Here is a 115,343-nt window from a genome sequence, read left to right on the forward strand (position 1 = left end):
CTTCCGCTTCAGCGGTCGAGGCCGAAACCAGTACTTTGGCTTCCGGGCTGATCAGGTTTGCGTAGATGTGCAGGTTGGTGCGGTGAACCGACAGGCGGTTCACTTTCATCTGAGCAATCTTGATCCGGGTTTGACGTCCGCGACGCAGACGAGATTCTTTTTTATCCATCGTCAGCCCCTAATTACTTCTTCTTGGTTTCTTTGATCTTAACCACTTCATCCGAATAACGGACGCCTTTGCCTTTGTAAGGCTCCGGAGCGCGGTAAGCACGAACTTCTGCAGCAACCTGACCCACCTTTTGACGATCGATGCCTTTGATGACGATCTCGGTCGGGGTGGCGGTGGTCACGGTCACGCCTTCTGGCATGGCGTGCACGACCGGGTGCGAGAAACCCAGCGACAGGTTCAGCTTGTCGCCAGCAGCCTGGGCTTTGTAGCCCACGCCTACCAGGTTCAGCTTTTTCTCGAAGCCCTTGGTCACACCGTTCACCATGTTGTTGACCAGTGCGCGCAGCGTACCGGACATGGCGTTGGCTTCGCGGCTGTCGTTCGACGGCTCAAAGCTCAGGGTACCAGCGTTGTTTTCTACTTTAACCAGGCCATTCAGGCTCTGGGTCAGGACGCCCAGCGGGCCCTTGACAGTGATCGCTTGTGCGGAGATGGCGACATCAGCGCCAGCTGGCACAGCGATTGGCATTTTAGCTACTCGGGACATGTCTTACTCCTTAGGCCACGTAGCAAATCACTTCGCCGCCGACACCGGTTGCGCGTGCTTTACGGTCGGTCATGACGCCTTGTGGGGTCGATACAATCGCCACACCCAGACCATTCATTACCGAAGGGATTTCGTCTTTGCCTTTGTACACGCGCAGACCTGGACGCGAAACACGCTCCAGACGCTCGATAACAGGACGGCCTACGTAGTACTTCAAACCGATTTTCAGTTCCGACTTGCCGCCTTCTTCAGCGACTGCGAAATCTTCAATGTAACCCTCGTCCTTGAGGACGTTGGCAATCGCAATTTTGACTTTCGACGATGGCATGGCCACGGTCGTTTTTTGCACGCCCTGGGCGTTACGAATGCGGGTCAGCATATCGGCGATAGGATCGCTCATACTCATTGCTTATTCTCCTATTACCAGCTAGCTTTAGTCATACCCGGAATTTCACCACGCATGGCGAATTCACGGAGCTTGATACGGCCCAGACCGAATTTACGGAAGGTGCCGCGTGGACGACCGGTGACGGCGCAGCGGTTACGCTGGCGGGTCGGAGCCGAGTTACGTGGCAGCGCTTGCAGTTTCAGGCGCGCTTCGTAACGTTCTTCTTCCGATTTCGACTGGTCATCGATGATGGCCTTGAGCGCAGCGCGTTTGCCGGCGAATTTGTTCGCCAGGGCTACGCGTTTTGCTTCACGGTTAATCAGTGCGAGTTTTGCCATGATCTCTTAGTTCCTGAACGGGAATTTGAAGGCGGCGAGCAGAGCTTTCGCTTCGTCGTCGGTCTTAGCGGTGGTGGTGATCGAAATATTCATACCACGCAGCGCATCGATCTTGTCGTACTCGATCTCAGGGAAGATGATCTGCTCTTTCACACCGATGTTGTAATTGCCACGGCCGTCGAAGGCCTTGCCATTCACACCGCGGAAGTCACGCACACGTGGCAGGGCCACGGTGATGAAACGGTCGAGGAACTCGTACATGCGAGCGCCGCGCAGCGTCACCATGGTGCCGATCGGGTAGCCTTCACGGATTTTGAAACCCGCGATTGCCTTGCGTGCCTTGGTGGTCACTGGCTTCTGGCCAGCGATCTTGGTCAGGTCGCCAACAGCGTGCTCGAGGACCTTCTTGTCCGCAATCGCCTCGCCCACACCCATGTTCAGGGTGATCTTGGTCAGACGCGGAACTTCCATCACCGACTTGTAACCGAATTTTTCGGTCAGGTCAGCGACGACTTTTTCTTTATAGAATTCTTGGAGACGTGCCATGATTTCTTAAGCCTTCACTACTTCGCCGGACGATTTGAAGACGCGGACTTTTTTGCCGTCGACATCTTTGAAACCAACACGGTCTGCCTTGCCAGTCGCTGCGTTGAACAACGCAACGTTGGACACGTGAATCGGCATAGTCTTGTCGACGATACCACCTTGAACGCCAGTCATTGGGTTCGGCTTGGTCGCTTTTTTAGCGACGTTGACGCCTTCAACCACAACGTGTTCTGCGTCTACGCGACGCGAAACGACACCGCGTTTGCCCTTGTCTTTACCGGCCAGAACGATGACTTCGTCGTTTTTACGAATCTTATCCATTGCTGACTCCTTACAGTACTTCAGGTGCCAGGGACACGATCTTCATGAACTTTTCAGTGCGCAGCTCGCGCGTCACTGGTCCAAAGATACGCGTACCGATCGGTTCCAGCTTGGCGTTCAGCAGCACGGCGGCGTTGCCGTCGAACTTCACCAGGGAACCGTCTTGGCGGCGAACACCTTTAGCGGTGCGCACTACCACGGCGTTATAAATTTCACCTTTTTTGACACGGCCGCGTGGCTGAGCAACCTTGACGGTTACTTTGATCACGTCGCCAATGCCAGCATAACGGCGCTTGGAACCGCCCAACACCTTGATGCACATGACTTCCTTGGCACCGGTGTTGTCGGCTACTTCGAGCCGGCTTTCAGTTTGAATCATAATATTCTCTTTCCCAACTTAAGCCGAAGAATCCACACAATGCGGACCTAACGGTCAGTCTTGGTCCCGCCAACAGCCTCTGCTGAGCCTGTTGCTTGGGTGCTTGACCTTCGAACTGCATACTGACCGCACGGTTCAGCGTCTGTGGCCAGACACTTTGCGGCGTTACATGAACGAAGCCCACGAGTATTACATACAACTCGCGGGCTTGCAAGAACTAATTGAAAATCGCTGCCTGGACCTGGGTCCGGGCAGCGACGACTTCAATTAAACGATTTGTGCGGCTTGCACCACACGCGTCACGGTCCATGCCTTCGTTTTGGAGATCGGACGACCTTCCACGATTTCCACCGTGTCACCGGCTTTCACCTGGTTGGTCTCGTCGTGCGCGTGGTACTTGGCGCTACGCACGATGATCTTGCCATACAGAGGGTGTTTCACGTGACGTTCGATCAGAACGGTAACGGTCTTGTCCATTTTGTCGGACACCACTTTACCGATCAGCGTACGCTTCAGCTTTACTTGTTCGGTCATTTGGCTTCCTTCGTGTTCAATACCGTTTTTACGCGTGCGATATCGCGACGTACCTTCTTGAGCTGCGAGGTGTTGCTCAGCTGTTGCGTAGCGATTTGCATACGCAGGCCGAACTGTGCCTTCAACAGGTCATTCAGCTCTTTTTGCAGAGCTACCTGGTCTTTGCCGCGGAGTTCAGATGCTTTCATATTTCACTCCTGTTATTGACCAACTTGACGGACCACGAAGGTGGTCGCCAGTGGCAGTTTGGCAGCGGCCAGGCGGAATGCTTCGCGCGCCAGTTCTTCGCCTACGCCATCCATTTCGTACAGGACTTTGCCTGGACGGATTTCAGCGACGTAGTACTCCGGATTACCTTTACCGTTACCCATACGGACTTCGGCAGGCTTGTTCGAAATCGGTTTGTCCGGGAAAACGCGAATCCAGATACGACCGCCACGTTTGATGTGACGGGTCATGGCGCGACGTGCGGCTTCGATCTGACGTGCCGTGATACGACCACGGGCAACTGCTTTCAGACCGAATTCACCGAACGACACATTGGTGCCGGCGCTGTGCGAAATGCCGGTGTTACGGCCTTTCTGCTCTTTACGATACTTTCTGCGTGCTGGTTGCAGCATGATTATTCTCCTGCTTTCTCGGCTGGCTTGGCAGCGCGGCGGGCGCCACCAGCACCGGCTGGACGCGGACGGCCAGCTGGTTTGCCGTCTTCACGACGTGGGCCACGTGGCTTTTTCTCGTCCGGCGGGGTATCGATGACTGGTGCATCGCCGTTTGGCGCGCGGTCACCTTTGTATACCCACACCTTGACACCGATGATGCCGTAGGTGGTCGAAGCTTCCGAAGTGCCGTAGTCGATGTCAGCGCGCAGCGTGTGCAGTGGCACACGGCCTTCGCGATACCATTCGGTACGGGCGATCTCGATGCCGTTCAGACGACCCGACGACATGATCTTGATGCCCAGGGCGCCCAGGCGCATCGCGTTCTGCATCGCGCGTTTCATCGCACGACGGAACATGATACGTTTTTCGAGCTGCTGAGCGATCGAGTCAGCGATCAGCTGCGAATCGATTTCTGGCTTGCGGATTTCTTCGATATTGACGTGCACCGGCACGCCCATGATCTTGGTCAGCGCCGACTTCAGTACTTCGATGTCTTCGCCTTTTTTACCAATGACCACGCCTGGACGCGAGCTGTAGATGGTGAAACGCGCATTCTTGGCTGGACGCTCGATGACGATGCGGCCGACCGAAGCGTTCTTCAGCTTGGCTTTCAGGTAGGTACGTGCTTTCAAGTCTTCGTTCAGCATGGCGGCAAAGTTGCCATTGCCTGCATACCAACGCGAAGCCCAGTTACGGGTAACCGCCAGGCGGAAACCAGTTGGATGAATTTTCTGACCCATCTTGGCTCCTTAGTTGCCTACGGTCACATAAATGTGACACGATTGTTTCGAGATACGATCGCCACGACCTTTTGCACGCGCGGTGAAGCGCTTCAGGATCGGGCCCTTTTCAACGTAGATCGTTTTCACGAACAGTTCGTCGATGTCGGCACCATCGTTGTGCTCGGCGTTGGCGATAGCCGACTCCAGCACTTTCTTGATGATGGTGGCGCCTTTTTTCGGGCTGAACTGCAGAATGTTCAGTGCAGCGTCAACTTTCTTGCCACGGATCAGGTCAGCAACCAGGCGGCCCTTTTGGTCCGACAGGCGCACGCCTTTGAGAATAGCTTTGGTTTCCATTATTTCTTCGCCTTCTTGTCAGCGGCATGGCCTTTGAACGTGCGGGTCAGCGCGAACTCGCCGAGCTTGTGACCTACCATGTTCTCGGAAACGTACACTGGCACGTGCAGCTTGCCGTTGTGCACAGCGATCGTCAGGCCGATGAAGTCAGGCATGATGGTCGAGCGACGGGACCAGGTTTTGATTGGCTTTTTGTCTTTGGTCGCTTGCGCGGCTTCGACTTTTTTCACCAGGTGGGCGTCACAGAACGGCCCTTTTTTCAATGAACGAGTCATGATTTATCCTTATTTCTTGCCGCGGCGCGAGACGATCATCGAAGAAGTACGCTTGTTGCTGCGCGTCTTCTTGCCCTTGGTCTGCTGGCCCCATGGCGAAACAGGGTGACGACCAGCTGCGGTTTTACCTTCACCACCACCGTGCGGGTGATCGACCGGGTTCATGACCACACCGCGAACGGTAGGACGAACACCGCGCCAGCGCATCGCACCAGCTTTACCGATTTTACGCAGGCTGTGTTCGGCATTGCCGACTTCACCAACGGTAGCACGGCACTCGATGTGCACGCGACGGACTTCGCCCGAACGCAGACGCACCTGAGCGTAGGTACCTTCACGGGCCATCAGCACAACGCCGGCGCCGGCGGTACGGGCCATCTGAGCACCTTTACCTGGCAGCATTTCGACGCAGTTCATGACGGTGCCGACCGGGATGTTGCGGATCGGCAGGCAGTTGCCCGACTTGATCGGCGCTTCCGAACCGGTCATCACCGCGTCGCCCACAGCCATGCCTTTGGTGGCGATGATGTAGGTACGGGCGCCATCGGCGTAGCACAGCAGCGCGATGTGCGCGGTGCGGTTAGGATCGTATTCGATACGTTCCACTTTCGCCGGGATGCCATCCTTGCTGTTACGCTTGAAGTCGATCACGCGGTAGTGCTGCTTGTGACCACCACCGATATGACGGGTGGTGATGTGACCGTTGTTGTTACGGCCAGCAGTTTTCGATTTTTTCTCAACCAGCGCAGCAAACGGACGGCCTTTGAACAGGTCGTTGTTGACCACTTTCACCATGCCGCGACGGCCTGGGGAGGTTGGCTTCATCTTAACGAGTGCCATTATTTAGCCTCCTCGGTGAAATTGATTTCCTGGCCTGGTTTCAGGCACACGAAAGCACGCTTGGTGTGGTTGCGGCGGCCGATGTGGGCGCCCGAACGCTTTTGCTTGCCTTCGCGGTTCACGGTTTGCACCGATTCCACTTCGACTTTGAACAGCAGTTCAACGGCAGCCTTGATTTCCGGCTTGGTCGCGTCGGTGGTGACACGGAACACGATTTGCTCGTTCTTTTCCGCGACCATGGTGGCCTTCTCGGAAATCACTGGAGCAACCAGTACCTTCAGCAGGCGTTCTTCGCTAAATTTCAATGCGCTCATGCCAGCATCTCCTCAATCTTGGCCAATGCAGCTTTGGTGACCACGATCTTCTTGTAGAACACCAGGGACATTGGATCTGCGTGACGCGGCTCAACCACCAGAACGTTCGGCAGGTTGCGCGAAGCCAGTTCCAGGTTTTCGTTGGCGACGTCGGTGATGATCAGTACCGAATCAAAGCCCATGCCGGTCAGCTTTTGCGACAGCAGCTTGGTTTTTGGTGCTTCGATCGCGAAATCCTCAACCACAACCAGGCGCTCTTCGCGGGCCAGTTGCGACAGGATCGAGCAGATACCAGCGCGGTACATCTTCTTGTTCACTTTGTGGGTGAAGTTCTCGTCAGGCGAGTTCGGGAAGATGCGACCACCGCCGCGCCACAGTGGCGACGACGACATACCAGCACGTGCGCGGCCGGTGCCTTTTTGGCGCCATGGCTTCTTGGTCGTGTGGTGGACTTCTTCACGGTCTTTTTGCTTGCGGTTGCCGCTGCGTGCATTGGCTTGGTAAGCAACGACGATCTGGTGGATCAGCGCTTCGTTGTAATCACGGCCGAAGACGGTATCGGCGGCGGCAACGTTAGAGGCGGCTTGACCTTGAGCGTTCAAGAGCTTGAGTTCCATCGTTTAAGCTCCCTTCTTTGCTTTAACTTTGACAGCTGGCGAAACCACTACCTGGCCGTTTTTGGCGCCAGGGATCGCACCTTTGACCAGCAGCAGCTGGCGTTCGGCGTCGATACGGGCGATTTCGAGGTTCTGCACGGTGCAGGTGACGTCACCCATGTGACCGGTCATGCGCTTACCAGGGAACACGCGGCCTGGATCTTGCGCCATACCGATCGAACCTGGAACGTTGTGCGAACGCGAGTTACCGTGGGTAGCACGGCCCGAAGCAAAGTTGTGACGCTTGATGGTACCGGCGTAGCCTTTACCGATCGATACACCTTGAACGTCGATCTTCTGACCGACTTCGAACAGCGAAACGGCGACAACTTCGCCAGCTTTCAGTTCGGCGGCTTTGGCAGCGTCGACGCGGAACTCTTTCAGCAGAGTACCGGCTTCAACACCCGCTTTAGCGTGGTGACCCGCAACAGCTTTGGTCACGCGGGAAGCGCGACGTTGACCATATGCGACCTGAACTGCGGTGTAGCCGTCAGTTTCAGGAGTTTTGATTTGCGCAACACGGTTGTTCGATACGTCAACCACGGTGACCGGGATCGAGTCCCCATCATCGGTGAAGATACGCATCATGCCAACCTTGCGACCGAGGAGGCCAAGGCTCATTTTTTCTCCAATTCCCACCTACGATTGGGCGGGGATATGTTGAACTACAAAATAGTACGGACCAATAAAAAGACGAATCCATACCGAAGCCGGCTAGTGTATATTGATTTGGGGGTTGACGCAACAACTTAGTACGAGGTATGTCAGTTTTTTGCGGCTGCTCCGCCGATGGCGTCAAATCAAGGCGCCATGCGGGCTGCACGGTGATCGCGCAGCCTGCAATCCGCTAGCGGTTCAGCCGGTTCAGCACCTGGGCGCGCAGGCTGCGGGCGGCGTCGGCGTCCAGCGGTGCCAGCATGCCGCGCGCGGCCGGCGGAATGTGCGCCGCCTCGCTGCCGTCGCTGTCAAACACATAATGGCGGAAGATTTCCTGCCACGCGGCGCGCTGTGCCGGCGGCAGGTCGCGCACGGTCATCAGCGCCTGCAGCAGCGTGTTGAATGGCGTGTCCATATACGCCGGCGACTGCCGCCACCAGTAATTGATCAGGATGTTGAACGCGGCCAGCCCTTCCACCTGGTGCCACCACATGCTGGGGATGAACAGCGCGTCGCCCGGCTCCAGCACGGCCGTCTGTGCGTGCGTCAGCGCCTCGGCATAGCGCGGGAAGCGCGCCAGGTCGGGCGCCTGCGGATCGACCAGGCTGACCGACTGCCCGGCCGGTGTGAAGTCCAGCGGGCCGATGTACAGGTTTTTCAGCTGCGCCGGCGGAAACAGCGTGAAGCGGCGGCGCCCTGCTGCCACGCAGGCAATATTGTCCGGCAGATCATAATGGGCCGGTACGCAGGTGCGGTTGCCGATCCAGATGCTGGCCAGCGGATCGCGCGCGCCAAAGTTGAGCGGATTGTCCTCGCGCATGCCGGGCAGGCAGGTATCGATGGTGGTCGAGCCGACATACAAGGTCGGCGGCTGCGGATGGTCGAGATGGTCGCGCAGCGCGTCCAGCACCTGGTCGAAGCGGACCATCTGGGCGCTGAAGTTGAAGCCGCTTAAATCGTCGTTGTAGAAGATCTTGCCGCCGCTGGACGCCGGCGCCGAGGTGCCCAGCACGGTGGCGTCGCGGTAGAAGCGGCGCAGGTAGGTGTCCGCCGCCTGCGGCGCGTTGCGCGCGGCGCGCACCAGCGGCCAGTCGTCCACCAGGCCGCGCAACACCAGCGGCGTGCTGGAGGTGAGGATGTCGTTAGGCAGCGGCCGGCGGTTGTCGCCACGTAATTGCCGGCTGCGCTCGCAGCCGATTTCAGCGATCTGTTGCACACTAGGCTTTCATGAAAAAACAGGCCGTCGCACGGGGCGACGGCCTGTTGTGTTACTGAACTACGCGATCAGATCAGAACTTGTAGCGTGCGCCCAGCATGTAACGCGGACCGCCTTGCGTCACATTCATGGTGGCTGCCTCGGTGCGACCGAACTGACGCTGGGTAGCGTTGGTCAGGTTGATCACCTCGGCCTGGAAGCTCAGGTTCTGGTTGAAGTTGTAGCCAATGCTGACGTCGGTCTGGCCGTAGCTGTCAGTGTACACCGGCGATGGACGGCTGCCACCGTCAATGGTCGAGGCCAGGAACTTGTCGCGCCAGTTGTAAGCCACCCGCACCGACCACTTGGCATCTTCATAGATACCCACCAGATTGGCCGAATTGCTCAGGCCCAGAATGGCGAACTGGTCGTTGTTGTTGGCGTTGTTATACTTGACCGGCGAGCTCACCCAGGTGTAGTTGGCCTGGACACCGAAACCGCTGCGGCCGAACATATGCTGCACGTTCAGTTCCGCGCCCTTGACCGTGGCCGACTTCTGGTTCGAATAGGTCTTGGTCAGGAAGTTCATCAGCGGATCGGTTGGCAGGCCGGTGATGTTGCCGTTCAGGTTGCCGTCCGACTTGACGCCGGTTTTGGTCACGCCAGGCTGGCCGTCGAAGTTGGTCAGGATGTAGTTACGCAGGCAGTTGGTGTCCGCCACCGTGCAGCCCGACGCCAGCGCGGCGTTGTAATAGGCGCCGCCGACTGGCGTATGCAGGTTGTACAGATTCTGCGAGACCACGGTCTGGCCGGCGTAGTTGTCCATCTTCTTGTGGAAGGCGGCTACCGACAGCACGCTCTGCTGGTCGTAATACCATTCCCACGAGATATCCAGATTCCTCGACTTGACCGGCTTCAGCGCCGGGTTGCCGACCGAAGCGGTGCCGCCGGTGAAGACGTTGGCGATCGTGTCCACGGTCAGGCCGCCTTGCAGCTGGTCATAACGTGGACGGCCGATGGTGGTGCCGGCGCTGGCGCGCAGCTTCATGTCCTTGCGCACGTCGAAGTCGAGGTTCAGGCTTGGCAGCACATTGTTGTAGGAAGCTTCCTGGGTGCTGTAAGCGTTGCCGCCGAAGGTGATCGGCAACTCATTCTGCGATACCCACACCACTGCCGTGCCTGGCAGTACCTGGGCCACCGAGGTGACTTTGGTGCGTTCGAAGCGCAGGCCAAGGCTGGAGTGGAACGGAATCGCCGTATCCCAGTCGGTGCCGAACGAGACGTAGGCCGAGGTGGATTTCTCCTGCAGCTCGCGGTCGGTATCGGCACTGGAGAAGTTCGGCAGGTAGCCGGCGGCGTTGCCGGTGACCTTGGCGGTCAGCGCGCGCAGCGTGGCGAAGTCGAAGCTGTACAGCGATGGGTACAGCGCAGCCGAATTGTGGCCGTCGAATTCCTTGAAGTAGGAGCTCAGCGGGCTAGCCACAAAGATGCTGGCCGGATAGTCGGAAGCCTTGGTGGCGCCGCCCCAGGTGTTGTTCTGCACGTTCGAGTAGGTCGAACGGTTCTTCGAGTCGGTATAGCTGACGCCGAAGTTCAGGTCGGACGCTTCGAACAGCTTCAGGTTACCCTTGGCCTGGGCCTGGTTGACGGTGGCTTTCTGCCAGCTGTTGTGGAACCACGAACCGGCAGCCTGGAAGGGCTGGGCGGCCAGGTTGGCCACCGGCATGCTGATCACCGGCAGTTCGGTGCTGTAGTCGACCTTGGTGGTGCCGCGGCTGAAGCTGGCGTTCGACAGGTTGTTCTCGGTGCCGAACGGGCTGTCCGCGCCGGACTCGGCGGTCGAGTGGTGGGCGTCAAACTCCAGGCGCAGGTCGGACGACGCTTTCCACACGGTGTTGAAGCCGATCGACTGGTTCTTGGTCTTGGTGGCGTAGTCGCCGCCGACCACCGAGATATCCTGTGGCGAGGTGTACTGTTCCTGGTAGGTGATCGGCGACACCACGCCGCCGTTCGGCCAGCTGCTGGTCGAGGTCGGGGTCTGGCCGAACCATACGCTCAGTTCGTTACGCTTGGTCTGGACCTTGTTTTCCGAGTAGGTCAGATCCAGTGTCGAGGTCAGCTCCTTGACCGGGCGGAATTGCAGCACCAGCTGGCCATTGGTACGCTGACGCTGGATGGCGTTGACGCCGTAGCCGAAGTTCTGCGGGATCTGGTACAGCGCATCCTGGGCCGGACGGTTGGTGATGTTCTGCGAGCCCGGCTGGCCAGGCTGCGGCAGCGTCGAGCCGGCAGTGGTGTCGGAACCGCGGTACGGGCCCTGGTAGCCGTTAGCGCTACCAGCCTTGCTGAAGCCGGAGTCACGTTCCTGGTAGCTGGCGCTGACGGCGACACCGAAGCGGCCGTCGGCGCTGGTGTTGCTGTAGATGCCAGAGATTTCCGGCGTCACCTTGTTGCCCTTGTGCATTTCCGGCACATTGTTGTTGGAAGTGTCGTGCACTGCCTTGCCGCCGATGCTGGCGCGCATGCCTGGATTGTCCAGCGGACGCGCGGTCATGACGTTGATGGTGGCGCCAATGCCGCCGGTCGGGCTGTCGGCACGGCCGGTCTTGTACACCTGCAGCTGCGAGATCGATTCCGACGCCAGGTTGGAGAAGTCGAACGAACGGCCGGACAGGTCGCTCAGGTCGGTGGTTGGCATCTGGCGGCCGTTCAGCAGCACCAGGTTGAAGTCCGGGCCCAGGCCGCGCACGGTGACCTTCTGCCCTTCGCCGTTGCTGCGGTCGATGGAGACGCCTGAAATCCTTTGCAAGGATTCCGCCAGGTTGGTGTCGGGGAATTTACCGATGTCGTCCGCCACAATGCCGTCAACGATGCCGTCGGCGTTGCGCTTCATGTTCATGGTCGACTGCATGCTGGCGCGGATGCCGGTCACGACCACCGAAGGGCCGCTGGTCATGCTGTCGGTCGAATTGGCGCCGGTGGTGTCCTGCGCGTGCACCGCGCCAAACGTGGCGCAAGCGCCTGCTACCGCCAGGCTGATCAGGCGGCGCTGGCGCGGTGGCTTTGAAAACGTTTTCATAAAAGTACGCACTTCATCTCCTTATTTTGATTTTACCGACAGTGTCTAGTCGGGCGTGATTCCTACACAAACGGACTGGGTAGTTCGGGTTGGCGGTGTGATGCCCGCCGGAGCGATGTCGAATTTACTTCATTAATATGACAAATTAGACAAGAACAGTATCGGAGAAACGCTTCCATTCGTCAATCGATCGAACGAATTAGCGCACCGAATAGGCGCGAAAGCTGTTGTTTCCACGCACCAGAACAGCGCCAGCTATGCCTTGCGGAAGCTTCATAGTCATTATGACAAGCTTGGTGTATCATCGCCGCACGCACCTTTTTGGAACACGCCCATGATCGTCGCCGGCGACCAGCAGTTACTCAAACAAATCAATCGCATGGCCCTGGTACGCCAGCTGGCCAGCGTGCCGGGCATGTCGCGCGCGGCGCTGGCGGAGACCGTGGGGCTGACCAAATCGACCATCAGCCTGCTGGTGCGCGAGCTGATGGACGAGGGCTGGTTGACCGAAAGCGCCTTGCGCACCACCGGCGCGCTGGGACGGCGGGCGACGCCGCTGCACATTGACGGCAGCCGGCTGACCCTGCTTGGCGCCGACCTCGGCATCAGCGCTGCGCGCATCGTCGCCACCAACCTGCTGGGCGAGGTGCTGGCCGAACAGGAACTGGCGTACAGCGACGCCAGCGACGCCGACAGCTGCATCGCCCGCATGGCTGACGGCCTGGCGGCGCTGACCGCCAGCGAAGCGCTGGCGGGGCGCACTGTGCTGGGGCTGGGCATCGGCCTGCACGGCGTGGTCGACGACACGACCGGCGTGCTGCAGCACGCCCCCCACCAGGGCTGGCGCAATATCGACGTCGGCGCCCAGTTGCACGCGCACTTCGACCAGACGCCGCTGGCCGGGCTGCCGCTGTTCATTCAGAACGAGGCGAATGTGGCGGCGCTGGCGGAGCTGGAATTTTCCGGCGAAAGCGGCACCGATCCGCTGATCTACCTGAGCATCAACTATGGCGTCGGCGCCGGCATCATCGTCAACGGCCGGCTGTTGACCGGTCTGTACGGCTTTGCCGGCGAGGTCGGTCACACCATCCTGCAACAGGGCGGGCCGCTGTGCTCATGCGGCCGGCGTGGCTGCGCCGATGCCCTGATCGGCCTGCAGGCACTGATGGACGAGGTGTATGGCAAGCGCCAGTTGTCGACGCCGCAGCTGCTGGAGCAGTTGTTCGCGCAAGCCAACGCTGGCGACGCCCACGCGGCGCGCGCGGTGGAAGCGGCCGGGCGCAACCTCGGCGTACTGCTGAACAATTTGTGGGTGGCGTTCGATCCGATGTGCATTGTCATCGGTGGGGCCGCCTTGCGGCTGGGCGAGCGGCTGATCGCGCCCGGCCGCAGCGTGCTGGACGACTGCGCCAGCGCCACGCAGCTGACCGCGCCGACGGTGCGCACGCCGCACTTCGGTCACAACGCCATTGCCATCGGCGCCGCCGCCATGGTGCGCCACTACCTGATGCGTCCCTTCGACAGCCAGGGTCCGGCGCGCCGCAACAGCGGCAAGCTGGGTGAACTCCCCCCTGCCCTCGCCGCCAGCCTGCACGCCTGGAACTGAGGCGTCAATCCAGGCCGGTCTTGCCGGGCGCCCAGTAGGCCTTGCTCTGGCGGCGCTTGGCGGCGGTGCCGTGCTGGTGCAGCAGGCGGGTCATTTGCTGGATGGCGCCGGCCTTGCCGGTGAGAACGATGTCGGCATCGGGATGGGCTTGCAGCAGCGCTGCCATCTGCGCTGCCAGCGCGCGTGGGTCGCTTTCAATGCCGGCATTGGGCAGACCCAGCCTGTCGACGGCGGCGCGCACATGCTCGCCGGCCTCGAACAGCATGTAAGTGGTGGCCTGCGCCGACAGGGCGGCGCCCAGTCCCAGCGAGGTTTCATCGCCGAACAAGATCACCGGCGACGCCGCCGGCGCCAGCCGGATCGATTTACGCGGGCCAAAAAAGGCGCAGCTATCGCCAGCCCGCAGCGACCGCGCCCATTGCGTGCCTGGCGCGTCACCGTGCAGGTAGACCAGGAAGCGCATGCGGCCAAGTTCGCCATCCCAGTCGATCGGCGTGTAGGTGCGCTGCACCCAGCCGCCCAGCATCACCTGGATCTTGTCGCCCGGCGTCCACGCGGCGTCGCGCAGCGCGTCGCCGCCCAGCGTCACCAGGCGGAAGCTGCCGCCGACGTCTTCAACCTCCAGCACCTGGGCGCTGCGCGTGAAGATTTTCTGTAGCGCCAGCTCGATGCGGCCGGCGCGTTGGGGGGAAGTCGTTGTGTCCATGCCCTGAAGACGGGCCAGGGGCGCGAATATTTTATTCCGGCACGTGGATGCGCGCCTTGATATGTTTCAGGTGAGCGACGATGGTGAAAGTCATCACCACCAGCAGCGACCACGAACTCCATTTGCTGACATGCACGGCCGACCACGCTCCCAGCTGGTTCGGATAGCGCCAGATGCCCCAGAAGGTGCTGATGTTTTCCGCCAGCCAGATAAAGAAGCCGATCAGCACGAAGGCCAGCAGCAGCGGCATCTGGCGGTCGCGGTCGAGCGGGCGGAAGATCACGGTGGTGCGCGCGTACAGGCCCAGCGCCGCTGCCGCCAGATACCAGCGGTAATCGCCGATGTAGTGGTGGGTGAAGAAATTGGCGTAGATCAGCAGCGCGATCAGCACCGCCATCCAGTACGGTGGATGGTGGCGGATGCGCAGGTCGAACAGCCGCCACGCCTGCACGATGTAGCTGCCGACCGCCGCGTACATAAAGCCGGAAAACAGCGGCACGCCAAACAGCTTGGTATAGGCAAAGTCCGGATAGCTCCATGACTGGATGCTGCCCGACACCTTGAACGCTTCCAGCGCAAAGCCGACCAGGTGGAACAGGCAGACCGCCTTCAGCTCATCCCAGGTTTCCAGTTTGGCCCACAACATCCAGGCCTGGATGGCGACGGCGGCCAGCAGCAGCACGTCATAGCGCGGCACGCCAAACAGGCCGGCACGCGGCACCAGCAGCACGCTGGCGAAGAACAGCGCGACAAACAGGCAGGCGCGCGCTTCCTTGACGCCGAAGTAGAGAAATTCGATGATGAAACGGCGCCAGCCGGGCAGATCGTTGCGGGCAGACGCGGTCAGCAGGTGGGTGTCTAAAGAGGCAAGCATGGCGACAGACTCTAGCCGCTTCAGGCGCAAAAAACAATGGGGCCGGACGCTTGCACGTCCGGCCCCATCATCAACTGGCAGCCAGGGCTGCCTGCTTAAAGACGATTACTGCAGTTTGATTTCGACATCAACGCCAGCTGGCAGGTCCAGCTTCATCAGTGCGTCAACGGTCTTGTCGGTTGGGTCGACGATGTCCATCAGGCGCTGGTGGGTACGGATTTCGAACTGGTCGCGCGAGGTCTTGTTGACGTGCGGCGAACGCAGAACGTCGAAACGCTGAATGCGGGTTGGCAGTGGGACTGGGCCTTTGACAACGGCGCCGGTGCGCTTAGCGGTGTCAACGATTTCCAGTGCGGACTGGTCGATCAGCTTGTAGTCGAAAGCTTTCAGACGGATACGGATTTTTTGATTTGGTGCGGACATGATAATTCCTTGAAAGAGCGAACTGGCAACTTTGTAGCGCCAGCAATGTTTAAAAGAACGAGTTTAATGCGCAAGGTAATACGCAAGGGCGAGATGGTATCACACCATCCCGCCCCTGTTTCAATCCGGCTTAAAAATTAGGCCAGGATTTTAGCAACAACACCAGCGCCGACGGTACGGCCACCTTCGCGGATTGCGAAGCGCAGACCTTCTTCCATCGCGATCGGGTTGATCAGCTTGACGGTGATCGACACGTTGTCGCCTGGCATAACCATTTCTTTGTCCGCTGGCAGTTCGATCGAACCGGTCACGTCAGTCGTACGGAAGTAGAACTGTGGACGATAGTTGTTGAAGAACGGGGTGTGACGGCCGCCTTCGTCTTTCGACAGAACATAGATCTCGCCGGTGAAGTGGTTGTGCGGCTTGATCGAGCCTGGTTTTGCCAGAACTTGACCACGTTGCACGTCTTCACGCTTGGTGCCGCGCAGCAACAGACCAACGTTGTCGCCTGCTTGACCCTGGTCCAGCAGTTTGCGGAACATTTCCACGCCGGTGCAGGTGGTTTTGACGGTATCGATGATGCCGACGATTTCGATCTCTTCGCCGACTTTGATGATGCCGCGCTCAACACGACCGGTCACCACGGTGCCGCGACCCGAGATCGAGAACACGTCTTCCACTGGCATCAGGAAGGCGCCGTCCACTGCGCGCTCTGGCGTAGGGATGTAGCTGTCCAGTGCGTCGGCCAGTTGCATGATGGCCTGTTCGCCCAGAGGACCGGTGTCGCCGTCCAGTGCTTTACGTGCCGAACCTTTGATGATTGGCAGGTCGTCGCCTGGGAACTCGTATTTCGAAAGCAACTCACGCACTTCCATTTCAACCAGTTCCAGCAGCTCTTCGTCATCCACCAGATCGCATTTGTTCAGGAACACGACGATGTATGGAACGCCAACCTGGCGGGCCAGCAGGATGTGTTCGCGGGTCTGTGGCATTGGGCCGTCAGCTGCGGAGCACACCAGGATCGCGCCGTCCATCTGCGCTGCACCGGTAATCATGTTTTTGATGTAGTCGGCGTGGCCTGGGCAGTCAACGTGAGCGTAGTGACGGGCAGCGGTTTCGTACTCAACGTGAGCGGTGTTGATGGTGATGCCGCGTGCTTTTTCTTCTGGTGCTGCGTCGATCTGGTCGTAAGCTTTCGCTTCGCCGCCGAATTTCTTCGACAGAACGGTTGCGATTGCAGCGGTCAGGGTGGTTTTGCCGTGGTCGACGTGACCGATGGTGCCTACGTTGACGTGCGGTTTAGTCCGCTCGAACTTTTCTTTTGCCATTTTGATTCATCCTCAAAGTTTTAAATATGCGGCCGGGTGATCTACCCGGCCGCAAAAATTACACAATTACTTGGTTTTCGCGGTAACGATTGCGTCGATAACGTGCTTAGGCGCCTCGGAGTAGTGCTTGAACTCCATGGTGTAGGTTGCACGACCTTGCGTTGCGGAACGCAGGGTGGTCGAGTAACCGAACATTTCCGACAGCGGTACTTCGGCTTTGATGATCTTGCCGCCGCCGCCTGGGATTTCGTCCATGCCCTGCACCATACCACGGCGGGACGACAGATCGCCCATCACGGTACCGGCGTAGTCTTCCGGCGTTTCCACTTCCACAGCCATCATTGGTTCCAGGATGACTGGGCTGGCGCGACGGCAAGCTTCTTTGAAGGCCATCGAACCGGCCATGCGGAATGCATTTTCGTTCGAGTCAACATCGTGGTACGAACCGAAGGTCAGGGTGACTTTGACGTCAACCACTGGGTAGCCAGCCAGAACACCGGTATTCAGGGTTTCGCGCACACCTTTTTCAACCGCGGGGATGAATTCACGTGGAATCACACCGCCTTTAATTGCGTCGATGAACTCGAAGCCTTTACCTTGTTCCTGTGGTTCCAGGGTCACCACAGCGTGACCGTACTGACCACGACCACCGGACTGCTTGACGAACTTGCCTTCCACATCGGACACCGATTTGCGGACGGTTTCGCGGTAAGCAACCTGTGGTTTGCCCACGGTGGCTTCCACGCCGAATTCGCGCTTCATACGGTCAACGATAATTTCCAGGTGCAGCTCGCCCATACCACCGATGATGGTCTGGCCCGATTCTTCATCGGTCTTGACGCGGAACGACGGATCTTCCTGTGCCAGGCGGTTCAGTGCCAGGCCCATTTTTTCCTGGTCGGCCTTGGTTTTTGGTTCCACAGCCTGTTGAATCACTGGCTCTGGGAAGACCATTTTTTCCAGGGTGATGATCGATTGCGGATCGCACAGGGTTTCGCCGGTGGTCACGTCTTTCAGACCAACCGCAGCGGCGATGTCGCCGGCGCGCACTTCTTTGATCTCTTCGCGCTGGTTGGCGTGCATCTGCAGAATACGGCCCAGACGCTCTTTACGACCTTTAACCGAGTTGTACACGGTGTCGCCAGCATTGATGACGCCCGAATAGACGCGGAAGAAGGCCAGCTGGCCAACGAACGGGTCGGTCATGATCTTGAACGCCAGCGCCGAGAATTTCTCGTCGTCCGATGCTTTACGGGTTGCCGGCTCTTCGTCTTCGTCGGTGCCTTTTACGTCAGCGATGTCGATCGGCGATGGCAGGTACTCGATGACCGCGTCCAGCATGGCTTGCACGCCCTTGTTTTTGAAGGCGGTGCCGCACAGCATAGGAACGATTTCCGAAGCGATGGTGCGATCGCGCAGCGCTTTTTTGATCTCGGCTTCCGACAGGTCGCCTTCTTCCAGGTACTTGTTCATCAGGTCTTCGTTCGCTTCAGCAGCGGCTTCAACCATTTTCTCGCGCCACTCGGCAGCCGAGTCAGCCAGCTCTGCAGGAATATCGACGTAGTCGAATTTCATGCCTTGCGAAGCGTCGTCCCAGATGATCGCTTTCATCTTGACCAGATCGATCACGCCTTTGAAGTTGTCTTCAGCGCCGATAGGAATCTGGATCAGGATCGGGTTGGCCTTCAGGCGTGCGCGCATCTGCTCGTACACTTTGAAGAAGTTGGCACCGGTACGGTCCATCTTGTTGACGAAGGCCAGACGTGGCACTTTGTACTTGTTAGCCTGACGCCATACGGTTTCCGACTGTGGCTGAACACCGCCCACTGCGCAGTAAACCATGCAAGCACCATCCAGCACGCGCATCGAACGTTCCACTTCAATGGTGAAGTCAACGTGGCCTGGGGTGTCGATGATGTTGATGTGGTGTTCTGGGAAGTTGTTTGCCATGCCTTTCCAGAAGCAGGTGGTCGCAGCCGAGGTAATGGTAATACCACGTTCCTGCTCCTGCTCCATCCAGTCCATGGTGGCGGCGCCATCGTGAACTTCACCGATCTTGTGGTTCACGCCCGTGTAGAACAGAACGCGCTCGGTAGTGGTGGTCTTACCTGCATCGATGTGAGCGGAGATACCGATATTGCGGTAGCGCTCGATGGGGGTCTTGCGGGCCATAATTAATCCTAAATCGTTTAATGGACAAAACCGAGCGCCATTTTTTGTACAAAAAATGAGCCCGGCCTCGAACAACGGATAACAGCCAGCCGCAGCTGGCCGATTTTATTAGAAGCGGAAGTGCGAGAACGCCTTGTTCGCTTCAGCCATGCGGTGAACTTCGTCACGCTTTTTCATCGCACCGCCACGGCCTTCAGCGGCTTCCATCAGCTCGCCAGCCAGACGTTGTGGCATCGATTTTTCGCTGCGCTTGTTGGCAGCTTCACGCAGCCAGCGCATCGACAGCGCCATACGACGCACTGGGCGGACTTCAACCGGCACCTGGTAGTTTGCACCACCAACGCGACGGGATTTCACTTCAACCAGCGGCTTGGCGTTGTTCAGCGCGGTGGCGAACACTTCCAGCGGGTCTTTGCCGGACTTTTGGGTGATGTGCTCGAAGGCACCGTAGATGATGTTTTCAGCGACCGATTTTTTACCGGACAGCATCAGAACGTTCACGAATTTGGCGACATCGGTGTTGCCGAATTTTGGATCCGGCAGGATCTCGCGCTTGGGTACTTCACGACGACGTGGCATGTCATTTCCTTTTATCTTCAGTTGAGTGCCTTGCGGTCACTCGCGGCGGCCATCATAGCCATCCACTTACTCGGTCTCGCGACCGGCTCAACTCAATTAATGTAAATTACTTCTTAGCTTGCTTGGCGCGTTTTGCACCGTATTTCGAGCGAGCTTGTTTACGGTCTTTAACGCCCTGGGTATCCAGTGCACCGCGAACCATGTGGTAACGCACACCTGGCAAGTCTTTTACACGACCGCCGCGCAGCAGAACAACGCTGTGTTCCTGCAGGTTGTGGCCTTCACCGCCGATGTACGAAATAACTTCGAAACCGTTGGTCAGGCGCACTTTGGCAACTTTACGCAGTGCCGAGTTAGGCTTCTTAGGAGTGGTGGTGTACACACGGGTGCACACGCCACGTTTTTGCGGGCTGTTTTCCAGCGCCGGCGATTTGCTCTTCACGACCAGTTTGGTACGTGGATTGCGAATCAGTTGATTGATGGTTGGCATCGTTCTAAACCCAACTAAATAACAACATTAACAACCCGGTCATAGTGCCGGGGACAAAAAACCTTCTCTCGATCTATTGGGCCAAAGGAGGCGCAAACAGCCACTCTCCTGGAGCAGCCAGATTCAACGTATACGATGTGCAGAATAAATTGAGAACTCGCGAGTATAGACCTGTCGCATGGCGCAGTCAACCATTTTCACGGCGCCATGCGGCTTGCGGCGGGGAGCAGACACTAGCAGAAAGCCAGCGAAACACTTGATAATGGCAAGTACTTCCACTGCCGCCGTTGCCATGCGATCCCTGTTGCGCCCCGCTCCCCTGTTCGTGCTTTCCAGCTACCTGCTGCTGTCGCTGGTGCCCTGCGTACCACTATTGCTCGGAAAGCAAGTTCCGGAACTGGGCCACGTGCTGGCGGTGGAAGCGCTGGTCTGGCTGGCGGTATGGAGCCTGTTCGGCCGGCCGGCCCGCTTCCACTGGCTGCTGTTGCCAGCCTTCATGGCGCTGCCAACCGAGATTTACCTGTTTATTTACTACGGCCAGGGCATTTCCACCCACCACCTGGGGATTATCGCCGAAACCAGCCCGAAGGAGGCGCTTGAATTCCTCGGCAGCAAAGTCTGGCTGATGGCGGCCGTGCTGCTGGCGGCGGTGGCGTGGTGGATCGCGGTGCAGGTGGCCGCCCAGCGCAGCACGGTGCTGACCTGGCGCGGCAAGCCGCGCTGGGCCACGCTTGCCATCGTCATATTGGTCGCGGGCGTGCTGGCCTACGGCTGGGAATTCGGCGTGCGCGCCAGGCCGGTGCCGCCGGCCGGCGCCAGCAAGCTGGCGCCGCAGCACGCCGGTTCAGCCGGATCAGCGATCGGCTCGGCGCTCAGTTCGGCGCTGCGCTTCGTCGGCGTCACCTCCGCCGCCGAGACTGCCAGCGAAGAAGAGAGCGCCATCGAGGACGCGGTCGAAGCCAGCGACCCGGAATACCCGGCCATGGCCGGCGCCGGCCACACCGGCTGGCCGCTGGGTGCGCTGCCGTGGCGACTGCGCTCGCCGCTGAGCTTCGGCGAGTTCGCCTCGTCGTGGCCATTCGGCCTGACCGCGCGCGGCGTCGACTTTTACCAGGAGCGCGAATACCTGGCCGACCTGGGCAAGCGCAGCAGCAATTTCAGCTTCAAGGCGCACCAGCCGGCGCCCAACGACACGCCGGAAATCGTCATCATGGTGATCGGCGAATCATCGCGCTACGACCGCTGGAGCGTCAATGGCTATGCGCGCGACACCACGCCGCTGCTGCGCCAGGAGGCCAACCTGGTGACGCTGCAGGATGTGATCACCTCGGTGTCGGCGACGCGGCTGTCGGTGCCGGTGATCATCTCGCGCAAGCCGGCCATGCAGGCGCTGAAAGATGGCTTCTCGGAGAAATCCTTCCTCACCGCCTACAAGGAAGCCGGCTTCAAGACCTTCTGGCTGTCGAACCAGATTTCCTTCGGCCGCTTCGACACGCCGGTGTCGGTGTTTGCCAAGGAAGCCAATGTGATCCAGTTCATGAACCTGGGCGGCTTTACCAATAACTCCAACCTCGACCAGATCCTGCTGGAACCGCTGAAGCACGCGATTGCCGATGCGGCGCCGAAAAAGCTGATCGTGCTGCACACGCTGGGCAGCCACTGGAACTACAGCCAGCGCTATCCCGAGGATTTCGACAAGTGGCAGCCATCGCTGTTTGGCGTCGACAAGCCGGTGTACACCGATCTGAAGCTCAAGCCGCAGATCAACAACAGCTACGATAATGCCATCCTCTACACCGACTGGTTCCTGGCGCAGGTGATCGGCCAGCTGAAGCAGACGCAGCAACTGGCATCCATGGTCTACGTGGCCGACCACGGCCAGACCTTATATGACGGCACGTGCAACCTGGCCTTCCACGGCCACAATACGCAGTTCGAATTCCACGTGCCGGCGGTGGTGTGGTACTCGGACGCCTTCCAGGCGCACTACCCGGACAAGGTCAAACAGCTGCTGCGCCATCGCAAGGCGCGGCTGGCGACCGAGAACATGTTCCACACGCTGCTCGACATGGGCAACATCCAATACGACGACGAGAAGCTGGAGTGGAGCTTTGTCAGCAAGCAGTTCAAGCAGCACAAGCGCTATGTCGACAGCTACGGCTGGTCGAACTACGACAACGCCAGCTTCAAGGGCGACTGCCGCGAAGTCATGGACAAGGGCAAACCACTCAAACAGGAGAAGTAATGGGTATCCGCATCGCGGCGGCGCAAGCGCCATCGGTGGCAGACGACATCGCCGCCAATCTGCAAACGCATCGGCGCTTCATCCGCGCCGCGCGCGCCGAAGGCGTGCAGCTGCTGGTGTTCCCGGAGCTGTCGCTGTGCGGTTACGAGCTGCCGCTGCTGCGCGCCTGCGCCATGTCGCCGCACGATGCGCGCCTGGACGCGTTGCGCGCAGCGGCAGACGGCATGACGGTCATCGTCGGCGCGCCGGTGATTGATGCCGGCGCTGCGCAACCCTGCATTGCCAGCATCACATTGGCGGCCGATGGCAGCACCCGCGTCTACCGCAAGCAGTACCTGCACGGTGGCGAAGAAGTACATGCCCAGCCGGGCGCCATCGGCACGCAGGCGCATGCGCTGCGTGGCCAGCGCTACGTTGAAGCCATCTGCGCCGATACGACACACGCCGAACACGCGCAAGCGGCAGCGGACGCCGGCGCCTCGCTGTACGTGGCCGGCGTGCTGATTTCGGTCGGTGGATATGACAAGGATGCCGCGCTGCTGCGCGGCTATGCGCAAGCCCATGACATGGGCGTGCTGCTGGCCAATCATGCAGTCGATTCCGGCGGCTACGCGGTCGCCGGCAAGAGCGCCTTCTGGGCGCCTGGTGGCCAGTTGATCGTCCAGGCCCACGGGCCGGGCGACTGCCTCGTCATTGCTGAAGAAAGCCAGGGCTGGCAAGGCCGCGTGATCCCGGTCGCGGCCTGATGGGTCAAGGCGCCGCGTGGCGCCCCGCATAACGGCTTAACGCAGCGCCAGCTGCTTGCCCGGGCGGCGCGCGGCGCCGACAGCGCTTTCGTTGATCTTGAAGATGCTGACCGTCTGCTGCAACTCGGCCGCCTGGTCTTGCAGCGACTGGGTCGCCGCTGCGGCCTCCTCCACCAGCGCGGCATTCTGCTGCGTCACCTCATCCATCTGCGCCACCGCCTGGTTGACCTGGTCGATGCCGTCGCTCTGCTCGCGGCTGGCGACCGCGATTTCGCCGACGATCTGCGTCACCTGATGCACATTGCCGACCAGCGTGGTCATCGTCGTGCCGGCCTGCTCCACCAGGCTGGTGCCCAGCTGGATCTTCTGCACCGAATCATCAATCAGCACCTTGATCTCCTTGGCGGCGGCCGCCGAACGCTGCGCCAGGTTGCGCACCTCGGTCGCCACCACAGCGAAGCCGCGCCCCTGCTCGCCGGCACGGGCCGCTTCCACCGCCGCGTTCAGCGCCAGGATGTTGGTCTGGAAGGCGATGCCATCGATCACGCCGGTGATATCGACAATCTTGCGCGACGCATCGTTGATGTCGTTCATGGTGCTGACCACCTGCTGCATCACTTCGCCGCCCTGCGCCGCCGTGGTCGATGCGTCTTCCACCAGCGTGCGCGCGTGCTGGGCGTTGTCCGAGTTCTGCTTGACGGTGCTGGTCAGTTCCTCGATCGACGCGGCGGTTTCTTCCAGCGAGCTGGCCTGCGTTTCAGTGCGTGACGACAGCTCCAGATTGCCTGCCGCCAGTTCCTGCGAACCGGTGTTGATGATGTCGGCGCCGTTGCGTACGCGCGACACAGTCGACAGCAAATCGCCCTGCATGCGCTGGATCGCTGTCAGCAAACGCTGGATTTCGTTATCGCCCGACGCTTCGATATGCGCCGTCAGGTCGCCGCTGGCCACGCGGTCCAGCTGTCCGACCGCACCTTCCAGCGGCAGCAGCACGGTGGATCGCAGCATCAGGTGCGCGCCCAGCACCACGCCGAGTGCAATCAGCAGACCCAGCGCCACCAGCCACATCACCACCGTGTATTCGCTGGCGCGGCTGTCGGCCAGTTCGTTGATCTGTTCATCGCCCAGCTTCTGGAATTTCTCCAGCAGCGACGAGAAATTGGCGCCCACCGGCGTCAGTTCGCCGGAGTTGATGGCGGTGTAGGCCGCCGTATCATCCTTGGCCAGCGCCGCCGAGGCGCGCTCCAGCACGGCGGACAGCTTGCGGCCGGACTCCACCAGATCCTTCTTCAGTTGCGTATCCTGGCCTGGAAAGTCAGGCGCCTTCTCGAACTTGTCGAGGAAATCCAGCGTGCGCTGGTAGGATTTTTTGGCGGCGGCCAGCGCCGAATCGCGGGTGGACTTGTCGTCGGCTTCTTTCAGCGCCGCATAGCCGCGCGTCAGCGCCGAGCGGGTGCGGGTGGTGTCTTTGTAGGCATCGTTGATGGTGATGACCTGGTTGGCGATGCGGTGCACCACCCCGATCGACTGGTTGGACTGCTGCAAAGCAAAGATGCCCAGGCCCGCACCGGCAAGCAACATTATCGTAAACAAAACAAGCACGCCCAACAAGCTCGCCCGTACCGTGACCTTATTCATTCCGCCTCCAAATTTAAGTATTTCTAACCAGAAACACTATACCAAATTATGAAGTTTTGTGAGCACGGAAATAACTTTACGCCGGTTTGTGCACCATCAGCCAATACACCACCAACAGTGCGCCGAAGGCGGGGAAGCCGAGCGCGGTCCAGATCTTTTCGTAGCGCCAGTAGCGGGCCGGTAGCGGCGCGTCATCCCGCGCGGCGATGGCGGCCATGTCGCGCATGCGCAATTGCAGCCACACCACCGGCAGCCAGCAGGCGCCGGCCAGCGCATACAGCGCGAGCGACCAGACGATCCAGGTCGAGCCAAGCGGATAGCCGGCCATGTGTATCATCCAGAAGCCCGACAGCGGCTGGATGATGACCGACGGCGTGGTGAACCACCAGTCCGCACGCGCCACCAGCCGCGACACCACGGCGATCGCCGTCACGTTGCGCGTGCGATTGGTGAAGAACATATAGAAAGCCGTGCCGAAGCCAGTGCCGAACATCGCGGTCGCGGACAGGATGTGCAGCCATTTGAGCGCAAGGTAGTCCATTATCTGCTCGCCCTCCACATCAGGAACATCAATGCCAGCAAGGGCAGGTTCTTGCTCAGCGGGCCGAAGGGATGCAGCCAGAAGAACGGCAGGAACAGGCTCATGATGACCGTGTAGCCGCCAACCAGCGCCAGCTGCGCAGCCCACAGCCAGCGGCGTGGACGCAACAACAGCAGCACGCCGATGGCGGCGTCGGTGAGGCTGGCGGCCAGCAGCATCGGCTCTTGCGCAAATGCCGGGATGCCGCAGGCGGCCAGCCACGCACGGCTTTCTTCATGCGGCCAGCCGAACCAGGAAACGGCGGCAGTCCATAGCCACAGCGTCGCCATCGCCAGCGTGATCAGCACGGACGCCCATTGCCACACGGCGTCTATGCGCTGTGCGGGTTGCGCGAAACTCGCCGGATCGCGCAGCGGGCGGCCAAGCAGCGCGGCGGCAGGCGCGGCGTTGGCAGTGTTGCCGCCGTCGGCGCTTTGTTCGAGCATCAGCAGCGATTCCGGCGTCAGTGCGCTCGACGGCGCCAGCGCGGCTACGCGCGCCACCAGGCGTGCGACTGGCATCGGCAGATCCAGCACCAGCCCGGCCGGCGCCTGCATGCCTTGGCGCAGGTCGCCCAGGTAGGCAGCCATGCTGCCGGCGCGCGGCCCAACGGTGGCCAACTCGCGCGGCGGCGCTTCCTGCGCCGTTACCAGCTTGACGATGATGGCCACCAGATCGTCTACGTGTATCGGCTGCACCTTGGCGCCGTGCGCCATCGGCATCATCAGCACCGGCAGCGTGGCCAGCATGCGGAACATGATGCTGCTGGCGCCCTCGTCGCCATATACCAGCGACGGGCGGATGATTGCCGGCTGCAGGCCGCTGCGCGCCATCAGGTCGGCTTCCGCCGCGCCTTTGCTGCGCCAGTAGCCGGTGGCGGCATCAGGCGCACTGCCCAGCGCAGACACCTGCACCACGCGGCGCACCCCAAGCTGTTCGCAGGCGGCAAACATTGCCACCGGCGCGGCGCGATGCAGGCGATCGAAATCGCCGGCGCGCGTTTCGCGGATGATGCCGACACAGTTGACCACCGCATCGTAGCCGGCCAGTAGCGGCAACCAGTCCCGCGCATCGGTGAGATTGCCGAATTCAGCTTCCAGCCAATCGCGCTCTCCGGCGGGACGGCGCCGGCTCAAGCCGGTGACCGAACAACCGGCGGCGCGCAACGCCTGCACTGCATGTCCGCCGATCAATCCTGTGGCGCCAAGTACCAGGACTTTCATATCACCTCCCGTCAGTTATTTCTGTAAACACAGAAATGATGAGCTAAATTTTTTTAATCGCTACCCAGCAAGCGCGCTACTTTGCCACCCATTTTGAGGAAGCGTTGCATCGTTGCCGGCGGCAAATGCTTGTAGTCATCGTAGGTGCTGGTCAGCATTTCCAGGAAATCCAGCACTTGCTCCATTTTGACCTTGGTGGCCTGCTCAAGTTGCGGATCGCTCTCCGCTTCCACCGCGCAGGCGCGCAGCACGGTCAGCGTCGGATCGATCTCGCGCTTCTTGCGCTCCTCGACGATGACGCGGAAGATTTCCCACACGTCCTGCAGCGCGAGAAAATAGTCGCGGCGGTCGCCGGCCATATGCGTGATGCGGACCAGGCCCCAGCTTTGCAGCTCCTTCAAGCTATTGCTGACATTCGAACGCGCCACATTCAGCGTCTCGGCGATCTGCTCGGCGTTGAGTGGCTGGTTGGCCAGGAACAGCAAGGCATGAATCTGTGCCACAGTCCGGTTCACGCCCCAGCGCGCGCCCATTTCACCCCAATGCAGGATGTATTTTTGAATGGTTGGTGTCAGTTCCATGCATTTCTCTAATTTCTGTCGTTACAGAAATAATAGGATGCATTTTCGACAAAGTCAATGCTGGCATTTGAGGTAGCGCAAACGCGCCGCAAGCTGATTCGATACGATGAAGAACGGCTGTCACCTGGGCCTTTTCTGCTACGATCAAATGGGGAGGTATCATGACCATGCCTATCAAATTCGACACCCTTGAATACACCCGCAACCTGATGGAAGCAGGTATCTCCGCCACCGATGCAGAAGCACACGCCAACGCGCTCAGCCTGGCAATGGCCGAAGCAACCGTCTCGCCAAGCGAGCTGCTACTGCTCAGAACCGACGTGTTGGCCCGCATCGACATGCTGCGCCTTTCCGTGGATGCAAAAATAGAAGCGTTATGCGTATCAGTGGAAACGAGAATAGACTCGCTGCAATCTGAGATAAATGCGAAGATAAATTCGGTGCAGGCCGAGATAAATCTGAGGATAAATTCGCTCCAGGCCGAGATAGATCTGAGGATAAATTCGCTGCAGGCCGAGATAGATCTGAGGATAAATTCTCTGAAGGCCGAGATAAATGCGAAGATAAACTCACTGCAAGTCCAAACCAACTCGCTGCAAGTCCAAATCAACTCACTGCGCGAGGAAATAAGTTCGCTACGCGCCGGGATGAATGCAAAACTCATCCCGCTGTATCTCATGGCCGGCCTGTCACTGGTGCTGCATGCCATCACCCTGGCCAAGCTGTTCTCCTGACAATCCGGTCGGGCGGGCCATGTAATTGCCTAGCCAGGTATGGATGCGGTTGGCTTTCTCGGTGATGGCGGGAGCAAAGCCGCGCTCCGCCAGCAAGGCAATGCCGTTGGTGTCGACCAGCAGCCCAGGCGCCAGCTGCCAGCGTCCGTCGACGCGGCTGACACACCAAGGCTGCAGACAATCCGACAGCAGCGACGCCAGCACCAGGTGATGCGACGCCACCAGCACCCGCCCCCGCTGCGCCAGCTCATGCAGCACCGCTCCCGCCGCCGACACCGACTCCAGATAATTCGTGCCACGGAAAATCTCATCAATGACGAAGATCGCCGGCCGCTGCGCCGCCAGCGTCAGCAACTCCTGTCCACGTCGCAGCTCCGCCATGTAGAAACTCTCGCCATTCGACATCGCATCCTCGTTCTGCATGCTGCTGTAGACCGGCAGCAGCGGCGTCACCGCGCGCACCGCGTAGCAGAAGCCAAACGCACGCGCCACGATCAGGTTCAGTCCCACCGTCCGCAGCAAGGTGCTCTTGCCGATACCGTTCTGCCCCGAAATGAACACGCCCTGCCGCTGCATGCCAAACGTCAGCGGCGCCGCGCCGTCCAGCAGCGGATGCACTACCTCATCCAGCGCCACCGCATCGCCCTGCTCCGCCCAACAATATGTCGGCGCCGCAGCCAGATGCCGCGCCAGCGCCAGGTCCGCCTCCAGCGCCGCCACGCGCTCAAAGCTGCCACGCAGGAAACCGATATGCTGACGCGCCACCTCGCGGCTCTGGAAATAATGACGCACATTCTGCAAGAAGAACCAGTCGCCATACTCGCGCGCACCAGGCATGCTGGATAACAGCGGACGGCTCAAGCGGCGGTTCAACTTCGACGCCTGCGCCGCATCATCCCGCAAGCGCGCTGTCGCGGGTGCATCGACCTGCCCCAGCAGCGTATGCGCACGCAGCATCAACTGCGTGGTGTTGAGGATGCGCGCCCACTCCTGCACTTCGTCGAAATAGCGCATCTGGATCGCACACAACACCAGCGCCAACAACACCGCCGCGCCCCACAACGGCATCCAGCCGGTGAACAGCGCGGCAACCAGCGCGCCAACAAACAGTAGCGGCAACCAGCGCAAGACCGGCAACCAGCGCGGCAACGACGGCAACTCCGCGCCAAACAAGGTCTCGCTGATTTCACGGTCAGCCTCGCGCATGTCCTTGGACGCCGCCTGCAACTGCGCACGCAAGCCATCGTCCGCCGCCAGCGCCTGCACGCGGACCAGCGCAGCATCCCCGCCACCCTGGGCCACATGCAGCCGCCGGTGCAGCTCCTGCTGGCCGAGGATGCTGGTCTCACGCGCCAGCAGCGCACTGTACTCAGGCAGCAGCAGGTCATTCCAGGTTTGGGTATCCATCACGCTGTCCGGGCCGGACACGGTACGCTGGTATAAGGCGACGTCGCTGGCGACGAAAGGAAAATCAGTCATGCCGCGCCATATGCTATCGCTTGACAATTTTTCAAGACAGACCGGACAAGACGGACAACACGGACGCTCGCGGACAGCGGGCACGCGCCAACAATTCCATAAAAATCAGCCACTTACATGGTGGCACGGTTTCTGCATAATGTTGCCCGTCTACTCACCAGCAAACCACCATGATACGCGACACCTCCAACCAAGACGCCGTGATCGCCCCCGCCAGGGGCCACAACACCAAGCGCCACATCATCATCGCCAGTGCCGCCGCCGCGCTGCTGGCCGCCGGCTGGTATCTGTTCCACAACTGGAACGGCAGCGACCACTCGGTCAACATCTCGCGCCTGCGCATTGCCGAAGTCGGCCGCGGCACCTTGATCCGCGACGCCGCCGTCAACGGCCGCATTGTCGCCGCCGTCAGCCCGACGCTGTACGCGCCGTCGCTGGCCACCGTCACGCTCAAGGTCAACGCCGGCGACACGGTCAAGAAAGGCGACGTGCTGGCGGTACTGGAATCGCCCGACCTGTCCGATGCGCTGAAAAAGGAGCAAGCCGCCTACGCGCAGATCGAAGCCGACGTCGCGCGCCAGCGCATCCTCGCCCGCAAGCAGAAACTGCTGGCGCAACGCGATGCCGACACCGCAGAAATCGACCGGCTGTCGGCGCAACGCACGCTGGAACGCTACGACGCCGTCTCCAACGAAGGCATCATCGCCAAGATCGAATACCAGAAGGCCAAGGACGCACTGAACTCCGCCGACATCCGCGCCAAACACGCGGAACAGGCTTCCACGCTGGAGAACGACAACGTCGCGCTGGAGCTGGAGTCTAAAATCAAGCAGCTGGACCAGCAACGCAGCACGCTGTCCAATGCCCAGCGCCGCGTCGACGAGCTGACGGTGCGCGCGCCAGTTGACGGCTTTATCGGCACGCTGTCGGTGGCCAACCGCAGCGTGGTGCCGGCCAACACGCCGCTGATGACGCTGGTCGATCTGTCACGGCTTGAAGTCGAACTGGAAGTGCCGGAGACTTACGTCGCCGACATCGGCCTGGGCATGACGGCAGAAGTCAACTACGGCACCGGCACCGCCAACGGCAAGCTGTCGGCGCTGTCGCCGGAAGTGGTCAAGAATCAGGTGCTGGCCCGGGTGCGCTTCAATGGCGAGCAGCCAGCCGCGCTGCGCCAGAACCAGCGCGTCACCGCGCGCCTGCTGATCGACGAAAAACCGAATGTGCTGATGGTGCAGCGTGGCCCCTTCGTCGAATCCGAAGGCGGCCGTTTCGTCTACCTGGTGCGCGATGGCCTGGCCGTGCGCACGCCGGTGAAGCTGGGCGCCACCAGCGTCTCCGCCGTCGAAATCCTCGGCGGCCTGAAACAGGGCGACAAGATTGTTATCTCCGGCACCGAAACCTTTGAGAACGCCAACCGCGTCTCGATCAATCAATAACTTTACTGAAGAGGCCCGCCATGCTGCGCATGAAAAACCTGAGCAAAGTCTACCGCACCCACATGATCGAAACGCACGCGCTGCGTGGTTTCGAGATCGACGTCAAGCAAGGTGAATTCGTTACCGTCACCGGCCCGTCGGGCTCCGGCAAGACCAGCTTCCTCAACATCGCCGGCCTGCTGGAAGAATTCACCGACGGCGAATATGTGCTCGATGGCGTCAACGTCAAAGGCATGGACGACAACGCCCGCTCGCGCCTGCGCAACGAGAAGCTGGGCTTCATCTTCCAGGGCTTCAACCTGATTCCCGACCTGTCGCTGTTCGATAACGTCGACGTGCCGCTGCGCTATCGCGGCTTCAACGCCGCCGAGCGCAAGGAGCGCATCGAGGACGCGCTGGCGAAAGTCGGCCTGGCCTCGCGCATGAAGCACTACCCGGCCGAACTGTCCGGCGGCCAGCAGCAGCGCGTGGCAATCGCGCGCGCGCTGGCCGGTTCGCCCAAGCTGCTGCTAGCCGACGAACCGACCGGCAACCTGGATACGCAGATGGCGCGCGGCGTGATGGAACTGCTGGAAGAGATCAATGCTGCCGGCACCACCATCCTGATGGTGACCCACGATCCGGAACTGGCGGTGCGCACGCAGCGCAACGTTCACATCATCGACGGCCAGGTGTCCGACCTGGTGCGCAAGTCGCCGTCACTGAGCACCGTCGGCCATACCGCCCAGGCATAAGGAGCCGTTCATGTTCCAATACTATTTCATGCTGGGCGTGCGCAGCCTGCGCCGCAATCCGGCACTGACCGCGCTGATGGTGCTGACGCTGGCCATCGGCGTCGCCGCCAGCATTTCCACGCTGACCATTCTGCACGTGATGTCGGGCGACCCGATTCCGGGCAAGAGCAACCGCCTGTTCGTGCCGCAGATCGACAACGGCCCGCTCGAAGGCTACAAGCCGGGCGATGAGCCAAACGATAACCAGATGAGCTATCCGGACGCCATGAATCTGCTCGCCAGCAAGGCCGGCGAGCGCCGCACCGCCATCTACGGCATCGGCCAGTCGATCGAGCCGGAGCGCAAGGACCTCGGCGCCTTCATGGCGCAGGGCTTGGCCGTCACCAGCGATTTCTTCAATATGTTCGACGTGCCGTTCCTGCACGGCCAGGGCTGGAGTCCAGCCGACGACAAGAGCGGCGCCGACGTGGTGGTGTTGAGCCGCAAGCTGGCCGCCAAGCTGTATGGCGACGAAAACCCGGTCGGCAAGCGCGTGACACTCGGCACCTTGCAGTATCAGATCGTCGGCGTGCTCGATACCTGGACCGTGGTGCCGCGCTTCCACCGCATCATCGGCAATGACGACGGCGCCTTCGTCGACGAGGACGAGATATACCTGCCGTTCGCCAGCGCCATCCGCCACGAGTTTCCGCGTATGGGTAGCACCAGCTGCACCAGCGACGTCACGCCCGGCTTCCAGGGCTTCCTGAATTCGGAGTGCACCTGGATACAATTCTGGTTCGAGACGCGCAGCGCCGCCGACCGCGCCGAGCTGCAAAGCTTCCTCGACAGCTACGCCATCGAACAGCGCAAGCTGGGCCGCCTGAAACGCGCCGCACCCAATGTACTGTACGACGTGCGTGAGTGGCTGGACCGCCTGAAGGTGGTCGGCAACGACAGCAAGCTGTCGGCCTGGCTGGCATTCGGCTTCCTGGTCCTGTGCCTGGTCAACACCATCGGCCTGCTGCTGGCCAAGTTCTCGGTGCGCGCGCCGGAAGTCGGCGTGCGCCGCGCGCTGGGCGCCTCGCGCCGCGAGATCTTCACGCAGTTCCTGATCGAGACCACGGTGGTGGGCCTGATCGGCGGCCTGCTTGGCCTGCTGCTGGCCTTCGGCGCGCTGGCGCTGATCGCCATGCAGTCGAAGGCGCTGACAGTGGTGGCGCACATGGACTGGGTCATGATGCTGACCACCTTTGCGATGGCGGTTGCCTCGGCGGTGCTGGCCGGCCTGTTGCCGACCTGGCGCGCCTGCCAGGTGACACCGGCGCTGCAACTCAAATCTCAATAAGCGAGCACAATCATGGAATTCCGTCCCATCCTTTCCGCCCTGCTGCGCAACAAGACCGGCCCGGTGCTGGTGGCCATACAGGTTGCACTGAGCCTGGCCATCCTCGCCAACGCGCTGCACATCGTGCAGGTGCGGCAAGCGGTATCGGCGCGCGCGAGCGGCCTGGCCAGCGAGCAGGACGTGTTCGCCCTGCAGGTACGCCAGCTCCAGGCGGGCACGCACGAAGAGCAGCTGGCCAATCAGCAGCGCTATACCGAAACGCTGCGCGCCGTGCCTGGCGTGGTATCGGTGGCGTCGGCGTGGCAGATGCCGCTGTCACGCTCCGGCAACTACAGCAGCCTGGCCGTCAACCGCAAGCAGACCACGCAGACCGCCACCGCCAGTATCTATCGCAGCGCCGATTCACTGATCAAGACCTGGGGTTTGCAGCTGGCTGAGGGGCGCGACTTCCTGCCTGGCGAAGTGCCGGTGATCGACCAGAACATCACCGATGAATCCAGTGGCGTGGTCGTCATCACCCGCAAGCTGGGGGCGAAGCTATGGCCAGGCAGCACCAGCTTTGTCGGCAAGGTGTTCTACTTCGGCATGGGCGACACCGCGCGCGAAGGGCGCGTGGTCGGCGTGATCGACCGCTTGCAGACACCCGGCGCGCAAATCAGCGAAACCGGCGAATTCTCGGTGCTGGTGCCGCTGCGCGCCACCGGCGGCAAATCGTTCAACTACACGCTGCGCGCCGAACCGGGCCAGCTGGACCGCGTGATGAAGGAGGCTGAAAGCGCCATGCGCACCAAGTCGGCGCTGCCGATCATCATCAAGCTGCGCACCATGGATGAATTCCGCACCAGCCGCTACCGCGCCGACAAGGGCCTGGCGTGGATGCTGCTGACCGTCAGCGTGCTGCTGTTGCTGATCACCGCCAGCGGCATCGTCGGCATGGCCAGCCTGTGGGTGACGCAACGACGCAAGCAGATCGGCGTGCGCCGCGCCTTGGGCGCGCGCCGGGTCGACATCCTGCGCTACTTCCTGACCGAGAACTTCATGATCACCAGCGCCGGCATCGTCGCCGGCGTGCTGCTGGCGCTGGGCCTGAACCAGTTGCTGGTCAGCCAGCTGGAGCTGGCGCGCCTGCCGGCCGCCTACCTGCTCGGCGGCGCCGCCATCTTCTGGGCGCTGGGCGTGATTGCGGTGTACGGACCGGCGTGGCGCGCCGCCAGCATCTCGCCGGCCACCGCCACCCGGACAGCGTGATGAGCGTGCCTGGCACGCCGCGACAGTGTTATGCTTGCGGCATGCCTACCGTACTGATAATCGACGATAACGCCGCCGTCGCCGTGGCCCTCGACGTGCTGTTTTCGCTGCACGATATCGAAGCGCTGCGCGCCGCCTCGCCCGAGGAAGGACTGGCGCTGCTGGCGCAGCACAGCGTGGACCTGGTAATCCAGGACATGAACTTCAGCGCCGACACCACCTCCGGCGAGGAAGGCACGGCGCTGTTCCGTGCCATCCGCGCGCATCACCCGGACCTGCCGGTGATCCTGCTGACCGCCTGGACGCACCTGAATGCAGCGGTGGACCTGATCAAGGCCGGCGCCGCCGATTACCTGGCCAAGCCGTGGGACGATCACAAGCTGATCGCCACCGTCAACAACCTGATCGAACTGGGACAGGCCAAGCGCGCCTTGCAGCAGCGCGTGCAGGGCGAGCTACGCCAGCGGCGCGAACTGGAACGCGGCCACGAGCTGCGCGGCATGGTGTTCCAGGACCCGGCGACTGAGCGCGTAATCCACCTGGCCTGCCAGGTGGCGCGCGCCGATGTGCCAGTGCTGATCTCTGGCCCGAACGGCACCGGCAAGGAAAGGATCGCGGAAATCATCCAGGCCAATTCCTCGGTGCGCGACGGCCCTTTCGTGGTGCTGAATTGCGGCGCAATTCCATCCGAGTTGATCGAGGCCGAATTGTTCGGCGCCGACGCCGGTGCCTACACCGGCGCCGCCAAGGCGCGCGAGGGCAAGTTTGAAGCGGCCGACGGCGGCACCTTGTTCCTCGACGAAATCGGCAACCTGCCGCTGGCCGGGCAAATGAAGCTGCTGCGGGTACTGGAAACGGGACGCTTCGAACGCCTTGGCTCCAACCGCGAGCGCCAGGTCAAGGTACGCGTGATCAGCGCCACCAATGCCGACCTGCAGTCCATGATCAAGGCCGGCACCTTCCGCGAGGACCTGTTCTATCGCCTGAACGTGATCGAGCTGCGCCTGCCGCCGTTGGCGGCGCGGCCACTCGACATCCTGCCGCTGGCCATGCACTTCCTCGGCGCCGACAAGCAGCTGCATGCCGATGCGCAGGCGGCGCTGCTGGCGCACGCATGGCCCGGCAATGTGCGGGAACTGAAGAACGTCATGATGCGCGCCGGCCTGCTGGCCACCGGCGATGTCATCAAGGTGGCGGACCTCGGCCTGCCGGCGGCAAGCGGCGGCATGGCAGCCAACGCCGGCGATGACGTCAGCCGCGAACCTGACCGCGACACCATCAGCCTGGCCTTGAGCCGCGCCGGCGGCGTGGTGGCGCAGGCGGCGGCGGAACTCGGACTGTCACGCCAGGCGCTGTACCGCCGCATGGAGCGGCTGGGCATCGTCCGCCCATAATGAAGCACGCTGACGCTCAGCGGGACGGCGGCGCCTCGCGTCGCCCGCGCGGCCTGCGTCTCTCACTGCTCACCCGCTGGACAGCGCTGATCGGCACCCTGCTGACGGTCGGCATGCTGATCGCGCTGGCACTGGAACACTTCTTCCCGAAAAATCCCGGCCTGGTCATCAGCATCTGCCTGCTGTGCGTGATCCCGATCTCCATCATCACCATCCGCGCGGAGCTGGAGCGTATGCTGTCGCTGTTCCGCGCACTGACCGGCACCGTCACCAGTTACCAGGACGGCGACTTTTCCTTCAGCCTGCACTGGCCGCAGAACGATGAGCTGAGCGACCTGGTGGCTGCGCACAACGCCCTTGGCGACGTACTGCGCCAGCAGCGCCTCGACCTGGTACAGCGCGAACTGCTGCTGGACACGATGGTGCAGAACACGCCAGTGGCGATGCTGCTGGTCGGCGAATCCGGCGCCATCGTCTACGCCAACGTCGCCGCACGCCAGCTGCTCAGCGAAGGCCGCAAGCTGGAAGGCCATAAACTGGACGAGGTTCTCACCCATGTCGCGCCGGAACTGCTGGAAGCGCTGGCGCGCGGCGGCGACGGCCTGTTCACCACCAAGGACGCGGAGGAAGAAGAGGTCTACCACCTGGCCCGCCGCAGCTTCAAGCTGAATGGCCGCAAGCATGAGCTGCTGTTGCTGCGCCAGCTGACCATGGAACTGCGCCGGCAGGAAGTGCAGACGTGGAAGAAAGTCATCCGCGTCATCAGCCACGAATTGAATAACTCGCTGGCGCCACTGACGTCATTGGCCCACTCGGGCGCGGAACTGGTACGGCGCGGCCAAACCGAAAGACTGCCGCAGATCCTTGGCACTATCGAAGAGCGCACGCGTCACCTGGAGAGCTTTATTCTCGGCTATGCGCGCTTCGCCAAGCTGCCGGCGCCGCGCGTGGAAGCACAGCACTGGCAGCCGTTCATTCGGCAACTGGGCGAACAGGTGGTCTTTCAATTGGCCGGCGAAGTGCCGCTGGAGCCGGGCGCCTTCGATCCCGCCCAGCTGGAACAGGCGCTCATCAACCTGCTGAAGAACGCCCACGAATCCGGCTCGGCGGCCAGCGAGGTCTGTATCGAAGTGCGCAAGCTGCACGAAGGCGTGCGCATCGACGTGCAGGACCGCGGCCCCGGCATGAGCGACGCCGTGCTGACCAACGCCCTGGTGCCCTTCTACTCGACCAAACGCAGCGGCACCGGCCTGGGCCTGGCGCTGGCGCGCGAGATCGCCGAGGCGCACGGCGGCCGCATCAACCTCAGCAACCGCGAAGGCGGCGGCCTGACCGTGACGATGATATTGCCGCTGGCCTGATAAACTAGCGGGATGTCCAAGTCTTCATCCCCCGCCGTCCGTTTCGACCAGCCCGGCCACCCGCCGGCCACCATCACCGAATTCCAGGGCGTGCGCAGCCTGCACCTCGGCACCTCATGGGTGCAGGGCGCGATGCGCATCGCCAAGCCGGATAACATCGAGCTCGAATACATCCAGATGATGATGATGTGGCTGTTGTTTATCGAGCAGCCGCGCCACATCGTGCAACTGGGCCTGGGCAGCGCCGCGCTGACCAAGTTCTGCTATCGCCGCCTGCCGCAGGCGCGCGTCACCGCCATCGAGCTCAATCCCAACGTCATTGCCATGTGCCAGGCACAGTTTGCATTGCCGTCCAACGATGAGCGCCTCGATGTGCGCGAGATGAACGCGCTGGACTTCGTGCTTGATCCAGCCAACCACAACACGGTCGACGTGCTGCAGGTGGACCTGTACGACGAAGAGGCGCGTGGCCCGGTGCTTGATACGCAGGAGTTCTACCAGGGCTGTGCCGACGTGCTGCGCGACGGCGGCATCATGACCACCAATGTCTTCGGCGATGACTTCAGCAACTACGACAAGAACCTGCAAACCATGGAGCTGGTGTTCGACGCCGTGGTGTGGCTGCCGGAAGTACACGATGCGAACATCGTCGTCATCGCCTTCAAGAATTCGCCGTCGCTGGATTTCAGCGTGCTGTATGAGCGCGCGGCGGAAATCAAAAAGACTCTGAACCTGCCGGCGAAAACGTGGGTCAACGGCCTCAAAGGCTGGATGCTGGATCAGCAATAAATCGTCTATCAATATACGAGTGCCGCATACCGATGCGCGCGCGCCACACTTTTACGTGGACGTTTGAACAGCACGTGCCGGGGTCGCCGGCCAGCTTACGATACATTGCGTTACAAAGCACGAACTATTAGCAAATGTACATAATTCGCAACGTTGTCATGTAAGCCGCGTTGTCGTCATTGGAACCGCTCCCTTAGTATTTTTCTACCGGCCTTACCCCCGCTTGGCCGTATTCAAATATAAGAGAGAAAACATGAACAGAGCACCGCAATTCAAACGCACCCTGCTCGCCAGCGCTATCCTGCTGCTGGCAGCGCAAACCGCCAACGCGCAAACGTCTACCGACGGCGGCGCCAAGGCCGATGAACAAACCGTCGTGGTGCTGGGCTCGCGCTCAGTGGCCAAGACGGCGCTGGACACCTCGTCGCCGGTGGGCCTGATCAGCCAGAAAGACTTGCAGACCGCCGGCCCGCTGGAACTGGGCAAGCTGCTGCAAACGCTGGACCCGTCGTTCAACTTCTCCACCACCTTTATCAGTGACGGCACCGACTCGATCCGTCCGGCGACCCTGCGTTCGCTCGGCCCGGACCAGGTGCTGGTGCTCATCAACGGCAAGCGCCGCCACCAGCAGGCGCTGGTCAACGTGCAGCAGACCATCGGCCGTGGTTCGGCCGGCACCGACATCAACGCCATTCCGCTGGCGGCCATCCACCACATCGAAGTGCTGCGCGACGGCGCCGCTGCCCAATACGGCTCGGATGCGATTGCGGGCGTCATCAACATCGTGCTGAAGTCGAACGTCGGCGAGACCGCGCTGAGCGGCCAGCTGGGCACCACCTCGGAAGGTGACGGCGACCTGTACTCGGGCAGCGTCAATCGCGGCTTCGCGCTGGGCGAGAACGGCGGCTTTATCAACCTGACCGCTGAAGCGCGCAAGCGTGGCGAAACGAATCGCGCCGGCCCGGACTCGCTGCGCGTCAATCCGCCACGCGTGACGCAACACATCGGCGACAGCAACACCAAGGATTACTACCTGTGGTGGAACGGCGCGCTGCCGATCGATAACCACAGCGAGCTGTACGCCTTCGGCGGCGTCTCCAAGCGCAAGAGCGATTCGTATGGCTTCTTCCGTTCCGCCGGCGACGCCCGCACCGTGGCATCCGTTTATCCAGACGGCTTCCTGCCCGCGATCAGCACCGACATCAAGGACGCCTCGTGGGCCTTCGGCTATCGGCGCGACCTGCCAAGCGACTGGAAGGCCGACATCAGCATCAACTACGGCCAGAGCGAACTGGCGTTCCATGAATCGAACAGCTTGAACGTCAGCTACTGGTACGAACCAAAACCGGGCGGCGGCATCTATGCCGAATCGCCGCGCGAAGCCGATACCGGCACGCTGCGCTTCTCGCAGCTGACCTTCAATGCCGACATCAAAGGCCCGGTCAGGTTTGGCGACACCGTTGTCTCGCTGGCCACCGGCTTCGAATACCGCAAGGACAACTACGAAATCGTCGCTGGCGATCCGGTGTCCTACCAGTACGGCCGCACCAACAACCCGGCCATCAACATCGTCACGCCAAGCGGCGCCACGGCAGCTGCCGGCATCCAGGGCTTCCCTGGCTACACGCCTGGCACGGCGGTGGATTCGGGCCGCCACAACATCGCCCTGTTCCTCGACGCCGAGACCAAGCCAGTCGACACGCTGACGTTGGGCGGCGCGGTGCGTTACGAGGATTACTCGGACTTCGGCAATACCGTCACCGGCAAGCTGAGCGCACGCTTCGACCCGACCAAGGAACTGGGCTTCCGCGCCAGTGCCTCCACCGGCTTCCGCGCGCCGAGCGTGCAGCAGGAGTTCTACAGCTCCGTCTCCACCAACCTGAATAACGGCGTGCTGACCGAAACGCTGACGGCGCGCCAGGGCAGCGCGGTCACGCAGGCCTTCGGCATCAAGCCGCTGAAGGAAGAGACATCCACCAGCGGCAGTGTCGGCGTGGTATTCCGTCCATCGCAGAACTTCTCGGTGACGGCGGATGCGTACCAGATCAAGATCAAGGACCGTATCGTGTTCTCCAGCGAAATCGCGCCGGAAGCCGGCGGTGGCCCGATCGCCAACATCCTGCGTCCGCTGGGCGTGGGCCAGGCGCAGTTCTTCACCAACGCGGTGGACACCCGCACGCGCGGCCTGGATATCGTCGCGGTACACACGACCAAATTTGACGCGTCGACACTGGTGCTGTCCGGCCAACTGGGCTTCAACAAGACCGAAGTCACCAAGCGCCATTCGACTTCCAGTGTGCTGAGCGGCGAGAAGCTGTTCGACAAATCGCAAGTGACGCTGATCGAACACGGCCAGCCGCGCAAGCACCACGTGGTGGCTGCCGACTACACGATCGGCGCGTGGAACATCACCACCCGCGCCAACTATCACGGCGAGGTGTATGCGGAGAACTTCAGCCCGCTGCAAAAATGGGATGCACGCTGGCTGGTGGATGCGACGGTGCGTTACGCCTTCAGCAAGCGCACCTTCCTCAGCCTGGGCGTCAACAACGCGTTCAACCAGCTGCCGAACGAGTGGACCAATGGCGGCGACTTCCCGAAACTGGGCTTCACCCGTTGCTGGGAAACCTGCCCTATCGGCGTCAACGGCCGTTCGTTCTACGTACGTGCTGACACGGCGTTCTGATCGGCACCACCAGCAGGGCCACGCTGTTCGCGCCACCACAATGCCAACATGGAAAGCGCGAACAGCACGCCAAACGGGGCAACCGGTAACGGTGCTCCGCTCGTCGCAGGAGCACCGGCAGCTGGTGCTCCTGACACCGCACGCGCAGCGTATTGCGCGGTAGCGTCGCGGCGCAGGGCCTTTTGCCACGCAGGCCAGTCGCCCTGCGCATACACATACGCCAGTCCTGGCTGCGCCATGCCGGCTGCGCCAAACTTCACCCAGCCTGCCTTCTGCGGCCAGAACGCCGCACACATGGCATCAGCCTTGTCAGCACGCGCCCGCAGCGACATCGGCGCGTAAGTATCTGCGGTCAGCATCGTCCCAGGTTTCACACCTTGCGCGCAGACTTCGCTGCGCAAGCCTGGAACGGGCATAGGATCATTCAGCTGCCACGCGGTCTTGTGCACGCTTTCCAGCGCGATGCGGTCCATCGCCGACTGCCACCAAAGCGCCAGCGCTTGCGGCGCGCTGATCGCGTACTTGTGCCAGTCCGCCACGCCTATCCACACCACGCGGCCCTGCCCCACGCTGCGCTGCCACATCCATGGCTGCTTCTTGTTATCGCTGGCCAGCACAGACCACGGCGCCGCCGGTTGCTCGGCAGGATTCAGGCCAGCCGGCGGCAGCGACATCGACGCGGCGAACTGGCGAGCATCTTCCTTCTCGGTGGTTGGCGATTGCTGATGCAGCCGCATGCCAAAATCCCGCTGCCATACGTTGGTGTCGGCAGCATTCCCGCCTAACACCACCAGCGGAATGCCTTTGGCTACCTGCGCCAGCATGGCTGCGCGCGCGGAAGGGCTCAGGTGTTCGACGTAGGCGGCATCCACAAATACCGCATTCGGTGCGCCCAACTCCTCGCGCGGTGTCTCGCTGCGGGCGATCGCCTTGCCTAGCGTGACATTCCAGTCCAGGATCGCGCTGCCATCGGATAACAACTGATTCAGTGTGCGGGCGTCAAATGATGGCGCGTCAAAATGGCCCTGTATTTGCAAAGGCACGGGATCTTTCACCTGTAGCGGAATCGGTCCTTGCGCGATGGTCTTGCCGTTCGCGTCCAGCAGGCGTGCTTGCAGCACCACGGTTTCGGCCACCGGCGGCAACCACTGGACCGACAACTGCGCGCCGGAGGACGGCCCGGAGTCAGCCAGCACCTGCCTGTTTTCCGCCAGCAGCTGCAAGCGCCATCCTGCGGTAGCTTGCGAACGCCGCACGGTCAGCGTGAAGATGCGGCCCAGCGACATCGAACGCGGGAAGTCCAGCCACAACAGATCCGCCGCCGCAGGCTTCCATTGCAACTGCCGCGCAGGCAGGTCACGCCATTCAGCCTCACGGACGCCATCGCCGCTCAGGGCAATGCTGGCTGCAGCAGGAATCGCGATGCGATCGGCATCGGCGATACGTCCGTTGCCGGTGCTGACTTGCAGCGCACCTGCCGCGCCGGCAGGCAGGCGCACATCGGCAAGCGCAACGGCCAATGCGGCGCTGGCGATCCCGGCCAGCATGGCATCCGGCCAGCGGCGCTTGCGGCCATACAGCGCGGCGCTGACGATGCCAGTGCCAAGGGCGGCAAGCGGCGGCAGCAGCGAGGCCAGGTCGGTTGCTATCATCATTTCGCTTGCTCCTTGCCTTTCCACGCCTGCCGGAACCCGGTGTCCGCCGCAGGGCGTGCCTGCAGCAACACCGGTGCGTCAGCCAGCGTGCCGCGCAGCCAGGCGCGCAGTTCGGCGCGGCATGGCACGCAACCATCCTGCACATCCTGCACGGCGCGCTGCGCGCTGAGTTTCTGTTCCTGGTCGTTGATACGCGCGCCGATGACTTCGCGCGCCGCCTTGCTCCACAGGGCCGGCAAAGCACCATCCTGCGACAGAGCCTGCACCAGGTCACGGACCTCGGCTGGCACGGTATCGCTGGCCGCACCTTGCGCCCGCTTGTAGCTCATGGCGCCAACGATGTCGCCGCTCATACGCTTCTCTTCTTTCAGTGCCGGTGGCACGAATGCGGTGCGGTGCAGGTAGACGCGTTCGGCGGCTTGCAGTTCCTTGATGGCTTCCAGCGCCTTGTACTCCGGCGGCAGCGCGTTCTTCGGCGCGACCGCCCGCAGCGATTTTTCCGCGTCCCACATCGCGGCCAGCGCGCGCTTGAGGACGGCCTTGGTCTGCGGATCGAAGATGGTGGCGTTGTCTTCCTGGTCGTGTGCGTGGCCGAATTCTTTCATCACGCCGATTTCGCTGCCGGGCTTCTCGTTGCCGTGATCATGGTGCTCGTGTTGCTCATCGCCGAACAGCGTGGATTCCTCGCCGAGGAACTGGCCGTAGCGCAGTCGCAGCGTGGCCTGGTCAGCGGCGATGCCTTCGCTGCGGCTGCGCAGCGTGGCGGCCGGCATATTCGGGTTGGCCTTCAGATCCGCCACCAGTTGTTCAGTATCGATGATGATCTGGCGCTGGCTGCGCAGATTTTCCGGCTTGGTCATGGATGGTAACGCGGTGGAGTCCAGGCTCTCAGCGTCCGGCCCCGGCAGGCGCAATGTATAGGTTGGCGATTGAGCGGTGTGCGGATTCTCCGGCGCGTTGTCGGTGGCGCGCACAAAGAAGTAGAGTTCATCGCCTGGCTCCATGCCGAGTTCCGCCAGCGTCCACTGTTTCTTCCAGCCGCGCGATTTTGGATCGGACGATTGGGGCAGTGGCACTTCCTTGTCGCTGAAGCGGATGTTCTCGCCACTACCGCGTGCAAGCGTCATGTGCAGACTGGCGCGGACGATGGCGTAATCGTCCTTGGCGCTGACGGAGAGGGTGACTGTCCTGGCGTCTTTTTGCAGCAGGTGGATCAGCTCCACCGGCTCGATGATGGTGACCTGCGGCGCCTGGTCCAACGTTACACGAATGTTGTAACGGGCAGTGTTCTTGCCGCGTGCGCGCCAGAACAGCGAGTCTTCGACGCGAAGTTTGGCGCATTCATCGGTGATCGGCAGCACTTTCCCATCGCCCAGTTCCACCGCAGGCTGTGCACCGGTGGCGTTGCGCACGCACCAGCGGACTTCGGAATACTGCGGAATCTGGATATCGCGGGCGCCGGTATCGAACGCTGCCACGCCGGTGTATTGGGGCGGCGTGACGCGCAGGTAGACTTCGCCGTCAACGATAGGCTTGTTGGCCTGCGCGGCGGCTGGTGGCGCTGGCTTGGCCGCAGGTTGGCCTTGCCATCCCCATGCTGCGCCAGCAGCCAGCAGGCTAATAACCATAGGCAGGATGGCGAAGCGTACGCGCGTGCGAGCGATGGCCTGATAATCGGTGTCGGTCAGGATGTCGGCAAGGCGGGCTTGCAGCCGTTGTTGCTGGAGCCTGGCAATCGGCGTGTGGGCTTCTGCGGCCAGCAGGGTGCTGCTGTCTTCCAGTTGCGGGATGGCGGCATTGAGCCATGATGGCCATTGTTCGGCAATGCGATGACGCCAGCGCAACGCGTCGGCGATCGTCCAGGCTGCCCAGGTGGCGATGGCGATCAGCGCCGGCGTGCGTGCGGCTGGCCATGCGACGGCGGCGATCAGCAGTGGCAAGAGTGCGGCCAACCATTGTGGTGCACGGCGACGCAGGATGGCGCTCCAGAGACGGCCGCGCAGGTGATCAGTTGCGCCGGGCATGAGTCAGTATCCGTTCAAGCATGAAGAGGGCAAGCAGGAGGATGGCCAGCCAGGTTGCCGGCCTGGCTTCCGAAATGGCTGGCAGCGCGCTGCGGGTTTCGGCGAAGGTTTGTGAGGGCGTGGCATACGCTGGCGCGGGATTCACGGCGAGCAGTTGCCATGCTTCGTACAGTGCGTGTGCGGTGTCGGCGTCGCGCGGCGGGAAGGCATCCGAGGTCCATAGGCGGCCGCGTGGCGAATCTGCGTATTTCAGCGTGATGCCGTTGATGGCCAGCGTAGAGGCGTGAGCCAGTTCCGGGAACACTGCGGTTGGCGCGGCAATCCACCAGTGGGCAGCGCGCCAGGTGACAGGTGGCGTAGAGTTCGGCGTGTCCCAAACGATCAATGTCGTCGCGGCGCCTGGCTCGGAGGCGAGTGTGTAAAGGCTGGCTCGCCCACCGGCAGTGTCAAAGGCGGCGAACAGCGAACGCCATGCCTGCGCACGCGACTCGGCGGCGGCCAGCACAACGTGCTGCAGAACCAGAGGCGACGACGCACCCGCGTCAGCGGTGGTGGTGGTGCCAGCGGTGGCGGGCAGCGAAGCTGTCGGCGCCGGGCTGGTGCGAAGCGCTAGCTGGTGGCTGAATTGCGGCACGCGAGCGGGCATGGCGACCTGGCTGTCGCGGGCGACGATCAGCAGCTTGGCGTCAGCACGCCAATCCCGTTCATTCTGCCGCAGCCATGTCAAGGCACCCGGCGGCAGCGGCATGCGCGTGGCGGCGCTGAAGCCGGCGGTGGCGATCTGCTGCTCTGCCCAGGCTTTGTCCACGCCGGCGTCAATCAGCACGGTGTCGCCACGCCACGGGAAAATTGTCGCAGCCAGCCAGCCGATCAGCGCCACCAGCATCAGGCAACGCACCATCAGCAGCACCTTGTCACGCCATTGCCAGACCCGCAGTTGCTCGGGCGGCGCCGAAGGCAGGAAGCGCGCCGTCGCCAAAGATTCGGCTTTCAGCCGCTGGCGCTTCTGGCGATGCCACCAGACCGGCAGCAGCAGCACCGGCAACGCCAGCCACCACAAAGGATAAGAACTCAGCATCATTTAGCCCGCGCTCCCGCCAGCTGAAGCCAGCTGCGCAAGACGCCACCCAAAGGCTGCTCGATGCGCGCCTCGTAGTGGACAATATTATGTTGACGACAGCTGGCCGTCACACCGTCAAAGTGCGCGCGGCTCTGCTGCTTGTAATGTTCTCGATCAGCGTTGCTCATGCGGTGCAGGCCATCATCACGCTCGGGATCACGGTAACCAGCGCCGGACTTGAAGCTGGCGTCGACCTCCGCCTGCGTGCGCAATGTCAGCAAGCGCACGTCATGCCGCATATTCCGCAAGCGCAGCAAGGCTTCGCTCAGCGGCGACGGCCAATCGAGGAAATCGCTGGCGGCGAAGATCATGCTGGGCGCGCGGGCAAAGTGCAGACTGGCGCGCAGCGTTTCAGCGGATGGCAGATCGCCTAGCGGCTCAGCCTTGTTCAGCGCCGCCAGCACGCGCTGCAATTGGCGCGGACCACGCGCCGCAGGCATGAACTCCACCTTGGCGCCGCTACAGATCACCAAGCCAAAGGCGTCACCCTGACGCTGAGCGATGGCGGCCACACAAGCCAGCACAGTGCGGGCAAACCAGAGTTTGTCGACGCCATTGATCTCACGGCTCGGCTCCGACATGGAAGCCGTGGCGTCCAGCCACAACCAGACGGCGACATGGCTGTCGCGCTCCGCCTCGCGGACGAAATAGCGGTCAGCGCGCGCCAGCAGCTTCCAGTCGACGCGGCGCCATTCATCACCAGGCGCATAGGCACGATACTCGGAGAACTCAACGCCGGCGCCGCGCTCGCGCCCGGCGTGGATGCCATGGCCCAGGCCCGCCAGCACGTGACGGATCACCAGCTCCAGATCCCTGGTCTGGGCCATCATGGCCGTCATGACGCTGGCCGGCGCGGTGGCAGGCGACTTGGAATTGGATTGCATGACGCGTTAGTCCGGGCGGATATGCTCGCGCAGCGCCTGCAGGATGTCGGCAATCGCCACGCCATCCGCTTCCGCTTCAAAGTTGCGCAGCACGCGGTGGGCCAGCACCGGCAGCAGCATCTCGCCGATATCCTCGCGCGTGACCGCCAGGCGGCCCTGCATCAAGGCGCGCGCCTTGGAGGCCAGCACCAGGGCCTGGCCGGCGCGCGGGCCGGCGCCCCAGCCGATGTGTTTCTGCACCGCCGGCACCGTCGTCAGCGACGGGCGCGTCGCGCGCACCAGGCGCGTGGCATACGTCACCAGATGGTCGCCAATCTCGATATCGCGCACCAGCTGCTGCAAGCGCAGCAGCGTCGCCACATCCATTACCGGCTCGGCATCCCTCAGGCCAGCATGCGTGGTGGCCGACACCATGGCGATTTCCTCCGCCTCGGTCGGATACACCACATCGATGCGCAGCAGGAAGCGGTCCAGTTGCGCCTCCGGCAGCGGATAGGTGCCCGCCTGCTCGATGGGATTCTGCGTCGCCAGCACGAAGAACGGCTTGGGCAGCTTGTGCGTCTGGCCCGCGAAAGTCACCGAGCGTTCCTGCATCGCCTCCAGCAAGGCCGATTGCGTCTTGGGTGGGGCGCGGTTGATCTCGTCCGCCAGCAGCACCTGCGTGAACACCGGACCTTGCTGGAAGCGGAACTCACGCTTGCGCGTCGCATGGTCTTCTTCCAGGATCTCGGTGCCGACGATATCCGATGGCATCAGGTCAGGCGTGAACTGCACGCGGTGGAAGTCCAGCTCCGTCGCCTGCGACAAGGACTTCACCAGCAGCGTCTTGCCCAGCCCCGGCACGCCTTCCACCAGCGCATGGCCGCCAGCCAGCAGGCAGATGATCAGCGAATCGATCACATTTTCCTGGCCGATGATGACGCGCCCCATGCTGGCCTTCAGCGCCTTCACCTTGGCGGTCAGTTCGCCGATTTCATTTTCGCTCCAGGCGACACCTTCAGCCATAACTACGCTCCCAACGCATATTGAATGATATTGACCGCAAAGCGGGTGTTATCGACCGCAAGAAAACGCTTGTTGCGGAAGTCGTAATCCCACTCGCAGCCATAGTCCTTGTTGCTGTACAAAAGCCGCACACGCCCGCCCACCTCGATCGCCTTCAGGTAATCGTGCACCAGATCGTCACCCCAGCCATTCAGCTCCACGGCGGTATTTGGTGGACCGTCTTCAAACTTGAAGAAGCTCGAATAGATCGGATGGTTGTTGGGGATCTTGTGCAGTGCCTTCGGCCCGAAGATACGGCCTATTTCGGCCTCGAACGATTTCGCAAACAGCCCATCGATGTCGTGGTTGCAGTCATCCACGAACACAAAGCCGCCGCCCTTGATGTAACGCTCCAGATTTTTGCGTTCGGCCGCCGTGAACTGCACCAGCTTGTGGCCGGCGAAATAGCAGAACGGCGCCTCCAGCATCTTCGGATCGGACAGCGCGACGATGCGCTCAACGGGATCCACCCGCAAGGTCGTGTACTCGACCAGCGAATTGAGCACGTTGCTGGGCATGCGGACATCCACATCCCAGTCGCCCGACTCGTAGGTCAGGCGCGTGAAATAGAAATCGTAAGAGGCCACTGTTTACACGGCGTCCGACAGCGAGGTGAAGTTAAAGTCGCGCACCTTCATCGCCGGTATCAGCATCTGGAAACGCACTTCGTCGCCGCCGATCACCACCGGCTTGCCCAGTTCATCGATATTGTTCAACATCGTCACCGGGCTTTCGTTGAAGCGGAAGTTCTTCACCGGATGTTTGATCTTGCCGTTCTCGATGTAGAAAGTGCCATCGCGCGTCAAGCCGGTCAGCAGCAGCGATTGCGGGTCCACCATGCGGATATACCAGGTGCGGGTGACCAGGATGCCCTTCTTGGTGCTGGCGATCAGTTCCTCGGTCGACTTGCCGCCGCCCGCCATGATCATGTTGCCGTGACGGCCGACCGCACGCTGGCCCTGTTTCTCCGCCCAGTAGCGGGTGTAGTCCAGCGAAGCGATCTTGCCGTTCTTGATGACGTCTGCACGCTCGCGCGCCAGCATGGCCTGGTTATCCCAGGGCAGTACCGGCACGTCCGGATTCCACGGATCGGCATAGATGTTCACCTGCTCATCGAACAGCTTCTCGCCCAGGCGATTGCCGCCGCCCTTCTTCGACAGGAAACTGCGGCCTTCGTCGGCCTGGCGCGCATCGAAGGCGCCGAACATGCGGCCGATGATTTCCGAGGTCGCCGCCGGTTCCAGGATCACCGTGTAGCGGCCCGGCTCCAGCGCTTTCGCCTCCACCGATTTCAGTGCCTTCTCGATGGCGATCTCGGACGCCTCGCGCGCGTCGAACTTGCGTGCATCGTTGGCGGATCGGGTCACCCAGCCGGAACCACGGCCATCTTCGGTGCGCGTGGTCACGGTGAAACCGAGGTTGCTCAAGGTCTGATAACCGAACACGCCGTTGGAGTTGGCCACCGTCTCGAAGCCGGTGGTATCGCTGAAGAAGCCAGCGGCGATCAGGCCCTGCTTGCGCGCCGAGTTGATGCTGGCCGCAGCCACTTCCGCGCGGTATTCCGGATCGATGGCGGCGGTCGCATCGCTGAAGGTGGCGGACGGCTTGAAGTCCTGCTTCTTGATCGCCGGCAGGAACTCCGGATTCTCAGGCGCCAGGCGCGCCACATCTTCCGCGCGGCGTACCACTTTTTCCAGCGATTTGTCGTCGAACTCATTGATCGAGGCGGTGCCCTGCTTCTTGCCAAAGGCGACGCTCACGGTCAGCTGCGTATTGGTGCTCAAGCCGGCGGTTGACACTGCGTTGCGCGCATAGCGGATATTACCGTTGCGCGAACCGCTGATCTGCACGCGGCACTCATCCGCCCTGGACAGCGACATCACCTTGTCGCAGATGCGTTTTGCTTCTTCCTGATTCAGCATCTTCATCGTTGTTTTATCCTATCTTACGAGCAGTGTTGATCACGTTGATGCCATTGAAGCGCGTGGTCGGCGAGCCGTGCGACACGGCGCTGACCTGGCTAGGCTGGCCTTTGCCATCGAAGAACGAGCCACCGAGGCGCCAGTCACGGTCATCGCACAATGCCGAGCAGGCATTCCAGAATTCCTGGGTGTTCGACTGGTAGGCCACGTCTTCCAGCTGGTTGACGATCTTGCCGTTCTTGATTTCGAAGTACAGCTGGCCGCCGAACTGGAAGTTGTAGCGCTGCTGGTCGATCGAGAACGAGCCACGGCCCAGGATGTAGATGCCCTTCTTGACGTCCTTGATCATCTCGTCCGGCGTCAGCTTCTTCTTGCCCGCTTCCAGCGACACGTTGGGCATGCGCTGGAACTGCACGCTGCTCCAGCTGTCCGCATACGAGCAGCCATGCGATTCTTTTTCGCCGATGACAGCAGCCTGGTCGCGCGTCGCCTGGTAGTTCACCAGAATGCCGTTGCGGATCAGGTCCCAGCGCTTGGACGCCACACCTTCATCATCGTAGCCGACCAGGCCGAGCGATCCCGGCGTGGTCTTGTCGGCGACGAAGTTGACCATGTCCGAACCGTACTTGAAGTTCTTGCTCTTCCACTTGTCCAGCGTGGCGAAGCTGGTGCCGGCGTAATTGGCCTCGTAGCCCAGCACGCGATCCAGCTCGGTGGCGTGGCCGACCGATTCGTGAATGGTCAGGAACAGGTGTTCCGGCGACAGCACCAGGTCGTACTTGCCCGGTTCGACCGTTTTCGCGGTCAGCTTCTCGCGCGCCTGGCGGCCGGCTGCGCGTGCGTCTTCGATCAGGTCATACGCGCCCTTGTACAGCGTGGTCACATTGCCTGCGGCCTTGACGCGGTTCTCCGGCTTGCAGTCGAAGAATTCATAGCCCATGCTGGCCGGCGACGACAGGCCGTCGCGGGTGCGGAACTTGCCGCTGGCTTTATCAACGGCGGTGGCGGTGAACGGCGACCATAGACGGTGGACGTCCTGGTCGATGTACGAACCGTCGGTGGAAGCGAAGTATTTCTGCTGGTTGACCTGGAACAGATTGGCCGCCATGAAGTTGGCGCCCGCGTCCAGGCCGGCCTTGTTGGCCGCCAGCAGCAACTCGGCTTTTTCCTTGATCGGCACCGCACGCCAGTCCTTCTTGAACGGCGTGGCCCACGCCACTTCGCCGACGCCCTTGACCGGCGCCAGCACCACCGGCTCGGTTTGCAGCTTGGCGTTGGCGCGTGCGATGGCGACCGCCTGGCGTGCCGCATCAGCCACCGAGTCCAGCGTCATCACATTGGTCGAACAGAAGCCGTAGGCGCCGTTGGCGATCACGCGCACGCCCACACCGGACGATTCGGTGTTGACGATGTTCTCCACGTTCAGGTCACGCGTGGTGATGAACTGGTTCAGATAGCGGCCAATGCGGACATCGCAATACGATGCACCGGCCTTGGTGGCCGCATTCATCGCGGCGTCGGCCAGCGATTTCTTGAACTGCACGGCCATGGGATTGAGCAGCTCTTCGGCGGCGATGGCATTGCCGAAGATCGGTACCAGCAGGCTGCCGCCAGCGGCGGCGCCTACTTTTAAAAATGAACGACGTTCCATGCTTTAGACCGCATCCGACAAAGAAGTGAAGTTGAAGTCACGAACCTTCATGGCCGGGATCAGCAACTGGAATTGCGACTCGTCGCCCGACAGGATTTCCGGCTTGCCGATTTCGTCGATATTGTTCAGCATCGACACCGGGCTTTCATTGAAGCGGAAGTTCTTGATCGGGTGCTTGATCTTGCCGTTCTCGATGTAGAACGTGCCGTCGCGCGTCAGGCCGGTCAGCAGCACCGATTGCGGGTCCACCATGCGGATATACCAGGTACGGGTGACCAGGATGCCCTTCTTGGTATTGGCGATCAGTTCCTCGGTCGACTTGTTGGTGCCGGCCATGATGATATTGCCCGGTGTGCCGATGGCGCGCTTGCCCTGCTTCTTGGCCCAGTACAGCGAGTAGTCCAGATTGGCGATGCGGCCATTCTTGATGATGTCCTGACGCTCGCGCGCCAGCAGGCTCTGGTTATCCCACGGCAGCACGGCAACGTCCTTGTCCCATGGGTCGGCCCAGACGTTGACCTGCTCGTCGAACAGCTTCTCGCCCAGGCGGTTGCCGCCACCTTTCTTCGACAGGAAGCTGCGGCCCTCATCGGCCGAACGCGCGTCGAAGGCATTGAACATATACGCCAGCACGTCGGAGGTCGCTGCCGGTTCCAGGATCACCGTGTAGCGGCCCGGCTCCAGCGCCTTGGCGTCGACCGAGCGCAAGGCCTTCTCGATGGCGACATCCGAAGCCGCGCGCGCGTCGAACTTGCTGACATCACCGACGCTGCGCTTGACCCAGCCGGAACCACGGCCGTCTTCGGTGCGCACGGTCAGCGTGAAGTCCAGGCCCGTGTCCTGCTGATAGCCGAACACGCCGTTGGAGTTGGCAACCGTGGTGAACTGCGTACTGTCGGTGAAGAAGCCCGCCGCCACCAGCTTGTTCTTGCGCGAGTTCTCGATGCTGTAGGCCGCAACCTGGGCACGGAATTCAGGATCGATATCGGCGGTCTTCTGGAAGAAAGTCTGCGTCCCCTTGTATTCCTGCTTGCTCGGCGTCGGCATGAACTCCGGATTTTCCGGCGCCAAGCGGGCCAGGTCTTCCGCGCGGCGCACGGCTTTTTCCAGCGACTTGTCGTCGAATTCATTGATCGATGCCGTGCCCTGCTTCTTGCCGAAGGCAACCGACACCACCAGCTGCGTGTCCTCGATCAGGCCTGCGGTCGACACGGCGTTGCGTGCGTAGCGGATATTGCCGCGGCGGCTGCCGTTGATGGTCACCTCGCACTGATCGGCCTTGGTCAGCGACAGCACCTTATCGCTGATGCGCTTGGTCTCTTCTTGGGTCAAAAATTTCATCTGTCTCTCTCCAGGACTTAGCCGATCTTGCGGGCGGTATTAATCACGTTGATGCCGTTGAAGCGCGTGGTCGACGCACCGTGCGACACGATGGACACTTGCGATGGCTGGCCCTTGCCGTCAAAGAAGGAACCGCCCATGCGCCAGTCGCGCTCATCGCAGATGCCCACGCAGGCGTTCCAGAATTCCTGGGTGTTGGACTGGTAGGCCACGTCTTCCAGCATCTGGCCCACTTTGCCGTTCTTGATTTCGTAGAACAGCTGGCCGCCGAACTGGAAGTTGTAGCGCTGCTGGTCGATCGAGAACGAGCCGTCGCCGACGATGTAGATGCCCTTCTTGACGTCCTTGATCATCTCGTCCGGCGTCAGCTTCTTCTTGCCAGCCTTGAGCGAGACGTTAGGCATGCGCTGGAATTGCACATTGGCCCAGTTGTCCGCATAAGAGCAGCCGTGCGATTCCTTCTCGCCGATGATGTGCGCCTGGTCGCGCGTAGCCTGGTAATTGACCAGGATGCCATCCTTGATGATGTCCCAGTTCTTGCACTTGACGCCTTCATCATCGTAGGCCACCGCGCCCAGCGAACCTGGCGTGGTCTTGTCGGCTTCGATGTTGACGATGTCCGAGCCGTACTTGAATTTTTTGCTCTGCCATTTATCCAGCGTGGCAAAGCTGGTACCCGCGTAGTTGGCCTCGTAACCCAGCACGCGATCCAGCTCGGTCGGGTGGCCGACCGATTCGTGGATGGTCAGCCACAGGTGTTCCGGCGTCAGCACCAGATCGTACTTGCCCGGTTCGACCGACTTGGCTTTCAGCTTGGCCTTGGCCTGCTTGCCGGCCAGGCGTGCGTCCTCGATCAGGTCATATGATTTGGTGTACAGCGTGGTCACGCCGCCCGCCGCCTGCAGCTTGTGCTCCTTGCGGCCGTCCAGGTATTCATAGCCCATGCCGACCGGCGCCGACAAGCCCTGGCGGGTGCGGAACTTGTTTTCTTTCTGGTCGACGGCGGTGGCGAAGAACGGCATCCACAAGCGGTGAATGTCCTGGTCGATGTAAGAACCGTCGGTCGAAGCGAAATACTTCTGCTGATTCACCTGGAACAGCAAGGACTGCATGAAACTCGCGCCGGCGTCCATGCCGGCCTTGTTGGCGGCGATCAGCAACTCGGCTTTTTCCTTGATGGCGACGGTGCGCCAGTCCTTGACGATCGGCGTGGCCCACGACACTTCGCCCACGCCCTTTACCGGCGCAAGGATCAGCGGTTCGGTCTGCAGCTTGGCGTTGGCCTTGGCGATGGCAACGGCCTGGCGCGCGGCAGCGGCCACGCCATCGGGCGTCATGTCGTTGGTGGCGGCGAAGCCGTAGGCGCCACCGGCGATCACGCGCACGCCGACACCAGCGGATTCAGTATTGGTGACGTTTTCCACGTTCAGGTCACGGGTGGTGAGGAACTGGTTCAGGTAGCGGCCGACGCGCACGTCGCAGTACGAAGCGCCAGCCTGGGTGGCTGCCGTCATCGCAGTGTCGGCCAGGGCCTTCTTGAATTTGATGTCCACTGGCTTGAGCAGTTCTTCGGCGGCGATGGCGCGGCCGAAAGTGGGCAGCAACATGGTGCCCAAAGCCAGACTACTGATATTGAGGAATGCACGTCGTTCCATATTATCTCCAACATTGTTGTGGGCCAGCCGCCCATATGGCTGAATATCCGTCGCCTATTCTGAGGTTTTTGCAATATTAGCGCCGGGTAGAGAGCACCAATTGCAAAATGTATGCCATCAGCAAGCGTTGCGCAAGCAGGAATTTGTAGCGTCCGAAGTGTCCGATCCGGTGTCCGCAGAGTGTCCGCGATGTGTCCGCGCACCGGGGCGGTGCGCACGCTATTTCGCTTGACCTGTTTGAGTGCTTGGCCGATGATCGCGCTCACCACCACACTTCAGGAGATTGTGCATGAAACGATATGTATTGGCGGCTTTGGCCACCACCATGCTGATGGGCGCGAACAACGTCGCATTGGCAGACGACGCGCTGAAAGCGGCGATCGCCGCGCCAACGCGCACGCCGGACAACGTCAAACGCGACGTCTATCGCCATCCATACGAAACGCTGAGCTTCTTCGGCATCAAGCCGAACATGACGGTGGTGGAGCTGGCGCCGGGCGGCGGCTGGTACACCGAGATCCTGGCGCCCTATCTGCGCGATCACGGCAAGCTGATCACCGGCGGCAATGACCTGGCCTCGCCGAACGAGAATGAACGCAAGGGTGCGGAGCGCTTCATGGCGCGCCTGAACGCCAAGCCGGAGGCGTATAACAAGGTAGCCGTCGGCGTGTTCTCGCCGGGCCGCAAATATGAACTGGCGCCGCCGAACAGCGTCGACCTGGTGGTCACCTTCCGCAACATCCACAACTGGATACCATTGGGTCCGGAGAAGATGAAGGACTTGTTCAGCAACCTGTACACGGTGCTGAAACCGGGCGGCGTGCTGGGTGTAGAGGAACACCGCCTGCCAGCCTCGAAGACCCAGGACGCCACCGCCAGCAGCGGTTACATGCACGAAGCGTATGTCATCAAGCTGGCCGAGGATGCTGGCTTCAAGCTGGCGGGCAAGTCGGAAGTGAACGCCAATCCGAAAGACACGGCCGATCACAAGAACGGCGTGTGGGCGCTGCCGCCGACCTTCACCAACAAGGAAGAAGACCGCGCCAAATATCAGGCGATCGGCGAGAGCGATCGCATGACGCTGAAGTTCGTCAAGCCCGCCAAATAATCAGAAGCGTGTGAACTTGGTTTCATCCGGCGCGCTGTCGGCGGCCAGGTTCACCGCGCGCGCCGGGCGGCCGCTGGTGGCGGCCTTCAGCACCGCCGGCCGTCGCGCTGTAGCGCGCGGCCCATCGTCCACCGCATACTGTTTGAACACCGACATCAGGCGGCGCAGCTGATCCGACTGCGCGCTCATCTCTTCCGAGGTTGCCGCCAGTTCTTCCGAGCTGGCCGCATTCACCTGCGTGGTTTCGCTCAGCTGGATCACCGCGCCGTTGATTTGTCGCACACCGGAACTCTGCTCTTCCGACGCCGCCGAAATCTCCTGCACCAGCTCCGAGGTCTTGCGGATATTCGGCGCCAGCTCGTCGAACATGGCGCCGGCCTGCTCCGCCAGTTTCACGCTGTCTGCTGCCACCGCGCTGATTTCCTGCGCCGCCACCTGGCTGCGCTCCGCCAGCTTGCGTACCTCGGCTGCCACCACGGCAAAGCCCTTGCCATGTTCGCCGGCGCGCGCCGCCTCGATCGCCGCGTTCAGCGCCAACAGGTTGGTCTGATAGGCGATATCGTCGATGATGCCGATCTTGCCGGCGATCTGCTTCATCGCCGACGCCGTGGCCTTGACCACCTCGCCGCCACGCGCTGCTTCCACCGCCGCCTGGGTGGCGATGCCGTCGGTGATCTTGGCGTTCTCGGTATTCTGTGCGATGGACGCCGTCATCTGCTCGATGGAAGCGCTGGTTTCCTCGACGCCGGCCGCCTGTTCGCTCGACGCCTGCGACAAGGACTGCGCGGTAGCGCTGACTTCCTGCGCCGAACCGGCCAAGTTGAGCACCACCTGTTGTACTTCGCGCACAATCGACGACAGGCTGCGGCCCAGCCACACTGCCAGCACACAACCGAGAATGGCGATCGCCACATCCACCCCCATGATGATACGCTTGGCGGATTCGGTCACTTCGCGCATGGAGGTCGATTCCCTTTTGGTTTCGACTTCGTTCACCTTCAGCAGCTTGCGGAAAGCAGCGGCGATGGCTTCATCGGCGCCCTTGATGTTCTTGTCCATCTCCAGCGCCGTCATGCCCTTGGCGTGCATGGCCTCCAGTTCGGCCATGCTGTGGTCATACGCCTTGACGCCGGCGAGTACCTCGCCCAGCAGCAGGTTCTCTTCATTCGACACCGTATCCGCCTCGCGGTAGACGGTCATTTCTTTTTCGATGTTGGCCAACTCGCTACGGAATTGTGCGTTGCTGTCCGGGCCTCGGAGGATATAATTTTTGAAGTGACGCACGGCACGGCCATGCGCCGTCACCGCTTCCAGCACGGCATTCTTGCGCGCCAGCGTGACGTTTTCAAAATCGCTCCAATGGTCGTGTAGCGAAGCCAGCTTGGCGAAGGCCACCAGGCCCAGCACCACAACCAGCAACACGATCAGGCCAAACCCGGCATGCAGCCGGGTCTCCATTTTCATCTGTTTGAACATGGGTGAATACTCCTTGGGGAGGCGGGATCACGATTCATTGTGAACCAATATTTCTCCATAAATCTCACCAAAAATAACGGTGCGGCATAAACCTTGAAACTTCAAGAAAAATTGTCACACCCGGCACCTTCATTTCAGCTTGCCAGCTTCACGCTGCTCGACGCCACCTGTTGGGATTTGCGCGACAAACTCCTGTAGATGCAGGGTGAACACCACATGCTGCACATTGAGCAGCAAGACAAAACGGCCATTGACCTTGCCTATACCGTGCAGCAGTTCGGCCTTGACCGCGCCAAAGCGCGGCGCCGGTTCAATGTCAGTCGCCGGGATATCCAGCACCGCATTGACCGCATCCACCAGGATGCCGATGACAAACGGCCCCTCCTCGCCTTCCACCTCCACCACGATGATGCAGGTACGCTTGCTGATTGGCGAAGGCGCGCGTTCCAGCCGGCGTGCCAGGTCCAGCACCGGTACCGCTGCGCCGCGCAGGTTGATGACGCCGCAAATCGACGGCGGCATCTGCGGCACCGGCGTCACACCGGCGTACTCCAGTATCTCGCGCACCGCCAGAATGCCCATGGCGAACATATCCTGCCCCAGCACGAAACTGAGAAACTGCGCCGGCGGTTCGTTGCTAGTCACGCTATCCATGGCGGCGGCCTCGCTCAGAATTTGACGAAGTGCGATTCATCCGGCTCGGCGACATCCGTCATGCGGCGACTGGACGCCACACCCATCGGCGATCGTTTGTTGCTGCGCGGTGGCTTGCGCGACACCACCGGCGTGCGTACCGCACGCGTGCCGCCGGCCAGCTTGAAGAAGGACATGGTGTGCTGCAGTTGCTCCGCCTGGCCGCTCATCTCTTCCGCCGTCGCCGCCAGCTCTTCCGAGCTGGAGGCATTCTGCTGCGTGGTCTGGCTCAGCTGAGTGACCGCCGCGTTAATCTGCCCGACGCCGGCCGACTGTTCTTCCGACGCGGCGGTAATCTCCTGCACCAGGTTGGAGGTACGGCGGATATTCGGCACCATCTCATCCAGCAGATGCCCGGCTTTCTCTGCCAGCTCCACGCTGCTGGACGCCACCTGCTCGATTTCCTGCGCCGCCACCTGGCTACGCTCCGCCAGCTTGCGCACCTCGGCCGCCACCACGGCAAAGCCCTTGCCATGTTCGCCGGCGCGCGCCGCTTCAATCGCCGCATTCAGCGCCAGCAGGTTGGTCTGGTAAGCGATATCGTCAATGATGCTGATCTTCTTGGCGATCTGCTGCATCGCCGCCACGGTCGACTTGACCGCCTCGCCGCCTTCCGCCGCTTCAATCGCGGCCTTGCTGGCAATGCCATCGGTGACTTTGGCGTTCTCGGTGTTCTGCGAAATCGACGCCGTCATCTGCTCCACCGAGGCGCTGGTTTCCTCGGTGCCGGCAGCCTGCTCACTGGCCGCCTGCGACAGCGACTGCGCGGTGGCGCTGACTTCCTCCGAGGCCGAGGCCAGCGCCTCGGCGCCGTTGTTCACTTCCTGCACCACCTGCGACAGCTTGTCGATCATGCCCTTCATCGCCGCCAGCAGGCTGGTGGTGTCACCCGGCTTCAGCTGCACATCCGCCGCCAGGTCGCCATCCGCCACCTGGCGCACGATGTCCGCCGCATATGAAGGATCGCCGCCCAGCTGCTTCATGATCCCGCTCAGGATCAGCAAGCCAATCACCACCAGCAGCGCCAGCGCAACACCGGATGCCACATACATGGTCTTGATCGCGGCGCCGGAGGCGGCTTCGGCATTGGTCACGTCACTTTCGCCATACTGGATATTCAACGCCACCAGTTTGTTGATGCTCTCCTCAGCCTCGCGGAAAGAAACGCGGTTCTCGCCCAGGGTTTTGTGCAGCACTACGAACAGCTCGCGGCGCTTGGCGACGTCGGCGCGCACGATCTGGCTGGCCAGATCGGTGACGACTGCATCGCGCTGTTTCCAGGTGTCCCACTGCTTGACGAAGGTTTTCCACAGCGCCGCCTCCTCGCTTTCCTGCGGCAGGGCCTCATAGGCCTTCCAGGCCTTGTCGACATTGGCCCAGGCGTCCTGCTTGCGCTTGATCTCATGGGTTACGCCATCCACCTCTTCAGGATACAAGGCCATCGCATCGATCGCGCGGCTGGCCGAGCGTATCGCTGTCTGCGCTTCGTTAATGACCAGCAGCGACTGCACCGAAGGCATGCGGTTCTTGCCTATCTGGTCCAGCATGACGCCTTGTGTCTTCATGCCGGAAAAGGCAATCAGCATCACTGTCAGCAGCGCGATGACCGCCACTGCCAGCAAAATCAAGATTTTGGTACGCACCTGCAAAGTTGATAGCATGACGTTTCTCCCCTGGTTATTCTGATCCCGCCAGCGCCCGCAGCCGGCGCCTGTCCTGTCGCATCCAACCCACCAGCGCTTCCGCCGGCATGGGCCTGGATAGCAAATACCCTTGCGCCATGTCGCAACCGAGGTCGCGCAACAGCTTCCAGTCTTCCTCGGTTTCCACGCCCTCCGCCACGGTGGCCACGCCCAGGCTCTGTCCCAGATCGAGCGCGCTTTTCAGCACCATGTGGCGATTCGGCCACTGCGCTGCACCGTTGACGAAGGCGCGGTCTATCTTCAGTTCCGTGAACGGGCAGCGCGCAAACTGCTGCATCGATGAATAGCCGATGCCGAAATCATCCATCGCCAGCCCGAAGCCCATCAGCCGCAGGCGGCCCATATTGGTCAACGCCTGCGACAGCTGGCGCATCACGCTGGTTTCGGTCACTTCCCACACCAGCGACGAAGGGGCGACGCCGGAAGCCATCACCTGCGCCGTCAGGCGGTCGATGAAGCTGCGGTCGGCCAGGTTTTCTGCGCTCAGGTTGACCGATACCGTCAGCGGCGGCAAACCCGCCTGGCGCCAGTCCAGCATGCGCTGCAACACCTGCTGCACCAGCGCCAGCGTGAAATCGGCCATCAGCGGCGTGCCCTCCAGCGTGTCGATGAAATGTGCCGGCGACAGCAAGCCGCGTTGCGGATGCTGCCAGCGCGCCAGCGCCTCCACACCTTTCAGCTGACCATTGGCCATCGCCACCTTGGGCTGGAAATGCGGCAGGAACTCGTTATTCGCCAGGGCACGCGCCAGCTCTTCCAGCGTGGCTTGCGGTGGTAGCGTTGACGGCGCGGCCGGTGCACAATCCTTGCCGCGCCCTCCAGCCTTGCACAGCAGCTGCGTCAGCGGCTCCAGCTGCACCGGCTTCAGCAAGGTGCCCAACAGGCCGATGGAAGCGTCCTCGCAGGCCATGCTTTCAATAATCTCCAGCAGGCGAGGGTCACGCGCGCTGACCACGATCAGGTTTTCCGTCAGGCGCCGCTCGCGTAATTGGCAGGTCAGTTCAATGCCATCCATGCCTGGCATCTCCAGATCGGTCAGCACCAGGAATACCGGCTCCGTGCCGTGCTCCAGTATCTGCAAGGCCTCGTTGCCATCCCCCGCTTCCAGAATCTCGCCAAACTCCAGCTGCCGCAGCAGCCCGACCAGATAGCCGCGCTGCACCACACTGTCTTCGACCACCAGCACGCGGCGGCCTGTCCAGGATGACGGTGCGGAATGGTCCATGATCAGTACTGAAGCTGCTGCAGGATTTCGCGATAGATCGCGCTCAGCGGCACCGACTTCTCGACACCGCCCCGCTTGACCGCCTCCTTGGGCATGCCGTAGACCACACAACTGGCCTCGTCCTGCGCCACGGTACGCGCGCCGGCCTTGTGCATCTCCAGCATGCCGGCCGCGCCATCGTCGCCCATGCCGGTCATGATGACGCCCAGCGCATTGGCGCCGGCGGCGCGCGCGGCGGAGCGGAACAGCACATCGACCGAGGGCCGGTGACGGTTGACCAGCGGCCCATCCACCACCTCGACAAAATACTGCGCGCCGGTGCGGCGCAGCAGCATGTGCTTGCCGCCCGGTGCAATCAGCACCTGTCCCTGCAACACACGGTCATTATTCTCCGCCTCCTTGACCCGCACCTCGCACACGCTGTCCAGCCGCGCCGCAAAGGCGGCGGTGAATTTTTCGGGCATGTGCTGCACCACCACGATGCCGGGCGAGACGCGCGGCAGCGCGGTCAACACTTCCTCCAGCGCCTGCGTGCCGCCGGTGGAGGTACCGATGGCGACCACGCGTTCAGTGGTGGCCGTCATCGGCCGCGCATCCATCGGTGGCAGGATCGCGTCGGCATTCAGCTTGGCGGTGACCGGCGGCGGCAACGGCGCTGGCGATGGGCGGCTGGTCAGCTTGCCCACATGCGCGCCGGCGGCGGCGCGTACCGCCGACACCAGTTCGTCGGCACTGTCATGCAGGAACTGCTTCAGGTCCAGGCGCGGTTTGGTGATGATGGAAACCGCGCCGGCGGTCAGCGCCTCCACCGAGGTCTGCGCGCCTTTCTCCGTCAGCGTCGAGCAGATCACCACCGGCGTCGGATGTTCGACCATCAGCTTGCGCAGGAAGGTGATGCCATCCATCTTGGGCATTTCCACATCAAGCACGATCACGTCCGGCCATTGCACCTTCATGCGTTCGATCGCCAGCAGCGGATTGGCGACCGCATGGGTGACAGTGATGCCGGACGCCGCGTTCAGCAGGGAGCTCAGCACCTGCCGCACCACGGCGGAATCATCAACGATCATGACCTTGATAGCACTCATGCCTAAGTCCTTGCTCCCGCGTTGCGCCATCCCGGTTCCGGCGGAACCTGCCGGCTCAGCACCTCGCCGCTGCGGATGGTAAAGATCAATTGACGGTGGCCTTCGCCAAACAGGCTTTCGGACACCACGTGTACGCCGTGCTGCTGCAGCATGCTGCGCGCGTAGTCGCCGTTCTGCATGCCGATGTCGCGTACCTTTTCGCTGCGGGGGAACATCGCCCCGCCGCCGAAGATCTTGCCCTGACACTGGATCAGCGGCACGCCGTGCTGCGCCATGCCGTCCATCATCAGCTGCATGGCGTCGGCGCCATACATGCCCGGCTTGTCGGCCGGGCGGTCTTGCCTGCGCCGCCCATGTCCGGGCAGCAGGAAGTGCGACATCGCGCCGATGCGCAGCGCCGGATGCCACAGCGTGATCGATACGCAGGAGCCCAGCAGGGTGCGCACACGATACTGCCCGTCGCCGACGAAGTAATCGCCCGGCATCAGGAAGATATCGATCAGCTTGGCGTCTATCATGGCTTGCGATAGATCGAAGGCGCTACAGCGGTCAGCGTGTCGTTGATATCGTTCAGCGTCTCCGAATGACCAATCAAAAAATAACCGCCTTGCCGCAACTGCGCCAGCAGCCGCGTCACCACCTGGCGCTTGGTCTCCAGGCTGAAATAGATCATCACATTGCGCAGGAAGATCACATCGAAGGTGCCGATCTTCGGCAGCGGCGCATTCAGATTCAGATGCTGGAATTGCACGCGCTGGCGCAGCGCGCGCTCGATCAGCATGGTGCCGGCCTCCGAACCCTGTCCTTTGAGGCAAAAGCGCTTCAGGTAATGCTGCGGCATCTGCGAGGCCCGCTCCATCGGATAGTGACCGCTGCGCGCACGTTGCAGCACGCGGGTGCTGATGTCGGTGCCCAGCACTTCCCACGACGCGTCGCCCAGCACATCGGCCAGCACCATGGCGATGCTGTATGGCTCTTCGCCGCTGGAACTCGCGGCGCTCCACACGCGCAGGGTACGGTGCTTGTCGGCCGCATCCTGGGCCAGGTCGCGCAGCAGCGCGAAGTGCTTGGGCTCGCGGAAGAAGTAAGTCTCGTTGGTGGTCAGCAGATCCACCGCCACCTGCAATTCTGCCGGCTGATCGCGGCTTTCCAGCAGCTTCAGGTAATCGCCATAGCTACCCAGCTGATAATGCGCCAGCCGCTTGGCAAGGCGGCCGCTGACCAGCGCCTGCTTGCCATCCGCCATGGTGATGCCCGCCGCATCGAAGATGAAACGCTGGAACTGCATGAACTCGCGATCGGTAATCATCGCCACGGTCATGTTGGACCTCGCCGCTCACGCCACGGCGGCGGCGGTGCCGCGCGCCATGCCGACGATCTCCTCGCTCGACAGCACGCGCTCGATGTCAAGCAGGATGACGAAGCGCCCGCTATACTTGCCCATGCCTGCAATGAAGTCCGGGCGGATGCGGGTGCCAAACGACGGCGCCGGCTCGATGTCTTCGGCGCCGATTTCCACCACCGCGTTGACCGCGTCCACCAGCATGCCCAGCACCTGCTTGCTGTCGCCCCCGTCGCCGCCCGCTTCGACGATGACGATGCAGCTGCGCTTGCCGATCACGCTCTGCCCGCGGCCGAAGCGCGCCGACAAGTCCATCACCGGCACCACCGCGCCGCGCAGGTTGATGACGCCACGCACGCAGTCCGGCATCATCGGCACCGTGGCCAGGCTGCCGTATTCGATGATCTCCTTGATGTGCAGGATGCCCACCGCGTATGGTTCTTCGCCCAGCATGAAGGTCAGGAACTGGCTGGGCAGCGCGGCGCCACTTTGCAGCGCGATGATGGCATTGCTGCCGTAGGTGACCACACCGGAGGTATCCATGGCACTCATCACATTCCTTTCCTATGCGGCCAGCGCCGCCACGGCACCCTTGCCGGAGACGGTGTTCATCAACGCCGCCACGTCCAGGATCAGCGCCACTTCACCGCTGCCGAGGATGGTGGAACCGCTGATGCATTTGACTTCGCTGAACATCGGGCTCAAAGGCTTGATCACGGTCTGGAATTCGCCCAGCAGCGTATCCACCACCAGGCCGGCGCGATGGTTGCCGAACTTGAGCACCACGATACTGTCGCGCCGCGTGGCCGCACCGCCAATGCGGAACAGCGTGCGCAGGCGCACCAGCGGCAGCACCTGACCGCGCAGGTTGGTATAGTCCTGGCCCGGCTCGGTGGCGTACTCGATGCATTCCTCGATCATGTCCAGCGGGATGACGAACACCGACGATCCCACCTGCACCAGGAAGCCGTCGATAATGGCCAGCGTCAGTGGCAGCCGCACGGTGACGGTGGTGCCTTGCCCTTCCCTGCTGCCGACATCGACGCTGCCGCGTAGCGCCTGGATATTCCGCTTCACCACATCCATGCCGACGCCGCGCCCGGACAGGTTGGTGATCTTCTCCGCCGTCGAGAAGCCGGCTTCGAAGATCAGATTGTAGATTTCGCTGTCGCTCAGTTTGCGCTCCGCGTCCACCAGCCCACGCTCGATGGCCTTGGCCAATATCTTCTCCTTGCGCAGGCCGCCGCCATCGTCACTGACTTCGATGACGATGCTGCCCGATTCATGGAAGGCGTTCAGCTTGATCATGCCCTTGGCAGGCTTGCCGGCGGCAACGCGTACCTCGGCCGGCTCGATGCCGTGGTCCATGGCGTTGCGCACCAGGTGCATCAGCGGATCGCCGATTTTTTCCACCACGGTCTTGTCGAGTTCCGAATCCTCGCCATCGACAATCAGGCCGATGTCCTTGCCCAGTTCTCGCGCCACGTCGTGCACCACGCGCTGGAAGCGGTTGAAGGTGGCGCCTATCTTCACCATGCGCAGTTCCAGCGCGGCGTCGCGCACATCCTCCACCAATCCGGTCAGCGTCGATGTACATTCCAGCAGTTCGGTGTTCTGTATCTGCTGGCCGATCATGTTGGCGCGCGCGCCGGCGATAATCAGTTCGCCCACCAGATCGATCAGCCGATCCAGCTTGTCGGAATCGACGCGGATCGAGCGGCTCTCCTGCGCCTTCTGCTCGCTGACCTGCTTCTGCTTGGCCAGCGCCGCCTCCACCACCACCGGCGGCACATTGCCGGCGTCGACCAGGATGCTGCCCAGCTGCTGCGGCGCCACTTCCTGCTTGCCGGACTGCTGGTGCAACGCCTCTTCCAGTTCGTGCGCGGTCACGCTGCCGCAGCGGACCAGGATCTCGCCCAGCCGCGCCGCACGCTCCGGCAGCGAGCGTATCAGGTTGACGTATTCGGAGACCTTGCTGTTCGGCGGGATGATGCGGATCTCGCAGTCGTCCTGCACGAACTCGAACACGCCGGCGATGGCCTCGCGGTCGGCCGTGCTGTCGAAGGCGATTTCGAAACCGAGATAGCACAGCTCCGCATCCATTTCATCGGCGGCAGGCAGCGCATCCGGCAGCGTGGCGATGCCGACCACGCGTCCCAGCTTGCCCAGATAGCGCAGGAAGGCGATCGGGTCCATGCCGTTCTGTAGCACGCCACGGCCGAAGCGCAGCGAGATGTGCCAGTAGTCGCTGTCGCCGCGCTGCGTATCGATGCGTTCGACGCTGGGCTCCGCATGCACCGCCAGGTGCGCTGGCGCCGCTGGGGCTTCGCCATCCATGTGGCGGCGCAGCTGCTGTTGCAGCATTTCGCCTTCCGGCGCGGTATCCGGGTCCTGCTCGTGCTGGCCGGCAGCCAGCGCGTCGATCATGCCGGACAGGTAGTCGCAGCACGACAGCAGCAGCACCACCATTTCGTCATTCAGCGTGACACTGCCGTCGCGCACCTTGTCCAGCAGGCTCTCCACCACATGCGTGAAAGCGACGATGTGGTCAAGACTGAACAGGCCCGCCGATCCCTTGATGGTGTGGGCGGCGCGGAAGATGGCGTTGATGGCCTCTCCCTGATCGCCCGCCAGGTCGACATTGAGCAGCGCGTTCTCCATCTCTTCCAGCAGTTCGCGGCTTTCGGCGATAAATGTCTGTAGCGCGTCATCCAGGTTCATGGCTCTTCCCTCAAGCGTGTATCAGCACGGCGTCGCCGAAGAAGGCGACCAGGTCCAGCATCTCGAAGATTTCTACAACAGCAGGACTATGCTGCAGCAGATGCAGCGTGCGCTGCTCGGCGGCAGCGGTCTGCTTGGCCAGCATCAGCACCTGCAAGCCGGCGGTATCCAGTTCCGTCACGGCGGATAAATCGATTTCCAGCACGCGCGTCTTGCGCAGCGCTTCCAGAATGGTGACTTTCAAATCGGCGGCGCGGTAAATCGTCATTTCGCCATCGAGGGAAATACGGGTGACGTCGTCCGCCATGGCGGCCTCCTTGAATTATGGCAGTACCAGCTTGGCCACGGCGCCCAGCAGCACTTCCGGCTTGAAGGGCTTGACTACCCACGCCTTGGCGCCGGCCGCCTTGCCCTCTTCCTTCTTGCTCTCTTGCGATTCGGTAGTCAGCATGATCACCGGCGTGAACTTATAGTTGGGCAGCTGCTTGAATTGCTTGACGAAAGTGATGCCGTCCATATTCGGCATGTTCACATCGCACACCACCAGGTGGATTTTCTGCCCGGTGCATTTGGACAGCGCATCAACGCCATCCCGACCCTCGATCACATCGTAGCCGGCGCCTTTCAGCGCAATGCCGACCACCTGCCGCAGCGAGGCCGAATCGTCGACCACCATAATGGTTTTCCCCATCTTTCATGCACTCCTAGAAAAAAGTGATTTCGTCGGCTTCGGAGGCCGCCGGTGCGGCCAGCCTGGCGCCGCTGTGCACGGCGTGTTCTTCCGCCATCGCATAGGTCTTCTGCAAATCGTGCATCAGCAGGTCCGGGTCGAGCGGTTCCAGCACACCGCTGTCGATGTAGCGCTGGCGGTTCTCGCGCAGCAGCGGCAGCAGCTGCTCCATATTGGCGCGCACGTGCGACATCACCTGGCTCACGCGGTCCTGGAATTGCAGCTGCACCAGCGCCTCGCCCACCTCGCCCTGGATGCCGATGCTTTCCTGCTTGAGCAGCGCGGAGGACTGCACCAGCGCGTCGGTCATTTCGCGGAACTCGTTGAGCACCGCCTCGATCATGCCCTCGGCCGATTGCATCGACTTGTCTTCCGCGTCGCTCGATTGTTCGGCCGCCTGGCTGGCGGCGAGGATGGCGCTGCTGATCAGGCCCACGCGGTTGGTGATCTCCTTGCCGGTTTCGGCGGAGCGCATCGACAGCATGCGCACCTCGGTCGCCACCACCGCAAAGCCGGCGCCGGCCGGGCCGGCGCGCGCCGCCTCGATAGCGGCGTTCAGCGCCAGCAGATTGGTTTGCGCTGCGATGCTGGCCACGCCTTCAGCCATGCCGCGCAATTCGCGCGTAAAGCGTTCCAGGTCCTTGATCTGCGCCAGCATGGCGTGCTTGGAAGCCATCGCTGATTTCATCGACGCCACCACGGAGCCCAGCCGCTGCTCGCTGTGTGAAAACACTTCGGTCATCGTGTGGTCTCCCTGGCCACTACCGCCAGAGACGTGCAAGGCGTTGTCCAGCTTGTCGACGATGCTGGAGAAGCGCGAAGCCAGGTCGGACACTGCTTCTTCCATTTGCGTACGCGAGTTTTCGATATGCCGGCACCACACCGGCAGCACGGCGTCGCCGAAGCGTTCGCGTCCTTCGAGGTAGTTGTCGATCATGGCGTGGTCGCCGCTGGCGCTGGCCGGGGCGAAGCCGCTGTCGCGGGTCAGCCATGCGGCGGCGGCCAGCAACAGCGCCGCCCAGATCAATGTGGCCCATCCCCACGCGCTCCAGCCCGCCACGATGGTTCCCAGCGCGCCCGCTGCGGCCAGGCCGAACGAGACTACTGTTTTGCTACGCAATCCGCTTTGACTGATCACTGGACGCCACCCCACTGTAGTAGCCGGGCGCTGCGTTGAACAACGCCTTCGGGAAGGTCCACTGTAGCGCAGAAATCCACACGCGTGCCATGATGCACGCGTGAAAGCCGCCGCTGTTGCAGCGATACAACCGCTGGCTAGGTCAGCAGTGGGCGTGCTGCGCTGCGCAATGCGGAACGCGACATGCCGCCGTCCTCCAGCTTGAAAATGCTGACCGCCTGCGCCAGCTGCGCCGCCTGGTCCTGCATGGCGCCCGCCGCTGCGGCCGCCTGCTCGACCAGCGCAGCGTTTTGCTGCGTCACATGATCCATCTGCGAAATCGCCACATTGATTTGCTCGATGCCATGGGTCTGCTCGACGCTGGCGTTGCTGATCTCGGCCATGATGGACGTCACGCGCTGGATGCTGTCGACCACCTCGTCCATGGTGCTGCCGGCCTGGCCCACCAGGCGCGTGCCCGCCTCCACCTTGCCGACCGAATCATCGATCAGCGCCTTGATCTCCCTGGCGGCGCCGGCCGAGCGCTGCGCCAGGTTGCGCACCTCGGAGGCCACCACCGCAAAGCCACGCCCTTGTTCGCCGGCGCGCGCGGCTTCCACCGCAGCGTTCAGCGCCAGGATATTGGTCTGGAACGCGATGCCGTCGATCACGCCGATGATGTCGACGATTTTCTTCGACGAAGCGTCGATCGAGGCCATGGTCTGCACCACGTCCGACACCACCGCGCCGCCGCGCTGCGCCACCTCGGCGGCGTTGCCCGCCAGCTGGCTGGCCTGGCGCGCGTTGTCGGCGTTCTGCTTGACGGTGCTGGTCAGTTCTTCCATTGAAGAGGCCGTCTCTTCCAGCGAGCTGGCCTGCTCCTCGGTGCGCGATGACAGATCCATATTGCCAGCGGCAATTTCGGTCGACGCCGTGGTGATCGTATCGGTGCCGCTGCGCACCTCGCCGACAATGCGCACCAGGCTGGATGACATACGGTTCAATGCGTACAGCAGCTTGCCCGGCTCGTCCTTGCTGAAATCATCGGCGCTACGCTGCGGATTGCCGGCGAGATCGCCTTCGGCCACCCGCTCGGCCAGCGCCACCGCCTCGTTGATCGGGCCGGTGATGCCTTGGGTCAGCCACCAGGCGAAGGCCATGCCGAACAGCACCACCAGCACCGCCAGCAGCAATAGCTGGTTGCGGCTTTGCGCGGCGATCTGATCGATATTGGCTGCCGCCAGGTCGATCTGCTTGCGCTGGTGGTCGAGGATCTGTTGCAGCTTCCCTTCGTACACCTTGGTCGCCGGCAGGAACACCTGGTCCATCAGGCGCGACGCTTCGGCCGGATCGCCGGCGGTCTTGGCCTTGGTCAGGGCATCGCGCGAATCCAGGTAAGCCTTGCGGGCGCCGTTCAGTTCCACCATCAAGGGCTTGTCGTCCTCGTTGGTGAGTGCTTCGATCTGCTTGATCAGTGTTTGCGAGTGCGAGGTGGCGGCCTTGGTTTCTTCAGCGAAGAAGCCGGCCAGCGACGGATCGGCGCTCTTGGCGATGGCGCTGGCACGACGGATGCCGGTGGCGACGTTGCGCGCCCAGTCGGACACCATGCGCTCCTTGGCCAGTGGTTGCGCCATCATGGCGCGCGTGGCGTCAGCCACGCCTTGCAGACGGTAAATGCCCAACCCTGTGTTCAGGATGAGTATGGCCAGAATGATGGTAAAGCCCAGTGCCATGCGGCGGCCGATGCTGAGATCGGTAATCTTCATGCGGTCCCCTGATTGCTTACGAGTAGTTGTTCAATAGTAACTCAGAACCTCGGGCGCGGCGATGACTTGTTCAACTGGTTGAAGTTTCAAACAATTTTTAAACTTTCATTCTAATCTGCAACAAATATTGTGTATTGGACTTTGAAAACGTTTACACTTTCAAGTTCAATTTGTACGGCCATTTACATAGGCCGCTCCCGCCACTCCTAAACAACTGAGATGAGCAACGCATTCCTAGAACACCGCGCGAAATACCGCGAAGTCGTGTCACGCCGCTACGGCGTCACTCCCGAACTTTATGATGAGGCCAGCCGCCTGCTGGCGCCGCTGACGTCGGCGTTCAGCCTGCGCAAGGGCGAATACCTGCAGCGCATCGGCACGCCAGCGCAATATGTGCACTGGCTGCACAGCGGCGTGGCCCGCACCGGTTTCATTACCGAAGCTGGCAACGAGGTGACGTTGCACTTCCAGACCGACGGCGACGCGGTCGGCGCGCATGACGACCTGCTGCGCGCGCGCGAAGCGGAACCAGCGCTGAATTTTGTTGTGGCGGAAACCGCCATCCATGGCTTCCGCCTGGACTGGATGGAAGTGTTGAACCTGTATCGCGGCAACACCAACCTGCGCGACTATTACCTCGGTGCGGCCCAGCGCAGCATCATGGACCAGAGCCGCCGCCTGTACCTGAACGCCTCGCCGGCGCAGGGCCGCCTGATTGCCTTCCGCCGCGAGTATCCGGGCCTGGAGCAGCGCATCTCGCAGAAAGTAGTGGCGTCCTTCCTCGGCATCACGCCGCAATACATGTCGCAGCTGCTGCGGCAGGACGGCAGCAAGGCATAAAAAAAAAGCGCGTGGCTTGCGCGGCCTCTGGCCGCTGCAAGCGCACGCGCTTTTTTTCGTCTGAAAGTTATTGCTTGATGCTCTTGATCTTGTTGTTTTCGTCGACGAAGACCAGCTTCGGCACGTGGGTCTCGATTTCCGCATCGGTCATCGGGCCGTAGGTGCAGATGATCAGCAGGTCGCCCAGCTGCGCCTTGCGGGCGGCGGCGCCGTTCAGCGAAATCTCGCCGCTGCCGCGCTTGCCTGGAATCGCGTAGGTGGCGAAACGCTCGCCGTTGTTGACGTTGTACAGCTCGATCTGCTCGTTGACTTTGATATCGGCGGCTTCCAGCAGGTCGACATCGATGCCGCAGGAACCTTCGTAGTTCAGGTCGGCCTGGGTCACCGTAACGCGGTGCAGCTTTGAGCGCAGCATAATACGTTGCATAGAATTCTATCCTTCGAAATAATCGTTCAAACTTGGCATCCTGTCCAGGCAGAGCCGCAGCGACGCGAGGGCGGCATTGTACCATCTGCTGCGCTGCAACGCCGCATTCCCCCCGCTGTCAGCTGCTTTGTGGCATATTGTTTACTTGTAAACATATTTGCCTATTTTCATGAAGCTGACGCGCCTGCTCACCCTGTCCACCGCCGTCCTGGCGCTGCTGGTGTGCGGCATGCTGGCACACATCACCCGCGATGCGTGGCGCCGATATGACGCCACCAGCGCCGGCCTGCAAGCGCTGCGCCTGACGCAAAGCGCGATGGTGGCGGCGGAAAAACTGTCGTTCGAGCGCGGCCCGGTCAACGCGGTGCTGGGCGACCGCATCCCGGTCGATCCGGCCCGCCGCGACCGCCTCCAGCATGGCCGCGCCGCCACCGACCTGGCGTTGTTGCAGCTGGAACGCGCGCTGCAATCGGCATCCAGCCAGGGCCAGGCCGGCGCCAGCATTACGACCATGGCGACCCTGTCGTCGCTGTCATCTCAGCTGGCGGCGGCGCGCGCCACAGTCGACCAACTGGCGGCGCTGCCGCCAGCCAACCGCACGCCGGAAAAAATGAAAGCCACGCTTGGCCGAATGTTCGCGCTGGTGCCGCTGGCGCTGGATACAGTGACCGGCTACACGCAGTCTTCAGAACACGCTTATCCGCGCATCTCGCGCCCGCTGATCAAGGCACGCTACGCGGTCGAGCTGCGCGAATACGCCGGCCGCATGGGCTCCGTGCTGACGGTGGCGCTGGCAGCGCGCCAGCCACTGACCACCGAAGAACATGAACAACTGCAGCTGCTGCGCGGCCGCATTGCCCAGTTGCGCCAGCAGATCCAGGCGCGTGGCGGCGACGATGATCTCCAGCCCTCACTGGCCGCTGTGGTGACACGCATGGACCAGATCCACTTCGGCACCGGGCAGCAGCTGGTGGCGGACGTCGAACGCGACAGCCGCGCCGGCCGGCCATACGGTATGGACACCGCGCAGTTCGCGCAACGCTATGTGCCGACCATGACGCCGATCCTGGCGCTGCGCGACGAGCTGCTGCGCCAGGCGCAGTTGCAGGCGCAGAGCGACCACGAACATGCGCGCACCGACCTGTGGATCGTCATCCTGTCCGGCGCCGCCATCCTGCTGGCGCTGACCTTGTTGCTGCTGATCGTAAGGCGGCGCGTGGTAGTGCCGCTGCTGCGCGCCACGCGCGCGGTGATACGCATCGGCGCCGGCGACTACTCGCGCGATCCAGGCGGCTCGCAAAGAAACGATGAAATCGGCGACATGCTGCGTGCGCTGTCGACGCTGCGTACCAACAGCATCGAGCGCCAGCAGCTGGAAATCGAACGCCAGCGCCTGATCGAAGAACTGCGCCTGCGCGCCAACACCGACTACCTGACTGGCATCCTGAACCGGCGTGCGTTTACCTCGGCCGGCAACAAGCGCCTGCATGCCGCGCAGGCACAAAACGAAACGCTGGCGGTGCTGTTGTTTGACATCGACCACTTCAAGTCGGTCAACGACTCGCACGGCCACGAAGCCGGCGACCAGGTGCTGATACGCGTGGCGGCGCTGGTGCGCGCGGAGCTGCGCGACAGCGAGATCCTGGCGCGCCATGGCGGCGAAGAGTTTGTGGTGATGCCGGCGCATTGCACGCTGGAGCAGGCCTGCGTGCTGGCGGAGCGGCTGCGCACCGCCATCGAGCGCGAGCCGCTGACGCTGGCCGACGGCCACATCCTGCGCGTGACCGCCAGCTTTGGCGTCGCCAGCGCCAGCGGCCCGGCTGCCGCGCTGGACAGCCTGCTGCATGCCGCCGACCTGGCGCTGTACCGCGCCAAGCGCAAAGGCCGCAACCGCGTCGAAAGCGCCAGCTAGCTTACTGCTTGTCCGCCTTGACTGGCGTGAAGAGCAAGTCGCGGAAGTCGTAGCTGAAATCCGTTTCGGTGGAAATTGGCGCCATCTTCATGCGCTCGATGCTGCCGTCCGGATTCAGCGCGAACGTCACGTAGGCATCGGCGTTGAAATTGCGTTCCTTCCAGCGCACGATGAAGGTGTCGTGCTGGAAGTGCTCCAGCTCCCCGCTCAGGTCCGGCGTGCGCTCGAAGCGCATGATGCGCTTGCCGCCCTCTTCGCGGATGCTGGCCTTGCCGTACCACGCATCCTCATATTCGCCATCGTAGGCAGCCAGCGGCAGCGACGGTTGCGATGCCGCCGCGCGTGCCGTCTGCTCCTTGCCCTGGCGCTCCAGTTCCTCCTTGTGCATCGCCGCTTCCTGCTCGGCATACAGCTTGATCCAGTCGGTCGGCGCCACTTTGAGATACTGGTCGAGGATGCGGTAATACAGCGACGCCATGGCCGGGCTGTTCTCCGCATTGGTCAGGATGGCGATGCCCAGCTTCTCGTCCGGCACCATCAGCACCGTCGAATAGAAACCTTGCAGCGCGCCGCCGTGCATGGCGATCTTGCGGCCCTTGTAGTCGCGCAGCTGGAAGCCCAGGCCGTACGCGTAGAAGTTGGGCTTGGTGGCGGCCAGCGCCGGTTTCGGTTCGCGGATGCGCATCGGCGTCTGCTGGGTCCACATCTCGGCGGCCTGTTTGGCGCTGAACAGCTGCTGGCCGCTTTCCATCTTGCCGCTATTGAGCAGCACTGTCATCCAGCGCGCGATGTCCTCGGCGCTGGTGTTGATGCCAACCGCGCCGACCGCGTTTGGAACCGGCATCGGCTTGACCACGGCGATCTTGTCGTTGATCTTGCTGTGCGGCGCCGAGTAGTCGCTGCTGGCCAGCATCTCGGCCACGCTGGTCGTGGTGCCGTTCATGCCCAACGGCGCCAGGATGCGGTCGTGGATCGTTGCGCCCCATGGCTTGCCGGCCTTCTCCGCGATGATCTTGCCGGCCACGATGTAGAGCAGATTGTCATACGCGTAGCTGGCGCGGAAGCTGGTGGCAGGCTTGATGTAGCGCAGCTTGGAGATAATCTCGTCGGTGCTGAACTGCGTGCTCGGCCACCACAGCAAATCGCCGGCGCCCAATCCCAGGCCGCTGCGGTGCACCAGCAGGTCGCGGATGGTCATTTCGCCGGTGACGTAGGAATCGTACATCTGGAAGCCCGGCAGGTGCTTGGTGACCGGATCGTCCCAGGCGACCTTCCCCTCATCCACCAGCATCGCCAGGCCGGCGGCGGTGAAGGCCTTGGAATTGGAGGCGATTTCGAACAGCGTCTTGCCGCTGACCGGCGCCGGTTCGCCCAGCTTGCGCACGCCATAGCCTTTGGCCACCACTACCTTGCCGTCCTTGACGATGGCGATCGCCATGCCCGGCACATCGAAGGTTTTCAGTGCGCGGTTGACGTCCGCGTCGAGACTGAAAGCAGGGACGGACGCCGACGCTTGCGTGGCCATTGCTGGCGTGCCGGCGACTGCGCCCCATGCAGCCAGCGTCAATGCGGTGGCTGCGAAGGTACGGGAGATCTTCATTTTTGCTTGAATGCCTTGTCGACCGAAGCCTGGGTGACCGGGTGATAATGCGTGCGCGCCTTCAGGTACAGCGACTTGGCCCAGTCCTTATCGTTAGGGTTTTTCAGCAGCGCGGCGTACAGCGGCACCACGAATTTCTGCCGGCCCACGCTCATCAGGAATTTGTTGAGCGGTTCGCGCACGTTGTAGCCGGCCTTCACCGACGACAGCAGGAAGCGGTAGGCGATTTCGTTGTTGCCGGTTTTACCCAGCGCGAACGACTGGTCCAGTTGCTGCATCTGCACGGCGCTGGCCTTGCCATCGATGCCGTTCAGGAAGTGCATCCACTCCAGCGCGATCCAGTTCTTGGCCGGCAGCTCAGCGGTCGGCAGTTCGCCTTTCAGCCAGGCGTCGCGCTGCGCGTCCAATGCAGCCAGCCGCGGCGAGGCGGCGTGCTTGGCGGTGGCGGGAATGCCTGGGCCGTACAGCCATTCATCCAGCTCGGATTGCGACATGATTTCCGGATGCGCGTCGAGCAGGTTTTTCTTCAGGTAGTCGACAAATTCCTGGGTGGTGGCCGACTGGAAGGCGTGCTGGTCGAACCAGCCGCGCAGGAAGGGGTCGAAGACGTCGCGGCCGGCGCGCTGTTCCAGCGTGCGCAGCAGCCAGGCGCCTTTTGGATACACCAGATTGCTGTCCGTGTAGCTGGCGGCGCTGGTGTCCGGATCGCGTGTCAGCAAGGCCTGCTTGGCCAGCGGGATCTTCGCCAGCGAGGCCATGGCTTCGTTCTGCTCCACCTGCAGGTTCATCTCTGCCACTTCTTCGCCATACAGCTTCTCGACGATGCGGGTGGTGACATAGGTGGTAAAGCCTTCGTTGAGCCAGAAGTGCTTCCACGAGGCGTTGGTCACCAGGTTGCCGGACCACGAGTGCGCCAGTTCATGCGCGATCAGGTCGACCAGGCTGCGGTCGCCGGCGATCATGGTCGGCGTCAGGAAAGTCATGCGCGGGTTTTCCATGCCGCCGATCGGGAACGATGGCGGCAGCACGATCATGTCGTAACGCTCCCAGCGATAGGGACCGTACAGGCCTTCGGCGGCGGCGATCATTTTCTCGGTGTCGACCAGTTCAGCGGCGGCGGCGTCGATGCGCTGCGGTTCGGCGTACACCGCCGAACGCGGGCCGACGTTGCGCACGTCGATCTCGCCGATGGCGATCGCCAGCAGATAGGAAGGAATCGGCTGCGTCATCTTGAACTTCCAGCCGCCGGCGCCGGTGGCCTGCTGGTCATTCTCGGCGCTCATCACCACGCGCATGCCGGCCGGCGCCTCGATGCGGGCACTGTAGGTGAAGCGCACCGCCGGCGTATCCTGCACCGGCGCCCACGAACGGGCGTTGATTTCTTCCGACTGGCTGAACATGAACGGACGCTTGCCGGACATGGTCTGCTCGGGATTCATCCATTGCAGCGCGGTGGCTGACGGCGCGGTGCGGTAATAGACGCGCACCTTCTGCGGCTGGAACGGCAAGGCGATGCGCAGCGCGCGGCCCTTCTCCACGTCCAGCCTGTCGAGCATGAAGGACACGGCGGTCCAGCGGCCGGCGGCGTTCAGCACCTGCACCTTGGAGATATTCAGTTCATTGGTGTCCAGCACCAGCGTACGGGCGTTCTTGTCGATCCAGTTCAGCGTCAGCTCGGCGTAGCCGGACAACATTTTGTGGCTGAAGTCAGCCTTCAGGTCGAGATAAAGATCGGTAGTGCGCACCTGATCGTAGCGGGCGTAGCTCAACGGATCGGCGTGCGCGGCCAGCGACATGCATGCGGATAGCACGAGTGCGGAAATGGTCTTCTTGATCATATGGTGATACTTTCAATGTTATCTTCAGCGCGAAGCAGAATACCATAGGGATGTTTCTGGCATGTGTTAAACTGCCGGTCTTTAGTGGGGAGTAGTCGGCTTGCGCCGCCCCGGCGCAAGAACCTGTGTCAACATAATCGGTCCACAGACCGTGGCGCAGGTGGCCAGCAGCAGCGGCTTGACGAGACCATGACCTGAGCGCGGCCATGATGGGCCGGAGCTGCGCACGGGTCATTGGTTAATCGTTCCGGCCCGCGTACTCTCACATCATGGAAGCATTCCTCGTCTCTACCGGCATTGTCGCCCTCGCAGAAATTGGCGACAAAACCCAGCTCCTCGCGTTTGTTCTCGCTGCCAGGTTCCGCCGTCCATTACCGATCGTCGCCGCAATTTTCGTCGCCACCATCGCCAACCACGCATTCGCCGCCGCCATCGGCACCTGGATCACCAGCCTGATGGGACCTGGGCTATTGCGTTGGGTGCTGGGCGCGTCGTTCCTGGCGATGGCCGCATGGACGCTGGTGCCGGACAAGCTTGATGATGAAGATACGCCGGTCGCCGGCTACGGTGTGTTCCTTACCACACTGATCGCCTTCTTCCTGGCGGAAATGGGCGACAAGACCCAGGTGGCCACCGTCGCGCTGGCGGCGCGTTACCACAGCATGATTGCCGTGGTAGCCGGCACCACCTTGGGCATGATGCTGGCGAACGTGCCGGCCGTGTACTTCGGCGACCGGATCGCCAACCGCATCTCGCTCAAGCTGGTGCACGGCATCGCCGCGCTGATCTTCGCGGCGCTGGGCATGGCCACGCTGCTAGGCGCCGGCGCCAGCCTGGGCGTCTGATATCGCTGGCGCCGGCCCGGCCGGCACCAGCAGTTCGACGCGGTGGGTGCGGCCGCTGTCGACCAGCGCGATCTGGCCGTCCGGCTGCGGCACGCCATCCACGGTCATGATCGGCGCCGAGGTGGCGCCTTTGGCCACGCGGATCTCATACGTGGCGCTACGGTAGCGGTAACTCAGCGTGAAGCTGCCCCATTCCTTCGGCATGCACGGCGCCAGCTTCAGGTGGGTGGCGGTGCGCGTCAGGCCCAGCAGCGATTCCAGGATCAGGCGGTACATCCAGCCGGAGGAGCCGGTGTACCAGCTCCAGCCGCCGCGCCCCACGTGCGGCGCCACCGCGTACACGTCGGCTGTCACCACATACGGCTCGACCTTGTAGATGGCCGTGGCTTCGGCAGTGCGGCCATGCATGACCGGATTGATCATGCGCGCCAGTTCCCACGCGCGCTCGGTGTCGCCCAGGCGCGCGAAGGCCATCGCGGTCCAGATGGCGGCGTGGGTGTACTGGCCACCATTCTCACGCACGCCGGGCACATAGCCACGGATGTAGCCCGGATTCGGCCCGGCCTTGTCGAACGGCGGATCAAGCAGCTGGATGATGCCCGAATCACGGCGCACCAGGCGCTGATTGACCTGCTCCATCGCGCCGCGCACCCGCACCGGATCGGCGGAACCGGACAGCACGCCCCAGCTTTGCGAGATCGAATCGATCTGGCATTCCTCGTTGGTGTGCGAACCCAGCGGCGTGCCGTCGTCGAAATAGGCGCGGCGATACCAGTCACCGTCCCAGGCATTCTGCTCGACGTTGGCGGCGACGCGGCGCGCCTGCTCGCGGCACTCGGCCGCGAACTCGGCGTCGTTGCGCATGTCCGCCACTTCGGCGAAGCGCTTCAGCACTTCGCACAGGAAGAAGGCCAGCCACACGCTCTCGCCCTTGCCATGCTCGCCGACCTTGTCCATGCCGTCGTTCCAGTCGCAGGAACCGATCAGCGGCAGACCGTGCACACCGAAGCGCAAGCCGTTGCGGATGGCGCGCTGGCAGTGATCGTACAGCGTGCCATGCTCGCTGGAACGGGCCGGCATGTCGTAATACGAATCCTCTTCCGGCTTGACCGGACGGTCCTCCAGGTAAGGCGCGGTTTCATCCAGGATGCTCATGTCGCCAGTGGCCGAGACGTAACGCCAGGCGCCCAATGGCAACCATAGGTAATCGTCCGAGCAATGCGTGCGCACGCCGCGGTCCGACGGTGGATGCCACCAGTGCTGCACGTCGCCTTCCAGGAACTGGTGGGCGGCGCACAGCATCAGCTGGTCGCGCAGCAGTTGCGGCTGCGTGTGGATGGTGGCCATCGCATCCTGCAGCTGGTCGCGGAAGCCGAAGGCGCCACCGGACTGGTAGTAGCCGCTGCGCGCCCAGATGCGGCAGGCGATGGTCTGGTACATCAGCCAGCCATTGGCGATGACGTCGATTTCCTTTTCCGGCGTTTCGATGCGCACCGCGCCCAGGGTTTTCTCCCAGTGCGCGTGGACATTGGCCAGCGCTTCGCGCGCGGCGTCGGCGCTGCGGTGCTTCTGTACCAGGCTGCTGGCGTCGGCGTTGCGGCGGCCGGCCACGCCAAGCACAAAGACAATCTCGCGTTCCTGACCAGGCAACAGGTCGAACGGCGCCTGGATCGCCGCGCAGGCATCCAGGCCGGCGCCAATCTTGCCAGACAGGCGCGAGCGGCGCAGCGCGGCTGGCGCCGACAAGGCGCCGTTGCGGCCGATGAATTCGGCGCGGTCGGCGGTGATGGTGCGCAGCGTGGCGTCGCAATTGAAGAAGGCCACGCGGCCGCTGAACTCCGTGTTGTACGGATTCCGGGCGAACAGCGCGCCGCTGACCGGATCGGCCTCGGTGACAATGTGCATGCCGGACTTGGAGCGCATATCGCCCAGTACCCATTCGACATAGCCAAACGCCGACAGGCGGCGCTGCACAGTCGAGTCGTTGCGCACTTTCAGCACGGTGTACTTGATTGGCGCGTCGACCGCGACAAAGGTGGTCATCTCGCTGTGGATGCCGGCCTCGCTATGCTCGAACACGCTGTAGCCGAAGCCGTGGCGCGTGGTGTAGCTGCCGTTGCCGCGCGCCGGCAAGGCGGTCGGCGACCAGAACTGGCCGCTCTGCTCATCGCGCAGATAGAACGCTTCGCCGCTGGCGTCGCTGACCGGATCGTTGTGCCATGGCGTGATGCGGTACTCGTGGGCGTTCTCGTGCCAGGTGTAGGCCTGGCCGCTTTCCGAAATCACCGTGCCGAACTGCGGGTTGGCCAGCACATTGGACCAAGGCGCCGGCGTGCGCTGCGTAGCGCTGGTGGTGATGATGTATTCACGGCCGTCCTGCGAGAAGCCGCCGAGGCCATTGTCCAGCAACAGCTGGCGCGCCGGCTGCCTGGATGGCGTGGCATCGGTGTAGTCGCTGCGGCCGTCAACCTGCAATGGCGGCATGCGCAAGGTCGGCGGCGCCGGGCGCTTGACCTGGTCGGCCAGCGAACCGCGTGCATCGCTGATGATGACGCGCGCCACCGATTGCATCAGCACCTTGTCTTCGTTCGGGATCTGGTCCACCAGGCGCACAAAGATGCCGCCCGGGCGGTCAATCGCCTGCGCGTCGATGCCGGAGGCGATCAGGCCGATGATCTGGTCGTGCAGCGCCTGGCGATAGCCGGAGTTGTCCTCGTACCAGATGACCAGGTCGACCACCAGCCCTTTCAGTCGCCAGTAGGCGTGTGCCTGCACCATCTGGCGTGCCAGTTCGATATTCGCCGGGTCCTTGATGTGCAGCAGCACGATCGGCAGGTCGCCGGAAATCGCGTATGCCCACAGGCCGGACTGGCCGCGCTGATTCTTGATCAGTGTCGCCGCTTCCGCGCGCAGGCCGGCGTTCGGATAGATCACCGAGTTGGCCAGGCGGCCGTACAGCTGGCCATCGGCCTCGCTGGCGTTCAGCTGGCGCAGCACCACCTGGCTGTGGGTCCATGCCAGTTCGAATACGCGATCGGCCAGGTGGCGATCCTGATACTTGTCGATCAGGTGCAGCGCGGTGTCGCGCTGCTCGGCCATGCCGGTAACGATGTCCACCGTCGCATACTGGTCCGGCTTGAGCGTGATGGTGTAGCGGATGGCCACAACCGGATCAAGCACCGAGCCTTCGGCGCCGCTCAACTGGCCCTTGTCCAGCATGGCGCTTGGCGCTGCCGCCGTGTTGCCGCGGCCGATGAAGCGCGAGCGGTCGGTCTCGAACGACACGCTGCCCACCGGCGCATCGTGCACCATCATCGAGTGCATCAGCCACGGCGACACTTCGTGCGCGCCACGCGGACGACGCGTGCACAGGATGGCGTTTTCATCCTTGAGGATTTCGGTCTGCACAAACAGCTTGCTGAACGCCGGATGGGCGTTGTCGGCAGCAGCTGGCGCCATCACCACTTCCGCGTAGCTGGTCACCTCGATGGTGCGCACGCGGTCGGACTTGTTGGTGATGCGGGTGCGGCGCAGTTCAATATCATCCTCCGGCGACACCACAATCTCCGTGTACAGATCGATATGGCGGTCGGAGCGGCGGAATTCCGCGCGGCCTTCGGAGAACACGACCTCGTATTTCTTTGGCTCGACCAGCGCTGGCTGATAAGTCGTGGACCAGAACTCGCCATCCTCGACATCACGCACGTAGCAGAAGTTGCCCCAGTTGTCGCGCGTGCTGTCCTCGCGCCAGCGCGTCACCGCCAGGTCCTTCCAGCGGCTGTAGCTGCCGCCGGAGTTGGTGACCATGACGTGATAGCGGCCGTTCGACAGCAGCTGCGTTTCCGGCACCGGCGTCGAATGCTGCGACAGCACGCGCATCGGATTGGCCTGCTCCGGCGCGGTGGTGCGGATCGCCGCCATTTCGGTGGTGTTGGAGTAGAAGGCGCCGGCCTGCGGGCTGCGTTCCTGCAGCACCAGCAGCGTCGACTGCAGCAGCGGATCGGCTTCAAAGCGGCGCTGCATCGGACGGTCATGCAGCAGATAGCTGAGCGCCAGCAGTCCCATGCCCTGATGGTGGACCATGAAGGAACGGATCACCGCATGGTTCTGGCCGCGCGGCAGGCGCGATGGCGTGTAGTCGACCGCCTCGTAGAAACCGAAGCGGCCCATGAAGCCCAGCTCCGCCATGCGTTGCAGGTTGGCGCACGACGCTTCCGGCTGCACCATCAATCCCATCATGGTGGCGTAAGGCGCGATCACCAGGTCGTCGGCCAGACCGCGCTTCAGGCCCAGGCCAGGCACGCCGAAGGCGCGGTACTGGTAATTCAGGCTGGCGTCGACCGTGTTGTAGCCGGATTCGGAAATCCCCCACGGCACGTTGCGGCGCTTGCCGTAATCGATCTGCGCGTCGATCACCGAGTTGTAGGTCTGGTCCAGCAGCGTGCTTGGATAATTCGGCATCACCAGCAGCGGCATCAGGTACTCGAACATCGAGCCGCTCCACGACAGCAGCACCGGCTTGCCGGAGACGATGCACAGCTGGCGGCCCAGCGCGAACCAGTGGTCCTGCGGCAGCTGGCCCTGGGCGATGGCGACAAAGCTGGCCAGGCGCGATTCCGACGCCAGCAGATCGTAATAGCTGGCGTCCAGGCGGCGGTCGGTGACGTTGTAGCCGATCGCCAGCAGGTTGGTGGTCGGGTTGTACAGGAAGCCGTATTCCATCTGTGCGAAGGCGCCGCAGCGCTGCGCCATTTCGGCCAGCGCGCGCATGCGCTCGTGCGCATTGCTGCTGCCTTGCTCGAACAGTTCGGCCAGGCGCTGCTGGCGATCGCGTTCGTCCGGCGCCAGGTCATTGATGGCGATGGACGAGGTGGCGCGCGCCAGCGCCGCCAGTTCGCGCAGCGTCGGCATGCGCGCCATGCTGGTGTCGAAGATGGCGTCGGCCGGCAGCGACGCCCACGGCGTCAGCGTCGCCAGTTCGTCAAGCGCGGCGTGGCATTGCTGCGCCAGCGAGTTGGCCCACATGGCGGCCGATTCGCTATGGGTGGCGGCGTGCGGCTGGAACTCATCCACCACGGCGGTCACGCGCAGCAGCCAGGCGTGAAGTTGCTGCAGGTTGGACGACTCCGGTGCAGGCGACAGTGCCGCCAGCACGGCCGCGCCGTCGATCACCGGTGTGGCCGGGTCGCCCGCTTGCGCGGCGGCGGCCAGCGTCTCTTGCAGCACTTGTGCGGTGGTGACGATGCCGTCGATGATCTGCGTGCCCAGCACGGGTTCATCGAACAGGCCGGTCAGGCCGGATTGCAAGGTCAGCAGGTGGCCGCCAAGATTGCCGCTGTCAACCGACGAGATGTAGACCGGATGCAGCGGCTTCATCGTCTGCGTGTCGTACCAGTTGTAGAAGTGGCCGTGGTGGCGCTCCAGCTGGTCCATGCTGCCCAGCGTGTGATTGGTGCGCCCCATCATCTGGCCGACGGTGATGTAGCCGAAATCGACTGCGCTCAGGTTGGCCAGCAAGGCCATGCCGATATTGGTCGGCGAGGTGCGGTGCGCAATCACCTGCACCGGATGCTCCTGCACATTATCGGGTGGCAGCCAGTTGTCTTCCGGGCCGACGAAACGGTCGAAGTACGCCCAGGTGCGGCGTGCCAGCGTTTGCAGGAACTGGTCCTGCTCCGGCGACAGTTGCGCGCTCTTGCGTTCGATCGGGCGGCTGATCCAGTCGGCGATGGCCGGCGCCACCAGCCACGCCAGCAGGAACAATGCGGCGGGCGGCAGGCTGGCCGGTTTCCAGCCGAGCAGCCAGCCACCGACAAACAGCGCCAGCGTCGGTGCAATCCACATCGTGCGCCAGGTGCTGAAGGTGCCGTCGGCCTGGCGCGCCAGCGCCGACGCGCGCCATTCCAGCAGACGGCGGTGCGACACATAGGAGCGCCACAAGCTGCGCAGGATGGCGTCCATGCTGAAGTAGGCTTCGTACGGCAGGAAGGCCAGCATCAGGATCGCGTGCGAGAACTGGATGCCGGCACGGCGGATGGAGGCACGGATATGCTGGCTCCACAAGGTGTCCTTCGGCCGGCGGCAAAAATCGTACAGCATGCTGACCAGCGGCGGCAGGAAGATCACAGCCAGCGCGGCCCCGGTCCACGCCCACGGATCGGGCAGCCAGCGCCAGGCAACGATCAGCGACAGTACCAGCGCCGGCGCGGTCAGGCTGCGGCGCAGGTTATCGAACAGCTTCCAGCGCGACAGCAGCGACAGTGGATTCTTCTCACGCTTGCCACGGCCCGGCACGCGGCCGGCCAGCCAGGAGATCAGCTGCCAGTCACCGCGTATCCAGCGCTGGCGGCGCGTCACGTCTTCGCTATAGCGGGTTGGGTAGGCTTCGTACAACTGCGCATCACTCAGCAGGCCGGCGCGCAGGTAGCAGCCTTCCAGCAGATCGTGGCTGAGGATTTTGTTTTCCGGTAGCCGTCCACCCAGCACCTGCTCGAACACGTCGACATCGTAGATGCCCTTGCCGATGAAGGAGCCTTCGAAGAACACGTCCTGATAAACGTCGGATACCGTGCGGGTGTAAGGATCGATGCCCGGTTCACCGCCGCACAGCTTCTCATAACGCGAGGCGTTCTCGCTCGGCAGCGCCACCGCCACGCGCGGTTGCAGGATGCCATAGCCCTCGGTCACGCGGCCGCGTTGCATGTCCACGCGCGGACGGTTGAGCGGATGCTGCATGGTGGCGATGAACTGGCGCGCGGCGTCGCGCGGCAGCTGCGTGTCGGTGTCCAGCGTGATGACGTAGCGGATGCTTTCCAGCTCCGAAGTGTCGCCCACCACCACCGAGAATTTGTCGCGCGCGCCGCCGCGCAGGAAGCGGTTCAGGTCTTCCAGCTTGCCGCGCTTGCGTTCATGGCCCATCCACACGCCTTCCTGCGGATTCCACAGGCGCGGGCGATGCAGCAGCAGGAACGGCGTGTGCGGCGTGTCGTTGGCATATTTGTGATTCAGGTGCGCCATGTTGCGCTTCATGTGTTCGACCAGCGCATCGTCGTTCGGCATATGCTCGGTGCGGGCATCGGCGAAGTCGGTCAGCAGGCAAAACAGCAGGTTGGGATCACGGTTGGCCAGGAAGCGTACTTCCATCTGCTCGAACAGGTCGTCGATGTTCTCTTTGCTGTAGACCAGCGTCGGCACAACCACAACCGCGCGCGCATCGGACGGTATGCCTTCCTTGAAATCCATGCGCGGCAAAGGATGCGGCCGCGTCACCAGCGTGGCGATCCAGTTGACCAGGCTCAGTGCCAGCTGGCTGCTGCCCAGCAGCGCCAGCACGCCCAGCGCGACCAGCACGCCGCCGCGCACACCGTGGCGCGACGCGCTTTCCAGCAGCAGCGCGGTGGCGACAAACGCAATCGCCGCAATCGCGCCGAGATAGGAGGTCAACGGCGAAGAGCGCGAGGTTTGCTGGAACGCCTCTATCCATGGGCGCCGCATGCCGGCCTGCTTTTCCAGCGCGGCGAGGCCGCCGCCGATCAGGTAGAAGCCCACGTGGCCATGGCGCGCATCGCCCTTGCCCTGATGCGCTTGCGCCAGCGCCAGGGCCTGCTGCGCCACTTCCACCTCGCTGAAACGCGAGCGCTTGGCGATCTTTTCGATCGTATGGCGATATTGGTCGCGCGTGGCGAATTCCATTTTGCCGTAGATGTCGGCCGGGTCCTGGCGCAGCGTTTGCTCGACCACGCTCATGGTCTCGACAAACTCCTGCCAGTCCATGGTGCCGAGGAAGCGCAGGCTACCGATGCTGTTGGCGATCGAGACCTGCTCTGCGGCCTGCTGCTGGATCTCGGCCTGGATCTGCTGTTCGATGGTCTGGCCGGATTCGGCCAGGCGATGCGTGATCCACGTCAGCGCCAGCGTCAGCGCCGGGCTTTGACCTTGCAGGCGGCGCGCCAGCTCGGCGACGAAGGCGCTGGTGATGGGCGGATTGGAGCGCGCCATGTCGGCCACCATCAGTATCAGGCCGCTGGGATTCTTCTCGGCGATCTCGGTCATCTGGTCGGCCCAGGTATTGGCCAGGTCGCGCTGGATGCGGTTCTCGGCGACGCGGGCGGCCACACGGCGCAGGTTCTCGATCAGCGCCAGGCGCAGCATGATCGGAATTGCCCACAGCTCGCCCAGCTTGAGCGTGGCGCCTTCCTGGTAGGCATCAACAAAGCGGCACAGCGATTCCGGATCGACACGGCCATCGCCGTGCGAAATAATTTCCAATGCGATCTTGTAGACGCGCGGGCAGCCATCCGGCGCACCCTTGCCCAGGCGCGGCAACTCCTTGCTGTAATCCTTCGGAAGGTGACGGCGGGCGATTCGAATCTGTTCTTCGATTAAATAAAAATTGTCCAGCAGCCATTCAGACGCCGGCGTGATCTGGCGCCCGGCCTTGACGGCGGCGGTCAATGCATCGCAGGTGGAATCGATGACAGCGGCGTTTTCCGCCAGGCGCGACAAGAGGCGGTCGCGGCCGCCTCGCTTGCTCAGTTCATGATGTTGCGCCAGGGTCTTGCCATGTGCCGCCATTTGCGCCGCGCTGAACAGTTCTGCCCGCAGCGGTAAATCCTCATCGTCCTCTTCGGAAACTGAAGCGCCGGTCTGGGACTCGTGAAAGCCGAGTGTCATCTCGGGCAGCAGGGGATTGGACTTGTTCAACTTGGACCTCGCGTCGATTCTGCGAATGAAAAATTATGGGCCAAGCAATCGTACGGCGGCGCACGGAACGGCACTGTACGCTGACGTACACAACGAGGTCAGCAATAAACATCGGGGGCAGTGCCGACATTCGGACATTTCTTGTGTGAAATGTCCGAATGTCGGCACTGACCCCGAAGTTGTTTTAGGCGGCGAGCGCGAGGCCGCCGTGCAGGCTGTAGGCTTGCTGGTGGCCGAGGCGGCGCAGGCATTGCGCGGCTTTCATGCTGCGGTTGCCACTGCGGCAGAAAAATACTAGCGGCGTCGGCTCTTCTTGCAGCCAGGTACTGGCGTATTCGGCCAAGCGGCTGAGCGGCACGCTCAACGCTACGCGGCCGGCCGGCGCTGGCGCGATGGTGGCGGCAAACTCGTACTGCTCGCGCACGTCAACCAGGCGTGCATCCGGATGTGCTTGCAGGAAGGCGCTGAGCGCCGTGCTGTCGAGTTGCGCATCGGCAGCGATGGTTGTCGGCGCAGAAGTCATGCTGGTGCAAAATTGATTGTGTTCGTCGCGCGTCGGGCACAGCAGCGTGCGGTCCGTGCTGATGTCTTGCAGCACCTGCTGCAATGGACGCGCGCTGAAGGCAAAGCGCACCGCTGCGGCTGGCAGGCGAACAGCATCAGGCGTGCCGAGCAGATAGGCCCGCAGTTCGTCGCCGTCACCACACTGCACGCTGGCCAGCACTTGCGCACCGAGCTTGATGGCGCTGGCGGTGACGCCGTTTTCCAGTTGTGTGGCTACGGCGTTTTCCGGCCAGCCATAGGCGTCCGACCCGGCGGCGCGATTGAAGTGACGGCCCAGCGCTTCGATCAGCATGGCGCGGCCGGCATTCGGCAACGTGCTGACCACTGCCTGCACCTGGTAGTTCTGGCAGCGCACATAGGCTTCGATGCGCGCAGTGTGCTCCGGCAAGGGATCGATGACGATGCAGCTGCGGCTGGCGGCATCCAGTACCAGCCAGCTGCATGCACCCTCCACGCCCAGTTGCAGCAGGCCGTCATGCGGCACGGCAGTGCGGTCGGATGGGATCAGGCAGCTGGCGCGCAGCGCGGCGCCGCAACGCTCGATACGGACACAGGCGGCGGCGACCGTGGCCTCATCTGCCAATGGACCGAAAGACATGCGGATGGCGCCAGCGCTGCGCCACAGCGGCAAGCCCATTGCATCCAGCACATAGCTCGGCGCGGCTTTTGATGAGGAACAGGCACTGCCGGCGCTGACGCGCACCTCGGCCGCGTCGAACACGTCCATCAGCTCGCGGCTCGACAGGCCGGGCACGGCAAAGTTCAGCGTAGTCGGGAGAGCCTTGTCGAAGGGATTGTTGAATACCACGCCTGGCAGCGCGGCGCGCAGGCTGTCCGCCAGGCGCGCGCGGAAGCCGGACAGTTCGGCTTGCGTGCGGAAGGTATCGCCGCGTTCCAGCGCTGCCAGCACCACGCCCAGCGCGGCGATGCCGGCCATGTTCTCGGTGCCGGAGCGTTGGCCGTTTTCCTGGCCACCGCCCATGATCAGCGGCGTGAACGGCGCGCCGGCGCACACGTACAGCATGCCAATGCCTTTCGGCGCATGCAGCTTATGACCGGAGAACGGTGCGTAATCGATGCGGGTAGACGAGAGATCCAGCTTCAGCTTGCCGAGCGCCTGGACGCAATCCACCATCCAGTAAGCGGTGCAGCCAGTCTCGTTGAGCACGGCTTCAATACCGGCCAGGTCGCTGATGACCCCGGTTTCATTGTTGGCCGCCATGGTGCACACCATCGCGGCCTGGCCGGCGATTTCGCGCAACGCGGCCAGCTGATGGACGCCGTTGCCATCGACTGGCAACCTGTGCAGCGTCAGGTTCAGGCCCAGCAGGCGATTCCAGTGCGCCAGGCTTTCCGGCACCGCCTTGTGCTCGGTGGCGCCGTAGACCAGCAGCGCGCCGATGGCCTCGCCAGCGTCGCGCCGTTCGCGCAGGGCACACAGCGCCGACAGCACGGCGGTCTGTATGCCTTCGGTGGCACCGCTATTGAACATCAGGCGTCCATTGCCGACGCCCAGCAGGCGCACGGCGCACGCGCGCGCTTCATCGAGTATCACTTTGGCTTTCAGGCCGGTGGCGTGGGTGCTGCTGGGGTTGCCGTAGCGCTGGCCCATGGCATCAGCGGCGGCGGCAAGGGCGGCGGGCAAGACAACGCTGGTGGCGTTGCTGTCGAGATAAATTTCAGTAGTCATGCATATAGATTACTCACTTATGCTGAAATAGTCGTACCAAAATACTGCGCCCACGCATAAGATGTAGATTATTTATCCTATCATTGCGCATAAATTGGAATGAATTCACTCGACCGCTATGACTACGCCATTCTCGACGCCCTGCAACGCGACGGCACGCTGTCCGTCGCCCAACTCAGCGAACAAGTCGGATTGTCCTCCACGCCTTGCTGGAAACGCCTGCGCCGGCTGGAGGAAGATGGCTATATCGAGAACCGCGTAGCCATCGTTAACCGCCGCAAGGTCGGCTTGCCAGTCACAGTATTCGTCAGCATCCGCACCACCCAGCACGATGAAAAGTGGTACGCGCGCTTTGCCGCCGCCGTCGCGGCACTGCCGGAAGTGCAGGAATTTCACCGCATGAGTGGCGACGTTGACTATCTTTTGAAAGTGGTTACGAGCGATATCGAAGGATATGACCGCTTTTACAAGAAACTGACCAAGTCCGTGCAGCTCACCGGCGTCTCCTCGGCGTTTTCAATGGAGCAGATCAAAATTACCACGTCCCTGCCACTTGGCCTGGTGTCGCACCAATAGAGTGCATTCGTGAGATAATGCTCCATTTCAAATACTTGATTTTGGATCAATGCGCGCCTTCTTTGAAAGCTGGCTGCCCAGCGCCCCTACCGCCAATCGCCGCGAGCAATTGCGCGCCTCCGCCGGCGCCTTGCTCGGCATCCTGCTGACAGCCCTGCTCAGTCACGTCCTGCTGCAAAACACCCATGCGTCGATTTTCCTGGTGGCGCCGATCGGTGCGTCGTCGGTGCTGCTGTTCGCGCTGCCAGCCAGTCCATTGGCCCAGCCGTGGTCGGTGGTCGGCGGCAACGTCATCAGTGGTTTGGTTGGCACGGCCTGCGTGCACTGGTTCGGCGACAGCCTGCCTTTGCCGGTAGTGGCGGGCATGGCTTGCGGCGGCGCGATTGCCGCCATGTTCGTCATGCGCTGTCTGCATCCGCCCGGCGGCGCGGTGGCGCTGACCACGGTGATCGGCGGCCCGGCCGTCCACGCGGCCGGCTTTGAATTCGTGCTGATGACCGTCATGGCCGACTCCATCCTGCTGGTGCTGATGGCCATTACCTATAACAACCTTACAGGCCGCAGCTATCCGCATGTGCAGCAGAACGCACACGTCAATCCGCACGCCACCAACGATGCGGTGCCGACCGTGCGCCTCGGCTTCAAGCCGGAAGACCTGGACGCCGTGCTACAGCAACACAACCAGGTGCTGGACATCAGCCGCGACGATCTGGAATCGCTGTTCATGCAGACCGAACAGCGCGCCTACCAGCGCCGCTTCGGCATCATCCATTGCGCCGACATCATGTCGCGCGATATCGTCAGCGCTGAATTCGGCACCAGCCTGGAGGAAGCCTGGCAGGAAATGCGTAAACACCGCGTGGTCTGCCTGCCGGTGCTGAATCGCGCACGGCGCATCATCGGCATCGTCACGCAAACCGACTTCCTCAACCATGGCGGGCTCGATAGCTATGGCGGCATCCGCCAGCAACTGCAGGGATTCTTGCGCAAAAGTGGCGTAAGCCACACAGAGAAAGCTGAAGTGGTGGGCCAGATCATGACCCATCACCCGACCACCGCACGGGTCGACACCCCGATCGTCGACCTGGTGCCGCTGATGGCGGACTCAGGCTTCCATCACATCCCTATCGTCGACGAAGAAGAGCGCTTCGTCGGCCTGGTCACCCAATCCGACCTCGTGGCGGCGCTGTACGAGAGCCGTTTCGCCGAAGCGGCAACCTGATACAAAATTGTCCCCGCGTCTGCGCCTTGATGGCTTATGCTATCGGCCAACTTAGTTACATCAAGGACAGACATGACCTCTCGCCGTAACCTCCTCGTCCCGATCGCCGCCGCGCTGGCGTTCGCTTTCGCACCGCTGGGCCACGCTGCCGCACCGGCTGGCAAAGTCAGTGCCGAAGTGGCCGCCTCGGCCAACAAGACCCTGTTGACGCTTGCCGATGCATACTACGACGCCGTTGCCCGCTTCGAGCCAATCGGCGCGACCGAGAACGGCGACAACCGCTTTGACGACCAGTTGGGCCTGAGCATCGCGCCGGCCAAGCGCGCCGCGCAATTCAAGCTGTACCGCCAGTTCGCCAAGCGCCTGCAAGCTATCAGCCCGCACCAGCTGGACCAGAAGGGCCGCATCAACTACGACATCCTGAAGTACGAGTTGAACGGCCTGATCGCCATGGAGCGCTTCCCCGAGCACCTGCTGCCAATCAACCAGATGGATAGTGTGCCGGTCACGCTGGCCAACTACGCCGGCGGCGAAGCGTCGCAACCCATCGGCACCGTCAAGGAGTATGACGCCTACCTGAGCCGCCTGTCGCAAATGCCTGCGTGGATCGATCAGGCGATTGCCAATATGCGCGTCGGCATCAAGAAGGGCGTGACGCAGCCTAAATCCATCCTGATTTCCGGCCTGCCGCAATTCCAGAAGCTGGTCAGCGCGACGCCGGAAACCAGCATCTATTACACGCCGATCAGCAAGCTGCCGGCCTCGTTCTCCGATGCCGACAAGCAGCGCCTGACCGCCGCCTACCGCAAGACCATCAACGACCAGGTCATGCCGGCGATTGCCCGTCTGGCCACCTTCCTGGAAAAAGAATATGTGCCGGCCTGCCGCACCACCACCGGCCTGAGCGCGGTACCGGACGGCGCCGCCTGGTATCAGGCCCGCGTCGCCAACGCTACAACAACGTCGCTCAAACCGGACGAAATCCACGCCATCGGGCTGAAAGAGGTCGCACGCATCCAGTCGCAATTTGAAGTGCTGGGTCCTAAGCTGGGCTATACCGGTCCCGCCGCCGGCTTGCCGGTATGGGTGGCGGCGCAGCCGAAGTTCTTCCCGTTCAAGACCGAAGACGAAGTGCAGGCCGTCTTCCACAAATTGAACGATGTGCTGGATACCAAACTGCCAGCAATGTTCACGCTGCTGCCAAAAGCCAAGCTGGACCTGCGCCTGGAGCCGGAGCTGAGCCGCGCCACCGCCTCTGACCATTACACCGCGCCAGCCGGTGACGGTTCGCGTCCGGGCGTGTTCTGGTCGGTGGTCAATGATCCGGCCAAGTACGGCAGCACCGGCATGACCACGCTGTTCCTGCACGAAGGCAAGCCTGGACACCACTTCCACATCGCGCTGATGCAGGAACTGAACCTGCCTAACTTCCGTAAATTCGGCGGCAACAACGCCTTCACCGAAGGCTGGGCGCTGTACTCGGAAACGCTGGGCAAGGAAATGGGCCTGTTTGAAGATCCGGCCCAGTACTTCGGCCACCTGAACGACGAATTGCTGCGCGCCACCCGCCTTGTGGTCGACACCGGCATGCACGCCAAGGGCTGGACCCGCGAGCAAAGCATCAAGTACATGCAGGACACGCTGGGCTACACCGACTACGCCAAGAGTGAAACCGAGCGTTACATGGCGTGGCCAGGGCAGGCACTGGGCTACAAGGTGGGTTCGCTGAAAATCCAGGAACTGCGCGCGCGCGCCGAAAAGGCGCTGGGCGACAAGTTCAGCCTGCCAGCCTTCCACGCCGTAGTGCTGGGCGACGGCACGGTGCCGCTGGCGCTGCTGGAGGAGAAAGTCGACCACTGGATCGCCCGCCAGCAATAAGCCGAGAAGCAAGCCGAAAAGCGGGCCTGCGCGGCCCGCTTTTTTTACTTCACGTATTGCTGGATCAACGCGATCACCGGCGTCGGCAGCGCTTTGATCTTGCGGTCATGGCCGGCAAATACGATCTGCTGGCGTCCAACGGAAACCGGCCTGCTGTCCGCATAAAAGCGGAACTCCAGCCAAAACGAGCACTTCCTGACGTCATAAGCGTTCAATTCACAGGAAACATCCTGAAAAGGGAAAGTCTCCTGCAAATATTCCTGCTCCGCGTGTTTGGTAATAAAAACGCCCTCCTTCTGTAACATATCGGGAGATATGCAGTCGAAGAACCATTTTTCGCGACAGATGCCTTGCCATTCGAAGTAGCGCGCGAAATACGTATTGCCATAGGCATTCGAGTCCTTCAGGTAAATAGTCAGCGTATGGGTGAAGGTCTGGGCGGTAACGTGCATCAGCATGATGTAACTCCTTGAGTAAGTGGTGACCCGGCAACCGGGTAACTTCACTAGGCGGGAGTTGGCGTAGCGGAAGTTTGATCTGTCGCAAACGCTGTTGCGATATTCAAGCGAATCGCTTCTGCCCGCGCAATACTTGGCGCTCCGCTCACTCATCCGGAGCAGCGCCATGCATTCCCTCCTGCCCGCCGTGGTCTCCGTGCTGTTCCTGTGCTATGGCGCCTATGTGCTACGGTCGCGTGGGGTGAACCGCATCAGCCTGACCTTCTTCCTGCTATGCATGACCACCTTCTGCTGGCAATTCACCTGGGCCATCCTGTTCCAGATGCACCAGCCTCAAGTCGCGCTATCGCTGGCCAGGCTGGGCTATTTGCTGATACTGTTCCTGCCGACCACGCTATACCATTTCATCACCGAGCTGACCGGCCAACATGGCGAGCGGCGCTGGGTGGCGCTGTCCTATGTCGCCGCCAGCCTGCTAGGTGTGCTGCTGCTGACCAGCGACGCGTTGGTCGATGGCTTGTATCCCTACTTCTTCGGCTTTTATCCCAAGGCAGGGCCCCTGCATCCACTGCATCTGCTGCAAACAGCGCTGGTGGTGGGACGCGGGCTGTGGCTGCTGTACCGGCGCCAGCGGCAGGCGGTATCGACCGATAAAGCGCGCCTGCGCTATTGCCTGGTCAGCCTGTTGATCTATTTCTTCGCCTCGGTGGACTATCTTTGCAACTACGGCATGGAGTTTTACCCACCCGGCGTGCTGTTTGTCGCCGCCAGCCTGGGGCTGATTGCCCAGGCCATGGTGCGGCACAACCTGCTGGCGGACCCGCTGGAAGTAGCGGCCACGATCGCCCATGAGATGCGCACGCCACTGGCGACCCTCCGCAACCAGTCGCGCATGCTGACACGCGCCATGCCGGAACTGCTGGCCGGCTACCACAGCGCGCTGGCGCATGGGCTGATCCCGGCCGGGCTGACGGCGCCGCAACTACACTATCTGGCAGGGCTGGGCCAGCACATGGAAAAGGAAACCAGTCGCTCAAATTTTATTGTCGACATGATGCTGGCCTCGGCGCGCGCCGGCGCGCTCGACCGTGGTGATTTTGCCAATTACTCTGCCAAGAAATGCGTTGACGAGGCATTGGCCAGCTATCCGTTTGAAAGCGCGATGCGTGACAAGGTGCGGGTGCGCGGCAGTAACGACTTCACCTTTTTTGGATCGGACGTGCTGCTGGTCTATGTGCTGTACAACCTGTTCAAGAACGCACTGCATGCGATCAAGGTGGCCGGCCGGGGGGAAGTGGAGATCAGGCTGGCGGACCGGAAATTAATGGTCATGGATACCGGCGCGGGTATTCCCGAGGATATATTGCCGCACGTATTTGAACCGTTTTACAGCACCGGCGGCACGGGAATGGGATTGGCGTTCTGCCAGAAAGTGATTACCGCGTTTGGCGGCAATATTCAATGTGAATCCAAGGCAGGTAAATATACCTGTATTTTAATCAGCCTGCCAGCTGGTTAAACTCTTCGCCGCTGACTTTCTCCAAATCGGTTTCATCTCCCAATACATAAATCTTTTGACCGCGTAACACTTCCAGAATAAACGGCTGCTGTTCGCGCAAGCGACGCTTAAAGTCGGGAATGGAATAAAGATTGGGATTAATCTTGCGGCGTAATAAACGCTCGGCCACCGGCAGCCGGGATAATAATTCACCATAGCTGGTGTTATCGCCGATCAGCAATAACTCAACCGGCGTATCCATATTCTCCTGCTCTTTGGCGCTGGCGCCATACACAAACGCCACATTCAGCACGTGCTGCAATGGTGCCAACGCAGAATTCAATACGCTGACCAGGCCGAAGGTTTTCTTCACCAGGCCGCTGAGTTCGCCAAAGACGATGCAGTCCTTGTTCGGCTTGAAACGGCGTACATTGCCGATCCGCTCAGACACGATGACGCCCGACTCATGCAGGCGCTTCAACTCGCGCTGCGCCGAAGCGCTGCCCAGGCCGGTCAAGCGCATGATTTCATTCAGGTGAAATCCTTGGTTGACACGTACAAACAGCAAGCCCAGCAGTTTTTGCTGGGCGGGAGTGAAGAGGGCTTGTGCAATCATAGCCAAATCTTAGCATGAACGAACTATTTGCTGGCATGCATATAGAGGGAGACACGACATATTTACATCCGTACCGATTGCCTTTATTGCAATGCCGTTCGATAATGCAGCACCCTCACTTTCATCACGGCAATATGTCCTTACGACTTATCCCCATGCTACTGGCCAGCGCCCTGTCCCTCCCAAGCCTGGCGCAAGAGCCGGCCAGTAAAGCCGTCATTGCCCTGGTGGGTGATGCCGACCGCTTCAGTATAGGCCAGGAAGGATTTTGTGGGCGGCGCACTGAGATTGATGTCACGCATGTAAAACAATTCCGTATTCCCGCAGATAAAGAAACGTTCTTTTATATTCAGGCACGGATGCACGGAGCAGTCGCTACTTATACCTGCGAAGGCGAATATGCATTTATTCCTGCTGCTGGCTTGCTGCATATTATTCGCTATTCCATCAGCGATAATGCCTGCCAGCTCGAAGTATTTCAAAGCGAACCTGGGGCCGCACCAGTGAAAATAGCAGTCAGGCGTGAACCATCACAAAGCTGTCTGGTTAAATAGGCGAAAAAAAACGGCACCCGAAGGTGCCGTTTTTTACTCAGCGTATTAAATTACGCTTCGCCGTCGTGCGGAGCAACCGTTTCGGTCGCTTCCACATCGCCGCCGGACATGGCGGCTTTTTCAGCTGCCAGCAGAGCTTGACGCTCTTCGACTTCCCACTGCTCTTTCTCTTTACGAGCGCGGTGGAAGGCCAGACCGGTACCGCCTGGTATCAGACGACCAACGATGACGTTTTCTTTCAGGCCACGCAGACCATCGCGTTTGCCCATGATCGCCGCTTCGGTCAGCACGCGGGTGGTTTCCTGGAACGATGCAGCCGAGATGAACGAGTCAGTCGACAGCGACGCTTTGGTAATACCCAGCAGAACGTTTTCGTAGGTTGCAGGAATCTTGTTCTCTGCATTTACACGATCGTTTTCATCCAGCAGTTCCGAACGCTCAACTTGCTCGCCAACGATGTAGTTGGTGTCGCCAGCATTAACGATCTGAACACGACGCAGCATCTGACGCACAATGACTTCAATGTGCTTGTCATTAATCTTCACGCCCTGCAGACGATAAACGTCCTGCACTTCGTCAACGATATAACGTGCCAGCGCTTCAATACCCAGCAGGCGCAGAATGTCTTGTGGATCGGCCGGGCCGTCAACAATCATCTCACCTTTATTCACTACCTGGCCGTCGTGGACCAGCACTTGTTTATCCTTGGTAATCAGGAACTCGTGCTTGTTACCGTCCATGTCGGTAATTTCCAGACGCTGCTTACCTTTGGTTTCTTTACCGAAGGCGACAGTACCGGTAACTTCCGCCAGCATGCCGGCGTCTTTTGGCGAACGTGCTTCGAACAGCTCGGCAACGCGCGGCAGACCACCGGTAATATCACGGGTTTTCTGCGATTCGGTCGGGATACGTGCCAGCACTTCACCCACCGATACCGACTGGCCGTCTTTCACCATGATCAGCGCGCCAACCTGGAAGCCGATCGCTACTGCGTGTTCGGTGCCGGCGATCTTCACTTCGTTGCCGTCTTCGTTCAGCAGCTTGACCTGTGGACGCAGGGTCTTGGTCAGCGAACCACGACGCTTGGCATCGATCACCACCAGGGTAGCCAGACCGGTCACTTCGTCCACCTGACGGGCCACGGTCACGCCTTCTTCGACGTTCTCGAAACGCACCGTACCAGCGTACTCGGTGATGATCGGACGGGTCAGCGGATCCCAGGTCGCCAAGGCCGTACCGGCCTTGATGACCATGCCGTCCTTGACGATCAGGGTCGCGCCGTACGGCACTTTGTGACGCTCACGCTCACGGCCGTGGTCGTCGGTGATCAGCACTTCGCCCGAACGGGAAATGACGATTTGCGCGCCCTTGCCGTTGGTGACGTAACGCATGGTCGAGGTGAAACGGATGGTACCGTTCGACTTCGCTTCCACCGACGATGCCACTGCTGCACGCGATGCCGCACCACCAATGTGGAAGGTACGCATGGTCAGCTGGGTACCCGGCTCACCAATCGACTGCGCTGCCACCACACCGACTGCTTCGCCGGAGTTGACCAGCATGCCGCGGCCCAGATCGCGGCCATAGCACTTGGCGCACAGGCCGAAGCGGGTGTCGCAAGTCAGCGGGGTACGGACTTTAACTTCGTCGATACCAACGCGTTCGATCTCTTCAACCATGTCTTCGTCCAGCAGCGTGCCGGCTTCGTACAGGGTTTCCTGGGTTTCAGGATTGACCACGTCATTGCCAGCCACACGGCCGAGGATACGGTCGCGCAGCGCTTCGATCACTTCACCGCCTTCAACCATCGCCTTCATGACGGTGCCGTTGCTGGTGCCGCAATCATCTTCGATGACGACCAGATCTTGCGTCACGTCGACCAGACGACGGGTCAGGTAACCCGAGTTCGCGGTTTTCAGTGCCGTATCCGCCAGACCTTTACGAGCGCCGTGGGTCGAGATGAAGTACTGCAACACGTTCAGGCCTTCGCGGAAGTTCGCGGTAATCGGCGTTTCGATAATCGAACCGTCCGGTTTCGCCATCAGACCACGCATACCCGCCAGCTGGCGAATCTGGGCAGCCGAACCACGTGCGCCCGAGTCAGCCATCATGTAAATCGCGTTGAACGATTCCTGGGTCGACTTGGTGCCGTCACGCTTGATGACGTCTTCCACTTTCAGCTGGTCCATCATGGCCTTGCCGACTTCATCCGAGGTTTTGCCCCAGATGTCGACTACCTTGTTGTAACGCTCGCCAGCGGTCACCAGACCCGAAGCGTACTGCTGCTCGATCTGTTTGACTTCGGACTCTGCAGCCGAAATCAGGGTGACTTTTTGTGGCGGTACCAGCATGTCGTCCACGCAGATCGAAATACCGGCGCGGGTTGCCAGGCGGAAGCCCGACTGCATCAGTTGATCAGCAAACACGACCGTCGCGCGCAGACCGCACTTACGGAACGAGGTGTTGATCAGCTTGGAAATTTCTTTCTTTTTCAGCGCGCGGTTCAGCACCGAGAAAGGCAGACCTTTCGGCAGGATTTCCGACAGGATGGCGCGGCCAACCGTGGTCTCGTAGCGGGTAACGGTACGGACGAACTCGCCCGTTTCGAGATCCTTAGGATTCTCGACGATACGCACCGTGATACGGGTGGTCAGTTCAACCTGCTTGTTGTCGTAGGCACGAATGACTTCCGACACGTCAGGGAACAGCATGCCTTCGTTCTTCGCATTGATCGCTTCGCGGGTCGCGTAGTACAGACCCAGCACGATATCCTGCGAAGGAACGATCGACGGTTCGCCGTTCGACGGGAACAGGATGTTGTTCGACGCCAGCATCAGCGTGCGGGCTTCCATCTGTGCTTCGATCGACAGCGGAACGTGGACTGCCATCTGGTCACCGTCGAAGTCAGCATTGAATGCCGCGCAAACGAGTGGGTGCAGCTGGATTGCTTTACCTTCAATCAGGACCGGCTCGAAAGCCTGGATGCCCAGACGGTGCAGGGTTGGTGCACGGTTCAGCATGATCGGGTGTTCGCGGATCACGTCTTCCAGGATGTCCCAGACGACCGGCTCTTGAATCTCGACCAGCTTTTTAGCGGCCTTGATCGTGGTCGCCAGGCCCATCAGTTCCAGCTTGTTGAAGATGAATGGCTTGAACAGTTCCAGCGCCATCAGCTTCGGCAGACCGCACTGGTGCAGTTTCAGCTGTGGACCCACCACGATGACCGAACGGCCCGAGTAGTCGACGCGCTTACCCAGCAAGTTCTGACGGAAACGGCCGCCCTTACCTTTGATCATCTCAGCCAGCGATTTCAGCGGACGCTTGTTGGCGCCGGTCATCGCTTTGCCGCGACGGCCGTTGTCCAGCAGCGAATCGACTGCTTCTTGCAGCATGCGCTTTTCGTTGCGCGTGATGATCTCTGGAGCACGCAGCTCCATCAGACGTTTCAGGCGATTGTTACGGTTGATCACGCGGCGATACAGATCGTTCAGATCCGAGGTCGCGAAACGGCCGCCGTCCAGTGGTACCAGTGGACGCAGTTCCGGTGGCAGCACCGGCAGCACTTCCATGATCATCCACTCAGGCTTGATGCCCGAACGCTGGAATGCTTCCAGCACTTTCAGACGCTTGGCGTATTTCTTGATCTTGGCTTCGGACTTCGATTCCTTCAGTTCCACGCGCAGGGTTTCGGCATCGCGGTGGATGTCGATCGAGCGCAGCAGTTCGCGGATACCTTCAGCGCCCATGAAGGCGGTGAAGTCGTCGCCGTACTCTTCGTACTTGGCGGCGTAGTCGTCTTCCGACATGATCTGGCACTTCTTCAGCGGGGTCATGCCTGGATCGGTCACAACATATGCTTCGAAGTACAGCACGCGTTCGATATCGCGCAGCGTCATGTCGAGGACCATGCCCAGACGCGACGGCAGCGATTTCAGGAACCAGATGTGCGCGGTAGGCGACGCCAGTTCGATGTGACCCATGCGCTCACGACGCACTTTGGCCAGCGTGACTTCAACGCCGCATTTTTCGCAGATGACGCCGCGGTGTTTCAGGCGCTTGTACTTGCCGCACAGGCATTCGTAGTCCTTGATCGGGCCAAAGATCTTGGCGCAGAACAGACCATCGCGCTCTGGCTTGAAGGTACGGTAGTTGATGGTTTCCGGCTTTTTAACTTCGCCGTAGGACCACGAACGGATTTTTTCAGGCGAGGCGAGACCGATCTTGATCGCGTCAAAGGTCTCGTTCGTCTGTACTTGCTTGAATAGATCGAGCAGTGCTTTCATGTATCACTCCAGGTAGTGATGAATTCTTAAACTGCCCCGCCGGCGAAAGCCAGCGGGGCGGCGGCCAGTGTCTTAGTTGCGTTCCAGGTCGATATCGATACCCAGGGAACGGATCTCTTTCACCAGCACGTTGAACGATTCCGGCATGCCGGCATCGATCACGTGGTCGCCCTTGACGAGGTTTTCGTACACTTTGGTACGGCCATTCACGTCATCGGACTTCACGGTCAGCATTTCTTGCAGCACGTACGATGCGCCGTACGCTTCCAGTGCCCACACCTCCATCTCACCGAAACGCTGGCCACCGAACTGGGCTTTACCGCCCAGCGGCTGCTGCGTTACCAGCGAGTATGGACCGGTCGAACGCGCGTGCATCTTGTCGTCAACCAAGTGGTGCAGTTTCAGCATGTGCATCACGCCAACGGTAACCTTGCGCTCGAACGCTTCGCCGGTACGGCCGTCGTACATGGTGACCTGATTCTTCGACGGCGTCATGCCCAGATTGTGAGCGATGTCGTCAGGGTAGGCCAGATCCAGCATGCGGCGGATTTCCGACTCATGCGCGCCGTCAAACACCGGCGTTGCGAACGGCACACCTTTTTTCAGGTTGTACGCCAGCTTCATGATCTCTTCGTCGTCGAACTTGTCCAGATCTTCCGAACGGCCGGTTTCGTTGTAGACCGTGGTCAGATACTTGCGCATCTCTTCCACTTTGATCTGCTGCGCCAGCATTTCGCTGATACGGATACCCAGGCCTTTTGCTGCCCAGCCCAGGTGGGTTTCCAGAATCTGACCAACGTTCATTCGCGAAGGAACGCCCAGCGGGTTCAGCACCACGTCGGCCGGCGTACCGTCGGCCATGTGCGGCATGTCTTCCACCGGCACGATACGCGAGACCACACCTTTGTTACCGTGGCGGCCCGCCATCTTGTCGCCCGACTGCAGGCGGCGTTTCACGGCCAGGTAGACCTTGACCATTTTCTGCACGCCAGGTTGCAGTTCATCGCCCTGGGTCAGCTTCTTGCGCTTCTCTTCGAAGGCCAGATCGAACTGGTGGCGCTTCTCGTTGATCGATTCCTTGATCGCTTCCAGCGCGGTTGCCGATGCGTCTTCCGATGGACGGATGTCGAACCAGTGGTACTTGTCCAGATCGTCCAGGTACTCCTTGGTGATCTTGGCGCCTTTGGCCAGCTTCTTCGGACCGCCATTGACCACTTGGCCAATCAGCATTTTTTCCAGACGCTGGAAGGCATCGCCTTCCACAATACGCATCTGGTCGTTCAGGTCCAGGCGGAAGCGTTTCAGTTCATCGTCGATGATCTGTTGCGCGCGCTTGTCGCGAACGATGCCTTCGCGGGTGAACACTTGCACGTCGATGACGGTGCCGACCATGCCCGAAGGCACGCGCAGCGAGGTGTCCTTAACGTCCGAAGCCTTCTCGCCGAAGATCGCGCGCAGCAGCTTCTCTTCCGGGGTCAGCTGGGTTTCGCCTTTAGGCGTCACTTTACCAACCAGCGTATCGCCGGCCTGCACTTCAGCGCCGATGTAGACGATGCCGGACTCATCCAGACGCGCCAGCTGGTTCTCAGCCAGGTTCGAGATGTCGCGGGTGATTTCTTCCGCGCCCAGCTTGGTGTCACGAGCAACTACCGACAGCTCTTCGATGTGGATCGAAGTGTAACGGTCGTCTTTCACGACGTTTTCCGAGATCAGGATCGAATCTTCGAAGTTCAGACCATTCCATGGCATGAAGGCCACGGTCATGTTCTGGCCCAGTGCCAGCTCGCCCAGGTCGGTCGATGCGCCGTCGGCGATGACGTCGCCTTTGGCCACGCGGTCGCCGCGCTCAACGATCGGACGCTGATTGATGTTGGTGTTCTGGTTCGAACGGGTGTACTTGATCAGGTTGTAGATGTCGACGCCGACTTCGCCAGCTTGCGCTTCGTCGTCGTTGACGCGAATCACTACACGGCCCGCATCGATGTAATCCACGATACCGCCACGGACTGCCTGCACGGTGGTGCCGGAGTCGACTGCAACCGTACGTTCGATACCGGTACCGACCAGCGCCTTTTCAGGACGCAGGCAAGGCACAGCCTGACGCTGCATGTTGGCGCCCATCAGTGCACGGTTCGCATCATCGTGTTCCAGGAATGGAATCAGCGACGCTGCAACGGACACGATCTGGCCTGGCGCAACGTCCATATACTGGACGCGCTCTGGCGACACCAGAATGGTCTCGCCGGCTTCACGCGACGACACCAGCTCGTCGACCAGCTGACCGGATTCATTGATCTTGGCGTTAGCCTGGGCAATGATGTAACGGCCTTCTTCAATCGCCGACAGGTAGTCGATCTGGTCGGTGATCTTGGAGTCCACCACCTTGCGGTACGGGGTTTCCAGGAAGCCGTATTCATTCAGGCGGGCATACAGTGCCAGCGAGTTGATCAGACCGATGTTCGGGCCTTCAGGCGTTTCGATCGGGCACACACGGCCGTAGTGGGTCGGGTGCACGTCGCGCACCTCGAAGCCGGCACGTTCGCGGGTCAGACCGCCAGGGCCCAGAGCGGAAACACGGCGTTTGTGCGTGATTTCCGACAGCGGGTTGGTCTGGTCCATAAACTGCGACAGCTGCGACGAACCAAAGAACTCGCGGATTGCTGCCGAGATCGGCTTCGAGTTGATCAGGTCGTGCGGCATCAGGTTGTCGGCTTCTGCCTGGCCCAGACGCTCTTTGACGGCGCGCTCAACACGCACCAGGCCGGCACGGAACTGGTTCTCGGCCAGTTCGCCGACGCAACGTACGCGACGGTTACCCAGGTGATCGATATCGTCGACTTCGCCGCGGCCATTGCGCAGCTCGACCAGGATCTTGATCACGGCCAGCACGTCTTCGTTCGACAGCGTCATGGCGCCGGTCAGTTCATCACGGCCGATGCGACGGTTGAACTTCATGCGGCCCACGGCCGACAGGTCGTAACGGTCCGGGCTGTAGAACAGGCCGTTGAACAGTGCTTCCACCGAATCTTCGGTTGGCGGTTCGCCAGGACGCATCATGCGGTAGATGGCGATACGGGCAGCGGTCTGGTCGGCGGTGTCGTCGATGCGCAGGGTTTGCGAGATATAGCCACCCTGGTCCAGATCGTTGGTGTACAGCGTCTGGATGTCGGCCACATTGCTGTCGCGCAGGCGGTTCAGCACTTCGTCGGTCAGCTCATCGTTGGCGTTGGCGATGACTTCACCGGTATCCGCGTCAACAATGTTCTTGGCCAGCACGCGGCCCAGCAGGTAATCCTCTGGCACCGAGATGTGTTTCAGGCCGGCAGCGTCGATGTCGCGTACATGCTTGGCATTGATACGCTTGTCTTTCATGACGATGGTTTTGCCAGTCTTCGGATCGACGATGTCGAAGCGCGCGACTTCGCCGCGCAGGCGTTCGGCGACGAATTCCATTTCCGCGCCTTCCGAGCGCAGGTGGAAATTGTCGAACACGAAGAAGTTCGCCAGGATCTGCTCTGGCGACATGCCAATGGCTTTCAGCAGGATCGATACCGGCATCTTGCGGCGGCGGTCGACGCGGAAGTACAGGATGTCTTTCGGGTCGAACTCGAAGTCCAGCCACGAGCCGCGGTAAGGAATGATACGGGCCGAGAACAGCAGTTTGCCGGACGAGTGGGTCTTGCCACGGTCGTGCTCGAAGAACACGCCTGGGGAGCGGTGCAGCTGCGAAACGATAACGCGCTCAGTACCATTGATGACGAACGAACCGGTGGAGGTCATCAGGGGCAGTTCGCCCATGTAGACTTCCTGTTCCTTCATCTCTTTGACGACCGGCTTGGTCGGCGATTCCTTGTCCAGGATCACCAGACGTACCTTGGCGCGCAGCGGCGACGCGAACGTCAGGCCACGCAGTTGGCATTCCTTGACGTCAAAGGCAGGATCGCCCAGCACGTACGACAGGAATTCGAGACGCGCAAAGCCATTGTGCGAAACGATAGGGAAAATCGAGGTAAAGGCCGACTGCAGGCCATCGTTCTTGCGCGTCGACGGTGCGATGTCTTCTTGCAGGAAGCTATGATAGGACTCGAGCTGGGTAGCCAGCAGGAACGGAACGTTGTGAACGTTGGCGCGCTTCGCGAATGATTTGCGAATGCGTTTCTTCTCAGTAAATGAGTAGTGCATGGACACTCCGTGAGTGACAGAAAGGGAAAAAATTTCAGGTTTAGCCTGTATGGCTACCGGCGGTCTGTCACACAGACGAAACCTGAAACTTCTACCATTTCCAGCTGATTCAATTGGAACTGTAGCTGGGGAAACGCTACAAATACGACACAGACGACAAAGGAGCCAAAGCCGGATATTTCCCCTTTTTCAAGAGGAACCACCCGCTGCTTTGGCTCATGGCGCTAACTGTAAGCTGTTAGCTGCCGGTACAACTGATTACTTCAGGTCGGCCTTGGCGCCAGCTTCTTCCAGCTTTTTCTTAGCGGCTTCAGCGTCAGCTTTCGACAGAGCTTCTTTTACGGTTTTTGGTGCGCCATCAACCACGTCTTTGGCTTCTTTCAGGCCCAGACCGGTGATTTCGCGAACTGCTTTAATCACGCCAACTTTGTTCGCGCCGACTTCGGTCAGAACCAGGTTGAATTCGGTTTGCTCTTCAGCAGCAGCTGCGCCGCCAGCTGCGCCGCCAGCTGCTGGAGCAGCCATTGCAGCGGCCGAAACGCCGAATTTTTCTTCGAACAGTTTAACCAGTTCGTTCAGTTCCAGCACGGACAGTTCGGAAACTGCGTTCAGGATGTCTTCTTTGCTAATTGCCATTTGAAACTCCAATAATTTTTGATTCGTTAATACATCAGAATGCTACTTGATAAAAAACCCGCGCCGCCGCGAACGGCGGCACACAGCGGCCTATCAGGCTGCCGGGGCTTCTTCTGCGGCTGCTTCGGCAGCGGCAGGAGCGCCTTCGGATTTTTTCGCTGCCAGAGCAGCCAGACCACGTGCAAAGCCCGAAACCGGAGCCAGCATAACGCCCAACAACTGCGAGAGCAGAACTTCACGGCTAGGAATGCTCGCCAACGCAGCAACAGCAGCTTTATCCAGCTGTTTACCTGCGAAGTTACCGGCAGTGATGACCAGTTTGTCGTTGGTTTTAGCGAAGTCGTTGATGACTTTAGCTGCTGCAACGGCATCGTCCGAGATCGAGTAGATCAGTGGACCGGTCATGCTGTCTGCCAGGGCGGCAAATTGCGTGCCTTCAACTGCGCGACGAGCGAGGGTGTTTTTCAACACTCGCAGGTACACGCCTTGAGCGCGCGCTTTGGCACGGAGTTGCGTCAAGTGAGCAACCTGGATGCCACGATACTCGGCCACGACGATGGTTTGCGCAGTTGCTACTTTTGCGGAAACTTCGGCGACGACGGCCTTTTTGTCATTCAGATTGAGACCCACGGTCAATCTCCTTAAATGATGTCCGGCGAAATTGCCGGTCATCGGTTCGAACAACGGCGTCCGAGGTTAGGAGTCCAATGGACTGCAAAACTTGATCGGGAACACCATCTGCGTTGGGTGAAACATTCAATTAACCGGATGCCTACCTGATGCATCCAGCCCAACGGTCTTTGATTGCGGCTGCTGCTTGCACAGCAGCCATCCCAAAGAACTGCCCCAAGCCGTAAAGCTCAGGGACTTAATACTTTTAATCAGCGATGCCAGGGGCCAACACGCTACGCGTATCGGCACCTGGAACATCGGTATTACGCAGCCAGCGTAGCCTGGTCAACACGGACGCCAGCGCCCATGGTCGACGAGATCGACACTTTACGCAGGTACACGCCTTTGGACGAAGCTGGTTTAGCTTTGTTCAGTGCGTCGATCAGTGCGTTCAGGTTCGATTTCAGGTCGGCGTCAGCAAACGATTTACGGCCGATGGTCGCGTGGATGATACCTGCCTTGTCGGTACGGTACTGAACCTGGCCGGCTTTGGCGTTTTTCACGGCGGTAGCGACGTCAGGGGTAACGGTGCCAACTTTCGGGTTAGGCATCAGGCCACGTGGGCCCAGGATCTGACCCAGGGTACCAACGATACGCATGGTGTCTGGCGAAGCGATGACGATATCGAAAGGCATGTCGCCGGCTTTGACGCGCTCGGCCAGGTCTTCCATACCCACCACGTCGGCGCCAGCTGCTTTAGCAGCTTCAGCCTTGTCGCCCGAAGCGAATACCGCTACGCGAACGGTTTTACCGGTGCCGGCTGGCAGAACCACGGAACCACGAACGACCTGGTCCGATTTCTTAGGATCCACACCCAGTTGTACCGACACGTCGATCGATTCATTGAACTTGGCGGTGGCCAGTTCTTTGATCAGAGCAACAGCGTTGTCGAACGAGTAGTTCTTGGTGGTATCAACTTTAGCTTTGATAGCTTTTGCGCGTTTGGACAGTTTTGCCATGATTACACACCTTCCACGGTAATGCCCATCGAACGTGCGGAACCAGCGATGGTGCGTACAGCAGCATCCAGGTCGGCAGCGGTCAGATCAGGGGTTTTCAGTTTCGCGATTTCTTCGGCTTGAGCGCGGGTCAGCTTACCGACTTTGTCGGTATGTGGCTTCGGCGAACCTTTGGTGATGCCCGAGTGTTTCTTGATCAGGAAGGTCGCTGGAGGCGTCTTCATGACGAAGGTGAACGATTTGTCGGCGAAAGCGGTGATCACGACTGGGATCGGCATGCCTGGTTCCATACCTTGGGTCTGCGCGTTGAACGCTTTGCAGAATTCCATGATGTTCAGACCGCGCTGACCCAGCGCTGGGCCGATCGGAGGGGATGGGTTTGCTTTACCAGCTGGCACTTGCAGCTTGATAAAACCAATGATTTTCTTTGCCATGATGGCTCCTGTCTTGGATATGAGTAGTAGCGCCCCACCATGCGTGTTCTGCAGGGCGGGGCTCCTCTTTTGCCAGATGCACTAGGGTTTTGACACCGTCGCCCGTTCTGGCGAACGGTAGTTAGACTTTTTCGACCTGGCCGAATTCGAGCTCGACTGGCGTTGCGCGGCCAAAAATGGTGACCGAGACGCGCACTTTCGATTTCTCGTAGTTGACTTCCTCGACATTGCCGTTGAAGTCAGTGAACGGACCGTCCTTGATACGGACTTGCTCGCCCACTTCGTACAGCACTTTAGGCCGTGGCTTCTCGACGCCTTCCTGCATCTGCTGCATGATCTTGTCGATCTCGCGCGCAGGAATCGGCGTAGGCTTGTTCGATTTGCCACCGATGAAGCCGGTTACCTTGCTGGTGTTTTTCACCAGGTGCCAGGTTTCGTCGGTCATTTCCATCTCGACCAGCACATAGCCAGGGAAGAAACGGCGCTCGGTGACCGACTTCTGGCCGTTCTTGACTTCGACCACTTCTTCGGTCGGCACCAGAATCTGGCCAAACTGCTCTTGCATGCCGGCGCGTTCGACGCGCTCGGTCAGCGCACGCTGCACGCTTTTTTCCATGCCGGAATACGCATGTACAACGTACCAGCGCTTGTTGCTCACCGGTACGCTGATTGGCGCTGCGCCAGCATCTTGCTCAGGGGCCTGGCCCTGAGCGTCGTCTTGCACATTTTCGCTCATTATTTTCGTATGCCCAGAATGATGTCGTACAACAGGAATTCCAAGGTCTTATCCGTGCCCCACAGGAACAACGCCATCACCAGCACGAAGGCAAACACGATGCCGGTGATCTGGGTTGCTTCGCGACGGGTAGGCCACACGACCTTTTTCGTCTCGCGAACGGCTTCTTTGGCGAAATTCAGGAAATCACGGCCAGTCGACGAAGTCCACAAGATCAAAACGGCAAAAGCCAAACCAGCCACAAGTGCGCCCGCGCGCACCAGAGCTGGTTTGTCCGACAGGTAGTAGAACCCTATCACGCCCACGATTGCAATGGCGATCGCCAGTACAACCTTAATCTTGTCATTCGACGTGCTGACGGTCTGCACGGATTGATTAGACATTTATATTTTACTTTCGGTGCCCTGCACCATATTCGGTGGCAGGGGCGGAGGGCCTCGAACCCCCAACCTTCGGTTTTGGAGACCGACGCTCTGCCAATTGAGCTACGCCCCTACATAAAACCTTAAAACTACAAAGGATCCGGATTATACCACCCGGACACCCGGGTGGCAATCTTGATGCCTAACTGGGAATTAACCCAGGATCTTGGCGACCACGCCGGCGCCGACGGTACGGCCACCTTCGCGGATTGCGAAGCGCAGACCTTCTTCCATCGCGATCGGGTTGATCAGCTTGACGGTGATCGACACGTTGTCGCCTGGCATAACCATTTCTTTGTCCGCTGGCAGTTCGATCGAACCGGTCACGTCAGTCGTACGGAAGTAGAACTGTGGACGATAGTTGTTGAAGAACGGGGTGTGACGGCCGCCTTCGTCTTTCGACAGAACATAGATCTCGCCGGTGAAGTGGTTGTGCGGCTTGATCGAGCCTGGTTTTGCCAGAACTTGACCACGTTGCACGTCTTCACGCTTGGTGCCGCGCAGCAGCAGACCAACGTTGTCGCCTGCCTGACCCTGGTCCAGCAGTTTGCGGAACATTTCCACGCCGGTGCAGGTGGTTTTGACGGTATCGATGATGCCGACGATTTCGATCTCTTCGCCGACTTTGATGATGCCGCGCTCAACACGACCGGTCACCACGGTGCCGCGACCCGAGATCGAGAACACGTCTTCCACTGGCATCAGGAAGGCGCCGTCCACTGCGCGCTCTGGCGTAGGGATGTAGCTGTCCAGTGCGTCGGCCAGTTGCATGATGGCCTGTTCGCCCAGAGGACCGGTGTCGCCGTCCAGTGCTTTACGTGCCGAACCTTTGATGATTGGCAGGTCGTCGCCTGGGAACTCGTATTTCGACAACAGCTCGCGAACTTCCATTTCAACCAGTTCCAGCAGCTCTTCGTCATCCACCAGGTCGCACTTGTTCAGGAACACGACGATGTATGGCACGCCAACCTGACGGGCCAGCAGGATGTGTTCGCGGGTCTGTGGCATTGGGCCGTCAGCTGCGGAGCACACCAGGATCGCGCCGTCCATCTGCGCTGCGCCGGTAATCATGTTTTTGATGTAGTCGGCGTGGCCTGGGCAGTCAACGTGAGCGTAGTGACGGGCAGCGGTTTCGTATTCAACGTGCGCGGTGTTGATGGTGATGCCGCGTGCTTTTTCTTCTGGTGCAGCGTCGATCTGGTCGTAAGCTTTAGCTTCGCCGCCGAATTTTTTCGACAGAACGGTTGCGATTGCAGCGGTCAGGGTGGTCTTGCCGTGGTCGACGTGGCCGATGGTGCCGACGTTAACGTGCGGCTTGGTCCGCTCGAATTTCTCTTTTGCCATTTTAGACTCCTAACGATTTGGTGTGATTGGCAGGGAACCCTGCCCAACTGTCTTGATAGTGCTACCGAACTGCCGTACTGCGTATTCTGGTGCCCTTTACGTGGATTGAACACGTGGCCTCTCCCTTACCAAGGGAGTGCTCTACCACTGAGCTAAAAGGGCTTGGGGTACTACGCTTTACAACTGCGATACTTGCGTATCTGATTGCAACAACACTGGAGCGGGTGAAGGGAATCGAACCCTCGTCATAAGCTTGGAAGGCTTCAGCTCTACCATTGAGCTACACCCGCGAGGTATTGGTTCAATTCATTTCACTTGCTGCGCCACTCAGTCTTTTGCAAAACTTGGTGGAGGGGACTGGATTCGAACCAGTGTACTCTGAGAGAACGGATTTACAGTCCGTCGCCTTTAACCACTCGGCCACCCCTCCGCGAGGAACCGCAGAGTATGAAGCAATTTTTCGAAACCGTCAACTTTTTTTTCCACCTTGTCGGTGTAGCGTCAACAGTTCGTCTGCTTCGGGGCGAGATTTTAAACGCACCGACTGCGAAAGTGCAAGTGTTGTTTTTACGTTGCATGTTTTCCTATACAATTAATTGATGAAATGAAACTTCTGGAGCCCTAGGTTTGAATAATCGAAGCGGTCGCTGGCTTACCCTGCTGTTCGCCAACCTGGGCCTGTGGGCCGTGTATGTCGCCGCCGGCCGCCTCGGCCTGCTGCTGGCGCTGCCGCCGGGATACGCCTCCCCCATCTTCCTGCCGGCCGGCATCGCGCTGGCCGCCTGTGTTGCTGGCGGCACCCGCCTGCTGCCGGCGGTGGCGCTGGGTTCCTTGTCAGTCAACCTGGTTTATCCGTGGCTGAGTCCAGCCGGCATTACCCAGCAGGCGCTGCTGGGTGCCTGCGCGCCGGCCATCGGCGCCGCGCTGCAGGCCTGGGTCGGCAGCACGCTGTTCCGCCGCTATATCGACCAGGCGATCGGCTCCGGACGCGATGTGGTGCGCTTCATCCTGCTGGCCAGCTGCGTGACCGTGGTGTCCAGCACGATCTCGCTGTCCGGCATGATGGCGCTAGGCATACTGCAACGCGAAACGCTGGCCGCCGACTGGGTCGCATGGTGGATGGGCGACACCATCGGCATCCTGCTGGCGGCGCCGCTGACCTGGATCGCCATCGGCCGCCCGCGCGCGCTGTGGGCACGCCGCCGCACGCTGGTCGGCCTGCCGCTGGTGCTGTCGGCCGGCGCCTTCATCGCCATCTACCTGCAAGCCGACCGCTGGGAAAGCAATCAGCAGATGCAAACCTTCCGCCTCAAGGCGCAACAGACGGGCGACCTGCTGCAGGCGCAGTTCAGCGAGCACGAGCGCTTCATCTACGCGATGGCCAAGGCGCTCAACGATCCGCGCCGCTCGATCGAGGCGGAGGACTTCAGCAACCTGGCGCACGGCTACCTCGACCAGCGCCCCGAGCTGCTGTCGATGGCCTGGCTGACGCCGGTGGCCGGCAGCGAACGCGGCGCCTTCGAAGCCTGGGCACGCCAGCACGCCGCGCCCGACTACAGCATCCGCGAGCGCAGCAGCGACGGCAGGTTCATCATCGCCAGCCAGCGCGAGCGCTACTTCGTCTCCACCTTCATCGAACCGGCCGTCAGCCGCGCCTACCTGGGCCTGGACTTCCTGCACGACCCGCAACGCCGCGCCGCGCTGGAGCGCGCCATCCAGTCCGGCCAGCCGACCGCCACCGCCCCGCTTGCCCTCCTTCCAGGCACCGCCAGTCCCGGCCTGCTGTTGCTGCAAACGGTGTATCCACCCAGCAGCCACCGCCAGGCGATCGGTTCGCTGCTGATCTCGATGCAGTTCGACGCCTGCCTGAACCAGGCGCTGAAGCGCTCCGAGTTCCCGCACTTCCTGCTGCGCTTTGAAGACACCGACGATGACAGCCCGCGCCGCGTGGTGCAGGACACGCTGGGCCGCGCTGCCGACGACGGCGACTTCCAGCGCCAGCTGCACTTCGGCGGCCGCATCTACGAACTGACGCTGGCGCCCACGCCGGCCTATCTGCAACAGCAGCGCGGCTGGCAAAGCTGGACCGTGCTGACCTGCGGCCTGCTGCTGACCGGCCTGCTGGGCACCTTGATGATGCTGATCAGCGGCGAGCGCGCCCGCATCCAGGCCGAGGTCAAGGACTCCACCTCGCGCCTGCGCCAGCGCGAAGCGCGCCTGCAGGCGATCCTGAACAAGGCAGCCGACGCCATCCTCACCATCGACAGCAATGGCGTGCTGATGTCGGCCAACGCCGCCGCCGGCCGCCTGTTCGGCTATGCGCCGGAAAAGATGGTGACGCTGCCGCTGGACAGCCTGATCCCGGTCGGCGTCGGCGAAGCGGCCGGCCTGGACGCGGCCGGCCTGCTGCGCATGATCGCCTGCGGCGTCACCCACGAATACGAACTGCCCGGCTGGCGCAGCGACGGCAGCGAATTTCCGCTGGCGATGTCGGTGTCGGAAGTGGAACTGCCGGACGAACACCTGTTTGTCGCCATCCTGCATGACCTGACCGAGCAGCATGTGGCACAGCAACGCATTCACCGCCTGGCGCATCACGACACGCTGACCGGCCTGGCGAACCGCCTGTCGCTGAATTTGCGGCTGGAGCAGCTGCTGGCGCAGACACGCCGCAATGGCGGCATGGCGGCGGTGCTGTTCATCGATCTCGATCACTTCAAGAAAATCAACGACACGCACGGCCATGAAACCGGCGACCTGCTGCTGGTCGCCGTCTCGCAGCGCTTGCAGGAGCTGCTGCGCGAGGTGGACACCATCGCCCGCCTGGGCGGCGACGAATTCATTGTCGTCACCGACGGCGCCATCACGCCGGACGACGCCTCCAACATTGCCGTGCGCATCGTCGACGCGCTGACCGCGCCGTATCACCTGAACGGCAAGACGGTGCACAGCGGCGCCAGCGTCGGCGTCGCCATGTTCCCGAGCGACGGCGAGGACGGCGGCACGCTGATGCGGCACGCCGACACCGCGATGTACGCCGCCAAGAGCCAGGGCCGCGGCAACTTCCAGTTCTTCTCCGCCGCGATGAATACCGCCACCCACGAACGCCTGCTGCTGGAAAGCCGGCTGTGGCAGGCGCTGGAACAGGACGAGTTCGAGCTGTATCTGCAACCGCAGGTGGAGCTGGCCACCCAGCGCATCATCGGCGCCGAGGCGCTGCTGCGCTGGCACCATCCGGAACTGGGCATGGTGGGGCCGGACCGCTTCATTCCGATCGCCGAGGAGTCGGGCCTGATCCTGCCGCTGGGCGACTGGGTGCTGCAACGCGCCTGCACGCTGCTGCATGCGTGGCGTGTGCCGGAGCTGGCGCACCTGCGGCTGGCGGTCAACCTGTCGGCGCGCCAGTGCCACGGCCCCGGCCTGCTGCCGCACCTGGACCGCATGCTGCACAGCCATGGCATCGATCCGGCCTTGCTGGAGCTGGAGATTACCGAATCAGCGGCGATGCAGGACCCGGAACGCAGCCGTGCGCTGCTGATCGAACTGCGTTCGCGCGGCATCAAGGTAGCGATCGACGATTTCGGCACCGGCTATTCGTCGCTGAGCTACCTGAAGCTGTTCGAGATTGACCGCATCAAGATCGACCGCGGTTTTGTCAAGGATATCGAGAGCGATCCGAATGATGCGGTGATTGTGGCAGCCACCATTGCGCTGGCCCATTCGCTGGGGCTGGAAGTGATCGCCGAGGGCGTGGAAACCCAGGCGCAGCGGGACTTCCTGCGCGCCAAGCAGTGCGATGAAGCGCAGGGCTATCTGTTCGCCAGGCCGATGCCGGTGGCGCAGTTCGAAGCGATGGTACGCGCCGCCAGCGCGGCGGCGGCGTAAGCTTAAGCGGGCGTGCGGCCGATGGCGGGATCGCGCTCGATCATCTCCAGCAGCGCGGCCACCACCTCCGGATCGAACTGCTTGCCGGCGCGGTCCTTGATGTAAGCCACCGCCTCCGCGTGCGGCCACGGCTCCTTGTACGGCCGTTCGTGCAGCAGCGAATCGAAGACGTCGATCACCGCCACAATCCGGGCAGCAATCGGAATCTCGCGACCCTTCAGCTGGTTGGGATAACCGTTGCCGTCCCAATGCTCATGGTGGCCGCCGGCGATCTGCGCGCCATACGTCAGATAGCTGACGCCATCCACCATATTGGCTGCGCGCTCCAGAATGGTCTTGCCGACCGACGCATGTTGCTGCATTTCGGCGCGCTCTTCCGGCGTATGGATGCCCGGCTTCAGCAGGATATGGTCCGGTGTCGCCACCTTGCCCACATCATGCAGGATCGACGCCAGGCCGATCATCTCCAGCAGCTGCGGCGTCACCTCGTCCGGATACGCACCACGTTCATGCAGGCGCTGCGCCAGCGTTGACGACAGCAGCTGCACCCGCCGCACATGGCCGCCGGTGCCGGCGTCGCGGAATTCGGCCAGATCGGCCAGCGCCACCACGGTGGCCTCCTGCGCCTTGCGCAACTGGCCGAACATGTACAGGTTGTCGAACGCGGCCGCAATGCGCTGGCAGAACACCTCCAGCAGGTCGCGCTGGATCTGCGCCAGCGGCCACGGCGGCGTGACCGAAATCGCCACCTCGCGGTTTTCCTGGGTGTGAATGAACAGCACATTGGCCGGATGCTCGAACTGCGATTTCTTTTCGGCAAACGCCTTGGCGATGGTCGGCCACAGCGGGTGCGCGGTCGGCATCAGTTCAGCCTCGTTCAAAGCGGAATAATGGCCGGTGGCCGCCACCACGGTGGTAACGCCGGTATCGCCCTGCATCAGGCACAGCACGCCGTCGGAACCGACGTCGAGGATGGCGCTGACCTGGTTCAGCACGCCGGAGGCGAACTCGCGCAGCGAATGGATCTGGTACAGATTGGTGGCGCCGGCCAGGATCTTGCCCAGGCCAACGCGGCTGCGCTCCAGCATGTTCAGGCTCTCGTACGCGCGCAGCGCCGAAATCACCGTGGTGAACAGCTTCTGCGTGGTCAGCTCGGTCTTGGCCTTGTAATCGTTGATATCGTATTCGATGATGACGCGCTGCTCGGGCGCCTGGCCCGGCTGGCCGGTGCGCAGCACCACCCGCACGATCGCATTGTGGAGTTCTTCGCGGATGCGGCGCGCCAGGATCAGGCCGGCGTCATCGGTTTCCATCACCACATCCAGCAACACCAGCGCGATGTCCGGCGTGTCGCGCAGGATGTCGAACGCCTCGCGTCCGCTGTAGGCCGAGAACAGTTCCAGTTCGCGGCCCTTGAAACTGACATTCCGCAGCGCCAGCCGCGTTACCGCGTGGACATCGACATCATCGTCGACAATCAGTACCCGCCACAAACGCTGGTCCGGGGCGCCGAGACCGCTGGCGGGAAGCTCTTCTTCGTCTTCGTCAATCAGCCAGTTGTCGTCTGCGGCGTTGGAATCGGTCATACACATCTCCTGTCGTTACCCTCAGGATAATCAGATTCCCCCCCTGTGACAACTCTTATTGGCGATGCAATGCGGCACTAGTTGTTGACGGGTGACGTGGCGGTTTCCATGCTGGCGGTGGTGGTGCGGCTGGTGTCGGAGCAGGCGCCCGGGTTGGCGCCGATGTCCAGGTTCTGGTAGCGGATTTCGTACTTGCCGTTGCTCAGCTTGTCGACCAGCAGCTTGTCATGCGCCAGCACATAGGCATAGCGCACATTCGAGCGGCGCTCCATGTCATACACCTTGATGAACACGGCGGAACTATTGCTGCTGTTGTCCAGCGTCAGCTGCATGTCGTCGCCACGGTTGGCAACCGGGAAACCTTCCATATAGCCGGAACGGGTCGGCCACGGCTCGCCATTCGGCGCCACCAGCGTTTGCGTCTGGGTTTCGCTATCGCATTCGGCGCCGGCGCTCGGCAGCACCACCTGCGACATGGCAGCCACCTTGATCGGCGATGGCTTGGCCGCGTGCGATTCCGACAGCCGCACCGTGGCCCAGTCATCGCGCTGCTCGGCGCGCGCTTCAGTCCGGTCCTTCGGGCCGTGCGACGCGCGGGCAGCGGCAGGCGCGCCGTCGGTGGTGGCGGCGTTGGCGTTGATGCCGCCCTTGCCGCCCCAGCCGCTGCTCAGCATTTCCACCATCTGCGGCTCGGCCACCATGGTGGCGCCGCCAACCCAGCCCAGCACCAGGCAGGCCGCCAGGCCGCCCCAGAAGCGCCAGTCGCGCCGGCGTGGGCGCCGGTGCCGGTGCACGGTTTCAGGGACGTGTTCCGGATGCCAGCTGCCGTCGTGACGCGCCTTGTGGCCCTCTTCGTGACGGGTGCTCTCCAGCCATTCGATTTCCCACTCCTCGGAGGTGATCCACTCGTCATGCTCCTTGCGGCGCTGGACATCGGACAGGGTCTCGTAAGCGCTGTTGAGAATGGCCATGATGCGCGCAGCCTTCTCGTCACCCGGATTTTTGTCAGGGTGGTATTTTTGGCTGAGCGCCTTGTAGGCAGCACGTATGACTTCCTGTGGCGCCATGCGCGACACTTTCAGGTTGTCATAGTGGGTGTGGATCTTGGCCATAACTGGAAATCGACGCAGAATCAGTCATCATAGCCCATCTTAGCGCATGCAACCCGCAGATCAGGCAAGGATTTGACTTGCATTTCTGCCTACTGTGCTTTTCTGTCTACAATCGATGGGTCCGGTCCTGCATGATGATGGCTTCCGGCAACTCGACGCCCTTGCCCACCACCAGCACCTTGAACAGCTCGCCCATTTCGGCCGGCGACACCAGCTTTTGCATGGCGCGCGCCTGCGGCAGGTAGGTGGCCGCGTCTTCCGGATTGGTGCGCAGCAGCAGGTCGCCAATGCCTGCGCCGATCAGGAAGCCGGACTGGTTCAGGTAGCCCAGCACCTCGATGCCGGCATCCTGCGCCGCCAGCGCCATGGCAGTGAAGTCGACGTGGGCGGTGATGTCCTGCAGGCCCGGATAATAAAATGGGTCCGGATGCGCATGGTGGCGATAGTGGCACATCAGCGTGCCGGTCACGCGCTGGTCGAAATAAAACTCGTGCGCCGGAAAACCGTAGTCGAACAGCAAGGCGGCATTGGCCTTGCCCTGCCCCAGCATGCGCGCCAGCGTCGCCATGAAACCGCAGGCGATGCCGTGCAGCTCGGTGACATAACCGTCCGGCAGCAGCGCGTGGTCGGGGATCTGGCGCGCGATCTGCGCCAGCAGTTCTTCGCTGGCCGGCACTTCCACGTACTGGAAGCTGCCGTCCCTGACTGTCACCTGCAACTCCTGCCAGCCCTGCGGATTCTTGATCACCAGCTGCACCGGCATCGCATCCAGCACCTCGTTGCCCAAGATGACGCCGTCAAACGACGCCGGCAGCGCGTCCAGCCACGCGACCTGCGGGAAATCGCGCAGCTTTTCCTGCTGGCGGCCGCGCAGCTCGCCGGACAGCTCGACGATGTAATACTTGTCCACCTGTACGCCGGCGCTGGCCAGCTCGGTCAGGATGTCGAAGGCCAGCTTGCCGGTGCCGGCGCCGAATTCGAGGATGTTCGACGCGCTTTGGGCGATAATAGCGGCTGCAACCTGCGCCAGCGCCGCGCCGAACAGCGGCGACAGCTCGGGGGCGGTTGTAAAATCACCATCTTTTCCCAGCTTGGCGGAGCCGCCGCTGTAGTAGCCCAGTCCGGGCGCATACAGCGCCAGTTCCATGTAGCGGGCAAAGGAAATGGCGCCGGCGTTGCTTGCGATGTCGGCGGCAATCAGGTGCTGCAAGGCGTGGGACGCGGCCAGCGCGTCGCTAGAAGGTA

95 protein-coding genes, 4 tRNA genes and 1 riboswitch (2 of these 100 running past the window's edge) are annotated in these 115,343 nt (G+C 61.6%); of the genes, 22 read left to right on the top strand and 77 right to left on the bottom strand.

Annotated features, from left to right (window positions below; translation table 11 throughout):
- The 19 genes from rplR to BLS51_RS12620 all read right to left on the bottom strand — a co-directional run.
- On the bottom strand, positions 1-169 hold the beginning of the coding sequence (gene rplR, locus BLS51_RS12530) for a 50S ribosomal protein L18 (RefSeq protein ID WP_090192438.1). 194 nt of this gene lie to the left of the window's left edge; 169 of the gene's 363 nt are visible here — the first part of the coding sequence; it begins with the start codon at positions 167-169; its stop codon lies off the left edge, out of view.
- Positions 170-182: 13 nt separating this feature from the next.
- The gene (gene rplF / locus BLS51_RS12535; protein WP_090192439.1) at positions 183-716 is read right to left on the bottom strand and encodes a 50S ribosomal protein L6; all 534 of its coding nucleotides are present in this window, start codon (positions 714-716) and stop codon (positions 183-185) included.
- 10 nt (positions 717-726) lie between these two features.
- Positions 727-1,122: a 30S ribosomal protein S8 gene (rpsH, locus tag BLS51_RS12540; RefSeq protein WP_090192440.1), complete on the bottom strand. Its 396-nt coding sequence runs from the start codon at positions 1,120-1,122 to the stop codon at positions 727-729.
- A gap of 14 nt (positions 1,123-1,136) precedes the next feature.
- Positions 1,137-1,442, bottom strand: a complete 306-nt coding sequence (gene rpsN, locus BLS51_RS12545) for a 30S ribosomal protein S14 (protein ID WP_090192441.1) — start codon at positions 1,440-1,442, stop codon at positions 1,137-1,139.
- Between the two features lie 6 nt (positions 1,443-1,448).
- Positions 1,449-1,988 carry a 50S ribosomal protein L5 gene (gene rplE / locus BLS51_RS12550; protein ID WP_072786817.1) on the bottom strand — a complete coding sequence of 180 codons (540 nt, stop codon included), beginning with the start codon at positions 1,986-1,988 and terminating at the stop codon, positions 1,449-1,451.
- 6 nt (positions 1,989-1,994) lie between these two features.
- The gene (gene rplX, locus BLS51_RS12555; protein WP_056151015.1) at positions 1,995-2,309 is read right to left on the bottom strand and encodes a 50S ribosomal protein L24; all 315 of its coding nucleotides are present in this window, start codon (positions 2,307-2,309) and stop codon (positions 1,995-1,997) included.
- A 10-nt stretch (positions 2,310-2,319) separates the two neighbouring features.
- The gene (gene rplN, locus BLS51_RS12560) at positions 2,320-2,688 is read right to left on the bottom strand and encodes a 50S ribosomal protein L14 (protein WP_050409761.1); all 369 of its coding nucleotides are present in this window, start codon (positions 2,686-2,688) and stop codon (positions 2,320-2,322) included.
- 267 nt (positions 2,689-2,955) lie between these two features.
- Positions 2,956-3,222, bottom strand: coding sequence for a 30S ribosomal protein S17 (gene rpsQ, locus BLS51_RS12565; protein WP_055937633.1), 267 nt, complete (start codon positions 3,220-3,222; stop codon positions 2,956-2,958).
- Positions 3,219-3,410, bottom strand: a complete 192-nt coding sequence (gene rpmC / locus BLS51_RS12570; protein ID WP_090192442.1) for a 50S ribosomal protein L29 — start codon at positions 3,408-3,410, stop codon at positions 3,219-3,221. The genes rpsQ and rpmC overlap by 4 nt, the downstream gene beginning before the upstream one ends.
- 12 nt (positions 3,411-3,422) lie before the next feature.
- A complete protein-coding gene (rplP, locus tag BLS51_RS12575) occupies positions 3,423-3,842 on the bottom strand; it encodes a 50S ribosomal protein L16 (RefSeq protein ID WP_090192443.1) in 420 nt (139 codons plus the stop codon).
- A 2-nt stretch (positions 3,843-3,844) separates the two neighbouring features.
- The gene (gene rpsC / locus BLS51_RS12580) at positions 3,845-4,624 is read right to left on the bottom strand and encodes a 30S ribosomal protein S3 (protein WP_090192444.1); all 780 of its coding nucleotides are present in this window, start codon (positions 4,622-4,624) and stop codon (positions 3,845-3,847) included.
- Positions 4,625-4,633: 9 nt separating this feature from the next.
- Positions 4,634-4,966 carry a 50S ribosomal protein L22 gene (gene rplV, locus BLS51_RS12585; RefSeq protein WP_174864456.1) on the bottom strand — a complete coding sequence of 111 codons (333 nt, stop codon included), beginning with the start codon at positions 4,964-4,966 and terminating at the stop codon, positions 4,634-4,636.
- Entirely contained in the window at positions 4,963-5,238 is a 276-nt protein-coding gene (gene rpsS, locus BLS51_RS12590; RefSeq protein ID WP_050409767.1) for a 30S ribosomal protein S19, read from the bottom strand. Before rpsS ends, rplV begins: the two co-directional genes overlap by 4 nt.
- A 9-nt stretch (positions 5,239-5,247) precedes the next feature.
- Positions 5,248-6,078, bottom strand: a complete 831-nt coding sequence (gene rplB, locus BLS51_RS12595) for a 50S ribosomal protein L2 (protein WP_090192445.1) — start codon at positions 6,076-6,078, stop codon at positions 5,248-5,250.
- Positions 6,078-6,392 (bottom strand): 50S ribosomal protein L23, encoded by a 315-nt coding sequence (rplW, locus tag BLS51_RS12600; RefSeq protein ID WP_090192446.1) that lies wholly within the window; start codon positions 6,390-6,392, stop codon positions 6,078-6,080. The genes rplB and rplW overlap by 1 nt, the downstream gene beginning before the upstream one ends.
- Positions 6,389-7,009, bottom strand: coding sequence for a 50S ribosomal protein L4 (gene rplD, locus BLS51_RS12605; protein WP_090192447.1), 621 nt, complete (start codon positions 7,007-7,009; stop codon positions 6,389-6,391). Before rplD ends, rplW begins: the two co-directional genes overlap by 4 nt.
- Positions 7,010-7,012: 3 nt before the next feature.
- On the bottom strand, positions 7,013-7,669 hold the full coding sequence (rplC, locus tag BLS51_RS12610) for a 50S ribosomal protein L3 (RefSeq protein ID WP_090192448.1): 657 nt from the start codon (positions 7,667-7,669) through the stop codon (positions 7,013-7,015).
- Positions 7,670-7,895: 226 nt separating this feature from the next.
- Complete coding sequence (locus BLS51_RS12615; RefSeq protein ID WP_229207796.1) at positions 7,896-8,921, bottom strand: cupin-like domain-containing protein; 1,026 nt, start codon at positions 8,919-8,921, stop codon at positions 7,896-7,898.
- Between the two features lie 73 nt (positions 8,922-8,994).
- Positions 8,995-11,979 carry a TonB-dependent receptor gene (locus BLS51_RS12620; RefSeq protein WP_090192449.1) on the bottom strand — a complete coding sequence of 995 codons (2,985 nt, stop codon included), beginning with the start codon at positions 11,977-11,979 and terminating at the stop codon, positions 8,995-8,997.
- 334 nt (positions 11,980-12,313) lie between these two features.
- Here BLS51_RS12620 and BLS51_RS12625 point away from each other — a divergent pair, with 334 nt between their 5' ends.
- The gene (locus BLS51_RS12625; protein WP_090192450.1) at positions 12,314-13,585 is read left to right on the top strand and encodes an ROK family transcriptional regulator; all 1,272 of its coding nucleotides are present in this window, start codon (positions 12,314-12,316) and stop codon (positions 13,583-13,585) included.
- Positions 13,586-13,589: 4 nt separating this feature from the next.
- On the opposite strand, the gene BLS51_RS12630 is transcribed toward BLS51_RS12625, so the two are convergent.
- From BLS51_RS12630 to rpsL, 7 genes are all read right to left on the bottom strand, one after another.
- A complete protein-coding gene (locus BLS51_RS12630; RefSeq protein ID WP_090192451.1) occupies positions 13,590-14,291 on the bottom strand; it encodes a siderophore-interacting protein in 702 nt (233 codons plus the stop codon).
- Between the two features lie 31 nt (positions 14,292-14,322).
- Entirely contained in the window at positions 14,323-15,165 is an 843-nt protein-coding gene (locus tag BLS51_RS12635) for a DUF817 domain-containing protein (RefSeq protein WP_090192452.1), read from the bottom strand.
- A 105-nt stretch (positions 15,166-15,270) separates the two neighbouring features.
- Complete coding sequence (rpsJ, locus tag BLS51_RS12640) at positions 15,271-15,588, bottom strand: 30S ribosomal protein S10 (protein ID WP_005663509.1); 318 nt, start codon at positions 15,586-15,588, stop codon at positions 15,271-15,273.
- Between the two features lie 137 nt (positions 15,589-15,725).
- Positions 15,726-16,916, bottom strand: a complete 1,191-nt coding sequence (tuf, locus tag BLS51_RS12645; RefSeq protein ID WP_090285736.1) for an elongation factor Tu — start codon at positions 16,914-16,916, stop codon at positions 15,726-15,728.
- A 66-nt stretch (positions 16,917-16,982) separates the two neighbouring features.
- Positions 16,983-19,088, bottom strand: coding sequence for an elongation factor G (fusA, locus tag BLS51_RS12650; RefSeq protein WP_090192388.1), 2,106 nt, complete (start codon positions 19,086-19,088; stop codon positions 16,983-16,985).
- Positions 19,089-19,196: 108 nt separating this feature from the next.
- Positions 19,197-19,667: a 30S ribosomal protein S7 gene (rpsG, locus tag BLS51_RS12655; RefSeq protein ID WP_072789459.1), complete on the bottom strand. Its 471-nt coding sequence runs from the start codon at positions 19,665-19,667 to the stop codon at positions 19,197-19,199.
- Positions 19,668-19,773: 106 nt separating this feature from the next.
- A complete protein-coding gene (rpsL, locus tag BLS51_RS12660) occupies positions 19,774-20,157 on the bottom strand; it encodes a 30S ribosomal protein S12 (RefSeq protein WP_090192387.1) in 384 nt (127 codons plus the stop codon).
- 292 nt (positions 20,158-20,449) lie between these two features.
- Between rpsL and BLS51_RS12665 the strand changes: the two genes are divergently transcribed.
- Together BLS51_RS12665 and BLS51_RS12670 are read left to right on the top strand one after the other, a co-directional pair.
- Positions 20,450-22,402 (top strand): phosphoethanolamine transferase, encoded by a 1,953-nt coding sequence (locus tag BLS51_RS12665; protein ID WP_090192386.1) that lies wholly within the window; start codon positions 20,450-20,452, stop codon positions 22,400-22,402.
- Positions 22,402-23,148, top strand: coding sequence for a carbon-nitrogen hydrolase family protein (locus BLS51_RS12670; RefSeq protein ID WP_175472569.1), 747 nt, complete (start codon positions 22,402-22,404; stop codon positions 23,146-23,148). Before BLS51_RS12665 ends, BLS51_RS12670 begins: the two co-directional genes overlap by 1 nt.
- 36 nt (positions 23,149-23,184) lie before the next feature.
- Here the strand turns inward: BLS51_RS12670 and BLS51_RS12675 are convergent, their stop codons facing one another.
- The 4 genes from BLS51_RS12675 to BLS51_RS12690 all read right to left on the bottom strand — a co-directional run bounded on the left by BLS51_RS12675 (position 23,185) and on the right by BLS51_RS12690 (position 27,170).
- Complete coding sequence (locus BLS51_RS12675; RefSeq protein ID WP_090192385.1) at positions 23,185-24,786, bottom strand: methyl-accepting chemotaxis protein; 1,602 nt, start codon at positions 24,784-24,786, stop codon at positions 23,185-23,187.
- A gap of 76 nt (positions 24,787-24,862) precedes the next feature.
- Positions 24,863-25,327 (bottom strand): DUF2269 family protein, encoded by a 465-nt coding sequence (locus tag BLS51_RS12680; RefSeq protein WP_175472570.1) that lies wholly within the window; start codon positions 25,325-25,327, stop codon positions 24,863-24,865.
- On the bottom strand, positions 25,327-26,589 hold the full coding sequence (locus tag BLS51_RS12685; protein ID WP_090192384.1) for an SDR family oxidoreductase: 1,263 nt from the start codon (positions 26,587-26,589) through the stop codon (positions 25,327-25,329). Before BLS51_RS12685 ends, BLS51_RS12680 begins: the two co-directional genes overlap by 1 nt.
- 53 nt (positions 26,590-26,642) lie before the next feature.
- A complete protein-coding gene (locus BLS51_RS12690; RefSeq protein WP_090192383.1) occupies positions 26,643-27,170 on the bottom strand; it encodes a GbsR/MarR family transcriptional regulator in 528 nt (175 codons plus the stop codon).
- A gap of 161 nt (positions 27,171-27,331) precedes the next feature.
- On the opposite strand from BLS51_RS12690, the gene BLS51_RS12695 reads away from it, so the two are divergent.
- Complete coding sequence (locus BLS51_RS12695) at positions 27,332-27,904, top strand: CCDC90 family protein (RefSeq protein ID WP_090192382.1); 573 nt, start codon at positions 27,332-27,334, stop codon at positions 27,902-27,904.
- Here the strand turns inward: BLS51_RS12695 and BLS51_RS12700 are convergent.
- Positions 27,860-29,383: a MutS-related protein gene (locus BLS51_RS12700; protein WP_090192381.1), complete on the bottom strand. Its 1,524-nt coding sequence runs from the start codon at positions 29,381-29,383 to the stop codon at positions 27,860-27,862. The genes BLS51_RS12695 and BLS51_RS12700 overlap by 45 nt on opposite strands.
- Before the next feature lie 170 nt (positions 29,384-29,553).
- On the opposite strand from BLS51_RS12700, the gene BLS51_RS12705 reads away from it, so the two are divergent.
- From BLS51_RS12705 to BLS51_RS12740, 8 genes are all read left to right on the top strand, one after another.
- Positions 29,554-30,822: an efflux RND transporter periplasmic adaptor subunit gene (locus BLS51_RS12705; protein WP_090192380.1), complete on the top strand. Its 1,269-nt coding sequence runs from the start codon at positions 29,554-29,556 to the stop codon at positions 30,820-30,822.
- Positions 30,823-30,842: 20 nt separating this feature from the next.
- Positions 30,843-31,556, top strand: a complete 714-nt coding sequence (locus tag BLS51_RS12710; protein WP_090192379.1) for an ABC transporter ATP-binding protein — start codon at positions 30,843-30,845, stop codon at positions 31,554-31,556.
- 10 nt (positions 31,557-31,566) lie between these two features.
- On the top strand, positions 31,567-32,883 hold the full coding sequence (locus tag BLS51_RS12715; RefSeq protein WP_090192378.1) for an ABC transporter permease: 1,317 nt from the start codon (positions 31,567-31,569) through the stop codon (positions 32,881-32,883).
- 12 nt (positions 32,884-32,895) lie between these two features.
- Positions 32,896-34,131: an ABC transporter permease gene (locus BLS51_RS12720; protein WP_090192377.1), complete on the top strand. Its 1,236-nt coding sequence runs from the start codon at positions 32,896-32,898 to the stop codon at positions 34,129-34,131.
- 41 nt (positions 34,132-34,172) lie between these two features.
- Complete coding sequence (locus BLS51_RS12725) at positions 34,173-35,525, top strand: sigma-54-dependent transcriptional regulator (protein ID WP_090192395.1); 1,353 nt, start codon at positions 34,173-34,175, stop codon at positions 35,523-35,525.
- The gene (locus BLS51_RS12730; protein WP_090192376.1) at positions 35,525-36,886 is read left to right on the top strand and encodes a sensor histidine kinase; all 1,362 of its coding nucleotides are present in this window, start codon (positions 35,525-35,527) and stop codon (positions 36,884-36,886) included. The genes BLS51_RS12725 and BLS51_RS12730 overlap by 1 nt, the downstream gene beginning before the upstream one ends.
- Positions 36,887-36,898: 12 nt before the next feature.
- Complete coding sequence (locus BLS51_RS12735; RefSeq protein ID WP_090192375.1) at positions 36,899-37,675, top strand: spermine/spermidine synthase domain-containing protein; 777 nt, start codon at positions 36,899-36,901, stop codon at positions 37,673-37,675.
- A 253-nt stretch (positions 37,676-37,928) separates the two neighbouring features.
- Positions 37,929-40,361 (top strand): TonB-dependent receptor plug domain-containing protein, encoded by a 2,433-nt coding sequence (locus BLS51_RS12740; protein WP_090192374.1) that lies wholly within the window; start codon positions 37,929-37,931, stop codon positions 40,359-40,361.
- Here the strand turns inward: BLS51_RS12740 and BLS51_RS12745 are convergent.
- Genes BLS51_RS12745 through BLS51_RS12790 form a run of 10 tightly spaced genes read right to left on the bottom strand, consistent with a single transcriptional unit; the run spans position 40,334 to position 53,657 of the window.
- On the bottom strand, positions 40,334-42,016 hold the full coding sequence (locus tag BLS51_RS12745) for a hypothetical protein (RefSeq protein WP_229207792.1): 1,683 nt from the start codon (positions 42,014-42,016) through the stop codon (positions 40,334-40,336). The two genes, BLS51_RS12740 and BLS51_RS12745, sit on opposite strands and share 28 nt — an antisense overlap.
- Positions 42,013-44,040 (bottom strand): DUF4175 family protein, encoded by a 2,028-nt coding sequence (locus tag BLS51_RS12750; RefSeq protein WP_090192373.1) that lies wholly within the window; start codon positions 44,038-44,040, stop codon positions 42,013-42,015. Before BLS51_RS12750 ends, BLS51_RS12745 begins: the two co-directional genes overlap by 4 nt.
- Positions 44,024-45,121, bottom strand: coding sequence for a hypothetical protein (locus BLS51_RS12755; protein ID WP_229207791.1), 1,098 nt, complete (start codon positions 45,119-45,121; stop codon positions 44,024-44,026). Before BLS51_RS12755 ends, BLS51_RS12750 begins: the two co-directional genes overlap by 17 nt.
- Entirely contained in the window at positions 45,118-46,044 is a 927-nt protein-coding gene (locus BLS51_RS12760) for a DUF58 domain-containing protein (RefSeq protein WP_090192372.1), read from the bottom strand. The genes BLS51_RS12755 and BLS51_RS12760 overlap by 4 nt, the downstream gene beginning before the upstream one ends.
- A 6-nt stretch (positions 46,045-46,050) precedes the next feature.
- Entirely contained in the window at positions 46,051-47,049 is a 999-nt protein-coding gene (locus BLS51_RS12765; RefSeq protein ID WP_090192371.1) for an AAA family ATPase, read from the bottom strand.
- Between the two features lie 2 nt (positions 47,050-47,051).
- Positions 47,052-47,675, bottom strand: coding sequence for a DUF4159 domain-containing protein (locus BLS51_RS12770; protein WP_090192370.1), 624 nt, complete (start codon positions 47,673-47,675; stop codon positions 47,052-47,054).
- Positions 47,676-47,678: 3 nt separating this feature from the next.
- Complete coding sequence (locus tag BLS51_RS12775) at positions 47,679-49,016, bottom strand: TldD/PmbA family protein (RefSeq protein ID WP_090192369.1); 1,338 nt, start codon at positions 49,014-49,016, stop codon at positions 47,679-47,681.
- Positions 49,017-49,023: 7 nt separating this feature from the next.
- On the bottom strand, positions 49,024-50,661 hold the full coding sequence (locus tag BLS51_RS12780) for a TldD/PmbA family protein (RefSeq protein ID WP_090192368.1): 1,638 nt from the start codon (positions 50,659-50,661) through the stop codon (positions 49,024-49,026).
- Positions 50,662-50,664: 3 nt separating this feature from the next.
- Positions 50,665-52,002 carry a TldD/PmbA family protein gene (locus BLS51_RS12785; RefSeq protein WP_090192367.1) on the bottom strand — a complete coding sequence of 446 codons (1,338 nt, stop codon included), beginning with the start codon at positions 52,000-52,002 and terminating at the stop codon, positions 50,665-50,667.
- A 17-nt stretch (positions 52,003-52,019) separates the two neighbouring features.
- The gene (locus BLS51_RS12790) at positions 52,020-53,657 is read right to left on the bottom strand and encodes a TldD/PmbA family protein (RefSeq protein ID WP_090192366.1); all 1,638 of its coding nucleotides are present in this window, start codon (positions 53,655-53,657) and stop codon (positions 52,020-52,022) included.
- A gap of 289 nt (positions 53,658-53,946) precedes the next feature.
- On the opposite strand from BLS51_RS12790, the gene BLS51_RS12795 reads away from it, so the two are divergent.
- Positions 53,947-54,765 carry a class I SAM-dependent methyltransferase gene (locus BLS51_RS12795; protein ID WP_090192365.1) on the top strand — a complete coding sequence of 273 codons (819 nt, stop codon included), beginning with the start codon at positions 53,947-53,949 and terminating at the stop codon, positions 54,763-54,765.
- On the opposite strand, the gene BLS51_RS12800 is transcribed toward BLS51_RS12795, so the two are convergent.
- The 13 genes from BLS51_RS12800 to BLS51_RS12860 all read right to left on the bottom strand — a co-directional run bounded on the left by BLS51_RS12800 (position 54,766) and on the right by BLS51_RS12860 (position 68,626).
- Positions 54,766-56,241, bottom strand: coding sequence for a methyl-accepting chemotaxis protein (locus tag BLS51_RS12800; RefSeq protein WP_090192364.1), 1,476 nt, complete (start codon positions 56,239-56,241; stop codon positions 54,766-54,768).
- A gap of 129 nt (positions 56,242-56,370) precedes the next feature.
- A complete protein-coding gene (locus BLS51_RS12805; RefSeq protein WP_090192363.1) occupies positions 56,371-56,895 on the bottom strand; it encodes a chemotaxis protein CheW in 525 nt (174 codons plus the stop codon).
- 14 nt (positions 56,896-56,909) lie between these two features.
- Entirely contained in the window at positions 56,910-58,595 is a 1,686-nt protein-coding gene (locus BLS51_RS12810; protein WP_090192362.1) for a methyl-accepting chemotaxis protein, read from the bottom strand.
- Between the two features lie 16 nt (positions 58,596-58,611).
- Positions 58,612-59,862 carry an EAL domain-containing response regulator gene (locus BLS51_RS12815; protein ID WP_090192361.1) on the bottom strand — a complete coding sequence of 417 codons (1,251 nt, stop codon included), beginning with the start codon at positions 59,860-59,862 and terminating at the stop codon, positions 58,612-58,614.
- Between the two features lie 2 nt (positions 59,863-59,864).
- A complete protein-coding gene (locus tag BLS51_RS12820) occupies positions 59,865-60,950 on the bottom strand; it encodes a protein-glutamate methylesterase/protein-glutamine glutaminase (RefSeq protein WP_090192360.1) in 1,086 nt (361 codons plus the stop codon).
- Between the two features lie 2 nt (positions 60,951-60,952).
- Positions 60,953-61,468 carry a chemotaxis protein CheD gene (locus tag BLS51_RS12825; RefSeq protein ID WP_090192359.1) on the bottom strand — a complete coding sequence of 172 codons (516 nt, stop codon included), beginning with the start codon at positions 61,466-61,468 and terminating at the stop codon, positions 60,953-60,955.
- On the bottom strand, positions 61,465-62,271 hold the full coding sequence (locus BLS51_RS12830; protein ID WP_090192358.1) for a CheR family methyltransferase: 807 nt from the start codon (positions 62,269-62,271) through the stop codon (positions 61,465-61,467). Before BLS51_RS12830 ends, BLS51_RS12825 begins: the two co-directional genes overlap by 4 nt.
- Positions 62,272-62,286: 15 nt before the next feature.
- Entirely contained in the window at positions 62,287-62,835 is a 549-nt protein-coding gene (locus BLS51_RS12835; RefSeq protein WP_090192392.1) for a chemotaxis protein CheW, read from the bottom strand.
- Between the two features lie 21 nt (positions 62,836-62,856).
- Positions 62,857-65,013 carry a chemotaxis protein CheA gene (locus BLS51_RS12840; protein ID WP_090192357.1) on the bottom strand — a complete coding sequence of 719 codons (2,157 nt, stop codon included), beginning with the start codon at positions 65,011-65,013 and terminating at the stop codon, positions 62,857-62,859.
- A 10-nt stretch (positions 65,014-65,023) separates the two neighbouring features.
- Positions 65,024-65,320, bottom strand: a complete 297-nt coding sequence (locus BLS51_RS12845) for an STAS domain-containing protein (RefSeq protein ID WP_090192356.1) — start codon at positions 65,318-65,320, stop codon at positions 65,024-65,026.
- 15 nt (positions 65,321-65,335) lie between these two features.
- Positions 65,336-65,704: a response regulator gene (locus BLS51_RS12850; RefSeq protein ID WP_090192355.1), complete on the bottom strand. Its 369-nt coding sequence runs from the start codon at positions 65,702-65,704 to the stop codon at positions 65,336-65,338.
- A 13-nt stretch (positions 65,705-65,717) separates the two neighbouring features.
- On the bottom strand, positions 65,718-66,863 hold the full coding sequence (locus BLS51_RS12855) for a methyl-accepting chemotaxis protein (protein WP_229207790.1): 1,146 nt from the start codon (positions 66,861-66,863) through the stop codon (positions 65,718-65,720).
- A 155-nt stretch (positions 66,864-67,018) separates the two neighbouring features.
- Entirely contained in the window at positions 67,019-68,626 is a 1,608-nt protein-coding gene (locus BLS51_RS12860; RefSeq protein WP_090192353.1) for a methyl-accepting chemotaxis protein, read from the bottom strand.
- Between the two features lie 219 nt (positions 68,627-68,845).
- Between BLS51_RS12860 and BLS51_RS12865 the strand changes: the two genes are divergently transcribed.
- Positions 68,846-69,466 (top strand): Crp/Fnr family transcriptional regulator, encoded by a 621-nt coding sequence (locus BLS51_RS12865; protein WP_175472571.1) that lies wholly within the window; start codon positions 68,846-68,848, stop codon positions 69,464-69,466.
- Positions 69,467-69,533: 67 nt separating this feature from the next.
- Here the strand turns inward: BLS51_RS12865 and panD are convergent, their stop codons facing one another.
- Positions 69,534-69,893 (bottom strand): aspartate 1-decarboxylase, encoded by a 360-nt coding sequence (gene panD, locus BLS51_RS12870; RefSeq protein ID WP_090192352.1) that lies wholly within the window; start codon positions 69,891-69,893, stop codon positions 69,534-69,536.
- 169 nt (positions 69,894-70,062) lie between these two features.
- On the opposite strand from panD, the gene BLS51_RS12875 reads away from it, so the two are divergent.
- On the top strand, positions 70,063-71,805 hold the full coding sequence (locus BLS51_RS12875; protein WP_090192351.1) for a GGDEF domain-containing protein: 1,743 nt from the start codon (positions 70,063-70,065) through the stop codon (positions 71,803-71,805).
- 1 nt (position 71,806) lies between these two features.
- On the opposite strand, the gene BLS51_RS12880 is transcribed toward BLS51_RS12875, so the two are convergent.
- Together BLS51_RS12880 and BLS51_RS12885 are read right to left on the bottom strand one after the other, a co-directional pair.
- Positions 71,807-73,405 carry a serine hydrolase gene (locus tag BLS51_RS12880; RefSeq protein ID WP_090192350.1) on the bottom strand — a complete coding sequence of 533 codons (1,599 nt, stop codon included), beginning with the start codon at positions 73,403-73,405 and terminating at the stop codon, positions 71,807-71,809.
- On the bottom strand, positions 73,402-75,243 hold the full coding sequence (locus BLS51_RS12885) for a M1 family metallopeptidase (RefSeq protein WP_090192349.1): 1,842 nt from the start codon (positions 75,241-75,243) through the stop codon (positions 73,402-73,404). The genes BLS51_RS12880 and BLS51_RS12885 overlap by 4 nt, the downstream gene beginning before the upstream one ends.
- A 74-nt stretch (positions 75,244-75,317) precedes the next feature.
- Positions 75,318-75,501, top strand: a riboswitch (yybP-ykoY riboswitch).
- Positions 75,502-75,512: 11 nt separating this feature from the next.
- Here BLS51_RS12885 and BLS51_RS12890 point away from each other — a divergent pair.
- Positions 75,513-76,088, top strand: a complete 576-nt coding sequence (locus BLS51_RS12890; protein ID WP_090192348.1) for a TMEM165/GDT1 family protein — start codon at positions 75,513-75,515, stop codon at positions 76,086-76,088.
- Here BLS51_RS12890 and BLS51_RS12895 read toward each other — a convergent pair.
- Together BLS51_RS12895 and BLS51_RS12900 are read right to left on the bottom strand one after the other, a co-directional pair.
- On the bottom strand, positions 76,059-84,761 hold the full coding sequence (locus BLS51_RS12895; protein WP_090192347.1) for a GH36-type glycosyl hydrolase domain-containing protein: 8,703 nt from the start codon (positions 84,759-84,761) through the stop codon (positions 76,059-76,061). The two genes, BLS51_RS12890 and BLS51_RS12895, sit on opposite strands and share 30 nt — an antisense overlap.
- 214 nt (positions 84,762-84,975) lie before the next feature.
- Positions 84,976-87,045, bottom strand: a complete 2,070-nt coding sequence (locus tag BLS51_RS12900) for an aminotransferase class V-fold PLP-dependent enzyme (RefSeq protein ID WP_090192346.1) — start codon at positions 87,043-87,045, stop codon at positions 84,976-84,978.
- 99 nt (positions 87,046-87,144) lie between these two features.
- Here BLS51_RS12900 and BLS51_RS12905 point away from each other — a divergent pair, with 99 nt between their 5' ends.
- From BLS51_RS12905 to BLS51_RS12915, 3 genes are all read left to right on the top strand, one after another.
- The gene (locus BLS51_RS12905) at positions 87,145-87,621 is read left to right on the top strand and encodes an Lrp/AsnC family transcriptional regulator (protein WP_090192345.1); all 477 of its coding nucleotides are present in this window, start codon (positions 87,145-87,147) and stop codon (positions 87,619-87,621) included.
- Between the two features lie 49 nt (positions 87,622-87,670).
- Complete coding sequence (locus BLS51_RS12910) at positions 87,671-88,843, top strand: HPP family protein (RefSeq protein WP_090192344.1); 1,173 nt, start codon at positions 87,671-87,673, stop codon at positions 88,841-88,843.
- 72 nt (positions 88,844-88,915) lie between these two features.
- On the top strand, positions 88,916-90,721 hold the full coding sequence (locus BLS51_RS12915; protein ID WP_090192343.1) for a DUF885 domain-containing protein: 1,806 nt from the start codon (positions 88,916-88,918) through the stop codon (positions 90,719-90,721).
- Positions 90,722-90,765: 44 nt separating this feature from the next.
- On the opposite strand, the gene BLS51_RS12920 is transcribed toward BLS51_RS12915, so the two are convergent.
- Positions 90,766-91,347 carry an acyl-CoA thioesterase gene (locus tag BLS51_RS12920; protein WP_175472572.1) on the bottom strand — a complete coding sequence of 194 codons (582 nt, stop codon included), beginning with the start codon at positions 91,345-91,347 and terminating at the stop codon, positions 90,766-90,768.
- Here BLS51_RS12920 and BLS51_RS12925 point away from each other — a divergent pair.
- Positions 91,346-92,698: a sensor histidine kinase gene (locus tag BLS51_RS12925; protein ID WP_090192342.1), complete on the top strand. Its 1,353-nt coding sequence runs from the start codon at positions 91,346-91,348 to the stop codon at positions 92,696-92,698. The two genes, BLS51_RS12920 and BLS51_RS12925, sit on opposite strands and share 2 nt — an antisense overlap.
- On the opposite strand, the gene BLS51_RS12930 is transcribed toward BLS51_RS12925, so the two are convergent.
- Positions 92,679-93,293 (bottom strand): helix-turn-helix domain-containing protein, encoded by a 615-nt coding sequence (locus BLS51_RS12930; RefSeq protein ID WP_090192341.1) that lies wholly within the window; start codon positions 93,291-93,293, stop codon positions 92,679-92,681. The two genes, BLS51_RS12925 and BLS51_RS12930, sit on opposite strands and share 20 nt — an antisense overlap.
- Before the next feature lie 14 nt (positions 93,294-93,307).
- Here BLS51_RS12930 and BLS51_RS29325 point away from each other — a divergent pair, with 14 nt between their 5' ends.
- Entirely contained in the window at positions 93,308-93,847 is a 540-nt protein-coding gene (locus tag BLS51_RS29325) for a hypothetical protein (protein WP_139168698.1), read from the top strand.
- Between the two features lie 50 nt (positions 93,848-93,897).
- On the opposite strand, the gene rpoC is transcribed toward BLS51_RS29325, so the two are convergent.
- From rpoC to BLS51_RS13000, 13 genes are all read right to left on the bottom strand, one after another.
- Positions 93,898-98,130 carry a DNA-directed RNA polymerase subunit beta' gene (gene rpoC / locus BLS51_RS12940; protein WP_090192339.1) on the bottom strand — a complete coding sequence of 1,411 codons (4,233 nt, stop codon included), beginning with the start codon at positions 98,128-98,130 and terminating at the stop codon, positions 93,898-93,900.
- Between the two features lie 72 nt (positions 98,131-98,202).
- Positions 98,203-102,312 (bottom strand): DNA-directed RNA polymerase subunit beta, encoded by a 4,110-nt coding sequence (rpoB, locus tag BLS51_RS12945; RefSeq protein WP_090192338.1) that lies wholly within the window; start codon positions 102,310-102,312, stop codon positions 98,203-98,205.
- Between the two features lie 258 nt (positions 102,313-102,570).
- Positions 102,571-102,948, bottom strand: coding sequence for a 50S ribosomal protein L7/L12 (gene rplL, locus BLS51_RS12950; RefSeq protein ID WP_090192337.1), 378 nt, complete (start codon positions 102,946-102,948; stop codon positions 102,571-102,573).
- Between the two features lie 93 nt (positions 102,949-103,041).
- Positions 103,042-103,578, bottom strand: coding sequence for a 50S ribosomal protein L10 (gene rplJ / locus BLS51_RS12955; protein ID WP_090192336.1), 537 nt, complete (start codon positions 103,576-103,578; stop codon positions 103,042-103,044).
- Positions 103,579-103,883: 305 nt separating this feature from the next.
- Positions 103,884-104,579 carry a 50S ribosomal protein L1 gene (gene rplA / locus BLS51_RS12960; RefSeq protein WP_090192335.1) on the bottom strand — a complete coding sequence of 232 codons (696 nt, stop codon included), beginning with the start codon at positions 104,577-104,579 and terminating at the stop codon, positions 103,884-103,886.
- Between the two features lie 2 nt (positions 104,580-104,581).
- The gene (rplK, locus tag BLS51_RS12965; RefSeq protein WP_090192334.1) at positions 104,582-105,013 is read right to left on the bottom strand and encodes a 50S ribosomal protein L11; all 432 of its coding nucleotides are present in this window, start codon (positions 105,011-105,013) and stop codon (positions 104,582-104,584) included.
- Between the two features lie 121 nt (positions 105,014-105,134).
- Positions 105,135-105,749 carry a transcription termination/antitermination protein NusG gene (gene nusG, locus BLS51_RS12970; protein WP_090192333.1) on the bottom strand — a complete coding sequence of 205 codons (615 nt, stop codon included), beginning with the start codon at positions 105,747-105,749 and terminating at the stop codon, positions 105,135-105,137.
- A complete protein-coding gene (gene secE / locus BLS51_RS12975; protein ID WP_090192332.1) occupies positions 105,749-106,132 on the bottom strand; it encodes a preprotein translocase subunit SecE in 384 nt (127 codons plus the stop codon). The genes nusG and secE overlap by 1 nt, the downstream gene beginning before the upstream one ends.
- Positions 106,133-106,168: 36 nt before the next feature.
- Positions 106,169-106,244: transfer RNA gene (locus tag BLS51_RS12980), tRNA-Trp, on the bottom strand.
- Between the two features lie 80 nt (positions 106,245-106,324).
- Positions 106,325-107,515, bottom strand: a complete 1,191-nt coding sequence (tuf, locus tag BLS51_RS12985; RefSeq protein WP_090285741.1) for an elongation factor Tu — start codon at positions 107,513-107,515, stop codon at positions 106,325-106,327.
- Between the two features lie 87 nt (positions 107,516-107,602).
- A tRNA-Thr gene (locus BLS51_RS12990) sits at positions 107,603-107,677 on the bottom strand.
- Between the two features lie 54 nt (positions 107,678-107,731).
- Positions 107,732-107,805 (bottom strand) — tRNA-Gly (locus tag BLS51_RS12995).
- A 55-nt stretch (positions 107,806-107,860) separates the two neighbouring features.
- Positions 107,861-107,945 (bottom strand) — tRNA-Tyr (locus BLS51_RS13000).
- A 197-nt stretch (positions 107,946-108,142) separates the two neighbouring features.
- Between BLS51_RS13000 and BLS51_RS13005 the strand changes: the two genes are divergently transcribed.
- Entirely contained in the window at positions 108,143-111,400 is a 3,258-nt protein-coding gene (locus tag BLS51_RS13005; RefSeq protein ID WP_090189265.1) for an EAL domain-containing protein, read from the top strand.
- Between the two features lie 2 nt (positions 111,401-111,402).
- On the opposite strand, the gene BLS51_RS13010 is transcribed toward BLS51_RS13005, so the two are convergent.
- The 3 genes from BLS51_RS13010 to BLS51_RS13020 form a co-directional block, all read right to left on the bottom strand.
- Positions 111,403-112,986 (bottom strand): DUF3369 domain-containing protein, encoded by a 1,584-nt coding sequence (locus BLS51_RS13010; RefSeq protein ID WP_090189263.1) that lies wholly within the window; start codon positions 112,984-112,986, stop codon positions 111,403-111,405.
- A gap of 77 nt (positions 112,987-113,063) precedes the next feature.
- Positions 113,064-114,098, bottom strand: coding sequence for a J domain-containing protein (locus BLS51_RS13015; RefSeq protein ID WP_090189261.1), 1,035 nt, complete (start codon positions 114,096-114,098; stop codon positions 113,064-113,066).
- A gap of 106 nt (positions 114,099-114,204) precedes the next feature.
- Positions 114,205-115,343, bottom strand: the 3' portion of a protein-coding gene (locus tag BLS51_RS13020) for a class I SAM-dependent methyltransferase (protein WP_090189259.1). 13 nt of this gene lie beyond the right edge of the window; only the last 1,139 of its 1,152 coding nucleotides appear in the window; the start codon falls outside the window, past its right edge; it ends in the stop codon at positions 114,205-114,207.

Source organism: Duganella sp. OV510 (genome assembly GCF_900100205.1).
GTDB lineage: Bacteria > Pseudomonadota > Gammaproteobacteria > Burkholderiales > Burkholderiaceae_D > Rugamonas.

Excerpts from the sequence above, each read along its gene's own strand:
- rplF (WP_090192439.1), bottom strand. The coding sequence starts at position 716 with ATGTCCCGAGTAGCTAAAATGCCAATCGCTGTGCCAGCTGGCGCTGAT.
- rpsH (WP_090192440.1), bottom strand. The coding sequence starts at position 1,122 with ATGAGTATGAGCGATCCTATCGCCGATATGCTGACCCGCATTCGTAAC.
- rpsN (WP_090192441.1), bottom strand. The coding sequence starts at position 1,442 with ATGGCAAAACTCGCACTGATTAACCGTGAAGCAAAACGCGTAGCCCTG.
- rplE (WP_072786817.1), bottom strand. The coding sequence starts at position 1,988 with ATGGCACGTCTCCAAGAATTCTATAAAGAAAAAGTCGTCGCTGACCTG.
- rplX (WP_056151015.1), bottom strand. The coding sequence starts at position 2,309 with ATGGATAAGATTCGTAAAAACGACGAAGTCATCGTTCTGGCCGGTAAA.
- rplN (WP_050409761.1), bottom strand. The coding sequence starts at position 2,688 with ATGATTCAAACTGAAAGCCGGCTCGAAGTAGCCGACAACACCGGTGCC.
- rpsQ (WP_055937633.1), bottom strand. The coding sequence starts at position 3,222 with ATGACCGAACAAGTAAAGCTGAAGCGTACGCTGATCGGTAAAGTGGTG.
- rpmC (WP_090192442.1), bottom strand. The coding sequence starts at position 3,410 with ATGAAAGCATCTGAACTCCGCGGCAAAGACCAGGTAGCTCTGCAAAAA.
- rplP (WP_090192443.1), bottom strand. The coding sequence starts at position 3,842 with ATGCTGCAACCAGCACGCAGAAAGTATCGTAAAGAGCAGAAAGGCCGT.
- rpsC (WP_090192444.1), bottom strand. The coding sequence starts at position 4,624 with ATGGGTCAGAAAATTCATCCAACTGGTTTCCGCCTGGCGGTTACCCGT.
- rpsS (WP_050409767.1), bottom strand. The coding sequence starts at position 5,238 with ATGACTCGTTCATTGAAAAAAGGGCCGTTCTGTGACGCCCACCTGGTG.
- rplB (WP_090192445.1), bottom strand. The coding sequence starts at position 6,078 with ATGGCACTCGTTAAGATGAAGCCAACCTCCCCAGGCCGTCGCGGCATG.
- rplW (WP_090192446.1), bottom strand. The coding sequence starts at position 6,392 with ATGAGCGCATTGAAATTTAGCGAAGAACGCCTGCTGAAGGTACTGGTT.
- rplD (WP_090192447.1), bottom strand. The coding sequence starts at position 7,009 with ATGGAACTCAAGCTCTTGAACGCTCAAGGTCAAGCCGCCTCTAACGTT.
- rplC (WP_090192448.1), bottom strand. The coding sequence starts at position 7,669 with ATGAGCCTTGGCCTCCTCGGTCGCAAGGTTGGCATGATGCGTATCTTC.
- BLS51_RS12620 (WP_090192449.1), bottom strand. The coding sequence starts at position 11,979 with ATGAAAACGTTTTCAAAGCCACCGCGCCAGCGCCGCCTGATCAGCCTG.
- BLS51_RS12625 (WP_090192450.1), top strand. The coding sequence starts at position 12,314 with ATGATCGTCGCCGGCGACCAGCAGTTACTCAAACAAATCAATCGCATG.
- BLS51_RS12630 (WP_090192451.1), bottom strand. The coding sequence starts at position 14,291 with ATGGACACAACGACTTCCCCCCAACGCGCCGGCCGCATCGAGCTGGCG.
- BLS51_RS12635 (WP_090192452.1), bottom strand. The coding sequence starts at position 15,165 with ATGCTTGCCTCTTTAGACACCCACCTGCTGACCGCGTCTGCCCGCAAC.
- rpsJ (WP_005663509.1), bottom strand. The coding sequence starts at position 15,588 with ATGTCCGCACCAAATCAAAAAATCCGTATCCGTCTGAAAGCTTTCGAC.
- tuf (WP_090285736.1), bottom strand. The coding sequence starts at position 16,916 with ATGGCAAAAGAAAAGTTCGAGCGGACTAAACCGCACGTCAACGTAGGC.
- fusA (WP_090192388.1), bottom strand. The coding sequence starts at position 19,088 with ATGGCCCGCAAGACCCCCATCGAGCGCTACCGCAATATCGGTATCTCC.
- rpsG (WP_072789459.1), bottom strand. The coding sequence starts at position 19,667 with ATGCCACGTCGTCGTGAAGTACCCAAGCGCGAGATCCTGCCGGATCCA.
- rpsL (WP_090192387.1), bottom strand. The coding sequence starts at position 20,157 with ATGCCAACCATCAATCAACTGATTCGCAATCCACGTACCAAACTGGTC.
- BLS51_RS12665 (WP_090192386.1), top strand. The coding sequence starts at position 20,450 with ATGCGATCCCTGTTGCGCCCCGCTCCCCTGTTCGTGCTTTCCAGCTAC.
- BLS51_RS12670 (WP_175472569.1), top strand. The coding sequence starts at position 22,402 with ATGGGTATCCGCATCGCGGCGGCGCAAGCGCCATCGGTGGCAGACGAC.
- BLS51_RS12675 (WP_090192385.1), bottom strand. The coding sequence starts at position 24,786 with ATGAATAAGGTCACGGTACGGGCGAGCTTGTTGGGCGTGCTTGTTTTG.
- BLS51_RS12680 (WP_175472570.1), bottom strand. The coding sequence starts at position 25,327 with ATGGACTACCTTGCGCTCAAATGGCTGCACATCCTGTCCGCGACCGCG.
- BLS51_RS12685 (WP_090192384.1), bottom strand. The coding sequence starts at position 26,589 with ATGAAAGTCCTGGTACTTGGCGCCACAGGATTGATCGGCGGACATGCA.
- BLS51_RS12690 (WP_090192383.1), bottom strand. The coding sequence starts at position 27,170 with ATGGAACTGACACCAACCATTCAAAAATACATCCTGCATTGGGGTGAA.
- BLS51_RS12695 (WP_090192382.1), top strand. The coding sequence starts at position 27,332 with ATGACCATGCCTATCAAATTCGACACCCTTGAATACACCCGCAACCTG.
- BLS51_RS12700 (WP_090192381.1), bottom strand. The coding sequence starts at position 29,383 with ATGACTGATTTTCCTTTCGTCGCCAGCGACGTCGCCTTATACCAGCGT.
- BLS51_RS12705 (WP_090192380.1), top strand. The coding sequence starts at position 29,554 with ATGATACGCGACACCTCCAACCAAGACGCCGTGATCGCCCCCGCCAGG.
- BLS51_RS12710 (WP_090192379.1), top strand. The coding sequence starts at position 30,843 with ATGCTGCGCATGAAAAACCTGAGCAAAGTCTACCGCACCCACATGATC.
- BLS51_RS12715 (WP_090192378.1), top strand. The coding sequence starts at position 31,567 with ATGTTCCAATACTATTTCATGCTGGGCGTGCGCAGCCTGCGCCGCAAT.
- BLS51_RS12720 (WP_090192377.1), top strand. The coding sequence starts at position 32,896 with ATGGAATTCCGTCCCATCCTTTCCGCCCTGCTGCGCAACAAGACCGGC.
- BLS51_RS12725 (WP_090192395.1), top strand. The coding sequence starts at position 34,173 with ATGCCTACCGTACTGATAATCGACGATAACGCCGCCGTCGCCGTGGCC.
- BLS51_RS12730 (WP_090192376.1), top strand. The coding sequence starts at position 35,525 with ATGAAGCACGCTGACGCTCAGCGGGACGGCGGCGCCTCGCGTCGCCCG.
- BLS51_RS12735 (WP_090192375.1), top strand. The coding sequence starts at position 36,899 with ATGTCCAAGTCTTCATCCCCCGCCGTCCGTTTCGACCAGCCCGGCCAC.
- BLS51_RS12740 (WP_090192374.1), top strand. The coding sequence starts at position 37,929 with ATGAACAGAGCACCGCAATTCAAACGCACCCTGCTCGCCAGCGCTATC.
- BLS51_RS12745 (WP_229207792.1), bottom strand. The coding sequence starts at position 42,016 with ATGATGATAGCAACCGACCTGGCCTCGCTGCTGCCGCCGCTTGCCGCC.
- BLS51_RS12750 (WP_090192373.1), bottom strand. The coding sequence starts at position 44,040 with ATGCCCGGCGCAACTGATCACCTGCGCGGCCGTCTCTGGAGCGCCATC.
- BLS51_RS12755 (WP_229207791.1), bottom strand. The coding sequence starts at position 45,121 with ATGATGCTGAGTTCTTATCCTTTGTGGTGGCTGGCGTTGCCGGTGCTG.
- BLS51_RS12760 (WP_090192372.1), bottom strand. The coding sequence starts at position 46,044 with ATGCAATCCAATTCCAAGTCGCCTGCCACCGCGCCGGCCAGCGTCATG.
- BLS51_RS12765 (WP_090192371.1), bottom strand. The coding sequence starts at position 47,049 with ATGGCTGAAGGTGTCGCCTGGAGCGAAAATGAAATCGGCGAACTGACC.
- BLS51_RS12775 (WP_090192369.1), bottom strand. The coding sequence starts at position 49,016 with ATGAAGATGCTGAATCAGGAAGAAGCAAAACGCATCTGCGACAAGGTG.
- BLS51_RS12780 (WP_090192368.1), bottom strand. The coding sequence starts at position 50,661 with ATGGAACGTCGTTCATTTTTAAAAGTAGGCGCCGCCGCTGGCGGCAGC.
- BLS51_RS12785 (WP_090192367.1), bottom strand. The coding sequence starts at position 52,002 with ATGAAATTTTTGACCCAAGAAGAGACCAAGCGCATCAGCGATAAGGTG.
- BLS51_RS12790 (WP_090192366.1), bottom strand. The coding sequence starts at position 53,657 with ATGGAACGACGTGCATTCCTCAATATCAGTAGTCTGGCTTTGGGCACC.
- BLS51_RS12795 (WP_090192365.1), top strand. The coding sequence starts at position 53,947 with ATGAAACGATATGTATTGGCGGCTTTGGCCACCACCATGCTGATGGGC.
- BLS51_RS12800 (WP_090192364.1), bottom strand. The coding sequence starts at position 56,241 with ATGTTCAAACAGATGAAAATGGAGACCCGGCTGCATGCCGGGTTTGGC.
- BLS51_RS12805 (WP_090192363.1), bottom strand. The coding sequence starts at position 56,895 with ATGGATAGCGTGACTAGCAACGAACCGCCGGCGCAGTTTCTCAGTTTC.
- BLS51_RS12810 (WP_090192362.1), bottom strand. The coding sequence starts at position 58,595 with ATGCTATCAACTTTGCAGGTGCGTACCAAAATCTTGATTTTGCTGGCA.
- BLS51_RS12815 (WP_090192361.1), bottom strand. The coding sequence starts at position 59,862 with ATGGACCATTCCGCACCGTCATCCTGGACAGGCCGCCGCGTGCTGGTG.
- BLS51_RS12820 (WP_090192360.1), bottom strand. The coding sequence starts at position 60,950 with ATGAGTGCTATCAAGGTCATGATCGTTGATGATTCCGCCGTGGTGCGG.
- BLS51_RS12825 (WP_090192359.1), bottom strand. The coding sequence starts at position 61,468 with ATGATAGACGCCAAGCTGATCGATATCTTCCTGATGCCGGGCGATTAC.
- BLS51_RS12830 (WP_090192358.1), bottom strand. The coding sequence starts at position 62,271 with ATGACCGTGGCGATGATTACCGATCGCGAGTTCATGCAGTTCCAGCGT.
- BLS51_RS12835 (WP_090192392.1), bottom strand. The coding sequence starts at position 62,835 with ATGGATACCTCCGGTGTGGTCACCTACGGCAGCAATGCCATCATCGCG.
- BLS51_RS12840 (WP_090192357.1), bottom strand. The coding sequence starts at position 65,013 with ATGAACCTGGATGACGCGCTACAGACATTTATCGCCGAAAGCCGCGAA.
- BLS51_RS12845 (WP_090192356.1), bottom strand. The coding sequence starts at position 65,320 with ATGGCGGACGACGTCACCCGTATTTCCCTCGATGGCGAAATGACGATT.
- BLS51_RS12850 (WP_090192355.1), bottom strand. The coding sequence starts at position 65,704 with ATGGGGAAAACCATTATGGTGGTCGACGATTCGGCCTCGCTGCGGCAG.
- BLS51_RS12860 (WP_090192353.1), bottom strand. The coding sequence starts at position 68,626 with ATGAAGATTACCGATCTCAGCATCGGCCGCCGCATGGCACTGGGCTTT.
- BLS51_RS12865 (WP_175472571.1), top strand. The coding sequence starts at position 68,846 with ATGAGCAACGCATTCCTAGAACACCGCGCGAAATACCGCGAAGTCGTG.
- panD (WP_090192352.1), bottom strand. The coding sequence starts at position 69,893 with ATGCAACGTATTATGCTGCGCTCAAAGCTGCACCGCGTTACGGTGACC.
- BLS51_RS12875 (WP_090192351.1), top strand. The coding sequence starts at position 70,063 with ATGAAGCTGACGCGCCTGCTCACCCTGTCCACCGCCGTCCTGGCGCTG.
- BLS51_RS12880 (WP_090192350.1), bottom strand. The coding sequence starts at position 73,405 with ATGAAGATCTCCCGTACCTTCGCAGCCACCGCATTGACGCTGGCTGCA.
- BLS51_RS12885 (WP_090192349.1), bottom strand. The coding sequence starts at position 75,243 with ATGATCAAGAAGACCATTTCCGCACTCGTGCTATCCGCATGCATGTCG.
- BLS51_RS12890 (WP_090192348.1), top strand. The coding sequence starts at position 75,513 with ATGGAAGCATTCCTCGTCTCTACCGGCATTGTCGCCCTCGCAGAAATT.
- BLS51_RS12895 (WP_090192347.1), bottom strand. The coding sequence starts at position 84,761 with ATGACACTCGGCTTTCACGAGTCCCAGACCGGCGCTTCAGTTTCCGAA.
- BLS51_RS12900 (WP_090192346.1), bottom strand. The coding sequence starts at position 87,045 with ATGACTACTGAAATTTATCTCGACAGCAACGCCACCAGCGTTGTCTTG.
- BLS51_RS12905 (WP_090192345.1), top strand. The coding sequence starts at position 87,145 with ATGAATTCACTCGACCGCTATGACTACGCCATTCTCGACGCCCTGCAA.
- BLS51_RS12910 (WP_090192344.1), top strand. The coding sequence starts at position 87,671 with ATGCGCGCCTTCTTTGAAAGCTGGCTGCCCAGCGCCCCTACCGCCAAT.
- BLS51_RS12915 (WP_090192343.1), top strand. The coding sequence starts at position 88,916 with ATGACCTCTCGCCGTAACCTCCTCGTCCCGATCGCCGCCGCGCTGGCG.
- BLS51_RS12925 (WP_090192342.1), top strand. The coding sequence starts at position 91,346 with ATGCATTCCCTCCTGCCCGCCGTGGTCTCCGTGCTGTTCCTGTGCTAT.
- BLS51_RS12920 (WP_175472572.1), bottom strand. The coding sequence starts at position 91,347 with ATGGCGCTGCTCCGGATGAGTGAGCGGAGCGCCAAGTATTGCGCGGGC.
- BLS51_RS12930 (WP_090192341.1), bottom strand. The coding sequence starts at position 93,293 with ATGATTGCACAAGCCCTCTTCACTCCCGCCCAGCAAAAACTGCTGGGC.
- BLS51_RS29325 (WP_139168698.1), top strand. The coding sequence starts at position 93,308 with ATGAACGAACTATTTGCTGGCATGCATATAGAGGGAGACACGACATAT.
- rpoC (WP_090192339.1), bottom strand. The coding sequence starts at position 98,130 with ATGAAAGCACTGCTCGATCTATTCAAGCAAGTACAGACGAACGAGACC.
- rpoB (WP_090192338.1), bottom strand. The coding sequence starts at position 102,312 with ATGCACTACTCATTTACTGAGAAGAAACGCATTCGCAAATCATTCGCG.
- rplL (WP_090192337.1), bottom strand. The coding sequence starts at position 102,948 with ATGGCAATTAGCAAAGAAGACATCCTGAACGCAGTTTCCGAACTGTCC.
- rplA (WP_090192335.1), bottom strand. The coding sequence starts at position 104,579 with ATGGCAAAACTGTCCAAACGCGCAAAAGCTATCAAAGCTAAAGTTGAT.
- rplK (WP_090192334.1), bottom strand. The coding sequence starts at position 105,013 with ATGGCAAAGAAAATCATTGGTTTTATCAAGCTGCAAGTGCCAGCTGGT.
- nusG (WP_090192333.1), bottom strand. The coding sequence starts at position 105,749 with ATGAGCGAAAATGTGCAAGACGACGCTCAGGGCCAGGCCCCTGAGCAA.
- secE (WP_090192332.1), bottom strand. The coding sequence starts at position 106,132 with ATGTCTAATCAATCCGTGCAGACCGTCAGCACGTCGAATGACAAGATT.
- tuf (WP_090285741.1), bottom strand. The coding sequence starts at position 107,515 with ATGGCAAAAGAGAAATTCGAGCGGACCAAGCCGCACGTTAACGTCGGC.
- BLS51_RS13010 (WP_090189263.1), bottom strand. The coding sequence starts at position 112,986 with ATGACCGATTCCAACGCCGCAGACGACAACTGGCTGATTGACGAAGAC.
- BLS51_RS13015 (WP_090189261.1), bottom strand. The coding sequence starts at position 114,098 with ATGGCCAAGATCCACACCCACTATGACAACCTGAAAGTGTCGCGCATG.